Source organism: Rhizobium mesoamericanum STM3625 (genome assembly GCF_000312665.1).
GTDB classification, from domain to species: Bacteria; Pseudomonadota; Alphaproteobacteria; order Rhizobiales; family Rhizobiaceae; genus Rhizobium; species Rhizobium mesoamericanum.
The window spans coordinates 1,526,867-1,642,209 of record NZ_HF536772.1 but is presented as its reverse complement, the minus strand read 5'-3'; the positions used below and the strand labels follow the sequence as shown (position 1 = coordinate 1,642,209).

99 protein-coding genes, 2 tRNA genes and 3 pseudogenes (1 of these 104 cut by a window edge) are annotated in these 115,343 nt (G+C 58.6%); 36 read left to right on the top strand and 68 right to left on the bottom strand.

Going from position 1 to position 115,343, the window contains the following annotated elements:
• Positions 1–513 carry the beginning of a Ppx/GppA phosphatase family protein gene (locus BN77_RS07955; RefSeq protein WP_007530314.1) on the bottom strand. 1,023 nt of this gene lie to the left of the window's left edge, so only the first 513 of its 1,536 coding nucleotides appear in the window; its start codon is at positions 511–513; its stop codon lies off the left edge, out of view.
• Between the two features lie 254 nt (positions 514–767).
• Between BN77_RS07955 and BN77_RS07950 the strand changes: the two genes are divergently transcribed.
• The 5 genes from BN77_RS07950 (at position 768) to BN77_RS33425 (ending at position 2,951) form a co-directional block, all read left to right on the top strand.
• Positions 768–841: transfer RNA gene (locus BN77_RS07950), tRNA-Gln, on the top strand.
• A gap of 603 nt (positions 842–1,444) precedes the next feature.
• Positions 1,445–1,933: a hypothetical protein gene (locus BN77_RS07945; RefSeq protein ID WP_007530310.1), complete on the top strand. Its 489-nt coding sequence runs from the start codon at positions 1,445–1,447 to the stop codon at positions 1,931–1,933.
• Positions 1,934–2,188: 255 nt separating this feature from the next.
• Positions 2,189–2,410 carry a hypothetical protein gene (locus BN77_RS07935; protein ID WP_007530307.1) on the top strand — a complete coding sequence of 74 codons (222 nt, stop codon included), beginning with the start codon at positions 2,189–2,191 and terminating at the stop codon, positions 2,408–2,410.
• A gap of 17 nt (positions 2,411–2,427) precedes the next feature.
• Complete coding sequence (locus BN77_RS07930) at positions 2,428–2,637, top strand: hypothetical protein (protein WP_157224440.1); 210 nt, start codon at positions 2,428–2,430, stop codon at positions 2,635–2,637.
• A gap of 80 nt (positions 2,638–2,717) precedes the next feature.
• Positions 2,718–2,951, top strand: coding sequence for a DUF6894 family protein (locus tag BN77_RS33425; protein WP_040676886.1), 234 nt, complete (start codon positions 2,718–2,720; stop codon positions 2,949–2,951).
• Here BN77_RS33425 and ligD read toward each other — a convergent pair.
• Positions 2,938–3,993: pseudogene (gene ligD / locus BN77_RS07920) on the bottom strand (non-homologous end-joining DNA ligase). The gene BN77_RS33425 and the pseudogene ligD sit on opposite strands and share 14 nt — an antisense overlap.
• Positions 3,994–4,198: 205 nt before the next feature.
• Here ligD and BN77_RS07915 point away from each other — a divergent pair.
• Entirely contained in the window at positions 4,199–4,486 is a 288-nt protein-coding gene (locus tag BN77_RS07915; RefSeq protein ID WP_040676884.1) for a hypothetical protein, read from the top strand.
• Positions 4,487–4,861: 375 nt separating this feature from the next.
• Here BN77_RS07915 and BN77_RS07905 read toward each other — a convergent pair whose 3' ends face one another.
• Both BN77_RS07905 and BN77_RS34695 read right to left on the bottom strand, forming a co-directional pair.
• Positions 4,862–5,167, bottom strand: coding sequence for a hypothetical protein (locus tag BN77_RS07905; protein WP_007530296.1), 306 nt, complete (start codon positions 5,165–5,167; stop codon positions 4,862–4,864).
• A 406-nt stretch (positions 5,168–5,573) separates the two neighbouring features.
• Positions 5,574–5,872 (bottom strand): annotated as a pseudogene (locus tag BN77_RS34695) (AraC family transcriptional regulator); the annotation flags it as partial.
• 406 nt (positions 5,873–6,278) lie between these two features.
• On the opposite strand from BN77_RS34695, the gene BN77_RS07895 reads away from it, so the two are divergent.
• Positions 6,279–7,316: a medium chain dehydrogenase/reductase family protein gene (locus tag BN77_RS07895; RefSeq protein ID WP_007530292.1), complete on the top strand. Its 1,038-nt coding sequence runs from the start codon at positions 6,279–6,281 to the stop codon at positions 7,314–7,316.
• A gap of 1,003 nt (positions 7,317–8,319) precedes the next feature.
• Here BN77_RS07895 and BN77_RS07890 read toward each other — a convergent pair.
• Positions 8,320–12,858 carry a RecQ family ATP-dependent DNA helicase gene (locus BN77_RS07890; protein ID WP_341872164.1) on the bottom strand — a complete coding sequence of 1,513 codons (4,539 nt, stop codon included), beginning with the start codon at positions 12,856–12,858 and terminating at the stop codon, positions 8,320–8,322.
• A gap of 348 nt (positions 12,859–13,206) precedes the next feature.
• Here BN77_RS07890 and BN77_RS34690 point away from each other — a divergent pair, with 348 nt between their 5' ends.
• Complete coding sequence (locus tag BN77_RS34690) at positions 13,207–13,458, top strand: hypothetical protein (RefSeq protein WP_244426167.1); 252 nt, start codon at positions 13,207–13,209, stop codon at positions 13,456–13,458.
• A 138-nt stretch (positions 13,459–13,596) separates the two neighbouring features.
• Here the strand turns inward: BN77_RS34690 and BN77_RS07885 are convergent, their stop codons facing one another.
• The 4 genes from BN77_RS07885 to BN77_RS07870 form a co-directional block, all read right to left on the bottom strand.
• Positions 13,597–17,115: a DUF3427 domain-containing protein gene (locus tag BN77_RS07885; RefSeq protein WP_007530288.1), complete on the bottom strand. Its 3,519-nt coding sequence runs from the start codon at positions 17,113–17,115 to the stop codon at positions 13,597–13,599.
• Between the two features lie 717 nt (positions 17,116–17,832).
• Positions 17,833–18,618, bottom strand: a complete 786-nt coding sequence (locus BN77_RS07880; protein WP_007530283.1) for an anti-sigma factor family protein — start codon at positions 18,616–18,618, stop codon at positions 17,833–17,835.
• Positions 18,615–19,220 carry an RNA polymerase sigma factor gene (locus tag BN77_RS07875; protein WP_040676878.1) on the bottom strand — a complete coding sequence of 202 codons (606 nt, stop codon included), beginning with the start codon at positions 19,218–19,220 and terminating at the stop codon, positions 18,615–18,617. Before BN77_RS07875 ends, BN77_RS07880 begins: the two co-directional genes overlap by 4 nt.
• Positions 19,221–19,269: 49 nt before the next feature.
• The gene (locus BN77_RS07870; protein ID WP_007530278.1) at positions 19,270–19,875 is read right to left on the bottom strand and encodes a tetratricopeptide repeat protein; all 606 of its coding nucleotides are present in this window, start codon (positions 19,873–19,875) and stop codon (positions 19,270–19,272) included.
• A gap of 164 nt (positions 19,876–20,039) precedes the next feature.
• Here BN77_RS07870 and BN77_RS07865 point away from each other — a divergent pair, with 164 nt between their 5' ends.
• The 3 genes from BN77_RS07865 (at position 20,040) to BN77_RS07855 (ending at position 22,909) form a co-directional block, all read left to right on the top strand.
• A complete protein-coding gene (locus tag BN77_RS07865) occupies positions 20,040–21,092 on the top strand; it encodes a type III polyketide synthase (protein ID WP_007530276.1) in 1,053 nt (350 codons plus the stop codon).
• A complete protein-coding gene (locus tag BN77_RS07860) occupies positions 21,089–21,586 on the top strand; it encodes an isoprenylcysteine carboxyl methyltransferase family protein (protein ID WP_007530274.1) in 498 nt (165 codons plus the stop codon). Before BN77_RS07865 ends, BN77_RS07860 begins: the two co-directional genes overlap by 4 nt.
• A 78-nt stretch (positions 21,587–21,664) precedes the next feature.
• A complete protein-coding gene (locus tag BN77_RS07855; protein WP_007530273.1) occupies positions 21,665–22,909 on the top strand; it encodes an NAD(P)/FAD-dependent oxidoreductase in 1,245 nt (414 codons plus the stop codon).
• Between the two features lies 1 nt (position 22,910).
• Here the strand turns inward: BN77_RS07855 and BN77_RS07850 are convergent, their stop codons facing one another.
• The 8 genes from BN77_RS07850 to BN77_RS07815 all read right to left on the bottom strand — a co-directional run bounded on the left by BN77_RS07850 (position 22,911) and on the right by BN77_RS07815 (position 31,311).
• Positions 22,911–23,444, bottom strand: a complete 534-nt coding sequence (locus BN77_RS07850) for a gluconokinase (RefSeq protein ID WP_007530272.1) — start codon at positions 23,442–23,444, stop codon at positions 22,911–22,913.
• 51 nt (positions 23,445–23,495) lie between these two features.
• On the bottom strand, positions 23,496–24,335 hold the full coding sequence (locus BN77_RS07845; protein ID WP_007530271.1) for a dipeptide ABC transporter ATP-binding protein: 840 nt from the start codon (positions 24,333–24,335) through the stop codon (positions 23,496–23,498).
• The gene (locus tag BN77_RS07840) at positions 24,332–25,168 is read right to left on the bottom strand and encodes an ABC transporter ATP-binding protein (RefSeq protein ID WP_007530270.1); all 837 of its coding nucleotides are present in this window, start codon (positions 25,166–25,168) and stop codon (positions 24,332–24,334) included. Before BN77_RS07840 ends, BN77_RS07845 begins: the two co-directional genes overlap by 4 nt.
• Before the next feature lies 1 nt (position 25,169).
• Positions 25,170–26,060 carry an ABC transporter permease subunit gene (locus tag BN77_RS07835; RefSeq protein ID WP_007530269.1) on the bottom strand — a complete coding sequence of 297 codons (891 nt, stop codon included), beginning with the start codon at positions 26,058–26,060 and terminating at the stop codon, positions 25,170–25,172.
• Between the two features lie 9 nt (positions 26,061–26,069).
• A complete protein-coding gene (locus BN77_RS07830; RefSeq protein WP_007530268.1) occupies positions 26,070–27,074 on the bottom strand; it encodes an ABC transporter permease subunit in 1,005 nt (334 codons plus the stop codon).
• Positions 27,075–27,165: 91 nt separating this feature from the next.
• Positions 27,166–28,761, bottom strand: coding sequence for an ABC transporter substrate-binding protein (locus BN77_RS07825; protein WP_007530267.1), 1,596 nt, complete (start codon positions 28,759–28,761; stop codon positions 27,166–27,168).
• A gap of 328 nt (positions 28,762–29,089) precedes the next feature.
• The gene (gene rirA / locus BN77_RS07820; RefSeq protein WP_007530266.1) at positions 29,090–29,572 is read right to left on the bottom strand and encodes an iron-responsive transcriptional regulator RirA; all 483 of its coding nucleotides are present in this window, start codon (positions 29,570–29,572) and stop codon (positions 29,090–29,092) included.
• A gap of 242 nt (positions 29,573–29,814) precedes the next feature.
• Positions 29,815–31,311 carry a CoA-acylating methylmalonate-semialdehyde dehydrogenase gene (locus BN77_RS07815; RefSeq protein ID WP_007530264.1) on the bottom strand — a complete coding sequence of 499 codons (1,497 nt, stop codon included), beginning with the start codon at positions 31,309–31,311 and terminating at the stop codon, positions 29,815–29,817.
• A 188-nt stretch (positions 31,312–31,499) separates the two neighbouring features.
• On the opposite strand from BN77_RS07815, the gene BN77_RS07810 reads away from it, so the two are divergent.
• Complete coding sequence (locus BN77_RS07810) at positions 31,500–31,814, top strand: putative quinol monooxygenase (protein WP_007530261.1); 315 nt, start codon at positions 31,500–31,502, stop codon at positions 31,812–31,814.
• Positions 31,811–32,692 carry a LysR family transcriptional regulator gene (locus tag BN77_RS07805; RefSeq protein ID WP_007530258.1) on the top strand — a complete coding sequence of 294 codons (882 nt, stop codon included), beginning with the start codon at positions 31,811–31,813 and terminating at the stop codon, positions 32,690–32,692. Before BN77_RS07810 ends, BN77_RS07805 begins: the two co-directional genes overlap by 4 nt.
• Before the next feature lie 18 nt (positions 32,693–32,710).
• Here the strand turns inward: BN77_RS07805 and BN77_RS07800 are convergent, their stop codons facing one another.
• From BN77_RS07800 to BN77_RS07790, 3 genes are all read right to left on the bottom strand, one after another.
• Entirely contained in the window at positions 32,711–33,178 is a 468-nt protein-coding gene (locus BN77_RS07800; RefSeq protein ID WP_007530255.1) for a DUF4174 domain-containing protein, read from the bottom strand.
• 63 nt (positions 33,179–33,241) lie between these two features.
• The gene (locus BN77_RS07795) at positions 33,242–33,706 is read right to left on the bottom strand and encodes a hypothetical protein (protein WP_007530253.1); all 465 of its coding nucleotides are present in this window, start codon (positions 33,704–33,706) and stop codon (positions 33,242–33,244) included.
• Positions 33,707–33,942: 236 nt separating this feature from the next.
• Positions 33,943–34,188, bottom strand: coding sequence for a helix-turn-helix domain-containing protein (locus BN77_RS07790; protein ID WP_007530251.1), 246 nt, complete (start codon positions 34,186–34,188; stop codon positions 33,943–33,945).
• Positions 34,189–34,736: 548 nt separating this feature from the next.
• On the opposite strand from BN77_RS07790, the pseudogene BN77_RS31960 reads away from it, so the two are divergent.
• The 8 genes and pseudogenes from BN77_RS31960 to BN77_RS07750 all read left to right on the top strand — a co-directional run.
• Positions 34,737–35,039 (top strand): annotated as a pseudogene (locus BN77_RS31960) (polyphosphate kinase 2 family protein); the annotation flags it as partial.
• Positions 35,040–35,525: 486 nt separating this feature from the next.
• Positions 35,526–37,172 (top strand): arylsulfatase, encoded by a 1,647-nt coding sequence (locus tag BN77_RS07780; protein ID WP_007530247.1) that lies wholly within the window; start codon positions 35,526–35,528, stop codon positions 37,170–37,172.
• A 78-nt stretch (positions 37,173–37,250) separates the two neighbouring features.
• Entirely contained in the window at positions 37,251–38,228 is a 978-nt protein-coding gene (locus BN77_RS07775) for an AAA family ATPase (protein ID WP_007530245.1), read from the top strand.
• Entirely contained in the window at positions 38,225–39,178 is a 954-nt protein-coding gene (locus BN77_RS07770) for a DUF58 domain-containing protein (RefSeq protein WP_007530242.1), read from the top strand. The genes BN77_RS07775 and BN77_RS07770 overlap by 4 nt, the downstream gene beginning before the upstream one ends.
• Positions 39,178–39,699, top strand: a complete 522-nt coding sequence (locus BN77_RS07765; RefSeq protein WP_040677639.1) for a DUF4381 domain-containing protein — start codon at positions 39,178–39,180, stop codon at positions 39,697–39,699. Before BN77_RS07770 ends, BN77_RS07765 begins: the two co-directional genes overlap by 1 nt.
• Positions 39,686–40,678, top strand: coding sequence for a vWA domain-containing protein (locus BN77_RS07760; RefSeq protein WP_007530237.1), 993 nt, complete (start codon positions 39,686–39,688; stop codon positions 40,676–40,678). Before BN77_RS07765 ends, BN77_RS07760 begins: the two co-directional genes overlap by 14 nt.
• On the top strand, positions 40,675–42,183 hold the full coding sequence (locus BN77_RS07755; protein WP_007530236.1) for a vWA domain-containing protein: 1,509 nt from the start codon (positions 40,675–40,677) through the stop codon (positions 42,181–42,183). The genes BN77_RS07760 and BN77_RS07755 overlap by 4 nt, the downstream gene beginning before the upstream one ends.
• A gap of 2 nt (positions 42,184–42,185) precedes the next feature.
• Positions 42,186–43,445, top strand: a complete 1,260-nt coding sequence (locus tag BN77_RS07750) for a BatD family protein (protein WP_007530235.1) — start codon at positions 42,186–42,188, stop codon at positions 43,443–43,445.
• 141 nt (positions 43,446–43,586) lie between these two features.
• Here the strand turns inward: BN77_RS07750 and BN77_RS07745 are convergent, their stop codons facing one another.
• Positions 43,587–44,402 carry a hypothetical protein gene (locus tag BN77_RS07745; protein WP_007530234.1) on the bottom strand — a complete coding sequence of 272 codons (816 nt, stop codon included), beginning with the start codon at positions 44,400–44,402 and terminating at the stop codon, positions 43,587–43,589.
• Positions 44,403–44,419: 17 nt separating this feature from the next.
• Here BN77_RS07745 and BN77_RS07740 point away from each other — a divergent pair, with 17 nt between their 5' ends.
• Positions 44,420–45,439: a formylglycine-generating enzyme family protein gene (locus BN77_RS07740; RefSeq protein ID WP_007530233.1), complete on the top strand. Its 1,020-nt coding sequence runs from the start codon at positions 44,420–44,422 to the stop codon at positions 45,437–45,439.
• The gene (locus BN77_RS07735; protein WP_007530232.1) at positions 45,414–46,430 is read left to right on the top strand and encodes an HAD family hydrolase; all 1,017 of its coding nucleotides are present in this window, start codon (positions 45,414–45,416) and stop codon (positions 46,428–46,430) included. Before BN77_RS07740 ends, BN77_RS07735 begins: the two co-directional genes overlap by 26 nt.
• Before the next feature lie 41 nt (positions 46,431–46,471).
• Here the strand turns inward: BN77_RS07735 and BN77_RS07730 are convergent, their stop codons facing one another.
• From BN77_RS07730 to BN77_RS07720, 3 genes are all read right to left on the bottom strand, one after another.
• The gene (locus BN77_RS07730) at positions 46,472–47,254 is read right to left on the bottom strand and encodes an outer membrane protein (protein WP_007530231.1); all 783 of its coding nucleotides are present in this window, start codon (positions 47,252–47,254) and stop codon (positions 46,472–46,474) included.
• A 324-nt stretch (positions 47,255–47,578) separates the two neighbouring features.
• Positions 47,579–49,297 carry a tetratricopeptide repeat protein gene (locus BN77_RS07725; RefSeq protein ID WP_007530229.1) on the bottom strand — a complete coding sequence of 573 codons (1,719 nt, stop codon included), beginning with the start codon at positions 49,295–49,297 and terminating at the stop codon, positions 47,579–47,581.
• Between the two features lie 112 nt (positions 49,298–49,409).
• Positions 49,410–49,709 (bottom strand): hypothetical protein, encoded by a 300-nt coding sequence (locus BN77_RS07720; protein WP_007530228.1) that lies wholly within the window; start codon positions 49,707–49,709, stop codon positions 49,410–49,412.
• 863 nt (positions 49,710–50,572) lie between these two features.
• Between BN77_RS07720 and BN77_RS31365 the strand changes: the two genes are divergently transcribed.
• Positions 50,573–51,166 (top strand): response regulator, encoded by a 594-nt coding sequence (locus BN77_RS31365; RefSeq protein WP_007530224.1) that lies wholly within the window; start codon positions 50,573–50,575, stop codon positions 51,164–51,166.
• Between the two features lie 464 nt (positions 51,167–51,630).
• Positions 51,631–52,059, top strand: coding sequence for an FRG domain-containing protein (locus BN77_RS35815; RefSeq protein ID WP_157224438.1), 429 nt, complete (start codon positions 51,631–51,633; stop codon positions 52,057–52,059).
• Positions 52,060–52,523: 464 nt separating this feature from the next.
• On the opposite strand, the gene BN77_RS07700 is transcribed toward BN77_RS35815, so the two are convergent.
• Both BN77_RS07700 and BN77_RS07695 read right to left on the bottom strand, forming a co-directional pair.
• Positions 52,524–52,600 (bottom strand) — tRNA-His (locus BN77_RS07700).
• Between the two features lie 127 nt (positions 52,601–52,727).
• Entirely contained in the window at positions 52,728–53,177 is a 450-nt protein-coding gene (locus BN77_RS07695; protein ID WP_007530213.1) for a phasin, read from the bottom strand.
• A gap of 214 nt (positions 53,178–53,391) precedes the next feature.
• On the opposite strand from BN77_RS07695, the gene BN77_RS07690 reads away from it, so the two are divergent.
• Positions 53,392–57,099: a PAS domain-containing sensor histidine kinase gene (locus BN77_RS07690; protein WP_040677633.1), complete on the top strand. Its 3,708-nt coding sequence runs from the start codon at positions 53,392–53,394 to the stop codon at positions 57,097–57,099.
• A gap of 223 nt (positions 57,100–57,322) precedes the next feature.
• Here the strand turns inward: BN77_RS07690 and BN77_RS07685 are convergent, their stop codons facing one another.
• Positions 57,323–59,275, bottom strand: a complete 1,953-nt coding sequence (locus BN77_RS07685; protein WP_007530208.1) for an acetoacetate--CoA ligase — start codon at positions 59,273–59,275, stop codon at positions 57,323–57,325.
• Between the two features lie 162 nt (positions 59,276–59,437).
• Between BN77_RS07685 and BN77_RS07680 the strand changes: the two genes are divergently transcribed.
• A complete protein-coding gene (locus BN77_RS07680) occupies positions 59,438–61,318 on the top strand; it encodes an AsmA family protein (RefSeq protein WP_040676871.1) in 1,881 nt (626 codons plus the stop codon).
• Here BN77_RS07680 and BN77_RS07675 read toward each other — a convergent pair whose 3' ends face one another.
• From BN77_RS07675 to BN77_RS07655, 5 genes are all read right to left on the bottom strand, one after another.
• Complete coding sequence (locus tag BN77_RS07675; protein WP_007530203.1) at positions 61,319–62,137, bottom strand: ABC transporter permease; 819 nt, start codon at positions 62,135–62,137, stop codon at positions 61,319–61,321.
• 2 nt (positions 62,138–62,139) lie between these two features.
• Positions 62,140–63,051 (bottom strand): ABC transporter permease subunit, encoded by a 912-nt coding sequence (locus BN77_RS07670; RefSeq protein WP_007530201.1) that lies wholly within the window; start codon positions 63,049–63,051, stop codon positions 62,140–62,142.
• Between the two features lie 3 nt (positions 63,052–63,054).
• Complete coding sequence (locus tag BN77_RS07665) at positions 63,055–64,197, bottom strand: ABC transporter ATP-binding protein (RefSeq protein WP_007530199.1); 1,143 nt, start codon at positions 64,195–64,197, stop codon at positions 63,055–63,057.
• 93 nt (positions 64,198–64,290) lie between these two features.
• Complete coding sequence (locus tag BN77_RS07660) at positions 64,291–65,391, bottom strand: polyamine ABC transporter substrate-binding protein (protein ID WP_007530197.1); 1,101 nt, start codon at positions 65,389–65,391, stop codon at positions 64,291–64,293.
• Positions 65,392–65,521: 130 nt separating this feature from the next.
• Positions 65,522–66,934, bottom strand: coding sequence for a helix-turn-helix domain-containing protein (locus BN77_RS07655; RefSeq protein ID WP_007530195.1), 1,413 nt, complete (start codon positions 66,932–66,934; stop codon positions 65,522–65,524).
• Positions 66,935–67,126: 192 nt separating this feature from the next.
• On the opposite strand from BN77_RS07655, the gene aceA reads away from it, so the two are divergent.
• Complete coding sequence (gene aceA, locus BN77_RS07650) at positions 67,127–68,416, top strand: isocitrate lyase (RefSeq protein ID WP_007530192.1); 1,290 nt, start codon at positions 67,127–67,129, stop codon at positions 68,414–68,416.
• 22 nt (positions 68,417–68,438) lie between these two features.
• Positions 68,439–68,675, top strand: coding sequence for an SMc00767 family acetate metabolism repressor (locus BN77_RS07645; RefSeq protein WP_007530190.1), 237 nt, complete (start codon positions 68,439–68,441; stop codon positions 68,673–68,675).
• 15 nt (positions 68,676–68,690) lie between these two features.
• Here the strand turns inward: BN77_RS07645 and BN77_RS07640 are convergent, their stop codons facing one another.
• The gene (locus BN77_RS07640) at positions 68,691–69,560 is read right to left on the bottom strand and encodes a LysR family transcriptional regulator (protein WP_040676867.1); all 870 of its coding nucleotides are present in this window, start codon (positions 69,558–69,560) and stop codon (positions 68,691–68,693) included.
• Between the two features lie 86 nt (positions 69,561–69,646).
• Between BN77_RS07640 and BN77_RS07635 the strand changes: the two genes are divergently transcribed.
• Positions 69,647–69,835 (top strand): hypothetical protein, encoded by a 189-nt coding sequence (locus BN77_RS07635; protein ID WP_081593568.1) that lies wholly within the window; start codon positions 69,647–69,649, stop codon positions 69,833–69,835.
• A gap of 18 nt (positions 69,836–69,853) precedes the next feature.
• Here BN77_RS07635 and BN77_RS07630 read toward each other — a convergent pair whose 3' ends face one another.
• From BN77_RS07630 to BN77_RS07620, 4 genes are all read right to left on the bottom strand, one after another.
• Positions 69,854–71,695 carry a methyl-accepting chemotaxis protein gene (locus BN77_RS07630; RefSeq protein ID WP_007530185.1) on the bottom strand — a complete coding sequence of 614 codons (1,842 nt, stop codon included), beginning with the start codon at positions 71,693–71,695 and terminating at the stop codon, positions 69,854–69,856.
• 184 nt (positions 71,696–71,879) lie between these two features.
• The gene (locus BN77_RS07625) at positions 71,880–74,411 is read right to left on the bottom strand and encodes a methyl-accepting chemotaxis protein (RefSeq protein WP_040676861.1); all 2,532 of its coding nucleotides are present in this window, start codon (positions 74,409–74,411) and stop codon (positions 71,880–71,882) included.
• 299 nt (positions 74,412–74,710) lie between these two features.
• Positions 74,711–74,854 carry a hypothetical protein gene (locus BN77_RS34070; RefSeq protein ID WP_167540362.1) on the bottom strand — a complete coding sequence of 48 codons (144 nt, stop codon included), beginning with the start codon at positions 74,852–74,854 and terminating at the stop codon, positions 74,711–74,713.
• A 148-nt stretch (positions 74,855–75,002) separates the two neighbouring features.
• Positions 75,003–76,184 (bottom strand): BaiN/RdsA family NAD(P)/FAD-dependent oxidoreductase, encoded by a 1,182-nt coding sequence (locus BN77_RS07620; protein WP_007530181.1) that lies wholly within the window; start codon positions 76,182–76,184, stop codon positions 75,003–75,005.
• A 127-nt stretch (positions 76,185–76,311) separates the two neighbouring features.
• On the opposite strand from BN77_RS07620, the gene BN77_RS07615 reads away from it, so the two are divergent.
• The 5 genes from BN77_RS07615 to edd all read left to right on the top strand — a co-directional run bounded on the left by BN77_RS07615 (position 76,312) and on the right by edd (position 83,259).
• Positions 76,312–77,748 carry a glutamine synthetase family protein gene (locus BN77_RS07615; RefSeq protein WP_040676857.1) on the top strand — a complete coding sequence of 479 codons (1,437 nt, stop codon included), beginning with the start codon at positions 76,312–76,314 and terminating at the stop codon, positions 77,746–77,748.
• Positions 77,749–77,761: 13 nt separating this feature from the next.
• A complete protein-coding gene (locus tag BN77_RS07610; protein ID WP_007530177.1) occupies positions 77,762–79,060 on the top strand; it encodes an NAD(P)/FAD-dependent oxidoreductase in 1,299 nt (432 codons plus the stop codon).
• Positions 79,061–79,193: 133 nt separating this feature from the next.
• Positions 79,194–80,669: a glucose-6-phosphate dehydrogenase gene (gene zwf / locus BN77_RS07605; protein WP_007530175.1), complete on the top strand. Its 1,476-nt coding sequence runs from the start codon at positions 79,194–79,196 to the stop codon at positions 80,667–80,669.
• Between the two features lie 10 nt (positions 80,670–80,679).
• Positions 80,680–81,378, top strand: a complete 699-nt coding sequence (gene pgl, locus BN77_RS07600) for a 6-phosphogluconolactonase (RefSeq protein WP_007530174.1) — start codon at positions 80,680–80,682, stop codon at positions 81,376–81,378.
• 60 nt (positions 81,379–81,438) lie between these two features.
• A complete protein-coding gene (gene edd / locus BN77_RS07595) occupies positions 81,439–83,259 on the top strand; it encodes a phosphogluconate dehydratase (protein WP_007530172.1) in 1,821 nt (606 codons plus the stop codon).
• A 77-nt stretch (positions 83,260–83,336) separates the two neighbouring features.
• Here edd and BN77_RS07590 read toward each other — a convergent pair whose 3' ends face one another.
• From BN77_RS07590 to BN77_RS07565, 6 genes are all read right to left on the bottom strand, one after another.
• On the bottom strand, positions 83,337–83,690 hold the full coding sequence (locus tag BN77_RS07590; RefSeq protein ID WP_037139258.1) for a hypothetical protein: 354 nt from the start codon (positions 83,688–83,690) through the stop codon (positions 83,337–83,339).
• Positions 83,691–83,954: 264 nt separating this feature from the next.
• Positions 83,955–85,046, bottom strand: a complete 1,092-nt coding sequence (locus BN77_RS07585; RefSeq protein WP_007530166.1) for an ABC transporter ATP-binding protein — start codon at positions 85,044–85,046, stop codon at positions 83,955–83,957.
• Positions 85,047–85,067: 21 nt separating this feature from the next.
• Positions 85,068–86,714 carry a beta-galactosidase BglA gene (gene bglA / locus BN77_RS07580; RefSeq protein WP_007530164.1) on the bottom strand — a complete coding sequence of 549 codons (1,647 nt, stop codon included), beginning with the start codon at positions 86,712–86,714 and terminating at the stop codon, positions 85,068–85,070.
• A 33-nt stretch (positions 86,715–86,747) separates the two neighbouring features.
• Positions 86,748–87,911 carry a carbohydrate ABC transporter permease gene (locus BN77_RS07575; RefSeq protein ID WP_007530162.1) on the bottom strand — a complete coding sequence of 388 codons (1,164 nt, stop codon included), beginning with the start codon at positions 87,909–87,911 and terminating at the stop codon, positions 86,748–86,750.
• A 1-nt stretch (position 87,912) separates the two neighbouring features.
• Positions 87,913–88,926, bottom strand: a complete 1,014-nt coding sequence (locus BN77_RS07570; protein WP_007530160.1) for a carbohydrate ABC transporter permease — start codon at positions 88,924–88,926, stop codon at positions 87,913–87,915.
• 170 nt (positions 88,927–89,096) lie between these two features.
• Positions 89,097–90,461: an ABC transporter substrate-binding protein gene (locus tag BN77_RS07565; RefSeq protein ID WP_007530158.1), complete on the bottom strand. Its 1,365-nt coding sequence runs from the start codon at positions 90,459–90,461 to the stop codon at positions 89,097–89,099.
• 279 nt (positions 90,462–90,740) lie between these two features.
• Here BN77_RS07565 and BN77_RS07560 point away from each other — a divergent pair, with 279 nt between their 5' ends.
• Positions 90,741–91,787 carry a LacI family DNA-binding transcriptional regulator gene (locus BN77_RS07560; protein ID WP_007530156.1) on the top strand — a complete coding sequence of 349 codons (1,047 nt, stop codon included), beginning with the start codon at positions 90,741–90,743 and terminating at the stop codon, positions 91,785–91,787.
• Here BN77_RS07560 and folD read toward each other — a convergent pair.
• The 25 genes from folD to BN77_RS07435 all read right to left on the bottom strand — a co-directional run.
• Positions 91,766–92,665 carry a bifunctional methylenetetrahydrofolate dehydrogenase/methenyltetrahydrofolate cyclohydrolase FolD gene (folD, locus tag BN77_RS07555; RefSeq protein WP_007530154.1) on the bottom strand — a complete coding sequence of 300 codons (900 nt, stop codon included), beginning with the start codon at positions 92,663–92,665 and terminating at the stop codon, positions 91,766–91,768. The two genes, BN77_RS07560 and folD, sit on opposite strands and share 22 nt — an antisense overlap.
• A 118-nt stretch (positions 92,666–92,783) precedes the next feature.
• A complete protein-coding gene (locus BN77_RS07550; RefSeq protein WP_007530152.1) occupies positions 92,784–94,502 on the bottom strand; it encodes a GumC domain-containing protein in 1,719 nt (572 codons plus the stop codon).
• Positions 94,503–94,598: 96 nt separating this feature from the next.
• Complete coding sequence (locus tag BN77_RS07545; RefSeq protein ID WP_007530150.1) at positions 94,599–95,417, bottom strand: WecB/TagA/CpsF family glycosyltransferase; 819 nt, start codon at positions 95,415–95,417, stop codon at positions 94,599–94,601.
• 269 nt (positions 95,418–95,686) lie between these two features.
• Entirely contained in the window at positions 95,687–96,220 is a 534-nt protein-coding gene (locus tag BN77_RS07540) for a membrane protein (protein ID WP_040676855.1), read from the bottom strand.
• The gene (locus BN77_RS07535; RefSeq protein WP_007530146.1) at positions 96,220–96,585 is read right to left on the bottom strand and encodes a hypothetical protein; all 366 of its coding nucleotides are present in this window, start codon (positions 96,583–96,585) and stop codon (positions 96,220–96,222) included. Before BN77_RS07535 ends, BN77_RS07540 begins: the two co-directional genes overlap by 1 nt.
• A 17-nt stretch (positions 96,586–96,602) precedes the next feature.
• A complete protein-coding gene (locus BN77_RS07530; protein ID WP_007530143.1) occupies positions 96,603–97,169 on the bottom strand; it encodes a rod-binding protein in 567 nt (188 codons plus the stop codon).
• 31 nt (positions 97,170–97,200) lie between these two features.
• On the bottom strand, positions 97,201–97,614 hold the full coding sequence (locus tag BN77_RS07525; protein ID WP_007530141.1) for a hypothetical protein: 414 nt from the start codon (positions 97,612–97,614) through the stop codon (positions 97,201–97,203).
• A gap of 3 nt (positions 97,615–97,617) precedes the next feature.
• Entirely contained in the window at positions 97,618–98,370 is a 753-nt protein-coding gene (fliR, locus tag BN77_RS07520; protein WP_007530138.1) for a flagellar biosynthetic protein FliR, read from the bottom strand.
• A complete protein-coding gene (gene flhA, locus BN77_RS07515; protein ID WP_007530136.1) occupies positions 98,367–100,454 on the bottom strand; it encodes a flagellar biosynthesis protein FlhA in 2,088 nt (695 codons plus the stop codon). The genes fliR and flhA overlap by 4 nt, the downstream gene beginning before the upstream one ends.
• 88 nt (positions 100,455–100,542) lie before the next feature.
• Positions 100,543–100,809, bottom strand: coding sequence for a flagellar biosynthesis protein FliQ (gene fliQ, locus BN77_RS07510; RefSeq protein WP_007530134.1), 267 nt, complete (start codon positions 100,807–100,809; stop codon positions 100,543–100,545).
• Between the two features lie 63 nt (positions 100,810–100,872).
• Positions 100,873–101,301 (bottom strand): flagellar hook assembly protein FlgD, encoded by a 429-nt coding sequence (flgD, locus tag BN77_RS07505; RefSeq protein WP_007530132.1) that lies wholly within the window; start codon positions 101,299–101,301, stop codon positions 100,873–100,875.
• Positions 101,292–101,741, bottom strand: coding sequence for a flagellar biosynthesis repressor FlbT (gene flbT / locus BN77_RS07500; RefSeq protein WP_007530130.1), 450 nt, complete (start codon positions 101,739–101,741; stop codon positions 101,292–101,294). The genes flgD and flbT overlap by 10 nt, the downstream gene beginning before the upstream one ends.
• Positions 101,738–102,085, bottom strand: a complete 348-nt coding sequence (gene flaF, locus BN77_RS07495; protein ID WP_007530128.1) for a flagellar biosynthesis regulator FlaF — start codon at positions 102,083–102,085, stop codon at positions 101,738–101,740. The genes flbT and flaF overlap by 4 nt, the downstream gene beginning before the upstream one ends.
• A 36-nt stretch (positions 102,086–102,121) precedes the next feature.
• Positions 102,122–103,243 (bottom strand): flagellar hook-associated family protein, encoded by a 1,122-nt coding sequence (locus BN77_RS07490; protein WP_081593531.1) that lies wholly within the window; start codon positions 103,241–103,243, stop codon positions 102,122–102,124.
• A 3-nt stretch (positions 103,244–103,246) separates the two neighbouring features.
• The gene (gene flgK, locus BN77_RS07485) at positions 103,247–104,737 is read right to left on the bottom strand and encodes a flagellar hook-associated protein FlgK (protein WP_007530123.1); all 1,491 of its coding nucleotides are present in this window, start codon (positions 104,735–104,737) and stop codon (positions 103,247–103,249) included.
• Positions 104,738–104,755: 18 nt separating this feature from the next.
• Entirely contained in the window at positions 104,756–106,054 is a 1,299-nt protein-coding gene (locus BN77_RS07480; protein ID WP_007530121.1) for a flagellar hook protein FlgE, read from the bottom strand.
• Positions 106,055–106,181: 127 nt separating this feature from the next.
• Entirely contained in the window at positions 106,182–106,853 is a 672-nt protein-coding gene (gene rem, locus BN77_RS07475; RefSeq protein WP_007530119.1) for a transcriptional activator Rem, read from the bottom strand.
• 283 nt (positions 106,854–107,136) lie between these two features.
• Complete coding sequence (locus BN77_RS07470) at positions 107,137–107,700, bottom strand: transglycosylase SLT domain-containing protein (RefSeq protein ID WP_040676854.1); 564 nt, start codon at positions 107,698–107,700, stop codon at positions 107,137–107,139.
• On the bottom strand, positions 107,642–109,051 hold the full coding sequence (locus BN77_RS07465; RefSeq protein WP_007530114.1) for a flagellar hook-length control protein FliK: 1,410 nt from the start codon (positions 109,049–109,051) through the stop codon (positions 107,642–107,644). The genes BN77_RS07470 and BN77_RS07465 overlap by 59 nt, the downstream gene beginning before the upstream one ends.
• Before the next feature lies 1 nt (position 109,052).
• Positions 109,053–110,360: a chemotaxis protein MotC gene (gene motC / locus BN77_RS07460; RefSeq protein ID WP_007530113.1), complete on the bottom strand. Its 1,308-nt coding sequence runs from the start codon at positions 110,358–110,360 to the stop codon at positions 109,053–109,055.
• Positions 110,361–110,363: 3 nt separating this feature from the next.
• On the bottom strand, positions 110,364–111,662 hold the full coding sequence (locus BN77_RS07455) for a MotB family protein (protein ID WP_007530111.1): 1,299 nt from the start codon (positions 111,660–111,662) through the stop codon (positions 110,364–110,366).
• Positions 111,662–112,294 (bottom strand): hypothetical protein, encoded by a 633-nt coding sequence (locus BN77_RS07450; protein ID WP_007530109.1) that lies wholly within the window; start codon positions 112,292–112,294, stop codon positions 111,662–111,664. Before BN77_RS07450 ends, BN77_RS07455 begins: the two co-directional genes overlap by 1 nt.
• A 165-nt stretch (positions 112,295–112,459) precedes the next feature.
• On the bottom strand, positions 112,460–113,425 hold the full coding sequence (locus tag BN77_RS07445) for a flagellin N-terminal helical domain-containing protein (protein ID WP_007530107.1): 966 nt from the start codon (positions 113,423–113,425) through the stop codon (positions 112,460–112,462).
• A gap of 262 nt (positions 113,426–113,687) precedes the next feature.
• On the bottom strand, positions 113,688–114,596 hold the full coding sequence (locus tag BN77_RS07440; RefSeq protein ID WP_007530105.1) for a flagellin N-terminal helical domain-containing protein: 909 nt from the start codon (positions 114,594–114,596) through the stop codon (positions 113,688–113,690).
• A gap of 257 nt (positions 114,597–114,853) precedes the next feature.
• The coding region (locus BN77_RS07435; protein ID WP_280109929.1) for a flagellin at positions 114,854–115,343 on the bottom strand (490 nt) is incomplete at its 5' end.

The window sequence follows — 115,343 nt, the reverse complement described above, 5'->3', positions numbered from 1 at the left end:
ATGGTTGCGCTGACCGTTTTCGGACTGACGCGTCGCACGATTCTCGTTCTGACCTGTCCGCGATTCGGCGATTTCATTCCTTGCCGTCGCCGGTTGCGGCTGAACCGGATGCCCGACCGGTTTCTCATGCACTAGGGGACGTCCCTGCAGGCCGCGCTTGCCGCGATGTTTGCGGCGATTACGGCGACTCGGCAGCGTCTCGCCGTCCCCGCGAGCGACAACAAGTCCGGCGATTGCGGAGATTTCACTGCTTTGACGATGCGGTTGCACCGCTTCAGCTGAGGCGCCTGCGCCACGACGGCGGCGCTTTCGCTTGCGCGCCGCGCTGCCAGCTTCAATCGGGCGTGCCGCCTCTCCGGTCTCGCCGGAGAGGACATGCTGAGCGGATTGGCTCGCATTGCGGGATTGCCCGCCACGCTTGCCCTTGCGGCGCCTGGACTTCTTTCCGTCCTTGCGCCCTGCCGCCAACGCCCCGTTACCTTGCGGCCTTTGGCCGCCTTCGGGGTCTTCCACGTTCTTTTTCCATCGCGCCGCGCAAGTCCAAAAGGTATGCAGCAGGCGCTCATTCGATTTTGCGTTGGCGCGAAGATACCAGCGCATGGCGAAATCGCCAAATTCTTTTTGGCACTACCGAAGAGGCCCACGTTTTGAGATCGAAACGTGTTGCAAAACTCTGTTCATTTTTTTCGAAACAGGTATTTGCAATCCGCGAGCTTTTGTTTATAAGCGCCGCACACCAGCGGACCCGCTTCGAGCGCCGCACCTGCTGGGGAATAGTTCAATGGTAGAACAGCGGACTCTGACTCCGTCGATCTTGGTTCGAATCCAGGTTCCCCAGCCAAATTTTTCATCAAAGAAAACAAATACTTACATTTACGCTAGGCGCAGGATATCGTCAGTTTCATATCGCAACAAGTTGCGCTTAATTCCCTTGATTTGCAGGCGTTCCCTGCGCTGACGGCGAATCCATGCAACATGAGATGCAACATGCGACACGTTGCGGGCGGTTGACGAAGACTATGCAGGCCCTAGCTTAGGTCCGGCACCGCAATAGGTGCACTCTTCCTCAGCTACCAGCGCCCGCGCCCCTCCTGCGGGTCTTCTCTTTGTCTGCGCTTCGTGACGGGAGAACTACCGATGATGCGACGCTGTATACCCTAGCTGAAGCGGCAGAGTTATTCTTTAGCCGAAAACTGACAAAAAGTGCGCTGCGCACGGAAGCGCGCAAAGGCAACCTCGAAGTCATTCGTATAGCGAACAAGGATTTTGTCACAAGGCGAAGCGTCATGGACATGGTGGAGCGATGTAAGGTGCCTGCAAAGGCAAAGCCGCAAGCCACCCAACTTCCGTCGGTATCTGCGCAGGAAACCCTGCGTGTTTTGCTTCGTAAGCCCAAATAGTGATTTGAGTAGGGCTCTTTGGCTGCAAGAACAAGAGACCCACCATGGCGAAAAAAATCCAGGACACTCCGCAGGAAGGCTCTAGCCTCAACGAGCCTCCAGAGGAGCGCCCGCTAGTCGAGATTAGGACTTATTCGGTCGCTGCGGATGGGCGCCTAGAGGAATTGAATAGCTACCCTTTTGAAACCTATGGCACGTGCCCAGTGGTTGGGGACACCATCCTTACCCGTGACTACATCCGAGGGGGCGCTACTCCCTACGTGGTGAAGAAGCGATACTTCGTGGACGAGGGAAGTCGATACGCAGGTTGGGCACTTATACTGCAAGAGGTCGAATCGGTCGGCGAGCCGATCCAGCTCTGGGGTGAATGGAACGAGGCCACCGAATTTTGGGATAAACTAGCCCAAGAAGAAACCGAGAAATTCAACGTATCAGTGCTTCGCGAAGCCCTAAGAGGTGCCGTAGCGAAAAAGCCAAAATCCGAAAAAGATAAGAAGGGAACGTATGACCCGCGCATCATTCCGCCAAGCTGACATCGAGCGGCTAATCCGAGCTGCAGAGAAGACGGGCGCTGCGGTGCAGGTGGATCTCAAGACCTACGTCGTGACCATATTTCCAGCTGCCGGGTCTGCTCCGAAGCCCCGCCTCCCCTCCAGATTCCACAAGCTCCACGATATGGAACGGAGAACTGGGACGATGAAGACTGGGCAGACTATCGGCCGTATCAGAGGACGGACGCACCGCCACCGCCTATCCAGCCTGAATTGGATCACAGAGAATTTGCGGCGATGATAAAGCTTGTGGAGCTAGGTGTAGGCCAGCGCCTTCACCCTGCTGGTACGCGCGGCTTCGGACCGGGGTCTCAGAAGAAGCTGGCGGATCGAGGCTACATCGAAATTATCCACGGGCCTGGGCAGAAGGCTTCCGACGGCGAGGTCAGCCTGACCCAAACGGGTCTTGCTGACTGGAAGGCTCAAAAGGCCTACGTTAAGAAATACCCGTCCTTTTGATGGATCAACACAACGCCATGAGCCAGGACAAGGATATCCGCCGAGCCAACCTCGACGCCGCCAACAGCAAGGCAGAGCCTGGAACGCCGGTAAACCTTCTGGAGATCGGCCCTGTGCTCGTGCTGGAGAAGAATTACACGGAGCTTGAGGTTGTGGATGCGCTCTATGCAATGCAGGAGAAGAAGGTGATAGAGCTGCTCGACGGGAATAGGATGAGGGTCCTATGAGCTGTGGTAATCGGCCAGCGATCTTGTGACGTTCCGATAATTTAGTGTCGGAACAATTAGACGGTCGCCGTTCTTGGGTCATGACCAGATATTTTTTCCATATCCGCGACGGCGACGACCTCGTTGAAGATACCGAAGGCGTCGAACTACAGGATCACGCTTCGGCACGCGAAGAGGCCATTCGAGCGGCAAGGGAGATGCTGGCTGAAAAGCTGCTTCTCGGCGAGCGTATCGATGGGGAGCTTTTTGAGGTGACCGACGAAAGCGGTCGTGTTGTTGAAACGATTCCGTTTAAGTCGGTCATGAAGATTTGATGTCATAGATGGCAGCATTGTCCTGCTTCTCGCGCAGCCCCTTATATGCAGCCCCTTATATGAGGGGTGGCGAAGCTTTCCGTCATGTGTCCAGGCGCGATACTCGATCTCGGCAATCAGCGTAGGCTGCACCCATACCAGGTTCTTGCGCCGGCGGTCGTATTTGACCGGTGCCGTCTTGCGTTGGATCCGATCGAGCGTCTTTCGCAGAGCCTCGGCACTCCGCTCGTTGAAGCCGGTACCGACCGAGCCGACGTAAACCCAATCATTGCCCTTTCGTGCTGCCAGCAAGAGGCTACCGATCCCTCCCCGCGCCACCAATGAAGGCTCGTAGCCCACGACCATGAAGCTATCGCTTTGGACGCACTTCACCTTCACCCACTTGCCGAGCCTGCCCGAGCGATAAGGACTGTCCTTGTATTTCGCGATGATGCCCTCAAGGCCGTGCTCGCACGCCGCGTCGAAGATATCGCGCCCGTCTCCCTCGATCTCTTCGGAAAGCCGGATGGCGCCGTGCTCGTTCTTCAAAAGTGATTGGAGGAAGTACCGGCGGGCAGTGAGTTCGAGGCTTCGAATGTCATGACCGTCGAAATACAGAAGATCGAAGGCGAACATGATGGAAGCGCGGGAGTTGAGTTTGCCGCCCCTCCCTCCGGGCGATTGCTGAAGTTGGCCGAAGTTCGGAAGGCCCTGTTCGTCGAGCACGACAGCCTCGCCATCCAGGATGACGGAACCGACTCCGAGGCGTTTGGCGTCTGCCTCGATCGCAGGGAAACGATGCGTCCAATCATGGCCACCGCGCGTGAGAATGCGGACATTGTCGTTGTTGAGGTGCACTGCGATCCGATATCCATCCCATTTGATCTCGTAGAGCCAATCGGGCCCAACCGACGGACGAGGCTTGAGAAGCGCCAAGCAAGGCTCGATGCGAGCCGGCATAGGATCAAAGGGAAGATTGGGCTGCAACGGATCGCGCGGCTTGCGCGCTCGGGAGCGAAGCGGCTTTTCGTCTGCCAGGCTTGGAAGGCGGTGACTTTGCCATCAGGTGATTAAATAAGGAAAGCTTAAAAAGACAATTACGCACCGCATCGCCTGTGTATTATCTTGTTTGACCGGGGCATCACCGCCATTGGGGAGAGACGAAGGTCCGTGACGATGGATGCACGCACGTCGTCAGAAAAGCTGAACGTGCAAAGTCTGTGGAATGTGTTAGGAACGCGTCTTCAAACGACACAGGTTTCCTAAACATGATTGAGCTTTCCCCATCGCAAATTGCCGCATTGAAACTGGCCAAAGACGGCGATCTATATCCGCAGCCGTCGAGTAGATGGACCCACCAGAATGCAACGGTGACCTACGCGAAGTCCGACCGCTGGAAAGAACGGCCCCAGAAAGCGAAGTCCGTAACAGCCAAAGCTTTGGATGAGCTAGATGGATTTGGCTTTCTAGAGCGGCGGCATCTCGACGATGACAGAGCGAAAGACGTCTACGGGATCACGATGGCCGGGAAGGTTTGGCTACTTAAGAACAAGTAGAGCGGGACGACCAGAACGAGCGCGAGCTCCACGGCTTCAAGGACATAACTGTGCTATTTTTTTGCTCTGTTAGGTGGGAGGACACTGCATGATCGCTCGGAGAGACTTCACATACGAAGAATGGAGCTGCCTCTTGCATCTCTATCGTCACGAAACCGTCGACATCCCGAACGATCGGATCCGTAGCTTCAAGGAGGCGGGCGTCACTGAGGAACTGGTAAACGGAATCTGTCTCAGTCCAGCAGGTAGGCAATTGGTCGCGCATGAGTTACTTCTAGAGCGTAGGAACCGGCTCCAGCGATGACTACTCCCAGACAATAGAAAAAGCCGCCCAACCGGGTAAGGCTTGGCGGCTGACGTTTTGGTGGGAGTCTGTTATCGTGGCCGATAATCGTCATCTTCGCTGGCATCAGGAAGAATCCCCAAGATGACGCCGATCGCTACCGCTCCCGCGGCACCCCAGAACAGCCTTGGATCGTAGGCTGTTGCGCCAAAGGCATTAGCGGCGCTCGAGACCATGCTGCAAGGGTCGCCAATCGTATAGATGCACTCGTCCGGCAACTCGCCGTTCGCGTCCAAAAACTGCATCACCTGCGAATAGAATATGTACCACCACACGTAGGACACCGCGAGCCCGACACCGCCGGCCACGATAAGCAAATGGGAAAGTCGGTTGACCACGCCACTGCCCCCGCTGATAAAGGGTCGCCCGACCGTAGCGGTGGACCACGGCTGTGTAAATCTCTGCCGCGGCGCGCACTGCACTCTCGCGGGAAACGCTCAGGATGTGAAGATCAGTTGGGGGATTTTGGTTTCGGACGTTTAAGCTAACAATGAAAAGGCCCCATCGAGTTGACCCAGGCGGGTATCCTCGCCCAAAGAACCGCCCACATCAGGCCGGCGCCCTTGTCTGGAGATCGAGAGCGTCGAGGCATTCCTGCTTTCTCCGGTTGGCGTACCAGCGATAGGCAGAGGAGCCGGCCGCGACGACAAGCCCCGCCGATGATCAGCGCCGCTATCGTTCGATCAATCCATGGCGAAGAGCCGGTCAGCGGCATGAGCTGATCCTTGGCTGCCGTCATTGCTCCTCGACCGGATCGCTCAGCGCCTTCAACAGACGCAGCAACACGTCCTCGATATCGGGTTCCATCCTGCTGGATACGAGACTTTTCGTCTTGGCCGCCGAGATCGCCTCTCGATTTCCGAGGCGATCTCGGCGGCCAGCGGCATGTCGAACTCCACAAAGATCGCAAGCAGCGGCCGTTCCGCGCTGGCGACGGATCGGAACGGAATGGGCACGGATGCCAGATAGTGCTCCTCGTCGTAGCGATGCACTTCGCCTTCGGGCATGCCTTGCTTGCGCCCCTCCAGCACGAAGACGGCCCCCCTCAAACTCGTCTCCGACAGGATCGAGCGCCTGCAGCAGGAGATCGAAACCTGGAAATCCTCACTGTCTCGACCGACGGCTGATGGCCGCTGCAACGACAGCGGCAGACGCGCCCAGTCTTCTGAGCGGCGCGGTTTGCCGCTGATTCGCATAGGGATATCCGGTTCGGACCAAGACCTGCCGCCGCGCTTGGCCATCCAGGCGGCTGCTTGGGTCGAAAATCGCCTTCCTGAGCATCGTGGATGGGTGGTTATGGACCGTGGGACCGAGACCCCGGAACGTCCGTTCCTGCTCAATACTGCTCCGCCCCCATCCAGCGCTCGCTCCTTTGACCTGCATCAATGTCACCGCGGCGTCGCAGGGTCAGTCTTGCAGTGGGTGGCCGGTACGTGGGAGGAGGCTGACATGAAATCTCTCCGAATCGTCGCTCGTCGTTTTGGCGGGCCGGAGGTATTGGAAACGGTGCAGGAAGAGGCGCCAGAGCCGGGCCGAGGCGAGGTGCGGGTGCGCGTGTTCGCTGCCGGCGTTTCCTTCGCAGAAATGCTGATGAGGGAGGGTATCCATCCGGAAAAAACCACTCTGCCATTCACGCCGGGATGGGACATTGTCGGTGCCGCGGACAAAGCCGGAGAGGGAGCCTCTAAGGCAATGGTCGGTCAAATCGTTGCGGCACTGCCAATTCATGGCGGTTACGCCCAACACATTTGCCTACCGGAGAGTGAACTCAATCCTGTTCCCGCTGGTCTTGATCCCGCCGAGGCCGTGAGCCTTGTGCTTAACTATGTAACGGCCCATCAGATGATCCATCGCGTTGCACATGCTTCAGCAGGACAACGGGCACTCATTCATGGTGCGGCCGGAGGAGTCGGCACCGCCTTGCTGCAACTTGGTCGTCTGGTGGGTCTGGAAATGTATGGCACCGCATCTCTAGCGGATCATCAGATCGTATCGGATCTGGGCGCCACGCCAATCGACTATCAAAAGAGCGACTTTGTCGACGAGATTCATCGCCTAACCGGTCAAGGGGTGGATATCGTCTTCGATGGAGTTGGAGAAACCAATGTCTGGCGCTCATTTCAAGTTCTGAAACCGGGGGGCCGCGTTATCGCTTATGGCTTCACCTCGTTCTTACAAAAGGGCCAGCTTGCGGGTGGTTTGCGCTACCGTCTTCGCGGCATACTGCGCCCTGCATGGTACGCGCTTCGTGCTTTCCTTTCGCCCGGCAGACGACGCATTCTCCCCTACAGCATACAATATCTGAAACGGTGGAGACCCGCATGGTTTCGGGAAGATTTAGGCGCATTGCTTAATCTGCTCCGGGACAAAAAGATCAAGCCGATAATCGCTGACCGGATTCCGCTCGGTGAGGCACGCCGTGCACACGAATTGATCGGCGGGGGATCAGTGAGGGGCAAACTTGTGTTGGTTTGTAATGCTGACTAAAGCGCGTCGTTGCTATCGGCGCCAACTTCTAAGCTGTGTCCGGTTTCGGGCCTTGTCGGTCGTCTGACGCCTGCGTAGGGACGTCCGCTTTATGGTGCACTGTGGGCGAGGCCGTGCCAAGACGATGCCCGCTTCAGGCAAGCGCGACGACGTCCGTATGACCGACAAGAGGGCGCGAAGTAGCTTGGCGCGATTTCCCTTCAAGTTGAGCGTCCCTCTCCCGGCGCCCAAAGACATCGTCCTCTATCTGCCGAGCCTTATCATCGATTAGAATGAGTGCGCTTACTTCGGTGCGATTGATAGGCCCTGGATCATGCAGGCGGTAAAGCGATCAATGGCTGAGGGGAAATCTACGACCATCTGATCATTCCAAACTAAACGAAGTACAAGGACCGCTCAATTGGCGCCTCCGACCATCAAGGCGTATGTCCGCTTTCGAGAACTCGGCGCCGCAGTCTGAATGACCTGGTTGCGGGCGCAAAGCTGCCGCGCGCCTTATGGCGGCGCGCCACCGCAAACGTGAGGTCCGAAAGCGGAAATAATTGCCGCTCAACCCGCCGGTTGACTGATGCCCAAAGCCAGGGCACAAAGGTGGCATCCACGGTCGCTCGCGATGGGAAAAGATAAGGAAAACAAAGGCTGTTTCACTAAGTATTTGAAATCATGTGAGAATCTAAGGTCCAGGCAGACCATTTTTGCACCTCTCCCCTGGTTTAAAAAGCCGGTATACCCCAGCAGAAAAAATGACGTCTTTGCAGTTACTTGGCGCACTTCGCGCAAAGAAGCTATGTGACGTTTTCGAGATCTCGAGAATGTCCAAAGCCTCGCTGGGGACCTTGTTCCAGCTTACAGAGAGCGAGGGAGATGTTCAGGCTGTAACCGCTCTCAAGCGGGCTCAAACCTGATCTTTTGCCATTGTTCACGAGCATCTGCGATTACACCACATCGCACAATGTTAAGCGAAGCTGTCCCGATCGATCCGCCGTTCGCGACGAGCAAACTATCAACCGAATACAAGCTCCGGCACAACCGCCTCCCAAACATCTCGGTGAAGATGCACCCGGAACTCTTCCTGATTGTCGGCCTTGCGCCAGCGCACGATGGCGCCGACCTCGCCGCGGAGGAAGTTGAGTCCTTCGGGAGGTGACCAGCTTTTGGCCATGCGTCCGAGAGCTTGTCCCCGCGCATCCTGCATTATCCAAGTGGGGCCATCGCGCACGATCTGAAGAGGGTCTCCTGCCTTTGCCGCTGAGATTGCGACAAGCGAGGGATGACTCGGCCCGAGACGCCCGGCCCACGACAGGTCCACAGTCTTGAGATTCGGCATTTGGTATAGCGCAGCCGAAAAATCGACGGCATCAGAGATGGCTGGCGCGGCGCGGCGCAGCACATACTCTTGGCCGTGCGAGACGAACGGATGCTGTCCTTCGGCAATGATGGCAAGGCTACGTCGCGCTCTGGTCATGGCGACATAGAAAAGGCGGCGCGGCGCATCGGGATCCTCACCCTTAGAGGGCCTGTCCCAACCGCCATTCAGGATGACGACATCGTCGAACTCGAGGCCTTTCGATCGATGCGCCGTCAGCAGCAGCAATGCGCGCTGATCGCCGCGCGCATCATGGGCCCACTCAGCGAACCACTCGACGAGGTCAGGTACGGGCATGGTTTTGTTCGCGAGCTCTTTGGCCAGCGCGGCGATGCCTTCGGCGATCAGGTCCGTCCAGCGGTTGGACGGTATCGTGTTCAGCACACCGACCAGATCACGGACGCCCAACAGGCGTGTAGTATCGCGGCGCAGGACGTCGATGAACTGCTGCATTTCGCGCAAACGCCAGATGCTTGGCAGGCTCTCATTTGCCATCTCCACCGGAATGCCCAGCGTTTCGGCATAGGCTCGCACCGGAGCCAACCGCCGCCAATCGCGAGCAATGACCGCCGCACGCGACCAGTTCCACTCCTGATCAAGGCGCGACAGTCGGACAAGTTCGTCGACTGCAGTCATCGCCTGCGCCACATCGCCAGATGGGCAGGCCAACACTTGCACGCGCCCATGGGCCACCGGATCGAGCGCCGCCATCTCGCCACCGGGAGGCACCTTGCTGCGCCTGCGATCGATGGCAATGTCGTGACCGGCTTTCATGCGAGCCGCGGCTGGCGCAATGACCGCATTGGCGGCTGCAATGATATGCCCGGTCGAGCGATAGTTCTCGATCAAAAACACCGGTCGTGCATTATAGTCAGCCTCGAACTGGCGGATAAAGCGGATGGACGCCCCAGCGAAGGCGTAGATGTTCTGATCGTCGTCGCCCACCGCAAACAGGCTGAGACGAAGCTCCTTATCGTCAAGTGAGCGGCCCGCGACGGCAGAGATCAACGCATATTCCTCCGGGCCAATATCCTGATATTCGTCCACCAGAATCCAGCGATAACCCTGAATCAGCGTATCGCGTTGTGCCTCTGCCTCCGGTTTGCTTAGACCTTCGCCGTTCAACTGGCGCACCGCTTCCATAACGATCCCGTCGAAGTCGTGGGACGTCTCGCTCGCAGTTCCGGCAAAGCTCGCGCCCACCAATCGCATCGCGAGGGCGTGGCAAGTGGATATGGTCACTGCAGCCGCTTCATCGCCTATCAGATGGCGGAGTCGAATACGTATCTCGGCGGCGGCATGGCGGTTGTAGGTCAGCACAAGGATGCCGCGTGGGTCCTCGCGGCGGACACGGATCAGGTAGGCGATGCGGTGCACCAGAACGCGCGTTTTGCCCGAACCCGGTCCGGCCAGGACCAGGACGCTTGTCTGTTCGCGGTCGTCAGCGACGATCTCCTGCTGAACTGGATTCTTCAGCCCTTCAACGATTGCCTTCCAGGAGCTGCCGGTGGTCTGACGACGGATCTCACCGCCCCTGCCTGGCATCCACCGGCGCAGAAAGGCGTCGCGCTCCAGCACAAAATAATCCTCCGACAGCCGAAGCGCCTGATCCATCGCAGCAAGGCCTCTTTCGGCATAGGTCGCCATCACATGGGTCTGGATTGTCTGCTCAACGTAGTGTTCCTCCAGGGGCGTAAAATCCTTCACAGTGAACTGGCCGCCCGCGGGGTTCAGATGGACCGTCATCGCCTGCCGGAAAATCGTCAGCCCTTTGCCCAGCGTTACCACCTCCTGCTCGTGCAGCCACAGAAGTCCGCGCTCTATCAGTTTTGTCATGTCCTGAATGCCACTGCCGCGCAGTAGCGCGTCTCCAGTCAAGGTGGCGAGCAGATCACCCATCGTAGTTTCGACCTGGATATCCTTGCCGCGGCTGCCCTTTGGCAACCTGCCAAGAAGGTGCCCTAGCAGCAGCTCCGCACCCTGCCGCCGCAGGTTTGCCGTCTGTTCCAATGCCTGCCAGGACCGTTGCAACGTGACCATCAACGTGTTGCGCGAAGCCTTGCGCAGCCGCAGATTGCCCTTGCCACCATCCTGATCGCGCCCGTCTCGGCCCATGCTGCGCAGCAGCTTTTCCACGATGTCGGGTCGCACTGCGCTGTGCCCCTGATTGCGGAGCGCCTGACAGGTCTCGGCCAGATGCAGGGGAATGCCTTCAGCACCTTCGGCATCGGGGGCTGCCTCACGCATCAGGGCGATCAGCGCCGTTTCAAGCCGCGCGGCCTGCGCCAAACGCTGCTGCGAATGACCGTCTACTGCAACATGGACAAAGATAGTGACCACGACGTCGTTGCGAGCGATCCCGAGCGCCTCGAGGTCGGCCAGCGCCTTGTTCAGCATACCCCCTGTCAATCCGCTAACCCCGGCGAGCTCGTCGGTGGATATGCCCTGATCGGGCGGCGCGTTCACCAAGTGGCGTGTGATATCCAGAAGCTGCTTGCGGCGGGTGCCAGTGATCGCTGCTCTGGCCAGGATGGCCTCGACTTCTTCCAGGTTGCGGATCCTGAGAGATGAGGGAAAGACCTGAACCTTGTTCTCCTCGCGGCTCAGCAGCGTGGCCTCTTCCAGCCAGGACACCGCGGTCTTCACCCTGGTGTCGTCGGTGCTGCTGTCGCGCTCGAATTCCTGATCGCGTTCAGCTCGCACGACTTCGCCCGAGGTAGCAACCACGGTGCCGGTCTTTTTCGTCCGCTCGTCAAGGCGCCGCAGGGCCTTGAGGATCGCGCCGATTTCGTGTCGGGCTAGGCGCGAGCGAGCCGAAAGCGAGAACTGGCGCTCGACGTCCTCTTCGGCAAAGAGCAGCACGCACTTGGCATGGGCGCGGTCGCGGCCCGCTCGCCCGGCTTCCTGAAGGTAGTTCTCCAGTGATCCGGGAATGTCGCCATGGACCACCAGTCGGATGTCGGGTTTGTCGATCCCCATGCCGAATGCATTGGTCGCAGCAATAATTCGCAGTTCGCCGTTGCGAAATCGTTCCTGAATGTCGCGCTTCTCCTCGGACGTCAACCCGGCGTGGAACCGTTCCGCCGACAGGCCTTGCTGCTTGAGGAACTCGGCCACTCGCTGTGTCTCGCTGCGGGTGGCGCAATAGACAACGGCACCCGAAGCGTCCTCCTGTGGTAGCTTGGTCTCGATCACATCAAGGATGTCGGCCAGCTTGGTGCCGCGCTGCGTCGGCCGGACCTCGAAGCTGAGATTGGTGCGCGCTGCGCCACCGTCCAGCAGCAAAAGGTCGCATCCGAGCCGTGACTTGAAATGCTCTCGGATGTCCCGCACCACTTCGGGTTTGGCGGTGGCGGTCAAGCACAGGACCTGGGCAGGCGCGTCATCGCCCGAGGATTCCTTGATGAAGCGACTGACATAGCGGTAATCAGGCCGGAAATCGTGTCCCCATTTCGACACACAATGCGCTTCGTCCAGCACCCAGAGGCCGATCTCACGCTGTGCCAGAACCGACCGGACCGAGTTGCTGCGCAATTGCTCGGGTGAGATCAGCAGCATTGCGGCCTCTCCCATGCGGACACGGTCCAGTGCATCCTGCCGCTCGGGCATCGAAAGCATGCCATTAACGGTCACGGCAGAGGATATCCCTGCCCGCGCCATGCCCTGCACCTGATCAGCCATCAACGCGACCAGCGGCGAGATCACCACTGTCAGCGCTCCGGTCTTGTCGAACTTCGACAGGGCGGGGATCTGATAACAGACCGATTTGCCTGTGCCAGTCGGCAGAATGCCGAGGACGCTCGACCCGCGCATCGTCTCATCGACGATCCGCTCCTGCAGGGGGCGGCCCATATCATCCACGGGCTCCGCGCGGAAAGCATCGAACCCGAACCAGCGTGACAGCGCGCGGACCGGGTTGTTCTTTTCACTACACCAGGTGCAATCCGGGCTTTTGCAGTTGGCGTCGCGAAGGTGCCGCACGATCAGTGCAGCCTCGCGGAACTGCGCCCGCACCCAAGGCGGCATGACGGAATCTCCGCCCGCGACCAGGATCCAGGACAAAGCATAGGCCATCGGCCAACCGAGCTGCGGGTTCGAAAGGCGGTTCAGCGTCTGCTCAACCCGCTTCTCGCAGGCCCGCCCCGCAAGAAGCCGGAAAATCGCTTCTTTTGCCACTAGAGGATCGGGCGTGGGAGCTCCGCGAACCTCCCGAAACACCGCGTCAAACCCGCCTTGGTTCTCCATTCTCGTAGTAAGGAAATGAAAGGCTGCAACGGCATCGGGCTGGTCGGCGTTCTGCTGTGTCAAAGCCGTCAATTGATTGCGCAGCACCTGAAACACCAGTCGCGCATCAAGTTCAGGATCGTTGACATGACCCGCTTGCAGACGCCCGTCATGGTAATGCTTGACCAGGTGGTGGTAGGGATTGCGCGGAAATGCGAGCGGATTGAGCCATAGAGTGTCTATCGGTGATCGCAAAACATTCGCTAACCCAGGGCGCACCGCGAACAGATGAGGCAAGTCATGCCGAAATATGTTGTGGCCGAGCAGATGCACGCCCCCGGTTGCTTCTGCTTCCAGGCGGTCGAGCGCTATCACGAGATCGCGTTTTTTTGCCAAGATCGGGGGGCGAGCATTATCGCGCACCGCCGCAAAAGCAAAGATGCTTGCGGTTGCAGGATCAACTTCCAGGTCGATCGAAACGCAACGCTGCAGAAAGAGTTGGAAAGGCTCAGCCAGATGCATCAAGTTTTCATTCACGTGATGAAACGATGAGCGATCATGGTCGTGCGTTTGGCGAAAGGTCAACGTTCAACTTGTGCTACACAAGAATTTTGCCGGATCGCCACCTATCTAGCTCATTTCTATGATGCGACCTATACGCTGCGACCTAGGGCACACAGCGCCAATAGTTCAGATCTTTAGTTGTGACAGAAGGGTCGACGGCACCGCCTCACGTAGTCGCCATGTCACGGTAATCGGCATCTCGCCTGTCCAAGTTTCGAAATCCACTTCGCCACAGTAGATGAATGGTGCCGGCTTGGGTCCGATCTTCTTCGTCTTTCGGACGAGCAAGTGGACGTGAAAACCCAGGGCATGATGGTCACGGATCATCTCGCCATGCTTCGATTGTTGCTTGGTCCTATTCTGACTTTGCCATGAGAATTCCGTGGCTGAGGTAAAGTGATCAGCATAGCGGTGCTCGTCCATCATCCCCTCCTTCTCCAAGGTGACGAGCAGAAAGATGTGAGGCGGTTTTGGCACAAAACCAGCATTCCACGTCGCCTGATCGAAGGTTAGCCCGAAAGCTGGAGGAATAGCCTCGCGCGAATAGCGTTCCCAAACCCGAAGGCCTGCCTGCGCCTGGGCCTGCACACCCAGCGGCTCCATGCGCCAGACATCGCTCTGGAATCGGAATCGGACACGATCGCCTTTGCCCGGAAGTCCGGCTTCGTCGCCGAACCATCCGCGAAGAATGGTGGACAAGCGGTTGGAGGAATCGTCGGCTCTCCGCACAACGTTAATTGCGATCTTGGCAACAGTAGCCTCCATCGGCTGATCGTCTACGATAACGTCCAGGGGACCTTCCGGCAGCCGCCCTGCGCCCGACGTCGTCGGGAGGAATAAGATAGGTTGTCCGCTCGTGTTTCGGGCGACGCGGCAAACAACTTCAGCCGGCTCGTTGGGAACACCGCTTCTGCTCAAATATTGCGCAAGACGCCAATCGAGGATTTCCCGCAGAAGTTGGCTAAACGTCGCCCTATCCCGTGGAACTTTGACTGAGCCGAATTGATCTTCTCGCAAGTCAAAATACGGAGCGCCCTCGCTATCCCGCAGCTTCGTCAGGACATCGATCGGAAACCTTAACACGAGCGATCTGAGCGCTTTCCGATCCGCGAGATCGACAGAGAAATCCTGCTGAAGCTTATGGACTCGAGAGGCCAACTGCGCGACGCGCTCGACGAGCTCATCGACGGTACAGCGGTCCCGCACGGTCTCCTCATCGAACAGTGCGAGAAGCGTCACGAGCTTGTAGCTTCGGGTTAATTCGGTCTTCTCCATCTCCTTAAAGAAATCCCGATGCTCGAACCAAGTCGATCGTTCCAGATCGTCCAACCCGCGCATGCGTTCTAGGAAACCAAGCCAGGAACGTTCGCTGCTGCTTCTTGGATTGTTGCCTGAGTGGAAAACCTCTGACGCTGTTGGGCGGATGCCATGCCGCTCCAGGAAGTCGCGGTAAAAGTCTTCCAGTGCATTCTCGGTGCTGGCTGGTTTCACCAGCATGCGCAGTATGTCGAGTGCCTCGAGGTCATAGGTCACCTCACAACCGGTGGGCAGATTGATCTGATCGCCTCGCAGCCGTTCCAGGAGCTCGCGGATATGGCCACCAGAAGACGCATCGACATTCGCAATCGAGGCGATCGCACGCAACTTGGTGAGGAAGATACGATGGTTGCCGATATAATCGATGACAACGAGACGCTTCTTGTTTGCGGACTTTCGCAAACCGCGGCCGAGCTGTTGCAACCAGATTATAGTCGATTCCGTTGGCCGCAACATCAACACGGTATCGATACTTGGGACATCGACACCTTCGTTGAACATGTCGACGGCAAACACTACCTCGAGTTCGCCCGCTTCCAGTCTCTGCAGCGACGTAGCGCGAGGTGCGGAGTTTATGCCGGAATGGACGGCGACAGCGGGCACGCCGTGGCGGTTGAAGAAGTCGGCCATAAAATCGGCATGTGTCTGGGAGCAGCAGAAGCCGATACACTTCGTCCCACCGCGCAGTCGGTACTGTTCGAGCGCGTTCTGCGCTCGTGTTTCTGTGGCGACAGCAGCGGTGAGTTCTGTAATGTCGAACTGCGCGCTGCGCCAAGGGATGTTTCGATAATCTACATTGTCCGGGACGCCGAAGTAATGAAAGGGGCAGAGATGCCCGGCTTCTATCCCCAGATGGACACCGGCCTGGAAGACGAGGTTCTCTTGGCACAGACCGAGGAGATCCGCTCCGTCGCTCCGCTCGGGCGTCGCCGTCAGACCGAGGAGGAACTTTGGTTCGAAGTAATCGATGATGCGTCGGTAGGTGGTCGCTGCTGCGTGATGGAACTCATCGATGACGATATAATCGAAGGTGTCCGTTCGAAATTGCTTGATTTGGTTCACCTTGCCGAGAGTTTGAACGGAGGCGAAAAGGAGATCGGCATCCGTGTCCTTGCAATCGCCTGCCAATCTTCCGATCCGAGCTGTCGGTCGCACACGTCGAAATGTCTCGATCGCTTGATTGAGTATTTCTTCGCGGTGGGCAACGAAGAGGATACGACGATATTCGAGGCGATCGCTGTCGAAGGCCGCCAGCCAAGTCTTGCCAAGACCGGTAGCGAGCACAACAAGGCCCGCAGTAAATCCGTCCTGCCGTGTGTGCTCGAGCGCTGCGAGGGCCTGCCGTTGGATGGCGTGGGGTTCGGGAGGGGGCAGCGGCGGCTCGTATGCTAAGCCAGCATCCTGGAAGCCTAGCGGATTCCTCCGGCTTTCATAGCGGTCGATCCACTCCGGCGTGACGGAGACGGCGCTATAGGAATTGAACAGGTCTTCGAAGCCATTGGTGATCTGGGGGAAGGCCGATCGGTCGTGGCTGGAAATGACCTTGTAGTTCCACTCGATGGATGTGGTCAGCGCCGCCTCTGACAGGTTGGAACTGCCGACGAATGCCACGCCCTCCTTGCCCGATAAAAAGATATAGGTCTTGAGGTGAAATCCCTGCTCCGCAGCCTCGAAGACCCGGAACGTCAGATCGCCGTCGAGATCGGCCAGACGCCGCAGAGCCATCGGCTCCGTCACGTCCATGTAGTCGCCGACGAGAATTCGGGCTCGTCCACCGCGGGTCAGAAAATCTTTCAGATGTTCGACGATCAGTCTGGCGCCGCTATCAAGCAGAAATGCTACTGCGATGTCGCAGGCGTTCGCCTCGTCCATATGCATGATGAGATGGGGCAGAAGGTGGTCACTTCCGCCAGTGACCAAGCGCTTTAACGCTTCGGTGCTGCTCACCTCCTGGGCTAGGTAGTTGCCTTTGTGCGGGATAACATGCCTGACGCCGCCTCTCGGATCGTCGACGTCACCTAGGCAGCGCGGAATGACGTGCAGGTGAAAATGGGAGACCGTTTGTCCTGCAGCCTCAGCCAGATTGAAACCGACATTGTACCCATCCGACTTATGCTTTCGTTCGATCTCGATTTTTGCCCTGTCGATGTTCTGCCAGATTGCCTGCTTCTCGTCCGATGAAAGATCGTCCCATGTCGCCGCATGCCGTCGTGGAACGATGAGTAAATGTCCTGGCGATACCGGGAAGGCGTCCCACAGGGCGACGACTTGATCGTCCATAAAGGCGATGCGGCTCAGTTCGGCGGTGCAGAAAGGGCATTGGATCATCGGCAAACTATGGGCTGCATCGCCGAAGCATCCCAGGATGGCTGATGCTTTTCCACACAATGATTTCTGAGAACCCGCCGCGTTTTCGGCACCTGGCCGAGGCGGCATCCAATGTGGAACCGTGAGGTGGAAGCGCGTTCAATCTAAGGAAGAGAATTGTGGCGGCTTCGATTCAAGATTGCATTGGCGCAAACTTGCCGTCTCGCCGATTCACCAAGGCGACCACTTCTGGGACGCGGCAGGAATGAAAGCTATGACGGGAATGAGCGGTCGTTAACAAGGTGACGGCCAGAAAACAACTTCGCCCCGAAAGCGGAAATTATTGCCGGTATACCCCTCCTGTTGACTGAGGCCCAAAGCCAGGTCACAAAGGTGGCATCCACGGTCGCTCGCGACGGAAAAACAGAGGGGATTTCAAGGCCATCTTGTTAAGCCATTGAACTCATGTGAGAATCCAGGTTCCCCAGCCAACTCTTGATTATCCCTTACATTCGATAAGCACAGTCCCGTCCATCGCAGCGAAGGCTCGCTTCGGGTCCAGAAGCGGAAATTATTGTCGCTCTAAGCATGCGTTGACTGGGGCCAATCCAGGCGCGAAGGTGGCATCCACGACTGGCCGTGATCGGAAAAGAGGGAATTCAAAGGAAATTTGACTAAGCTTTGGAATGGGTGCGAGAATCTAAGCTTCTCAGCCAAATTTCTCTGCACGCATCACGCTTAGACCCTCGTCCTCACATCCTCTGCCAATTCCTGCATCCGATCGATCGGAATGCGGCCGATCAGCATGAAGGCATGTGTTGCGCTCGACCAGTAGACGACGTTCATTCCGAGCCGGCCTTCAACGTCAGGTTCTTTCGTGCCGACGTCCGAGCGAACGATGCAGAGCGCAAGCGGCCCTGCCTCCGGATCGAGATAGGCGATCTGGGCGAGCGGCCTTTCGTCATACTGTAGCAATTGGGCGCGCTTGAACTCGACGCCCGGCAGTGACAACGCTTCGGGTGACAAGGACAGACCAAGCTTGTCGTTGAGCCGGGCAAGTTGGACAAGCTGGTCTTCGCTTGAAGGCGACGGGCCGGCCACGGTATCGGCGGTATAGAGTGCGATGTATTCGGCAACGACAGCGCGCCATTCACTACTTTCATCAGGCGCATGAACTCGGTTGCGAATGCCAATGAAGGCCCGGTCGGCCACAATGCCCGCGACAAGACAGGCCGCAAGCGCACCAAGGAAGCCGCGGCGGCCGGAGCGGGCGGAAACCGGCTTTATCTCAGCCGGCATAGTACCGACCATGGCATCAAGCGCCGCCTTCGGAGCTGCCCCAAGCAGCGGCTCGAATGCCTCCTGGAACGGAAGGCCACTCAGCGACAGGAACTCCAGTCTTGCTGCTGCGTGCTCGTTCGAACCGAGAATTGCCTCGATACGCGAAACCTCGGTGTCCGACAGCTCACCGTCGATATAGGCCGTCAATTCCTCATCGGAGGGGATTTGGTTCTTGTCGTTCATGTGCCCCCCTCTTCCGAGACGCTCGCTGCGATCTTGGCACGCGCGGCAGCAAGGCGGCTCATCACGGTTCCAATCGGGATATCCAATACGCTCGCCACCTCCTTGTAGGAAAGACCCTCCACGTAGGCGAGAAAAACGGCCGCCCGCTGCGCATCAGGCAGAGCATTGACCAACCGCAAAACCTGGTTTGCCATGACATGCGTCTCCGTGTCGCGGGCGCCATCGACGACCAAGGCGTCGTCTGCATCGACAAAGCCCCGACCAAGACGCACGCGTTGCGACCGGATCTCATTCAACCAGATGGAATGCAGGATCGAAAACAGCCAGCGGTCGAGTCGCGTTCCGATCTCGAACTGCTCCACGCGTTCAAGTGCGCGAACGCAGGTCTGTTGCACGAGATCGTCGGCAACATCGCGGCGATGCGAAAGCACAAGGCCATAGCGCCACAGCCGCAACAGATTGTCTGCCAGGCCGCTTCTAATATCGGCTTCGCTTGCGATGAGAGCCTCCGCCACCGGTTTTCCTTCCAAAGCCGCCGGTTGTACTGACGGCTTTGGTGTTGTGTGACTATAGGCAGGAAATGTGGTGTACGCGACCGGCATTTGGAAGAACCCATTCAACGGTGACTGCGCTTTCCCGCTTTGGTCAAGGTCACATCTTCGAAGGCTTGAGGATCGCTTCGTTAAGATCGCGATACGCCTCGCACTCGGTGCCGCAGATCGTCTTGATCGTTGCCAACTGCTCCTTGGCAAGATCGAGGCGTCCCTTGATGACGTAGGCTTCGCCGAGATATTCACGCACCTGCGCATACTTGGGATCTAGCTCGACGGACTTCAGGTAATAGGAAATGCCTTCGTCCGTGCGACCAAGCTTGCGGGTGGCATAGCCACGATAGTTCAGGGCCTCTGCGGTATTCGGATCCTTCAGCGTATCGAGCATGGCTAGCGCCTCTTCGTAGCGACCAGCCTTTGCCAGCGAGTAAGCATAGTCAGTGCGGTTTTCTTCCGTCACGTTGGCGCTGCTCTGCTTGACGCATCTCTTCGTTCTTTTGTCATACATCTGACCTTTCTTGCAGGTCGGCATGGTGCTTTCGCTGCTGCTGCCTCCCGAGCCGCTGGAAGTGCTTGAGCCGCCGCTGCTACTGCCACCGCTGCTGCTGCCACCGCCGCCCATGGAAAACGCGGGAGCGGAGAGCGCAAACGCGGCAATGCAGCCGCCGACCAGGATGGAAGCAATACGAACAGTCGCGATCGTCATGGGATATCTCCTAGAAAAATGACGTTGGCGAGGAATGAACACTGTTGCCGGGCACTTTATTCGGTGCGCCGGTTGTTTTTTTCGATGAGGCGTCTTCCAGCGCCGACGAATAAATGCAGGTCTGAGGTGTTAGCTGCTCACGCGCCGACCAAAAGGAGCATTCCGTGAGTGATACCGTAAAACTGCTGAGTCTTGCCGTCGCGACGCCCGAGCATGTCATCACGCAAAGGCAAGCGGCCGAGACCTCCGCCCGGCTGTTTTCGTCCCGGTTCAAGGATTTTTCGCACCTCGCCGGCGTCTTCGACAATGCCGGCATCCGGAAGCGTTATGCCGCGCGTCCCCTGGAATGGTTCATCGAGCCGCACGGCTGGCAGGACCGGATGGAAGCCTACGGCGAAGTAGCGCGCAGCCTGTTCTTCGAGACCGCCACCAATGCACTCACGCGGGCCGGACTGCAGGGGCGCGATGTCGACTGCATCGTCACCATCTCGTCCACGGGGATTGCGACGCCGAGCCTTGATGCGCAGCTCGCACTGAAGATGGGCTTTCGCTCCGATATCGAACGCGTTCCCGTCTTCGGGCTCGGATGTGCTGCTGGGGTTTCCGGCTTCGCCATCGCCTCGCGGTTGGCCCGGGATAGGCCCGGCGCAACGGTGCTGTTCGTGACAATCGAACTTTGCACTCTGGCGTTCCGGCTAGACGAACTGACACGCGCGAACATCATCGCCACGGCGCTTTTCGGCGACGGCGCTGCGGCCTGCATCCTCCGGGCAGGGCCGGAAGGAAACGTTGAGGTCGAGTCGACTGGAGAGCATCTTTTTCCCGATACACTGGGAATTATGGGCTGGAAGATTGACGACACCGGTTTCGGGGTGGTTCTCGCTCAATCGCTACCGCCATTTGCCGAGACGGAACTCGGCCCGGCCGTCGACGGGATATTGGCCCGCAATGGCCTCGCGCGGTGCGATATCGATCGTTTCATCTGTCATCCAGGCGGCACAAGGGTTCTGACAGCTCTGGAGAGTGCCCTCTCTCTTGAAGCAGGCACGCTGGATCACGAACGCGCGGTGCTTGCCGAATACGGCAACATGTCGTCTCCCACGATTCTTTTCGTGCTGGAGCGCGCCCTGAAAGCTGGATTGCCGCCGCGCAGCGCCATGGTCGCCATGGGACCGGGCTTCACCGCAAGCTGCGTGACCTTGAAGAGGGCCGCATGATGTGGCCCTCCATTTCACTCCTCGCCTTCGTGACGGTACAACGCCTCGCCGAACTTGGCCTAGCCCACCACAATACGCAGGTGCTTTTAAGCAGCGGTGCGAAGGAGGCCGCGCCGCAGCACTACCCTTACATGGTGGCCCTGCATAGCTGCTGGATCGCCGGATTGTGGCTGCTGGCGATTGATCGTCCGATCGAACCGCTATGGTTTGCCGTCTTCCTGGCTCTACAGGCGGGCCGGCTCTGGGTCATCGGTACACTCAAGGGACGATGGACGACACGCATCATCGTGCTGCCGGGAGCTCCGCTCGTCAGCAGCGGACCCTATCGATTCCTAGCCCATCCGAACTACGTCGTCGTGGCCGGCGAGATTGCCGTCCTTCCCTTGGCGTTCGGGATGCCCGCCTATGCTGCGGTTTTTTCTTTGCTGAACGCTGTCATGCTCTATGTTCGCATTAAAGCCGAAAACAAGGCGCTAGGACGACAATGTTTTTGAAATGAAACGAAATTTTTCGTTTGCCTGCAGCAAGAGGGAGCGGCATTTTCATTGCCTCGAATAGGCGGAATGCAGGCAATGACAAAGAACGCAATTGTACTTGGCGCCGGTATCGTCGGCGTATCGACGGCCATTCACCTGCAGCGCCGGGGGCGGCAGGTCACATTGATCGACCGCAAGCCGCCAGGCAATGAAACTTCTTTCGGCAATGCCGGCCTCATTCAACGCGAAGGTGTCGTGCCTTACGGCTTTCCGCAGCAGCTCGGACTCCTGATACGATATGCTTTCAACAACCGTATCGACGCCCACTATCACCTCAAGACTTTGCCTGGGCAGTTGGCATTCCTTGCCCGCTATTGGTGGAACTCCAATGCCAAGCGCCACGAGATGATCTCCCGCGCCTATGCCCCGCTCATCGAGCACTCGATCTCTGAGCACAATGACCTCATCGAAGCATCCAACGCGCAGCACCTGATACGCAAGAATGGCTGGATGGAGATTTTCCGCACCGCCAGCAGACGCGACGCAGAATTTGCAGAGGCCGAGCGGTTGCGGGCCGAATTCGGTGTTGCTTACGAACAGTTGGACGCTGCCGCCGTGGCGCGCCTCGAACCCCATATCACGGGAGATTTCGTCGGTGGCGTTCGGTGGCGCGATCCATGGTCGGTGCTCGACCCGTATGGCTTGACTAAGGCCTATCGCTCCTATTTCGAGAGCCTCGGCGGAAAGTATGTCACCGGCGACGCCAACTCCCTTGGTCGTTCCGGCACGAGTTGGAGGGTGGTGACCAGCGTAGGCTCGCTGGACGCGGAAGATGTGGTCCTGGCGCTCGGTCCCTGGGCCGCTGTTGCGACACGTCGGCTCGGCTATTCCTTTCCGCTCGGGGTCAAGCGCGGCTACCACATGCACTATGCCGCGGCAAACAATGCGACCCTCCACAACTGGACGCTGGATACCGAGCGGGGTTACCTTCTGGCACCGATGAGCCGCGGTATCCGGCTGACCACGGGTGCTGAATTCGCCGCGCTGGATGCACCGAAGACCCCGGTGCAGCTCGATCGAGCAGAGAAGGTGGCGCGCACGATCTTTCCGCTCGGCGAGAGGCTTGACCCGGAGGCGTGGATGGGCGCCCGCCCCTGCACGCCTGATATGATGCCCATAATTGGAAAGGCGCCTCGACACGACGGGCTATGGTTCGCCTTCGGCCACGCCCATCACGGGCTGACGCTGGGGCCGGTCACCGGCCGCGCTCTGGCGGAGGTAATCACAGGCGAGAAGCCATTCATCGATATTTCCGGCTATTCGCCGCAGCGTTTCCTTTGAGCTAAGCGACGCCCAAAGACTTGAGATCACGGAGCGCTTTTTTTGAGATTTCCTCGATCGTATTGTCGATGTCGACGGTCACGACGCCCGGCTCCCCGGTCGGCACTTCGAGTGTCGCGAGTTGGCTTTCCAGCAACGACAGTGGCATGAAGTGCCCCTTGCGCTCACCCATGCGCTGCGTCAAGAGTTCCTTCGAGCCTGAAAGATAGACGAAAAAGAGCTTTCCATGCACTGCCTTGCGCAGTCGGTCGCGATAGGCGCGCTTCAGCGCCGAGCAGGAGACGATGACGTCCTGCCCGCGATCAAGCGATGCTTGCATCGTTTCACCGATGAGATCAAGCCAAGGCATGCGATCGTCGTCCGTCAGCGGAACGCCGTTCGACATCTTCTCGACATTCAATGCCGGATGCAGCTGATCACCCTCGACAAATTGCATGCCGAGGGCGTCCGAAATCTTGCGGCCGACCGAGGATTTACCGCAACCACTAACCCCCATGACGATGATTGCGTAAGGGGTTGCATTAGTCTCGGGCATTGCTGATCTCTCTCGTCGTTTCAGCACTCCCAGGGACGGCAAACCACAACCTTATGAAGCAGTAAGCGCTGCACCTTTGCGTGCAAGACGCGCCCTGATGGTGTCGACATCGGCCCGCGGTGTGGCCGCAAACAATGTCTTCGTGTAGCTGTGCTGCGGACTGTTGAAGACCTGATCCCGCGTGCCGTATTCAACAGCCTCTCCAAAATACATCACCATGACATCGTCGGCCATGTAGCGGACCACCGACAGGTCGTGGCTGATGAAGACATAGGTGAGGTTCAACTCGTCCTGCAGATCCGCAAGAAGATTAAGCACCTGGGCCTGGACCGAAAGGTCGAGCGCAGACACCGGCTCATCGAGAACCAGAAGCCTTGGCTTCAGCATTAGAGCGCGAGCGATCGCGATACGCTGGCGCTGGCCGCCGGAGAACATATGCGGATAGCGGTTGAAATGGATCTCCTGCAGGCCGACCTTCTTGAGCATCGCCATCGCCAATTCGCGTCGCTCGGCGGCGGGCGTATCGGTATTGATGATCAAGGGCTCCATCAGGATATCGCCGATCTTCTTGCGCGGGTTCAGCGAACCGTAGGGGTTCTGGAAGACGATCTGTACCTTGCGGCGTATTTCCGGCGTCAGATCGCCTGCAGCGATATCCACCTTCTTGCCATCGATAAACAGGTCGCCGCCGCTTGCCGGATCGATCATCGTAACGATGCGGGCAAGAGTCGACTTTCCGCAACCGCTTTCACCGACGATGGCCAGCGTCCTGCCCTGCTCCACCTTGAAGCTCACGCCTTTGACGGCATGTACGGTCCTCTCCTTCTTGAAGAGGCCGCCCGGCAGATAATAGTTGCGGACAATGTTCTTTGCTTCGAGGACTGGCGTCATTGGGCCGCTCCCTTGAAAATCTCGCCGATGGTCGGCAGTCGGTCGCCCGTGGCATTTTCGGGCAGGGCGGCAAGCAGCGCCTTTGTGTAATCGCTCTTCGGCGCCTCGAAGAGCGACAGAATGTCGGCCTCTTCCATCTTGCGTCCCTTGTACTGGACGATCACGCGATCGGCCGTCTCTGCGACAACGCCCATGTTGTGCGTGATCATGATTAGGCCCATACGATGCTCAGTCTGCAACCGCATCAGGAGATCGAGGATCTGCTTTTGAATGGTGACGTCGAGCGCAGTCGTCGGTTCGTCTGCAATCAGGAGCTTTGGATTGCAGGCAATTGCCATGGCGATCATGACGCGCTGGCATTGACCACCCGACATCTGGTGCGGGAAATGGCCAAGGCGCTCGGCCGGGTTCGGAATGCCAACCGCCTCGAACAGCTCGATCGCGCGCTTGCGCCGCGCGGCCTTGTCAAGTCCCAGATGGATCCGCAGAACCTCTTCGATCTGAAAGCCGACCGTGAAGCACGGATTGAGGCTGGCGATAGGCTCTTGGAAAATCATCGACATATCCTTGCCGATGATCTTGCGTCGTTCGCTTGCCGACATGCCGAGCAGATTGCGGCCATCGAAGACCAACTTGTCGGCCGTCACTTTTGCCGTCCACGGCAGTAGTCCCATCGCCGCGAGCATGGAAACCGACTTACCGGATCCCGACTCCCCAACGATTGCCAGAACCTCACCCGCATCGACTTTCAGCGACACGCCATCAACGGCGCGAAATGGACCCGTCGAGGTCTGGAATTCGACTACGAGATTTTCAATTTCAAGAAGTGCCATCTCAGGACCTCTTCAGTTTGGGATCAAGCGCATCGCGCAGACCATCACCCATAAGGTTGATGGCGAGAACCGTGATCAGGATGCAAAGACCCGGGAAAGTCACGAGCCACGGGGAACTCTGGAAGAATTCGCGCGCGTCAGCGAGCATCGTGCCCCACTCCGATGTCGGCGGCTGCGCGCCCATGCCCAGGAAGCCGAGGGCCGCGGCGTCGAGGATTGCGGCGGAGAATGCGAGCGTCGCCTGGACGATTAGCGGCGCCAGGCAATTCGGAAGAATCGTCTTGAACATGAGACGGAACGTACCGGCACCCGCGACGCGAGAAGCGACGACATATTCCTTCTCGCGCTCACTGATCACGGCGGCGCGTGTCAGGCGAACGAAGTGCGGCTGGTTCACGATCGAAATGGCGATCATAGCGTTCAGCAGGCCCGGACCCAATACAGCAACCAGCACCAGAGCGAGCAGCAGTGACGGGAAAGCCAGGATGATATCCATGACGCGCATGATGAAGGTGTCCACGCGACCGCGGAAATAGCCCGCCACCAGGCCAAGCAGCACGCCGGCGACAGCGGAGAGCGACGCGACGACGAGACCGATGAACAGTGAAAAGCGCGTGCCATAGATCAGACGCGAAAGCATATCGCGACCAACGGCATCCGTTCCTAGCAGGAACATTGGATTGCCCTTTTCCGCCCAGACCGGCGGCACGCGTTGCATACCGTCGAAAGGAACGTTCGGATCATGAGGAGCTATCAACGGCGCAAAAATCGCCATCAAAAGGACCAACAGGAAGATGCCAAGGCCGATGACCGCGCCCTTGTTGCGTGAAAAGTAGTACCAGAACTCAGAAAGCCCTGATGGCTGGGTCGACTTGGTGGTTATCACACTCATAAGCCGCTCCTAGTGACGAATACGTGGATTGATGAGACCGTACATGAGATCGACGATCAGATTGACGATCATGATGATACCGGCGATCAGCAACAGCCCGCCCTGAACGACGGTATAGTCGCGCTTGAAGACGGCATCGACCATCCATTTGCCGATACCCGGCCAGGAGAAGATCGTTTCAGTCAGAATTGCGCCGCCGAGCAGGACGCCTACCTGCAGACCGATTGAGGTCACGACCGGGATCATCGCGTTGCGCAGCGCGTGCAGGCCAACGACGCGGATGGGGGCAAGGCCCTTTGAGCGGGCGGTCCGAACATAATCCTCGCCCAGCACTTCAAGCATTGCCGAGCGCGTCTGACGCGCGATGACCGCAAGTGGAATCGTACCAAGGACGATGGTCGGCAGGATCAACGAGACGAATGCCGACTTGAACGCACCGGCCTGGCCCGACAGCAGACTGTCGATCAGCATGAAGCCGGTGACCGGTTTGAAGAAATACATCAGCGAAATGCGGCCGGACACAGGTGTCCAATGCAGCGTATTCGAGAAGAGAACGATGAGCAGCAGCCCCCACCAAAAGATCGGCATGGAATAGCCGACGAGGGCAACGCCCATCACGCTCTGGTCGAACCAGGTGCCCCGTTTTACCGCCGCAAACACGCCGGCGGGAATGCCAAGCACGATGGCAAAAATGATCGCGCAAAGCGAAAGCTCAAGCGTCGCAGGAAAGAGCGATCCGAACTCCTGCAGAACCGGGCGCTTGGTGACGATCGATGAACCTAGATCGCCCTGCACCACGCTGCCAAGGTAATCCAGGTACTGAACGTAGACTGGTCTGTCGAGGCCGAGATCATGCATGACCTGGGCATGGCGTTCCGGCGCCATTACGCGCTCGCCCGACATCAGCATGACCGGGTCACCGGGCAGCAGGCGGATGAACGAGAAGGCGATGAGTGAAACGCCGATGAAGGTTGGGATCAGGATCGCAAGGCGTCCGATGAGAAATCGCAACATTGGCAAGTGTCCATAGTGTTCCGGCGGTCAGGTATCAAACCTGACCGCCGGCCAAGCCCGGGGGTTGCCGGGCATCTTTGCATAATTTTGATTACTCGGCGATATCAACGCCGTCGAAACGGTGAACACCGACCGGGTCCTGCACGAAGCCGGAAACCTTGGCGCTCATCGGTACGAATTCCGTGGAGTGATCGATCGTCGCCCACGGAGCTTCCTTCTTGAAGACGACCTGCGCCTGTTCGTACAGCTTGGTGCGCTCTGCGACGTCAGCGGTTTTCTTGGCCTTCTTCACGAGATCGTCGAATTCCTTGTTGCACCACTGCGCGCGATTGTTGCCGCCGACGGCTTCGCAGCCGAGCAGAGTGTCAAGGAAGTTGTCCGGGTCGCCGTTGTCGCCGGTCCAGCCGAGGATTGCAGCACCGTCACGGGCCTTGTCCTTGGAGAGCTTCAGGTATTCAGCCCATTCGTGGGTGACGATGTCGACCTTGACGCCAACCTTGGCAAGGTCAGCCTGCATCAGTTCAGCGGCGCGACGTGCGTTCAGCATGTACGGGCGAGAAACAGGCATTGCCCAGATCTTCATGCTGAGATCCTTGACGCCAGCCTTTTCGAGCATGGCCTTGGCTTCGGTCGGGTTGTAGGGATCATCCTTGATGGCGTCGTTGTACGACCACATCGTCGGCGGGATCGGGTTCTTGGCAACCTGACCGGCACCCTGGAAGACGGCTTCGACGATCGCCTGCTTGTTAATCGCCATATTCAGCGCCTTGCGCACTTCGGCTTTGTCGAACGGAGCCTGTAGCGTGTTGTAGGCGAGATAGGCAACGTTCAGACCCGGCTGCTCCAGAACCTTCAGGTTCGAGTCCGTCTGGAGGTCCTTGATGTCAGCCGCGTTCGGGTACGGCATGACGTGGCATTCGCCAGCCTTCAGCTTCTGAGCGCGGACGGAAGCGTCCGGGGTGATCGCGAACACGAGATCGTCAATCTTTTCCTTGCCCTTGAAGTAGGTTTCGTTAGCCTTGTAGCGGATAACGGCATCCGGCTGGTAAGCAACGAAGGTATACGGACCGGTGCCGAGTGGCATTTGGTTCATCTGGTCCATTTTGCCGTCAGCCTGCAGCTTGTCGGCATATTCCTTGGACAGCACGGATGCGAAGTCCATTGCCAGGTCGGCAATGAAGGGGGCTTCCGGATGGTTGAGCGTGAACTTGACGGTCAAATCGTCGACCTTCTCGACGGACTTGATCAGTTCAGGGAAACCCATGCCTGCAGCGTATTCGTAAGAAACGCCGGCGACATACTTGGCCCACGGGCTGTCAGCCTTCAGCTGGCGCTCGAACGAGAAGACGACGTCGTCAGCGTTCAGATCGCGGCTCGGCGTGAAAAACTCGGTCGTCTGGAACTTGACGCCCGGACGCAGCTTGAAAGTGTAGACCATGCCGTCGTCGGAAACCGTCCAGCTTTCAGCCAGGCCCGGCTCGACTTCGGTCTTGCCGTGCTTGAACTCGACAAGACGGCTGTAGACCGTACGAGAGGAAGCGTCGAAGGTGGTGCCTGCAGTGTAAATGCCGGGATCGAAGCCTTCCGGCGAGCCCTCGGAGCAGTAAACGAGAGTTTTGGACCAGGCTGCGGATGCCATGGCCGAAGCCAGGACCGTCGCGGCCAACAAGACAGACATCTTTTTCATGATATCGTTTCCCAGGTTTGTTCTTTTCTTTGAGATCCGGAAACTCTCCGGAATGACGGCAGATGGAACGACATTTATTTGCTGAAATCAACGACTGGAGCGGAAAATTTTTCCAGGTGGGCGACTTTAGTAATTTTCCGCCAAAAATGAGCCGCATTTGGAAATAAACCGACTGGATAAAGGCGATTCCTGTCGCATTTGATATAATTTCGCGTCGGGGACAGCATCGTCACGCACGCCGCACGCATTTTTTCAAACTTTCCTAAAGCAGAACAGCCGCGGCACACAAGACGGTGCCACGGTCGCATCAAAATTCCGTCATCGAAGTTCAGGCTGCCGGTGCGGTAACGGTCGGCTTGCGGTGCGGCTGCTCGCCCGTCAGGCCCAGCAGGAAGTTGATCTGCGGCCGCGCCTTGACGAGATCATCGATCGAATACTGCGTCAGAACCTCGAAGAAGGCGTTGAGGGCCTTGCGCAAAGCGGAGTTCAAACCGCAACTATCAACGAGCGGGCATTCGACCATGCCGTCATCCTCGAAGCACTCTGCCATCGCAAAACTATCTTCGGTGACGCGAACCACGTCGAAGAGGCTGATGTCCTTCGCCGGCTTGCCAAGCCGCACACCGCCGTTACGGCCCCGAACCGTCTCGACCAGACCGGCCTTGTTAAGCGGTTGCAGGATCTTGAACAGGAAGAGCTCAGAAACGCCATATGCCCTGGCAATCTCGGGAATTCGGCTCAACTGCCCATCATTGGCGGCACAATACATCAACATGCGAACCGCATAGTTGGTCTGCTTGGTCAAACGCATGCCGATCTCCAGAATCGTCCTCTACAAGCAGCCTATATAGTGGCTTTGCTAGTTTTGAACAATTCCAAAATATGAAATTCATATTCAGCTTATGTGAGACGGATTGCCGCGACAAATTTTCGAGCAGTGCCGTCCGTTTTGAGTCGGCAATCAGCGCGGAGCCCGAAGCACGCCCCTTCGAGCTCTTCAATGCAAATTGGGGGCCGTAGCCCCCAATTCGATAAGATCATCACTTGTCCGCCTTACTTCATCGTCGGCATGACGAATTCTGCGCCATCCTTGATGCCCGAGGGCCAGCGGGCCGTAATCGTCTTCGTCTTCGTCCAGAACTTGATCGAGTCCGTGCCGTGCTGATTGAGGTCGCCGAAGCTCGACGCCTTCCAGCCGCCGAAGGAGTGATAGGCGAGTGGAACCGGGATCGGCACGTTGATGCCGATCATGCCGATGTTGACGCGCGAGGCGAAGTCGCGGGCGGCATCGCCGTCGCGGGTGTAGATCGCAACGCCATTGCCGTATTCATGCTTCATCGGCAGGTCGAGGGCTTCCTCATAGTTCTTGGCACGAACCACGGAGAGGACAGGCCCGAAGATTTCGGTCTTGTAGATGTCCATATCCGGTGTGACATGGTCGAACAGCGTGCCGCCAACGAAGTAGCCGTCTTCATAGCCCTGCAGCTTGAAGCCGCGGCCGTCGACCACGAGTTTTGCGCCCTGCTCAACGCCACGATCAATCAGGCCGTTAACGCGGGTATAGGCTTCCTTGGTGACGAGCGGGCCCATGTCGGCCTTCTCGTCGGTGTACGGGCCGATACGGAGCGACTCGATCTTCGGTGTCAGCTTCTCGACAAGGCGATTGGCGGTTTCCTCGCCGACCGGCACGGCCACGGAAATCGCCATGCAGCGCTCGCCGGCAGAGCCATAGCCCGCGCCCATCAGGGCGTTGACGGCCTGGTCCATGTCGGCGTCAGGCATGATGATCATATGGTTCTTCGCGCCGCCGAAGCACTGCGCCCGCTTGCCGTTCATGGCGGCCGTTCCATAGACATAACGGGCGATCGGGGTAGAGCCAACGAAGGATACCGCGCCGATATCAGGATCGGTCAGGATGGCGTCGACCGCGGTCTTGTCGCCGTTGACGACGTTGAGAATGCCTGCCGGGAGTCCGGCTTCGATCATGAGCTCCGCCAGACGAATCGGCACGGACGGATCGCGCTCGGAAGGCTTCAGAATGAAAGCGTTGCCGCAGGCAATTGCCGGAGCAAACATCCACATCGGGATCATGGCGGGGAAGTTGAATGGGGTGATGCCCGCACCGATTCCGACCGCCTGGCGCATCGAGTACATGTCGATTGCTGGGCCGGCACCCTCCGTGAATTCGCCCTTCTGCAGATGCGGAATACCGCAGACGAATTCGCAGACTTCAAGGCCGCGGACAATATCGCCCTTGGAATCCTCGACCGTCTTACCGTGCTCGCTGGAGAGCAGCGCGGCGAGTTCGTCCATGTGCTTGTTCAGCAGCTCGACGAACTTGAAGAAGACGCGCGCACGGCGCTGCGGGTTTGTCGCTGCCCACTTTGGCTGAGCGGCCTTGGCGTTTTCGACAGCGGCGCGCATGTCCTCGACGCTTGCGAGCGCTACCGTTGCCTGAACTTCACCGGTTGCTGGATTGTAGACGTTGCTGGTGCGGCCGCTGGTGCCGGCGACATGCTTGCCGCCGATGAAATGAACAATCTGACGCATGGGTGCTCCTCCTGTTTTTCGATCTGTTTTTCGATGGCAAACATCGCACTACAATTTGCACAAATCAATGATCCGATATAAGCAACCGTTGTGCGCAAATTGAAGCTCTATATTGGCTAACGCATCGTCTACACGGGACTGATTAGACTACCACGGTCGACCTGAGCTGAAGAGGAGATAGTGCTTTAATGAGCGGGAAATTGGTTGTCAGAATTGCGGAGCTTGAGATCGAACCCGCCCACCTTGAAACCTATCGCCTTCTGTTAACCGAGGAGATCGAGGCTGCCATCGCACTGGAGCCCGGTGTTCTGTCGCTAAACGCCGATTCCATCAAGGACAGTCCGCATAAGATCCGTCTCCTGGAGGTGTACGCCAACCAGATGGCCTATGAAGCGCATCTGCAGACACCGCATTTCCTTAAATACAAGAACGCAACCGCCGGGATGGTGACGACCCTCAGGCTCATCGATGTCGACCCGATCATAATGGGTGGCAAACCATGAATTGGGACGACGTCCGCGTGTTTCTGGCCGTTGCCCGTACCGGTCAAATCCTTGCTGCGTCAAAGCGACTGGGACTTAACCACGCCACGCTCTCGCGCCGGCTTACCTCGCTGGAGGAGGCGCTGAAGACACGCCTCTTCGTACGTCGAACAAACGGCTGCGAGCTAACGGCCGAGGGCGAAGTTTTTCTTGCATCCGCAGAGCGGATGGAAACCGAAATGCTGTCCGCGCAGGCCAATCTTGGCCGCACCGATACGGCGATCGCCGGGACGGTGCGTGTGGGGGCTCCGGACGGTTTCGGCGTTTCGTTTCTCGCGCCCCGCATGGGCAGGCTGATCGAGCGCCATCCGGAACTGAAGCTCCAGCTCGTGCCGGTACCGCGCTCTTTCTCTCTGTCACAGCGCGAGGCGGATATTGCCATCACTCTGGAGCGACCTGAACAGGGCCGCCTCGTGTCGGCCAAACTCACCGATTACACACTTGGCCTCTACGCCTCCCGCGGCTATGCCGAGATCAATGGCCTGCCCTCTGACGCGGAGGGGCTGAAGGAGCATAGGCGGATCGGCTATGTGGAGGACCTGATCTTTTCCCAATCGCTAAACTTCACCGGCGAGGTGATGCGTAACTGGAATGCCGCCTTCGAGATTTCCTCGGCGACCGGACAGACAGAGGCCGTGCTTTCGGGAGCGGGAATAGGAATTCTACACGACTATATTGCTCGCCAGTATTCCCAACTAGTGCGCATCCTGCCGGATATTTCGATCCGGCGGGCGTACTGGACGACGTTTCATGAAAGCGCGCGTGAACTGGTGCGAGTGCGCACGGTTTCCAATTTCCTTCAGGAACTTGTCGCCGCCGAGCGCCACATATTCCTGTGACGCCGGTCTAACATCGGATTAGTCGCGCTTGCCGGACTCTTCGCACGTTTGCTGCTTATCCGAGGCAATCTCGGCTGCACGCACAGGCATACTGTCGATAATTGCAAGCAATTCGCCTCTTGAGATCGGTTCGCTGAGTTTTAGCTTGACCGTCCCATCCTTCCCGACGAGATAAGCCGCGAACTCGCCGGCAGTCGGGTCTCCCAGGTCATCGGCGATCGCAGCAGCCTCCAGGTTTTCACCGGCCCCGAACACCTCCCTGACATTGCCGCTAGCAATCTTGAGAATGACGATATCCCGATCCTGTAAGGCATCACGATCGGCAAGCAATTGGTTTTCTTGGCGAGCAGCGCGCGCGTTTTTCTTGTCGGCAAAGATGACAAACACACGATTGCGCCACTGGAATTGCTTCAGGCTCGCAACCGCGGAGTAGGCCTGATTGTCTTCGTCGACCTTGGTGGCACCGTATAGAAGCGTTTTCGACATGCATATTTCTCCCATCGACCGAACGTTCGAAGGAGCTGGACGGTTCCATGCGCCACGTGTCACTCAGCTGCGCCACGATTTCCGCAACTGCCACAAGGCACCCAACAGGACGAGCAGCAGCGGAAGGCTGCCGTAGGACAAGGAAACCTGCGCCAACTGATCGAGACGTTGAGGAGATGCATCAACTGCCGCCGCGTCGTCTCCAACGCTTGAGCCGAGACTATAAATCGCGCGCGATACCGCCGCGAAAGCGATGATCAACCCGGCGATATCGGCGAAGCGGGCGTGGACGCGCATGCCATGGACAATAACGGTCGCAAGGCCGCAGAGAAATGCAGCGGGCAGAAGATAGGCGGCCCCGCCCAGCAGTTGGATATCCCGCAGAACGAGCTCATTTGTCTCGCCAGGGAAGCTGATCTTCAGGATCGGCAGCAGGACTGCGAGAACGGAAAGGACAGCAAGTGCGCCGCGCTTCATAATTTCGTTCAAATCAAGTCGCGTGGTGCCAATGCGACGAACCCGACTCATTCCCCTCTCCCCGATACAGTACGCCACCGAAGCGCGCAGACGCTCGGCTCGTTCGAGGGACATTTGCTATGAAGTTGCTAACGCACCGCGCAATTGGTGACGGTAAAACTACCCTTCGCGCGAAAATCCCTTCAGCGGAAGGGCAAAGTTAAAAGAGAAATGAAGGAAGCCTTTTCAGACGGTTTGACGACGACAAGGCCAGGCGGGCAGTTGCCTGCCCGGCCCTGAAATCATCTTCACATCGGAACAAATGATGAGACCGGCACCTGCAATGCAGTGGCGATCCGCTTGAGCTTGGCGGGATCAGCATCCTCACCACTCTCGATTTCCTCAATCTCATTAACAACCAGGCCGCATGTTACTGCGAGGTCATCGACGCTATAGCCGACAGCCTCTCGAGCGGCACGTACAGCAGCGGCTACATTCACGGCCGAAACGGCGGTAGCCTTGGATGCATCCAGATTGCTGAGCGAAATGGACATTTACGTCTCCTTCTGAAATCACTCTGAATTAGCCCCCGGCGAGAAAATGGCACTCTCGATCACGATTTGCAATGCAGTATGGTTAATCCGTGATCGACGAAAGCCCAACGACGGGGGTTCGAAGAGGTTGGCAAAATCTGATTGCCCTTTGTAAGCAAAGCAGTTTTGCCGGCTCGCCGATGGCGCCGATAGAGGCGTCCATATTCGAAAAAAAACGTCTCACGCGCGGCGATTTGTCATCTATTTTCGGGTATTCGCATCGGTTTCGAAACGAATCACCGTGGCGGAAATCGGCGAGTGAGGCCGCCCTGCGGACAGCGGAGCCTCGGTCAGGACACGGGAAATCGCAGCAGGAGCCGAAACCAATCGCCTCTACAAGTGATCTACCCGATCCGGCGGATTATTTATTAGCAAAGAATGAACAAGGGGTGGCAAGAACGTGGCCAAACCACGTCGACATTGCGATATCGTATTTTACTATGTCTGATTCTTGGATAGCGCACGTATGGGGCGAGTAATTTATCAAATTCTATAAAAGAAGCCCGTTCCAGGTCGAGCAGTTCTTCTACGACGTACCGGAATTCGAGCGCATGCTCGTTCGTTCGGGCATCCGGTTCTTCAATACTTGTTCTCGGTCACGGACGAAGAGCAGCAGATGCGCTTCCCCGTGCGCATTGACGACCGCTGAAACAGTGGAAGCTCTCGCCAATGGACCTGCAATCACGCGTCCGCTGGGAAGGTTATGCCAAAGCGAAGGAAGAGACCTTTGCGCGCACATCATTCCGGAAGCTCCGTGGCATATCGTGGAAGGCAACGACAAGAAGCGGGCACGATACCGTCATCGATCTCACTAGGGTGAAGACGAACGACAGCCTTCATCAGGGCAATTTAGCGGGGAGCCCGGAAATCGTCCAACTCATCGGCCAGCGCCTGATAACGGCCCAGACGTGACAGCAATGTTACCTTAGGCGAAAGGCGTCAGGGCTGTGGGCGAAAGGCGTCACGGCTGTCGTCGGGGGAATCGTTCGAACAATCGGCACCCGTTCCGGGCGCACCCACAGCGGCGCCACTGACGGTCGTCAAGCAGCCGATGCAGATCCGTAAGAATCCAAAGCTTGACGCGACTTTCGATGACGATCCTCGACCCGAGCTGCTGACGAACTAGCGCGCGTTTACGGTCATTTACCCCCTGTTTACAGTTACGTACTTACGTTATCTCTCATAAAGAAGAAGTCTCTCCAGGCGCCGATAGACGACCATCCAGATCCGGCAGTTCAGCGCCGCTCGAAACGAAGGGAGACCGGAATGTCGAACGAGTACCCGAAGTGGAGGACGCAATGACGGCCTCCGTTCCCAACAAGCTTTTCTCCGCCGCCATCGCGGTCGCAATGACACTTTCGTCGTCGACCTTCCTCTCAGCCGCTCACGCCCAGCAGGCCGCGCCGGCGACGACTGCTCCCGCGACCGCCCCTCAGACGGGCAAGCCGAACATCCTGGTGATCTTCGGCGACGACATTGGCCAGACCAACATCAGCGCCTACAGCGACGGCCTGATGGGATACATGACGCCGAACATCGACCGCATTGCCAAGGAAGGCCTCCGGTTCACCGACTATTATGCCGAGAACTCCTGCACCGCCGGCAGGTCCACTTTCATCACCGGACAGGTCTGCCTAAGAACTGGTCTGTGTAAGGTGGGAGCGCCAGGTGCTCCGGTCGGCCTTCAACCGGGAGACATGACGATCGCTCAAGCGTTGAAGCCTCTCGGCTATGCGACGGGGCAATTCGGCAAGAACCACCTTGGCGACAAGGACGAATATCTTCCGACCCGACACGGTTTCGATGAGTTCTTCGGCAACCTATATCACCTGAATGCCGAGGAAGAGCCGGAAGCTCCGACCTGGCCAAAAAATGACGAAGCGTTCTTAAAGGCGTATTCGCCGCGCGGGGTCGTGAAGGCATCGGCTGACGGCAAGGTCGAGGATACGGGTCCCCTGACTAAGAAGCGGATGGAGACGGTCGACGACGAGACGACCGCGGCGGCGATCGACTTCATCGACCGACAGGTCAAGGCCGGAAAGCCATTCTTCACATGGATGAACACGACGCGCATGCACGCATTCACGCACGTTCGTGAATCCATGCGCGGTCAAAGCGGCATGGCTTACAACGAATATGCGGACGGCATGATCGAGCACGACGGTGACGTCGGCAAACTGCTGAAGAAGCTCGACGACCTTGGCATCGCCGACAATACGATCGTCGTCTATACGACCGACAATGGACCAAACCAATGGTCATGGCCGGACGCGGCGACCACGCCGTTCCGTTCTGAGAAGGATACAAACTGGGAAGGCGCGTTCCGTGTCCCGGCGATGGTTCGGTGGCCAGGGCACATCAAGCCAGACCAGGTAACCAACCAGATGTTTTCTGGTCTTGACTGGTTCCCGACGCTTCTTGCGGCCGCCGGCGATTCTGACGTGAAGAGCAAGCTACTGCAAGGATGGCGTCCCGAGGGAAGCGCGACAAGCTTCAAGAACCACCTGGACGGCTATAACCAGCTCGACTTCCTGACCGGAAAGTCCGACAAGAGTGCGCGAAATGCGTTCTACTACTTCGACGACGACGGCAACCTTGTCGCCACCCGGTACGACGAGTGGAAGGTCGTGTTCCACGAGCAGCCGGCCCCCGGCGGTTTCGCCGTCTGGCAGACACCACTCACGACGTGGCGTGTACCAAAGCTGTTCAACCTCCGCATGGACCCCTACGAGAGAGCCGACATCGTCTCGGACCAGTACAACGACTGGCTCGTGCGAAACGACTTCCTCCTGGTTCGGAACCAGTTGAAGGCGGCCGAGCTGCTCGAAAGCTTCGTCCAGTATCCGCCTAGCCAGCGCAACGCGAGCTTCAACCTCGAAGGCGTCCGCGCTCAGGTGGACAAGGCGATCGACGAGTCTTTCAGGGCTCGCGGCATCGAGAAGTAGGAACGAAGAAGGCGAAGAGGGCCCGACCTTGGCGGGCCTTCACATGCCTGCACGAATTATCTGGCGGCGGTATTCGCGATGACGGCACGCAACGAAATTTTATCCCTTGGCAACCGCATAGGCCAATCGATCATCGGCCAGGACGTTATGGTCGAGCGGCTGCTCCTCGGGCTCCTCGCCAACGGTCACCTGCTTGTCGAAGGGCTCCCAGGGCTCGCAAAGGCGCGGGCGATAAAAAGCTTGGCCAAGCACCTCAGTTCCGACCTTTCCCGCGTGCAGTTCACACCGGACCTGCTTCCAGCCGACATCACTGGATCCGAGATCTATTTCTCCGAGGGCGGCAAGGGCGAGTTCAAGTTCCAGCAAGGACCGATCTTCGCCAACCTGATCCTCGCCGACGAGATCAATCGCGCGCCGGCCAAGGTGCAGTCAGCGCTGCTGGAGGCCATGGAGGAGCGGCAGGTCACCGTTGGCGGCAAGAGCTATCCCCTGCCCGATCTGTTCATGGTCATGGCAACGCAGAATCCGATCGAGCAGGAAGGGACCTACCCGTTGCCTGAAGCCCAGCTCGACCGCTTCCTGATGCATGTGGAGGTCGGTTATCCTGACGAAGAATCGGAAGCCGCCATCATGCGCCTCAATCGCGACGAAGAGAACGCCGCGCACGGAGATAGCCCTCATAGGGCACAGGAGCGGCTCGATCCTGAGGCCGTATTCGGCGCCCGCAAGGAGATCGGCAAGGTCACTGTTTCAGAACCCGTCGAAAAATACATCGTCGCTCTGGTGTTTGCGACACGGTATCCGGATCGCTACGACAAGGATCTCGGGAAGCTGGTGCAGGTGGGCGTCAGCCCTCGCGGTGTGATCGGCCTAGACAAGGTCTCGCGATCCTACGCGTGGCTCAGGGGTCGCGACTACGTAACCCCGGATGATGTGAAGGCGGTCGTCAACGACGTCTTCCGCCACCGCCTTATTCTCTCCTATGACGCTCATGCGTCCAACACGAGCGCCGATCAGGTGATCGATCGGATCACAGAACTCGTGGCTGTCTCATGAAAACGGGATGGCGAGAAAGCGACGGCATCCATGTGACGACCGACCAGCTCGTCGCTCTCGAAGCTCGCGCCCGCGATCTTTCCTTTGTTCAGAAGGCGCGCAGCCATCGCCAGCTTGCGGGGCGGATACAATCGTCGCTGCGCGGTCGCGGGCTGATCTTCGAGGAACTGCGTGAATATCTGCCGGGCGACGACATCCGCTCCATCGACTGGCGCGTGATGGCGCGGACCGGCAAGCCGGTTGTCCGCGTCTATGACGAGGAAAAGGAAAGGCCGGCACTTCTGCTAGTCGACCAACGAGTCAATATGTTTTTCGGCAGCCGCCGGGCCATGAAGTCGGTAGCGGCCGCCGAGGCCGCCATTCTTTGCGCGTGGCGCATCTTCGGCTCGGGCGATCGCGTCGGCGGCTTTATCTTTGGCGACGATGGCATTGATGAGGTTCGGCCCCACCGCAGCCGAAAGGCGGTGATTGCGCTCGCCGACCGTATTGCCGATAAGAACGCGAGGCTGTCTGCCTCCTATTCTGGATCGACATCGCCTCAAGCGCTCAACGAGGCCCTTCGGCGCACCTTTGCCTTCGCCCATCACGATCATCTCATAATCCTGATCAGCGATCTGAATGGTCACGACGACGCTACGCGGAACCTGCTCCTAAACCTCTCGCAGAGCAATGACGTGATTTGCCTTCTTGTCTACGACCCCTTCCTGTTGGAATTGCCCGAGGTCGGCGAGATCGTCGTGAGTGGCGGCAACCTGCAGGCCGAGCTGACGCTAGGAGAACGATCAGTACGTGATGCCGTCGACAGTTTCGCAAGAGAAAGGGGACGGGAATTGCGCAGATGGCAGCGCGAGCTAGGGCTGCCGATGCTGCCATTGTCGGCCGCAGAAGAGACCCCGCCCCAGCTTCGCCGCCTACTGGAACAATCGGCGTGGCGGCAACGGAGGCGATGATGGAGAAAGCGCCCGCACTCGACCCGACTACAGAAACAGCACTACGGTCGATGCACGACATCGTAGTTCCGGCACCCGTTTCTTGGTTGCCACAGACTTGGGGATGGGGCCTCCTCGGAAGCGTTGCGGTAGCACTTCTTCTCGTGTGGGGCTTCATCGCACTAGGTCGTTATCGACGAAACGCCTACCGCCGTGAAGCGCTGCAGTTGCTGGATGCCATCCGGGATGATATCCGCTCGCCCGCGACCAGAAAGGACGGCATTCATCGACTGTCGGAGCTTATGAAACGGACGGCGCTAGCAGCCTGGCCGCGCCTTACGGTCGCGTGCCTGACTGGGAGCGATTGGAACAAATTTCTCAAAGCGACGTCGGAGGAGGCGCCGGGCCGGGCGCTCGAAAAGCTGTTCGACGATTTCGAGTACCGCGCAGAAGCAAGCATTGATCTGTTACCTGCGAACATCGGTGACGACCTGGTTGCCGACGCTCGCCGCTGGATCGTGAGGCACCATGTACCGGCTTGACCTGCCATGGCTGCTTCTCCTGCTGCCGCTCCCACTTCTCGTCTGGTGGCTGCTTCCGGCACGACGGGAAACTTCGGCCTCGATCCGGCTGCCTTTCTTCGCCGAGGTAGCGCACGCTGCCGGAGTACAGCCGTCCGAAGGTTCGGTCGTAACCCGCCGCTCCTGGCAGCAGACGATAGCCGAAGGGACCGCCTGGTGTCTGTTCGTGCTCGCGCTGGCACGGCCGCAATTCGTGGAGCCGCCCATCGAAAAGCAAGAGCCGCAACGAGATATCCTGGTCGCACTCGACCTCTCCCAGTCGATGGAGACGAAGGATTTTCGTGCGCCCGATGGCACGGCTCGGGCCCGCGTCGGCGCCGTTCGCAGCGTCGTGTCCGACTTTGTGACGAAGCGAACGGGGGACCGAATCGGTCTGATCGCTTTCGGAGACGCGCCCTACCCGCTCGCGCCCTTCACGATGGATCATGCTCTCGTCGAGACGATGATCAGCGGCCTTCTGCCAGGATTAGCCGGGCCACGAACGTCGCTTGGAGATTCCCTCGGGCTCGCCATAAGGATGTTCGACAAGACGACCGTGCCGGAAAAAGTCATGATCGTGCTTACTGACGGCAACGACACGGCGAGCAAGATGCCTCCGCTCAAGGCGGCGGAGATCGCGAAGGACAAGAAGATCGTCATCCACACCGTCGGCATCGGCGACCCGTCCGCGACAGGCGAAGAAAAGCTCGACACGACGACTCTGCAAAAGATCTCGTCTGAAACCGGTGGTCGCTATTTCTTCGGAGGCGATCAATCTGAACTCGCCGCGATCTACGATGTGCTCGACCAGATTACGCCAGAAGATCAGAAGGAGCTTTCCTGGCGGCCCCGCATCGAGCTCTTTCACTGGCCGCTTGCCGCCGCCATCGTCGTTTTGGCAGGATGGTATGGTTTCGAGGGATTGGTCGGCTTGATCCGTCGCCGGAGGATCGCGGTATGATCGCGGACTTTCACTTTCTTCGGCCATGGTGGCTGTTAGCGCTTCTGCTGCCTCCCGTTCTCGTCTGGATGGCCTCGCGCGCCGGCGACGTCCGCGACCGCTGGAAAAGGGTGATCGCCCCGCACCTGCTTGATAGCCTCGTCATCGAACCAGACGGGGGAAACCGACTTGCGCCTGCATGGGTGCTGGCTGTCGTGCTGGCGCTCGCGATCGTGGGCGTGGCGGGGCCGACCTGGCGGCGAGAGCCTCCGCCCTTCGTCTCCGACACTGCCTCGCTCGTCATCGCGGTCGACCTCTCGCCGACGATGGACGCAAAGGACATCAGTCCGAGCCGGATCGAGCGCGTGAAACTCAAAATTCACGACATCCTGGCCGCCCGCAAGGGCGCCCGAACCGCGGCGGTTGCCTATGCAGGCACCGCCCATCTGGTCGTGCCGCTCACCGACGACGCAGACCTTATCCAATCCTACACCGATGCGCTGTCGACCCGTCTCATGCCCAAGCCCGGAAAGGACACCACCGAGGCGCTGCGCCTGGCGGAACGGCTTCTGCAACCGGATGACGGATCAGGAACGGTGCTGCTTCTGACGGACGGGATAGAAAGCGAGGCCCTTGAGGGTGCCAAAGCGGTCGAGGGTGGTCTGGTCGTGCTTGGCGTGGGTACGCCTGAAGGCGGGGCGGTCGAAGGCGGAGGCGTGGCGAAGCTCGACCTCGCGGCGCTGAAGGCGTTCGGTAGCGATGCCCGGGCCTCGGTCGCCACGATTACGGACGACGACGCCGACGTGCGATGGATCGTTCAGAAGGTTGCAACGAACTTCAAGCGGCAGACTGCGTCGACAGGCGACCGATGGCGCGACGTGGGCTGGTGGCTGCTGATACCAGTCGCCCTCTTCTTCGTGCTTTCCTTCCGCCGGGGGTGGGTAACCCGTCTGGCCGTCGTGATGCTGGCCTTCAGGTTGCTCGTCCCCGAGGCCGCGCGAGCCGGCACGTTCGAAGACATGTGGCTGACGCCCGATCAGCAGGGAAGGCTCGCATTCGAACGGGGGGATTTCGATGCCGCCGCGGCGCAGTTCCAGGATCCCATGTGGAAAGGGACTTCGCTATACAAGGCTGGCAAGTTCAAGGAAGCTGCCGAGGCTTTCGCGCTGGTGGACACCGCGGAGGCATGGTTCGACAAAGGAAATTCGTCGCTTCATCTGGGCGACTTCGAGGAAGGCGTCGCAGCCTACCAGAAGGCGCTGGAGAAGCGTCGAGGCTGGACGGAGGCCGAGGCAAATCTTGCGCTCGCCAAGCGGCTTTTAAAAGAGCAGCAGGACAACGCGGAGCCGGATCAACCCAATCTGAAACCGGACAGCGTGCAGTTCGACGACAAGGGAAAGAAGGGAAAGGCCGGCACCGTCGACATGGCCGAGGAGACTTCAGAAATGTGGATCAAGAACATCCAGGCGACCCCGGCCGATCTCATGGCCCGCAAATTCGCCATCGAGGCCGAGCAGGAGAAGTAGCCGTGAGGAGGATCGTTGCTCGTCTGTTTACGATGCTGCTAGCGATAATCGGATTTCCCGCTCTTGCCGCCGAACCGTTCGCGCGAAGCGCCATTGATGCTGGCGAAACAATCATGCCGGGTGAGCAGATCCGGTTGACAGTGGATGTCTTCGCGCCGGGCTTTTTCACTTCGCCGCCGGACCTCCCGCTCTTCGATATTCCCGACGCACTCGTCACGTTGCCCCAGGAGCGCGCGCAAAATCTCGTGAAGACAGTGGATGGGGTTCAGTACTCGGGCATCCGGAAGCACTATGCCATTGTCCCGGAGAAGGCTGGATCGTTTGCGGTCCCACCCGTCACCATCGAGTTCGCCTATTCTGTCGATGGGAAGCCGATAGAGGCGTCGGTAAGTACGGAAGCCTCGATCTTCGAGGTTGCGGCCGCGGCAAATTCTTCGACCCTGTTCGCCGCTCACGACGTGCGCATCTCTCAATCCTTCAACGGCAATCCAGCGAACCTGAAAGTGGGCGACGCTGTCGTCCGGACGATCGTCATCACGGCGAAGGAGACGCAATCCATGCTTCTTCCGCCTGTAGACGTGGGGATCGCGGCGGGTCTCAAGCAATATACGCGCCCACCGATGCTCGAGGATGGCGTCTCCGCGGGCCGCGGCGAGATCGAGAGCAGACGAACGGAGACCATCTCCTATGTTGCGGACGCGGAGGGCCATTTCAGCCTGCCCGCAGTTCGTTACACGTGGTTCGACCTGGATTCATCGGGACAGACTTCCGCGGATCTGCCGGCGGTCAAGGTCTCCGTCGCAGCAGCTCCCGCCCGCAACGGAATCGCGCCTGAACCCGAGAGGCCCGCGTTCGAGCATCGGCGCGAGGTGATGCTATGGATCCTCGTAGCACTGGTGGCAGCGGGCTGCTTCTGGTCGGCTCGACTGCTGCCACGTGTTCTTCGGCGTCTGCGATCGCATATCGAAAACTCGAAATGGTATCGTCTCCGCGTGCTGCGCGGGACGATCCTGACCGCAGAACTTCCGCAGGTTTACGCAGCTTTGCAGAAATGGGCGGCGTCCGATGGCTACCGCACGCTTTCAGATCATGTGGCAGGCCTGCCGGATCTCGCGAGAGAGGTTTTGGAGCTTGAGCGGACCCTCTATTCAGGAGGAAAGGGCGACTTCGACCGCCGCAGGGCTGCGCGCGCGCTCGGAAGGACGGCGTCGAAAGCGTCGGGAGTCGCCTCGGCCCTACCCCCGCTCAACCCTGTCCGATGACCTCGTTACGTCACTTCCGGCGGAAACAAGGTGGAATTTACTGCTACGTACTTTCGTCTCCATATTTCACGGGCGATGGCTCGCCCTCTGAAGAGAGGGGAAAATGGAACTTGCATTCGATGAATCAGATGCACCGGCTCGCTATTTCGGAAACAGGAACGTCATGCCCAAGCGGAACGCCCAGCCTTCGGCACCGTTATCGGGCGCGTCGGCCCAGTAGCGAACACCGGCGAAAAGGCTGACGGGCTGCTCGCCGAATTTTAAAAGCTTCGAAGCCTGCAGATTGATCGGCACGGACCACTGGTTGGCCTCCCAGTCATAGGTGCTTTCCGTGTTGAGCATGAAGGTCCAGGCATCTTTGGTGGTATAGGAGAGGAATGGCTGCAGGAAAGTCGAGCTTACATCGGCTCTATCGCTCTGACCCGCAAAGGACCAGATGTGATTGGCAAGAATCCCGTAGGTCCACGGGCCGTCCTGCTTCAGCAGCACGGCAGTTGGCCCCGCTCCCCATTTGCCGCTCCCCAGCAATTCGTCCGTGGCCGTCGGAATAAGAAAGACCGGGCCGGCGCCCCAGATCAGTCCATCAGGTCCGGGCTGCTTAGGAGAAAAGAAGAAGCTCTGCGTGATATCGCCGATGCCGAACTGGCGGCCGGAAGAGCCCGCAATGTCGTCCTGCCAGATCACCGGCAGAATGGTGCGCGAGATGACATTCCAGTCTTCGTTGATGGAGAACGGAATGACGGGCTGGATATTGAGGGTCTCGCGATCGCCGTTCTCAGGGCCGAAGCCACGGTCGTAGTTAAACTGAAAGGGGACGCTGATCAGCGAGGCAACCGGATTGTTGAGCTTCTTGGCAAGATCGGTATTGGACTCCTGCGCGGCAGCCGCGTCGATTATGCCGAAGAATCCCGGCAAAAGCGCCAGCAGGCGAGACGCAAACCTGATGCAACCCATCATGCCCTCCGGAGGTAACGATGGCACTGGCATTCGATGACGAGCAGGCCTCGCACGCAGCACGCGAAGGTATGATCTGGATTCCCGGCCGGACCTTTACCATGGGATCGAACGATCATTATCCGGAGGAGGCGCCCGCCCATCCCGTGAAGGTCGATGGCTTCTGGATCGACGAAATCCCAGTCACAAACCGCAAGTTCACGGAATTCGTCAAGGCGACCGGTTATGTCACCTTCGCCGAAACAAGGCCCGATCCCAAGGATTATCCCGGCGCCAAACCCGAGATGCTGCGTGCGGGATCGCTGCTCTTCTTCCAGCCGAAGACCGTCAGCGGAGCTGATATCACGCAATGGTGGACGTTCAAATTCGGTGCGAATTGGCGCCGGCCCCTTGGCGGCACGAGCGATCTGCGCGGCAAGCTCGACCATCCTGTGGTACATGTGGCCTGGTGCGATGCGAAGGCCTATGCAGATTGGGCCGGTCTCGAACTGCCCACGGAAGCTGAATGGGAGCTTGCGGCGCGCGGCGGCCTCGAAGACGCCGAATTTGCCTGGGGTGATGAACTGATGCCCGCCGGCACTCTCATGGCCAATATCTGGCAGGGAACCTTCCCCGTGACATCCACGAAGCCGAAAGGCCATGAACGGACATCTCCCGTCCGCAGCTTTCCGCCGAATGGCTATGGCCTCTACGACATGATCGGCAATATCTGGGAATGGACCACGGACTACTGGTCCGATCGCCATCCCGAACCGTCAGCAAAAGCGTGCTGCATTCCGAACAATCCGCGCGGTGGAGGCATGGAGGCGAGCTACGATCCGCGCCAGCCCAATATCCGCATTCCGCGCCGTGTGCTGAAGGGCGGCTCGCATCTTTGCGCACCGAATTACTGCCGGCGCTATCGCCCGGCCGCCCGCCATGCCGAGCCGGAGGATACCTCGACCAGCCATCTTGGTTTCCGCTGCATCAAAAGAATGCCCGCTTCCCGGGCGCCTGCGTCTTCGGAGAATGTCCATGAGAAGGTCCACGCAAGCCATTGATGCCAGCCTTGCCTCCCTCTTCGTCGCTCTCGTCCTTCTGATCGCGGCGGCATGGAGCCCGGTCCTCGCGCAGGAACCGTTGCCTTCGTGGAAAGATACGCCCGCCAAAACCCGTATCATGAGTTTCGTCAAGGCAACCATCACCGAAGGTGGCGAAGGCTATGTCGCGCCCGCAAACCGCATCGCCGTCTTCGACAATGACGGTACACTGTGGTCCGAGCAGCCCTATTACGTCCAGCTTGGTTTTGTGCTCGATCGGGTAAAGGCGCTCGCACCGCAGCATCCCGAATGGAAAACCAGGGATCCCTTCAATAGCATCCTCGGCGGTGACCTGAAAAGCATCGCGAAGGGTGGCGAAAAGGGGATGGTAGACATCGTGATGGCGACTCATGCCGACATGACCACTGACGAATTCAACAGGCTCGTCACCGGCTGGTTCGCGGCATCAACACATCCCAAGACCGGCAAGCTTTATACCGACATGACCTATCTGCCGATGCGTGAACTGCTGGACTATTTGCGCGCCAACGATTTCCGGACCTATATCGTCTCCGGCGGCGGCGTCGAGTTCATGCGTCCGGTCACCGAACAGCTTTATGGCATTCCGCCCGAACAGGTCGTCGGTAGCACGATTGCTACCCAATTTGATCTCGTCGGCGATGTGCCGGTTTTGAAACGCCTGCCGAAGATCGATTTCATCGATGACGGTCCCGGGAAGCCCGTCGGCATCAACAAGTTCATTGGCCAGCGGCCGATCTTCGTGGCCGGCAATTCGGATGGCGACTACGAAATGATGCGCTGGACGACATCAGGGAAAGGCCCCGGCTTCGCCATGCTAGTCCACCACACGGATGCCGATCGTGAATATGCCTATGATCGGGAATCGGCCTTCGGAAAGCTGGACAAAGCCCTGGAGGAGGCCGAGCGCCGGAACTGGCTAGTCGTCGACATGAAAAACGACTGGAGAAAGATCTTCACCTTCGAGCAATAAGAAGGCGCTCGCGAGATTGCCCCCGAGCGCCTTGCACAATCTCAGAAATGGAAAACCACACCCAGAATGGGTCCATGTTCGACGATGTCGTTGGTCAAGGTGTCGTTGCTGTAGTTCACGCCGAGGGCACGGTAACCGGCCATCGCAGAAATGGCGTCGTTCCATTTATAGCCGATACCCGCCATCACATCCCAGTCGAGATCGGCACCACCGGCGCCGATCAGCCCCCACGCGGTCAAATAGATAGTGGGCGTGATCGAATATACACCTCGGACACCAGCCATGGCATCCACCCAGGTCGCATCGTCCTTGGCTGAAGCACCACCAAGTGGACCGCCGGAAAACGAGATCGTCGTTTCCGTATACCAGATTTTCACGCCGCCGATGACATCGAGCCGCCCCCGAGGATCTTCGAGAACCGCGTAACCTGCGCCGATCAGCGCAGCGAAAGTCTCCTGCTTCAGATCGACCTCATCGGCCAGGACTCCGCGCGGCGTGGCGGCGTCTGTCGTTATTCGAGAATAGGTGATATCAGTCACGACGCTGAAACGGTCATACCGGGCGTCACCTGCTACCATGAAGGCAAAATCGAGGTCGGAGAGAATGTCACTGAAACTCTCGTCGACATGAACTTCCGGAAGACCGAAGACCGCCGTATCGCCGGTGATGCCTGCAATCCAGAAATAGGGAGAAACTGAAAAAGTCCATTTGTCGGGATTGGCGGGCTGTGGCTGTGGAGCGAGAACGGGAGCAATGTCGGCAGCTTGAGAAATGACCGGACCGGCCAGAATGGCCGCGGAAAGCAACAGCATGGTGGTTCGCATCAACAATCCCTCTGCTCACCCACAAATTTCATGAGCCCTGCCGCAATAGGATACATCTGCGGCCCCAAGCGAAAGTACGTTACGGTAAACCGCAATGTAAACGCCTCCGTAAACGAACTTATCGCCGACGGAATCCACCCCCACCATGGGAGCCGCCAATACGGGCACCGCTGAACTCATGCGCTCTGAAGCCGCCGCGGCGGAACTGGCCGCCATGGAACTGTCTGATGTCGCGGCTTCCGAAATCATGACCAAGCTCGCGCATATTCCCCGTCTGCCTGCCCGCCCTGCCGAACAAGTACGTTACTGTAAACGCAATCCTATTTACGGGCTGACGGCACTGGTAACATCACTGAACGCAAACACAGCTCCGGCTTTGGCGAGACCTGCCTCAATCTCGGCAGAAAGCACGGGCTGGAAACCCCTTGCCTCCAGCTTCTGCCGCAGGGTGCGTTCGAAATCCGGATCCCTACCTCTGACATCGGCAAGCCGCTCCTTGGCTTGATCGGAGCCGAGCTGGCCGAGCGCAGCCACCCGCAAAGCGCGCACAACGAAATCGGTGCAGTTCACTTGCTCGGCAAGCAGCGAGGCTTCCGACCAATCGCCCCGGCGATAGGCATCGAGTGCAAGAACAAGCATGGCATCGCGCGGAACGATGTCGACGGCGCGGGCCGCATCCTGCGCCATGGCGACGCCGGCATCAAAGTAGCCGGCCGAAAATAACACGGAGGAAAGCTTTGCTACTGCATCCGGATTGTTGGGATTGATTGAGATCGCCCGGTTTCCGGCCTGCAGCGCGGCATCGACACGCCCATCGGCAAACTGCGTCATCATCAGCGCCACATAAGCGCGATCCGACATGGGCGCGATCGAAACCGCACGATTTGCCAAATCAAGTGCGCGGGCGCGCACCGTTGCGTCTCCGGCCGCCCCTTCGGGGGCGATGAGAACGCGCGCAAGCAGCGCGTCGGCATCGGAATAATTCGGATAGGCGGCAAGCGTCCGCTCGAGGCAGGAACGCACTGCTGCCATATTGTCCGAGCCGCCATCGTCAAGCTGATATTCCGCCCGTAGCACACAGGCGTTTCCGATCGCCTCGACACTATTGGCATGCGTCTCGATATTGTTGATTGCACCGCGAGTCGCAGCAAAACGCCGGGCCAACACATCCGCGATCTCCTGGCGGACGGCCGCTGGGCTCTTGCCGTCGATGGAGATTGTCTCAAGCCCCGATTTCAGCAGGTCGCCAGACTGGCGGTCGACGATCTGCCACCAGACGCTGCGGGCATCCCCGTCGCCGTAATATTTCATGTCGATTTCATAGGCTCGACCGGCGGCCTTTTGGGCTCGCACACCTGCATAACCAGCCTTTTCCACCGTCAGCGTCTGGAACTGCGTCAGCGCCGTCAGCAACATGTCGCGCGTCTGGCTGGCCTCACCTTGCATCCGGGCGTCAACTGCATCCATGGAAAGGCCGACCGAGGGGCGGACCGTCAGGGTCGGCTTTGAAGCATAGATCACGACGCAAGCTGCGATCGCCGCGCAAAGCAGCAGCGCCATTCCCGCATGGATCATCAGGGGGCGGCCGGAAGGCGAAACAGCAGCACGGCCCTCCGCAGCCGGGTCAACAGGGGCGTTATCCGGCAGCGCCACATCTTCTTCGTCATGCTCGTAAGGTACGCGCGAACGAAGAAAAAGTGTCACGTAAGTGCCTTTCGGGATGTGAATCGTCACATGGCGCTCGGCCCCAAAGGCTTGGTAAAAGTTCTCGACGGACGAACGCAGCCGGCTAACCTCAATGCGCACGATCGGATCATTCGATGCATCGAAATTGCTTGCCCGCCCCAGAACGTCAAGCGCAATGGAATAGGCTTTGGCCCCCTCCTCGCGGCCGGAGAAACGCCTTTCCGCGAGGTATCTCAGGATCGCTCGCTGTCGTTCCGTAGCATGGAACCTAGGATCCGACAGAATTCGTTCGACTTCTGCCCTGGCCTCCACCAACGATACTTCGCAGGTCCTTGTGTCGTGTACTTCAGCACTCATGACCGCTCCCGGCTAAAGTATAGCAGGGACTTTTATCGCCGAGACGGCAATAAGTTGCAACGGAAAACGCTAACAAAACCAATGGGCGATCGGTTTTAACGCAGTCGGCCCTTCAACCCGACACGTTAGAGCTGTGCTCCAAAACATACTGGATGATATCGGATTCGATTTCGGCACAGATGGTCTCATATTCCACGACCATCGAACGATGCTCAACCCCGGGCTGTCGCATCAGGCGCTCGAGGGCAAGGCACGCTTCCTCGTAGGCCTCGAAGAGATCGCCAAGAGAGCGGGATTTCAATGCGAGGATCTGCAATCTGCCCCGCATCGCGGGCAATTTGAGCATGAGCCGCCACAGCCCACGCTGTGCGGTTTCCGTCTCGTTCCGTTTGCCGCCTCCTTCCTTACCCATGGGAGTTCGGGCCTCCTGCTCATCCCGCCTACTATGAAGTGACAAGTGCAAGATGGAAGTACGTTACGGTAAATTCACCCCCATTTACGCCTCTTCCCCGGACGCTACGCCCGAGTTTACAGTAAAGGAACTCCCATAAACGCATCGGCTGTGCTCATCCTTCCGATGTGGAATGGAGACATATGAATGACCACGCTGGCAGTATTTCTTCATTTCGCGAGCCGACATGGCGGTTGCTATGGCCGATGCTCCAAGCGTCTTCTAGGAGAAAGTCCCGGCCTGCGTCCCACTCACCCAAAGAATCACCAGAAAGTTGTAGACGCAATAGAAATACCCACCGGTAGCGTGTAATCGGAAGTACGTTGCGGTAAATTTGCAGGTAAATTTCGGGAAATGGCGCTCATCAAACGCATTCAAATTCGCTTTGAGAGCTTCGCGTCGTCGTACTTCCCATGATCGGTCTCTTAAATGGGCTGCTCCTGCAATGGCTTGCCAAGCCCGGATCGGACGTCACAGCGGTTTGACCGACGCAGAGGCGGCGAGCACTGCAGTGGCGGCTTGATTCTTTCATGAACCATACTGTGAAATTTGGATCATCGTGCTCGACGCCCGCAAATCTCGCCTGGTCAACGGGGCCGCGGGCGGAAGGCGATTGCTGAGTTTCGCGGCGCCTTTAATTTGACAGGTACGTGAAAGTTATACCCATCCCGAGTGACGGACCGCGGCCTGAAGATCCCCTTTTTAGGTCTTCGGACGAAATGTGAAAGCATATTTGTCTTCCCACGGATTAGGCGTACTCTAATTGGCGTCGGCCCCGCTTGAGAGATACTTCGTGCTCTTGCCGATGATTGGAGGGTACGGTCATGCTTCCATCTCTGTCGTCACTTGATGATCGCGAGATCAAGGCCATTCTCAAGGCCGTCCGCAAATGGTGCTCAGCCAATGGTGTTGACATCAACAGCACCGAAGGCCGCCGTGCCATGACGATAGCGATTGATCACGTTCAGCAAACAGGTTCCTCTGATAACATCGGGGAAATTTTTAGCCGCCCGAGTCCCGACCAAACCGGCAACTCCGCTCGAACACGCGCTCCCCGCATTCTGATCGCGGAGGACGAGTACCTTCTTGCTCACGAATTAGCAGTAGCATTAGAGGATCGGGGCGCCATCGTAGTAGGGCCGAGCGCGTCGGAGAAAGACGCTATGGCTAATGTTGAGGCAAGAGCACCAACGCAAGCCGTTGTTGATATCAATCTCGGTCTCGGCCCCTCGTTTACCCTGTCGCGTTTCCTTGCCAAGCGCGGCATACCCTTCGTGTTCATGACTGGATATGACAGGGACATCGTTCCACCAGAGTTTTCAGACGTTCCTTTTCATAAAAAGCCACTGGATATCGAAAGCTTTGCGGAAGACCTTATTGCCCGCAGCGAATATCTTAGTGGCTCGACCGCTTCATGATCGGGTCGAATGGAGAGGCCCCTCAATCCTTTTTTTTCCGAAACTGCCAGCCTGAGCTGACGTTCAAGCCCGCCTCGAGATTACCTGCCCACTCGTCCCTGAACGGGACCTTGTGTCCGCCTCTCGTTATCACCCGAAAATTGTCGCCCGACTTGTGGATCGCCAGTCGGTAATCGTCCCATTTGACCTCAAATAGCCATTCAGGCCCTTTAGGCCGCTTGGCCTTAAAGAGAGCGAGCGCAGGCTCGATCCTGTCTGGCATAGGGTCGAAAGGAAGTGCGGCTGCTCCGAATCCCGGAGCCGACCGGGTCTACGCCGCAATGGCGGATCGGTCTTCCGGAGGAGCGCGGCTTGGTCGGACGCTTTACATTTGGGAGCGCTGGAGCGCCGCAACGACAGCGATGCGAACCGTACGGCCGTCCGGCAGGAATTCACCACCAACAAAGTGAAGAAGAAGCTACAGGATGCCGGTACGAAGATCGCAAGAGCCTAGCAGCTCATCGGGCCCATCCCAACGAAATGCGGTCCACTCCTGCGACAGGCCGAGAACGGACCTGTCGTCTGAACTGCTCTGCTACGCGAGGCATCACGGTTTCCCAACCCCTCTTTTGGATTGGAGCCATTCTTCTACGTGGCTGCATTCTTCGCGTACTCAACAGCGGATCGAGATACTAATCCTGCGATCTGGGCATTTAAAGAGTGGGACGGGCATTATCGCACACAAGACTTCGGCGATCCGTTCATCACGACACTCGGGTCCTATGTCGAGACGCATCCACGGCATTATAGTCAGCAGAGCATCTATACCGTCTGCATCTCACCGGCCGAGGACACCTACTTTTTCTCTCCGCATCCCAAAGCGATCGAGATCAACCCAGCGGATCACCGCATGAGAAGTTCGTCCTCGACGCCCGGGATCGGCAGACCGCGATGAAAGATCTGCACTCAATGAACATCACGGACTATTCTCTTTACGGAAGTGAAGAAGCACTAATGCGCATGCTGGCTTACCAGGAGATCGTCTTGAACCGATAGCCATCCGGTTTGCATGCGCGCTCGAATCTTGCAGGAGCCTGGGCGACGATCTCCATGGGAGATTGCGGGATTTCGGGTCGCTCCTGATCAGCTTGCCGCATCATTCAAGCCCGAGGCTCCCTGCTCCTTGATGACCCTATCAGAGTCTCAGTTCAAAATCGGGTGACTGTGGCTTCGCGGATGCTGTTCGAAAATGCGTACCAAGTTTTGAACTTAGAAGCGCTTGGGTTCACCAATGACGGTCTGGCGGGCTTATGAGGGCAATTTCGAGGATCTCAGCATCCTATAATATTCGTAAGCTGCTGATTTTGTTGAAGAAGAATGGTACGGTTGAGTGGGGTCGAACCACTGACCTCAGGTGCCACAAACCTGCGCTCTAACCAACTGAGCTACAACCGCACAAATCGCGTCTGACGCGACGGGGGTCACATACGAGGACTTGGAAATTAATTCAAGTCCTATCTCTTCCCAATATACAAAAAGGCCGGACATATGGTCCAGCCCCTTCGCGTGTGGTGTCGAAAAATCAGGCCGCCTTGAAGGAGGCAATGACCTTTTCAGCAGCTTCCTTGGAAGGCTTGGCAAGTTTTTCGGCAACCTGCTTGGAGGTTTCCTGCATGGTCTTGGCCTGCTCAATCGTCAGCTCGACCTGCTTGCGCAGGAACGTGGCCTGGAGTTCGACAATTTCAGCGACAGACTTGACTGCAAGCAGCGCTTCCATATGGGTCAGCGAGTTTTCAGCGTTCGTGCGCAGCGCGTCGATCGCCTTGTGGCCGATTTCGACGGCGCCGGCCTGAGCCGTCTGAACCGTCGCTTCAAGCGTTTTGCTTGCTTCCTCGCCAGCGGTCTTCATCTTTGCGTAGGCTTCGCGCGACTGCTGCGCGCCCTTTTCCGCGAAGTCGCGGAAGGATTCGGTGAACTTGGAAGGATCAAATGACGACATTGAAAAAACGTCGTCCATCTTTATGTTAGCCATTGGTTTGCGCTCCTTTTGTCTCGGCATGCGTGATGGCCTCGTAGGTTAGTTGTCCGTTATATAGCGCAGATTTTTGTGCATTGCAACATACTTGTGCGACGCACAACGCGTTAACCTTTCCAGCCGAAAGCCGGGCTCTGTTCTGGACCGCGTTCAGGGCTATCGTTATTAATGGATTATTAATTTGACGATGACCGAAGCCGAAGGTTCGATCATGCCCGCAGTGCAGTATCCGTTCATCGACATCGCCGTGCATCCCCGGGTGCGAGAGCGCTTTTCACGTGGCGAAGCGATGGTTCTGTTGTCGGCGGACCTTAGCCGCGCGCTCTGGGCAAATGGGGCTGGCGCCGAGCTCTTCGGGCAATCGGCGGTTTACGATCTGCTGGACCAGGGCATTGATGGGGCGGACATCACCTTTCGCCAGCTGGAGGCCACAGCGCGCCAGCTGCTGAATGTCGGTGACAGGCGGAACTTCATGATCCGCATTGCCAGGGGCTTCCAGCGCGTTCCCGTCCAGGCAACAGTGGAACTGATCCGGCTTGTGTCGGGGGAACTCGCCGTTCTTCTGTCGCTGCCGGTTGCGACCAACGCCCTGTCGATTAAGGCGTCCGCCGAACAGATGCTCAGGGGTCTCGATGATCCCGACACGCATATGGCTGTGATTGGCGCTGGCGGCGAGATCATTGCCGCCTCGCCCGGCTTCGCGTCGCTGGGTGTCACCCAACAGACTGCCAAAGCCATGACGACGCTTGCCGGCGAGCATGCCGATCGGCTGGTGAAGCGTCCCGTCGCCACGGACAAAGGCTTCCTTCCAGCGGCCGTCGGGCGCCTCAGTGACGAGCCGGTACTCAACCTCCTTTTCGCCGTTGAAACTGTCATCGGGCGCCTCGACCCGATCGACCCGCCGGCGCCTGCTCACGACTTATCCACAGGCGGCGTTAACCATAACGAGCCTCCGGAGGCGGCAAGCTTCATCGATGCGATCAATGCCATTGCCGGCATCGAAGACATAGAAGAGCATCCCCAAGACGGCATCCATGAGAGCCTTGAGGGCAATAGCGCCGAAGCGATGACTGCGGAAGCAGCCACTGTCGCCGAAGAGGCGTTGGAGGCGGAGCCGATCCCTGAAGAGGCCCGCCTGGAAAACGACTTGCTGCCGATCGCGAGTGATGAGGCTGTTGAACATCCCTCGCCGGTCAAAGATCCCACCGCAAGCGAGACCAGGCCGGAAAGCCTGGCGGACGAACCCGCTGCGGCCGCTCCAGACGACGAAGAAGCCGTGGTCGCCGAGGACGAGGAAAGTCAGGCCAACCCACCGGCACTCGAAACCGTCATAGCACCCGATGACGATGCCAGCGTCACCGCTGAGACAGAGCAGTCAAAGCCGGAGACGGTCGCCAAGGCAGGTGCGTTCGTTTTCAATCCGAACAGTCGCGCGACCCGTTTTGTCTGGAAGATCGACGCGGCAGGACGGTTCAGCGAAGTATCGAGTGAGTTTGCCGAGGCCGTCGGGCCGCATGCGGCTGACATCATCGGCACGCCGTTCAGCGATATTTCGGCGCTCTTCAACCTCGATCCGGAAGGCAAGATCAGCGAAGCCCTGGCACGCCGCGACACCTGGTCGGGCAAGACGATCAACTGGCCGATCGAGGGAACGAGTCTGGCAGTGCCGGTCGACCTCGCCGCTCTGCCTACTTATACGCGAAGCCGTGAATTCGACGGTTTTCGCGGATTCGGCGTCGTGCGCCTGTCCGATGCAGCGGAAGACCCTCTGGCACTTGGACTGACCCTCGGCCCGAACATCGTCATCGATGACTCGGCTGTCCACGACCAACCGGTCGAGGCCGACGAAAAGGGCATGTCGGCCAGCGACGCGACGATGGAGGAGACGATCTCTCCCTCCGAGCCGATTGCGCAGGGGACTCCACCTGCCGACGTTCAAGAGGCGACGAAGGAGCCTTTAACCGATCGGCCCCCGGAGCCGCCGGCGTTGCGGATCGTCGAAAATCCGAGCCGCCGCCTGACCGACAAGATCGTGCAATTGCATGGCGCTGGACCACAGCTCACGTCCGCCGAGCAGGCAAACTTTCGCGAAATCGCCAAGCGGCTCGAAGCCTTCGGAGTCCGCGAACCGGAGGCGCGGGACGACGAGTCTGTGGCGGACGAAACCAAAAGACATGATATCTCGGCAGCAGAAGCAGCCAAAATCAACACGCAGGGCGATGAAGCGCCCGTACCACAGGACGATACGATCGGCGCTTCGCCTCAACAGGAAAGGGTTGATGAGGCGCCGGCTGCAGCCGACAGAGCCGAGACGGCGGATGCCATCGACGACGACGTGACCGAAGGGCTGGAGGAAACCGTCAGCCAAATGGACATGCTGGCGAGCTTCATTCCTCCTCGCGCAAAGATGGGCGCCGGGCTGTCGGCCGCGGCCATCGACCAGTTGCCCGTCGCCGTCCTCGTGCACGCCGGTGACCAGTTGATTCACGCCAACCCGGAGTTCATGCGGCTGACCGGCTACAAGACGCTAGAGGCGCTCAGCGAAGTTGGTGGCCTCGATGCGCTGCTACAGCGCTCGGAGCTAGAAGCGGGCGCCGGCCGCTCCGGCACGATGATGCTGGTAACGGCCGACGATAGTCTCGTTCCGATCACGGCACGGCTGCAATCCATTCGCTGGGAGGAAAGCAGTGCCTTGATGTTGGCCCTGATGCCGGCAGCCGGGGATGCCGCAGTTCCGGCACGACCTGCACCGCCGGCCGAGCCTCGTTCCTTCGAAAGGATGCTGGAGAAGGTCGCCAAGCTGCAGGTGGAAGTCGAAGAATTGCGTTCGATCCTGGAAACCGCAACGGACGGCGTAGTGGTGATCGGCGCTGAGGGCGACATCCGCTCGATGAACCGTTCGGCGAGTGCCCTGTTCAATTACGATGAGGACGAGACCCGCGGGAAGCCCTTTGTCATGCTTTTCGCGCATGAGAGCCAAAAGGCTGTCCTTGATTACCTCGGCGGCCTCTCGGGTCACGGGGTTGCAAGCGTTCTCAACGATGGCCGTGAGGTTATCGGACGCGAAGCCGGTGGCGGCTTTGTGCCACTGTTCATGACGATGGGACTGCTCACCTCCTCCAGCGGCTATTGCGCAGTCATTCGCGACATCACCCAGTGGAAACGTACCGAGGACGAACTGCGCAGCGCCAAGAGCGCGGCGGAGACAGCCAACGCACACAAGACAGATTTCCTCGCGCGGGTCAGCCACGAGATCCGTACGCCGCTCAATGCAATCATCGGCTTTTCGGACATGATGGCGACCGAGCGCTTCGGTCCCATCGGGCATCCGCGCTATGTCGAATACGCCAACGACATCGGTCGCTCCGGCCGTCATGTCCTCGATATCGTCAACGACTTGCTTGACATTTCGAAGATCGAAGCCGGCGAAATGGAGCTGGATTTCGGGGCCATCGATCTCAACGAGGCAGTTTCCGAAGCGGTTGCGCTGCTGCAGCCGCAGGCAAATAGTCAGCGTGTGATCATCCGCACCGCCCTTTCCCAGGCGGTACCCGACGTAGTTGCCGACCTTCGTTCGATCAAGCAGATCGCGCTCAACATTCTCTCAAACTCGATACGGTTCACGCCAGCAGGTGGACAGATCGTCGTCTCCACGTCCTACGAGGCAAATGGCAGCGTCGTCTTGCGGGTGCGCGATACCGGCGTCGGCATGACCCGGAGCGAACTCGAGCAAGCCATGAAGCCCTTCCGCCAGGTTTCCGCACAGTCGCGCCACCGTGGCGACGGTACGGGGCTCGGCCTGCCACTGACGAAGGCGATGGTGGACGCCAACCGGGCGATTTTCGCGATCAGTTCTGCACCCAACGAAGGCACACTCGTCGAGATCGCTTTCCCCTCGCAGCGAGTACTGGCAGGCTGAACGAAAAAAGGCAGCCAGAAGGCTGCCTGAGAGTTCGGGTGCTGTTCAACAAGGGCTTAGTCAAGCTAACATCATGTCTTGGGAACCGACGGCTCCAGCTGCCTCGTTCATATGCAGCCCCAAGTTGGATTCACTTTTGACCAACGTTTCTTAACGAAAGGTTGCCGCAGCCTCCAAATCTTTCAAAGGTGAAAGCTTGTAGTCGGCCGGCCTTCTCGGTCTATCAGACACGCAGTTCCTCAAGTCCGGCAAAAAGCTCCAGCGCCTCCGGGTTAGCCAGCGCCTCCTTGTTCTTGACGGGCCGGCCATGCACGATCTCGCGCACCGCAAGTTCAACGATCTTCCCGGACTTGGTGCGAGGAATATCGCTGACGGCGATGATCTTTGCTGGTACGTGGCGTGGCGAGGCACCAGTGCGGATGCGGTTTTTGATTGCCTTCACCAACTCGTCGGAAAGGGTCGCGCCGGGCGCCAGACGGACGAACAGGACCACGCGAACGTCGTCATCCCATTCCTGGCCTATGCAGAGCGCCTCCGCGATTTCGTCCATCTGTTCGACCTGATTGTAGATCTCGGCGGTACCGATGCGGACACCACCTGGATTGAGGGTGGCGTCAGATCGCCCGTGAATAATAATGCCCTCGTGCTCAGTCCACTCTGCGAAATCGCCATGGCACCACACGTTGTCGAAACGCTCGAAGTAGGCTGCCCTGTATTTGGCACCATCGGAATCGTTCCAGAACATCACAGGCATTGATGGAAAGGCCTTTGTGCAGACGAGCTCACCCTTTTCCTGGTGAACCGGCCGACCCTCGTCGTCCCACACGTCGATGGCGAGGCCGAGACCCGGCCCCTGGATTTCGCCACGCCATACTGGCTGCAAGGGATTGCCGAGTACGAAGCAGGAAACAATGTCGGTGCCCCCGGAAATGGAGGCGAGTTGCACGTCTTCCTTGATCCCTTCGTAGACAAAGGAGAAGCCTTCGGGCGACAACGGTGATCCGGTCGATGTCATCAGCCGAAGACTGGAGAGACCATGGCTCTTGCGCGGGGTCAGCCCGCTCTTGCGCACCGCGTCGATATATTTCGCCGACGTGCCAAAGACGGCAAACTTCTCCGCCGCCGCAAAATCAAAAAGCACGGTACCGTCGGGCGCGAAAGGCGAGCCGTCGAAAAGGCAAAGTGTTGCGCCGGCCGCCAAGCCGCTCACCAGCCAGTTCCACATCATCCAGCCGCATGTGGTGAAATAGAAAAGCTTCTCTCCTGGCTGAATTCCGCAATGCAGTCGGTGCTCCTTGAGATGCTGTAGCAATGTGCCGCCGGCGGAATGCACGATGCACTTCGGAACGCCGGTCGTTCCCGACGAGAAGAGGATGTAGAGCGGGTGCGAGAACGGCAAGCGGGCGAATTCGATGGGACGGGCCTCAAACGGCGCGATGAAGTCGTCCAGCGACTTGGCGGCGAATGTCTCGTTGACGACCGCAGCGGCATCGCCGGCATAGTGAATGACGAGGCATGGCGCTTCGAGCTGCTTGGTCACGGTCGCCACCTTGGCCTTCACGTCCTGCAGCTTGCCACCATACCAATAGGCATCGCAGGCTATGAAGAGCTTCGGTCCGATCTGACCAAAACGATCAAGGACGCCCTTCTCCCCGAAGTCAGGCGAACATGACGACCAGATCGCGCCGATTGACGCGGCCGCCAGCATACACGCCACCGTTTCTGGCATGTTCGGCATCATCGCCGCAATCCTGTCTCCTGAACCTATTCCCATCGCCTTGAACGCTTGCTGCAACCTCGACACGAGGCTACGCAGACGATCCCAACTCCAGCGATCAGCAGCTTTGTCTTCCCCTCGAAAGATCAACGCGTCACCCGCGCCTTCCGCAGAAAGCAGATTCTCGGCAAAATTCAGCGTCGCATCGGGAAAGAAGCGCGCGCCGAGCATGGTGTCGCCGTCGAGCAGCGTGCGACTTCCGCGCTCGCCCTTGACGCCGCAGAATTCCCAGACCGAGGTCCAAAAACGCTCCCTGTCGGCGACGGAAAAAGCGTGCAAGTCGTGGTAGCTTGCCAGGGACAGATCGAAGTCGCGGTTGCACTGCTGCATGAAGGCGTACATCGGGCTCGCTTCAACCGATGCTCGCGAAGGCACCCAGAGTGGCTTATCGTCGCGCATTCAACACTTCTCCTATTTGATTGCCTATATACCATGCAATATCAGCTTATAAAGGTACTAACGGTCCATGTCGGTGGCTGGCGTTTGCAACCAGCCGGCATTTGATATATCCGGCATTTCAGAGATTTAACGGCGGCAACGGCCGAAATACTGGCGGAATTCATGGGTACGTCAAGACAACCGCGATGGCGGAGAAAGATAAGGCCCGTGTCGCGCTGGCTACCGGGCTTTGCACGGCTTGCCACGATCACCCTGCTCGTCTTCCTGTCGATTTTCGTCGCGCTTCGCGTCGCCGCACCCTATTTGATTTCCACCGGCCTCGTTCGTTCCGGCATCGAGGAGGCGCTTTCCAAATGGGCCGGCTATCGTGCAGAGATCGCCGGCAAACCGGTGATCGAATTCTGGCCAACGCCTCGCATCACCCTTAGCAAGATTTCGGTTCACCAGAAGGGCAACGGTGATAAGCTGCTGGGAACGATCGAGAGTCTTTCCGCCGAGTTTAGCCTGATTGATGCAATCCGGGGTCGCGCAAACTTCCACGAGTTCCATCTTCTCCGCCCCAACTTGCAGCTTACCCGCGAAAGCAGCGGCGTGATCGACTGGACCAATGAGGGACTCCTGGCGAGAGCGATTGCAGGCGCGCGCGAGGAGGGCGGAAGGGAAATTCTCGACAAGAACCTGGATACCAAGGTCGGTGCCATTACCGTCGAAGACGGCACCGTGAATGTCACTGACGTGTCAAGCGGCAGAACTTATCGTTTCGACGGTGTGACCGCCGACGTCAGCTGGCGCAAACTGTCGAGCCCGATTACCGCCGTGCTTATCGCGCGAACGAGTGGACAGGACCTCAAGCTCGATTTCTCCTCCCCGAGCCCCCTACTTATCTTCGGTGGCAGGAAGGCTGAAATGAGAGGATCGCTGACCTCGAGCCTGCTTACGGCAAGGTTCCAGGGCTTGGCAAACATCTCGCACCTCTTCGATCTTTCCGGTAACATGGCCGTCACTATCGGTGATCTGCCTGCGCTGTTGACCTGGGCTGACCGTTCGTTGCCGGTTCTTGCGACCCTGAAAACCTTCTCGATCGAGAGCGATGTTGCTTCGATTCCGAACGGGTTTCGCTTCGACAATGTCAGCATGAGCATGAATGGCTCGAATGCGAAGGGCGTGATGGACGTAGCCTTTCCGCCTGGCAAACGAGCCAAGCTTGGCGGTACGCTGGCTTTCGATCAGATGAATTTCCGGTCGCTCTTCGACGCGTTCATCCTTCGTCTGGCCGCCGGCGAAGCAAATGGGCCGCCGGACGGTGGCGCGCTGCAGAAACTCGATCTTGATCTCCGGCTTTCCGCGAAGCAGGCGCTGATCGAGCCCTTCGTACTGTCGGATGTCGGCGCCAGTATCATTGTTTCCAGCAATGAGGCGAAGTTCGACATCGGCGACAGCCAGTTTGAAGGTGGCTCGCTGTCAGCGCATCTCGAAGCGATGCGCGGTGACTTCGACGGCGGCGGCAAGTTACAGCTATCGATCCGCGGCGCCGACTTCGCCAGCCTGATCGCGCGGCTTCAACTTCAGGGACCGCTGCCCCTTGCCGCGGGTTCTCTCGACATGTCGCTCAAAACAACAATGCCGCTCTGGAAGGCCCGTGCAGGCGACGTGACGGGCAGAATCACGTTCCGCGCACGCTCGGGCTCACTTCCGGGCTTCGATGCGGAGGCTGTGCGCGCAGAGGCCGCACGGACCGACTTCTTCCCGTTGAATGCGGTATCCCATCGTGCCTTCGCCTTCGATAGTTTCGATATCACCGCCGATCTTGCGGATGGTGCAGCGACAATCCACGGTGGGCGGATCGAGGGACCGCTGCAGACCCTGATCCTTTCCGGCGTGATCCCTTACCGATCAAATGGACTGGCATTGTCGGGAACGATCGAAGCGACTGACGCTGCGGCATCAACGAGCTTTCCACCGCTACCGTTCTTCGTTGGCGGCGCGTGGCCGGAGCCGGTGATCTCCCCGGCTCCCGTCACGCAGCAGGGGTCGACCAGGTAGCTACGGCGCGTTGGCCGCCGCCCGCTCGTCCCGTTCGCGCTGCAGCTCGCGGCGCTTCGTGATCGTGGAGGCGCAGATCACACCAATCGCCACGATCCCGATCAGAATGGTGCAGACGGCGTTGATTTCAGGTGTCACCCCGAGACGGACCTGGCTGTAGATCTTCATCGGTAGTGTTGTCGCCCCCGGCCCGGAGGTGAAGCTCGCAATGACGAGGTCATCGAGTGACAACGTAAAAGCGAGAATCCAGCCGGAGAGCACTGCAGGCGCGATGATCGGAAGCGTGACTTCGAAGAAGGTCCTGACCGGCGGCGCGCCGAGGTCCTGTGCCGCTTCCTCGATCGACCGGTCGAAGCTCAACAGTCGCGACTGCACGACGACGGCAACGAAGCACATCGTCAGCGTCGTGTGCGCCAGCGTGATCGTCCAGAAGCCGCGATCGAGGCCGATTGCCACGAAGAGCAGCAGAAGCGACAGGCCGGTAATCACCTCAGGCATGACCAGCGGCGCGTAGACCATGCCGGAAAAAAGCATGCGTCCGCGAAAGCGCGTATAACGTACCAAGGCAATCGCCGCGAGCGTTCCGAGGATCGTTGCCGCGGTAGCCGAGAGGATACCGACGCGGATCGTCACCCAGGCCGCATCTAGCAAAGCTTGATTGTGCAGGAGCGAGACGTACCATTTGGTCGAGAAGCCGCCCCAGACGGTGACGAGCTTCGACTCATTAAAGGAAAACACGACCAGCAAAACAATCGGCAGGTAGAGAAACGCAAAGCCGAGCGCGACGGAGGCGACGTTGAAACGGGTCCATCTCAGCATGTCTATCTCCCCTGCTCGTCGGCCTTGGCCTGCGCGTTCTGGAAGAACACGATCGGGATCACCAGGATCAGCAGCAGGATCGTCGCCACGGCCGAGGACACCGGCCAATCGCGATTGGAGTTGAACTCGTTCCAGAGTGTCTTGCCGATCATTAAGGTCTGCGATCCGCCGAGCAGATCGGGGATAACAAACTCGCCGACCGCGGGGATGAACACCAGCATGCAGCCGGCCACGACGCCAGGCAGTGACAGCGGGAAAGTCACCCGCCAGAACGCGCTGATCGGCGTGCAGCCGAGATCCTGCGCAGCCTCGATCAAAGTGCCGTCCATCTTTTCCAGCGAGGAATAGAGTGGCAGGACCATGAACGGCAGATACGAATAGACGATGCCGATATAGACCGCGACATTCGTGTTCAGGATGATCAACGGCGTATCGATGACGTGCAGCGATAACAGCAGCTGATTGAACAATCCCTCCGGCTTCAGGATCGCGATCCAGGCGTAGACGCGGATCAGGAAGCTCGTCCAGAAGGGCAGGATGACGAGCATCAGCAGCGTCGGACGGATGCTGCGTGGCGCCTGAGCCATGCCGTAAGCGATGGGGTAGGCGATTACCAGCGTCAGGAACGTCGATACTGCAGCAATCACGAGGCTCGATATATAGGCGTTCACATAGAGCGGATCATCAATGAGATAGCTGTAATTGTCGAAGGAGAAGGTGCCGACCTTCTCCCAGAACGCTGCCCAGCCGTCACCGAGGGAAAAGACCGGCTCGTAGGGAGGCATGGCGATCGCCGTCGTCGACAGCGATATGCGGAAGACGATGAAGAACGGCGCCAGGAAGAACAGCAGCAACCAGACATAGGGAATGATGATGACCAGGCGATCATAGACGGCGGAACCGAGCTTGCCCATGGTTCAATCCTTGAGGAGGACGCCGGCATCCTCGGCGAAGGTGATCCAAACTTCCTGGTCGTAGATGAACGGATCGTCGACCGCACGCTGGGCATTCAGAAGCGAGGCCTTGACCACTTTGCCGTTCTTCAGCTTTACGTGGAAGACCGTCATGTCGCCGAGATAGCCGATATCCCATAGCTCGCCTGATGCTGCGTTCACCTTTGAATTGGCCGGTGGCTTGCGTGAGACTTTCAGCTTCTCCGGGCGGATCGCAAAACCGACCGAGGAGCCCATCGCCGGCTTGTCGGGGGTGATGACACTGATCGAGAAATCCTCGTCGACGGCGATCTCGACAGTGCTGTCGTTGGCGCTCGCGACCTTGCCGTCGAAGATGTTCACGTCACCGATGAAATCAGCGACGAAGCGGGAATTCGGCGCTTCGTAGATCTCGGCCGGCGTCGCGACCTGGATGACCTTTCCGTGACTCATGACCGCAATGCGGTCGGCCATGGTCATCGCTTCTTCCTGGTCGTGGGTTACCACGACAAATGTCAGACCGACGTTCTGCTGCAGATCCATGAGCTCGAACTGGGTCTCCTCGCGCAGCTTCTTGTCCAGCGCGCCGAGCGGCTCGTCTAGCAGTAGAACCTTTGGTCGCTTGGCAAGGGAGCGGGCCAGAGCCACGCGCTGACGCTGGCCGCCGGACAGCTGGTTCGGCTTTCGCGTGGCGAACTTCTCGAGCTTCACCATCTTCAGCATCTGCAGAACGCGCTCGGCGATTTCCTCCTTCGGCATGCCATCCTGGCGCAGACCGAAGGCAATATTCTTTTCCACCGTCATATGCGGAAAGAGCGCGTAGGACTGGAACATCATGTTGACCGGCCGCTTGTACGGCGGCGTTCCGGCAAGGTCGGTGCCATCGAGGACAATTTCGCCTGCGGTGGGCTGCTCGAAGCCCGCAAGCATGCGCAGCAGCGTGGATTTTCCGCAGCCGGAAGCCCCCAGGAGGGCAAAGAACTCGCGGTGATATATGTTCAGCGATAGGTCATCAACTGCTATGAAACCGCCAAACCGCTTCGTGACGTTGTTGAACGATATGAACGGCTTCGATGCAGGGTCTGCCCACGGCGCAAAGGAGCGGCGGATATTGCCGAGTGACTTCATATTGTGCCCCGAAAAGTCATTTTGAGAGCCGGCTCCCCCGAGACCGGCATAGAAAGAAAAGGCCCGGACGTTACCGACCGGGCCTGGTTACAATTACTGGCCGGTGACGACTTTCGTCCAGATCCGGGTCGCGGTGCGTTGCGTTTTCGGATCCCAGGGGGTGACGCTATAGAGCTTCTTCATCACGTCCTCGCTCGGATAGACCGACGGATCTTCCAGGACTTCCTTGTCGATGAACTGCTGCGACGCCTTGTTGCCGTTGGCGTAGAATACGTAGTTGCTGGCCTTTGCGATGACTTCTGGCTTCATCATGTAATTGAGGAATTCATGCGCCTCAGCAACATGCTTGGCATCCGCCGGGATCGCCATCATGTCAAACCACATTTGCGCGCCTTGTGACGGAATGGAATAACCGATCTCCACGCCGTTCTTGGCTTCGGTCGCACGGTTGGCAGCCTGGAAGATATCGCCGGAGTAACCGAACGCGATGCAGATGTCGCCGTTAGCCAAGGCATTGATATATTCCGATGAATGGAACTTGCGCACGAAGGGCCGTATCTTTTCCAGCAGTTCGCCTGCCTTCTGCAGATCGGCCGGCTTGCTCGAATTGGGATCAAGTCCGAGATAGGTTAGGGCCGAGGGAATGACGTCCTTCGGTGCATCTAGGACATAAATGCCGCAATCCTTGAACTTTTCGGCAACCGTCGGATCGAAGAGTGCTTCAAGGCCCGGTGCCTTTGCGTCTGGTCCAAGGACTTCAGCAAGCTTCTTCTTGTTGTATCCTATCCCGTTGGTGCCCCACATGTAGTCCACCGCATATTCGTTACCGGGGTCATACATTGCGGTGCGCTGCTGAATCATATCCCACATGTTGGAGAGATTCGGCAGCTTGGATTTGTCGAGCTTCTGGAAGACACCGGCCTGGATCTGGCGCTGTAGGAAGTCGCCGCTCGGCACGACCACGTCGTAGCCCGTGCCGCCGGCGAGCAGCTTGGTCTCAACCGTCTCGTTGGAATCGAAGGTATCGTAGACGACCTTGATACCTGTTTCCTTGGTGAAGTCTTCTAGGATAGAGCTGTCGATATAATCCGACCAATTGTAGACGTTGACCACGCGTTCCTGCGCAAAGGAGGGCGCAGCGGCAAACGCGAGCACAACGGCGCTCGCTGCAAGTCTTGCGATTGTTGACCTCATAATATCTCCTGTCTTCTTCTTGCTTTGCGGTGCCCTTCACGGACACCCACCCCTCTGGTTTTGCAAGCAGACTAGAAAGCTTTTCAGAAGCCGACAAGCGCAAAAACCTGCAGTCTCAATCATTTCACCATCATTGGAAATCGAAGCTGCTGAGGCCCGCAACCATCTCGTCGAGGCCCAAGGGTCGGGTGACAGGTGGTTCGGCGCGCGCAAGGCATCCACGCCGTTCGCAAAGGCGGCAAGCCGGTCCGATCGCAACCGCCTGTTGCGTCGTCGCAACCTGGCCGTAGACTGACGTTTCGCCTGCAGCTGTTTGGCAGCCGATCAGCAAGGCGGTGCGCCTGACGCGCTCTCTGAACGCGGTGTTTGGGCCCTCAAGTGTCCGAGAGACCGTCAGGTAACTCTCGCCATCCGGCAGCTCGACTGTTTCGGCAAGAATCTGACCGGGCTGCAGGAAGGCAGCATGAATGTTCAGCTTGGGACAGCCGCCGCCGAAATGCGAATGCGGGAAACCATGCGCCCCAGCCCGCCTCAGCCGGTGACCGGCGGCATCGATCTCGATCATGAAGAAGGGAATGCCGGAGGCCCCCGGCCGCTGCAGCATGACCAACCGGGCTGCCGCCTGGGCATAGGAAACGCCGAAGCGGGAACGAAGGATATCGAGGTCATATCGGCTGCCCTGGGCCGCAGCAAGAAACGGTGCATAAGGCATCGCGAGCGCCAATGCGCCGTAACGACAGAGTTCAAAGCGCGCTATCCGCTTTGCCTCCGGTGTCGACAATGACAGGCCATCGAGTTCTGCAAGTATCGCGTCGCGCAATGCCAGCGTCGCCACCTCAATCGCAATCTCATGCGCCTGATCGGCAGGCGACAAGCGTTCAGAAATGAAGAGCCGCATCGAGTGCCGGTCAAAGCGACGCCGGAGATCCGGCATGACGTGAACCGGAAGGACACGGACGCTGATACCGCGCTCCGCCCGCAGCCACTCCCTGAATGCCACTGGAAGATCGCGGGTTTCCGAAAAACCCGCCGAGAACGTCTCAGCGGCCTCTTCGAGTGCGGGAAAATATGCCGAGCGGCGCTCCAGGACATCGCGGACCTCGTCGGCCGGAAGCCGCGCACCTGCAAGCGGCATCTGCCCCGCACCTGCCGTCAGCGACGTCAGGTCAGAGAGGCGACTAGCCTGCTCACGATAGGCGCGGTAAAGCTTGATGATGCCGCTTGCCGCATTGGGCGCAGCTTCCGCGACCTCCACGAGTTCCTGATCGCCGGGAAGTTCGCCGGCCAGCAACGGATCCGCAAAAATCTCGCGCAATTGATTTAGGTCGCCTCCGCTCTCAACCCGAAGTTCTTCCAAATCAACCCTGAAGGCCGACGACAGCTTCAGGAGCAATTGGACGGTGAGAGGCCGCTGATTGCGCTCTATGAGGTTGAGATAAGACGGAGAGATACCAAGCTTTTCGGCCATCGCAGACTGCGTCAAACCAAGGCCGTTGCGCATGCGCCGGACCTTCGGTCCCGCAAAGATTTTGCGTTCCGCCATGTGACAACCCTTTACAAAACAGTGGCCAACCGGAATTTACAATACTTTACAGTTTTACAGAACGCCCGTGTCAAAGGCTTTGCAAGCTAACCCCTTTCTGATGTCTATTCCATAGGTATCTCTGGCTTTTTCCCGAAATTTGTAAATTCTGTTAATCATTCAACCGCTCACATAATCTGCAAGGAGAATGAGATGACAGAATTTGACAAGCTACACCATGACCTTCCGCCAGGACGTTTCAACGGGGTCGAGCGTCCCTACTCGATCGACGACGTCAAGCGTCTGCGCGGCTCCGTGGAACTGCGCTATACACTCGCGGAAATGGGCGCCAAGCGGCTGTGGCAGCTTCTCTATCAGGATGATTTCGTAAACGCTCTCGGCGCGCTTTCGGGCAATCAAGCAATGCAGATGGTCCGGGCCGGCTTGAAGGCAATCTACCTCTCGGGCTGGCAGGTCGCCGCAGACAGCAACACAGCTTCGGCCATGTATCCGGACCAGTCGCTCTATCCGGCAAACGCCGGGCCGGAGCTTGCCAAGCGGATCAACCGCACCCTGCAGCGCGCCGATCAGATCGAGACATCAGAGCAGAACGGTCTCTCCGTGGAGACCTGGTTTGCGCCTGTCGTCGCTGACGCTGAGGCAGGCTTCGGCGGGCCGTTGAATGCCTTCGAGATCATGAAGGCCTATATCGAGGCAGGCGCGGCCGGTGTCCACTTCGAGGACCAGCTGGCGTCCGAAAAGAAGTGCGGCCATCTCGGCGGCAAGGTCCTGATCCCAACTGCGGCGCATATCCGCAATCTCGATGCTGCTCGGCTCGCCGCCGATGTCATGGGCGTTGCGACGCTTGTCATCGCCCGCACGGATGCGGAAGCCGCCAAGCTGCTGACATCCGACATCGACGAGCGCGACCAGCCTTTTGTCGATTACGACGCCGGCCGCACGGTCGAAGGCTTCTATCAGGTTCGCAACGGGCTCGAGCCGTGCATCGCCCGCGCCGTCGCCTATGCGCCTCACTGCGACCTCATCTGGTGCGAAACCTCGAAACCGGATCTGGAGCAGGCCCGCCGCTTTGCCGAGGGCGTCCACAAGGTGCATCCGGGCAAGCTGCTCGCCTATAACTGCTCGCCGTCGTTTAACTGGAAGAAAAACCTTGATGACACGACGATCGCCAAGTTCCAGCGCGAGCTCGGTGCGATGGGGTACAAATTCCAGTTCATCACGCTGGCCGGTTTCCATCAGCTGAACTTCGGCATGTACGAGCTGGCCCGAGGCTACAAGGACCGGCAGATGGCCGCCTATTCCGAATTGCAGGAGGCGGAATTTGCGGCGGAGATCAACGGCTACACCGCGACTAAGCATCAGCGCGAGGTCGGCACCGGCTATTTCGATGCCGTTTCGATGGCGATCTCCGGCGGGCGTTCGTCGACCACGGCGATGAAGGAATCCACCGAACACGCACAGTTCAAACCAGCAGCAGAATGATCGCACCAAGGAGGAGAATGCCATGCCTACGCTTGCACGCGTCAAGGAGCGCGCTGAAGAACAATCCACCTGCATGACCCCGGACCAGCAAACGACAATCCGCATGCTGGCCAACGACCTGCACCGACTGAACCAGTCGGTCATGAAGGCGGTTGATGCCGGGGTTTCTGTCGAGCTCGTTCGCTCGGCAAGACATCATGGCGGCGACGGGAACTGGGGAGACCTCTTGATCCCCGTCATCGTCGCGGGCCGCAACTGAGGCGACCGGCGCGCCCTAGCTTCGGCTGGGGCGCTTGCCCGCAAAGAGATCGACGTAGCTCTTCAGCAATTTCGTCATGCGATCGGCAACGGTCCGGATTTCCGGCCGGTGCCGATCCTCGTTGTTCATGACGATCCATTGCCGATGGCGCAGTTCCGGCAGCTCGCCACCAAATCGCTGCAGTTCGGGATCGAGGTCGCCGACGAAGCATGGCAAGACCGCCTTGCCCGTCCCTGCTCTAAGCAACTCCAGAAGCGAGCGCGGCCGGTTGACGGTCGCAACGATCGAGCCGGTAGCGTTGCGATGCGGCCAACGCAGGTAGTTCGAGATCGCATCACCTTCGGCGACGGCAAGCCATCGCTCATCGGTGCCATCGGCATTGCGTCTCATATAAACGGCATAGGCGACCTCGCCGAGGAGCCGGGCGGCAAGGTTACTTTCTTCCGGTTCGAAGGCGCGGATGCCGATGTCGCTTTCCCTGTAGTTGAGGTTGGCGCGCGCCTCGCCAATGGTCAGCGAAACTGCAAAGGCATCGCCAGGCTTGCGGACCGCTGCAAAATTCTCTGTCAGAAGCCATGCGATCCAGGTGCCGGCGGCGATCCTCACCGTTGCGCCGACACTGCCCGCCTGCCGCCAGGCATCGACTTTCCGCGCTGCCGCCTCCATGTCCTGCAGATGGTCCAGTAAAACTTGGCCATCCACGGTGAGGCTGTAGCCCGTCTGACTGCGGACAAAGAGAGCCTTGCCGATCTCATGCTCCAGATCGAGCATGCGACGGCCGATCGTCGCCGGGGTGAGGCCGCTTGATGCGCTCGCACCGGTCAGCCCACCAAGCCGGGCAACCTGAAGAAAGAGCTGAAAAGAGTCCCATTGCATGTTTTTCATTGACGAAAAACATAGCCAGTTAACTGGTGTTTATAAAGCAGTTTTTGCTGGATAGATAATGCGATGCCCACATGGAGGACATCGTCATGATTACCCTGATCGCCATTGCTGATATTGCAGACATGGTCAACGACAGCCGTGACAAGTATTCGCCACGAGCAGAAAACGAGTTCTACGAAAGCTTCGGCAGCTCCCGCATGATCCGGATCGCGGCCTTCGTTACATCTTTCGGAATATCAGTTAAAGCGCTTCTCGCCAGAGCATCCGGTTCGTGATCCGTCGGAACCGGAAAATCAGGCCGCGTGCCGCGCACGGCCGTAATCGGAAGTGGCTTCGAAGCGAAACTGCTGAACCAACCCCATCAGCGCATCCGCCTCATTGGCAAGCTGGCGGCTTGCCTCGGTCGTTTCCTCGACCATGGCGGCGTTCTGCTGTGTCATCTGGTCCATCGCGTTAACGGCACCGTTGACTTCCTGCAGAGCAGCCGACTGGTCCTGGCTTGCCGTCGCGATCGTTTCAACGTGACCGCTGATCGCAATGATCTCCTGACTGATCGCCGCGAGCACCGATCCGGTCTTCTGCACGAGACCAGACCCGGTCATTACCTCCTGCGTCGACTTCTCAATAAGGCCCTTTATTTCGCGCGCTGCGTCTGCGGAACGCTGCGCAAGCTCACGCACTTCCTGTGCGACAACCGCGAAGCCCTTGCCGGCCTCACCGGCGCGTGCCGCCTCGATGCCGGCGTTCAACGCCAGAAGATTCGTCTGGAACGCGATGTCGTCGATGACTTCAATGATTTGCTCGATCTGCTTCGAGGCCTCCTCGATGCGATCCATCGCCGCGACTGCGTCGCTGACCACGGCGCCTGAGCTATCGGCGTTCTTCTTCGTCACGGATACAGCGTCATTTGCCTCGCGCGCTAGAACCGCGGAGGACTTGACTGTCGCGGTGATTTCCTCAACGGCAGCTGCGGTTTCTTGGAGATTGGCGGCTTGGGTTTCGGTACGCTTCGACAGCTCGTCGGCGGAGGCCAGCATGGCTCCCGAATTGGTTTGGATCGAAGCGGTGTTGTCACGAATTCGCGCCAGCGTTTCCTGCAAACGAACAATCGAGACGTTGAAATCGACGCGAAGCTGTTCCAGACGACCGACGAACGGCGTCTGGATCGTCTGAGACACATCCCCCTGCGCCAGACGGCCCAGGCCGGCGGCGAGCTGATTGACGGCAAAGTCGATCTGACCGTCAAGCGTGCGTTTCTCTGCATCGTTGCGGGCGCGCTCGAGGTCGCTGAGCTGCCGCTGTTCGGCGGCCTGCATTTCCAATGCCTGGCGAGCACGGGCATTGTCCCGGAAGAGAGCCAAAGCGCGTCCGATTGCACCGAACTCGTTTTGCTTCTCCACACAGGGAACTGGTCCGTCGAGATTTCCTGCCGAGATCGTGTGAATGGTCGAGGTCAGTGCTTCCAGCGGCCTGACAGAGGCGCGGATGGCGAAGTAGGCGACCACGCCGACCAGCAGCAACACCGCCACACCTGCACCTGCCACCAGCGTCAGCAGTTGCTTTAGGCTGTTGTAGTAGACCTCCATCGGAATGCCGATGAAGAGGATGCCTACGTTTGAACCGGTAGCATTTTTGATCGGGAAATAGCCCGTCATGAACTTCCGCCCGAACAACTCTGCCGGACCGTAGTAAGCTTGCCCCTTGGCCAATGCTGCCTGCGCAGGATGATCCGCGGCAAGCTTCGTGCCGACGGCGCGGTCGCCGTTTTCCTTTTTCACGTTCGTTGACACGCGCACGTAGTCGCTGCCCTGACGTTCAAAGACCGTGGCAACGCCGGCAATCGACTGCGCGGTGCGATCGACCAGAACATGATCGCCGAGCGAGGGAAGCTTATCTTCCGTCACCCCGGCGAGCTCGTTGTTGCTGACGTCAACCTTCACCGTGGCGTCGCTTGCGCCGTAGAGGACCGCCATGGTCCTGCTTGCATCCCTTGCGTCGGAGACGGCGCTCGTCATCACATAGGCGCTCAGATTGTAATAGGTAACACAGACGATCGCCGCGGTGCTGCAGACGAGTAATACAAGCGTGATGGCAACAATCTGACGTACGATGGAAGCCGAGAACAAGCGCAGCATGAATATCCCCTGAGACATGAGCCTCGCAGGTTAGTTCGAAAAATTTAAAGAAAATCTTCAGTAAATTGGCAATCGCCAAAAATTTGAAATCGCGTCCCGGAAGGCGTTCGCGCAGGTGGGATAGATCGACATCGAAAGGCCCCGGAGTGCCGGGGCCTTCCAATGATTTGCGTCAGCGCTCGTCTTATGCGGCGCGATAGACCGTCGCCGCCTGTACGTCGCCATCGATCTTGAACTGCTGGACAAGGCGAAGCAGTGAATCCGCCTCGACCGCAAGCTCGCGACTGGCTGCACTGGTCTCTTCCACCATCGCCGCGTTCTGCTGCGTCATCTGATCCATCTGGTTCACCGTTGCATTGACCTCCTGCAGCGCACTGGACTGGTCGTGGCTCGCACGAGCGATCGTCTCGACGTGCTGGCTGATCGTCACGATCTGCGCACTGATTTTTGCGAGCACCGTTCCGGTCTCCTGCACGAACTGCGAACCAGAGCTGACTTCTGTCGTCGACTTGTGGATCAGACCCTTGATTTCCTGTGCCGCAGCGGCAGAACGTTGTGCCAACTCACGCACTTCCATCGCGACAACGGCGAAGCCCTTGCCAGCCTCGCCGGCGCGCGCCGCCTCAATGCCGGCGTTCAACGCCAGAAGGTTGGTCTGGAACGCGATCTCATCGATGACCCCGATGATCTGTTCGATCTGGCGGGATGCATCTTCGATACGACCCATCGCGTCGATGGCGTTGCTGACAACCACGGCCGAGTCATCGGCGCTGCGCTTGGCCTGGCGTACAATTTGATCCGCGTCCTTGGCGCGCTCCGCGGAGGAGCGAACCGTCACGGTGATCTGTTCAACCGCAGCGGCGGTCTCTTCAAGCGAAGCTGCCTGCTGCTCGGTGCGCTTGGAGAGATCCTCGGCGGACTGAGCCATCTGATTGCCGTTGCCCTGGATCATCTCGACGTTATCGCGGATCTGGCTCATGGTGGCTTGTAGGCGCATCATCGAACCGTTGAAGTCCTGGCGAAGCTGTTCGAGACGTCCAATGAACGGCGTATCGATCGTGGTCGAAATGTCGCCCTGCGACATGCGCTCGAGACCGGATGCAAGTGCGTTCACCGCAAACTCGATCTGGCGGTCCATTTCCCGCTTCTCGGCATCGTTGCGCTGGCGCTCGTGCTCGGCTGCGGTGCGCTCTTCCTCGCTTTGTTCCTCAATGCGGATCTTCGAGATCGCATTCTCCTTGAAGATGCCCAGTGCGCGAGCCATGTCGCCGATTTCGTCATGGCGCTGATCGCCCGAGATGTTGGTATCGAGCACACCGTCGGCAATGCGACGCATCGCGGCGGTGATCTGGCCGATCGGACGCTGCAGCGTCAGAACAAGCGCGATGCCGCCGATGATTGAGACGAGAATGCCAAGGCCAGTCGTCAGCACCGAGATGCCGTTCGCCTGAGTGCGCTCAGCACCGGCGCTCTGCTTCTGCAGCTCGGCGAAAGTGGTCAGCTGACCCCAGACGCTGTCGAGCTGCTGGCGAGCGGAAGCATAATCAGCGACCCGCTGGTTGATCGTGTCGACTAGGCTTTGGGCGTCCTTGTCCATCGACGCAAGAGCCGGCGACATCGCCGCGACGATGTCTTCCGCGAAATTCATACCCTTCGCACTGGCGAGCAGCGTGTTGAGATTGGTGCCGAGTGTTGCGATCTCTTGATGCAGGCGGACGCGATTTTCCTTGCCCGGCTTGGCAGCGAATTCCCCCAAGACGAGCTGCAGCGAGTAGATCGCGCTCTCCAGACGGCGCGTGTCCTCGAGAACAGAGTTCGTTTGAGCGATGCGGCTGTCAAGCTCGACGAACGTGGTCGTCGCCTCGCGCATCATCTGCGTCGCCGTCAACTGCGTGTAGGTGGACATCTGGCGGAAACGGGAGACGAGCCGCCCCAGGTTGGCAATCGCCTCATCGGTCCCGGCGTCGGGGGCCGTCGCCTGTGTCTTCACGTCGCTGATCGTCTGAGACAGCGATTGTGTCATGCTCTTTTGGTTCGCGGGCACCGAAATCTCGATCAGGCGCTGCGCCTTGGCGATGGCAGGAATGGCGTCGGTAACGACCTTCAGCTTGTCGGCTGGCAACTGGGCTTTGTTGAAGTCACCCATGACGGAGGCAAGGGTATCACCGCCCTTCAGCAGGCGATCGGCGGCGCGCAGCGTTGCGGTGGCGTTGCCTTCGTCCTTGCGGATGTTTTCCTCAAGCTGCTGCGCATCATAGTTGACGTTGAAGCGGCTCGTAATCATCACCTTCTGCGCGTCGTCAATCGACTTGCGAAGAGCAAGTTCCTGTTCATGCAGGGTCCAGAGCTTGCCCACGGTGTTAGCGATCCCAGAAGTACCGTCCGTGGCAGCCTGCAGGTTTTCACGACCGCCATTGTCGCCGATCTGCTTGAGCGTCGCATTCAGCGTGCCTTGCTGTGTTTTTATGTCCTCATAGAGTTTGTCGCGTGCTTCCCGACTGGTGATCTGCAGGAAGTTGTCCATGGAGCCGTAGAGATCCTTAAACCCGCTCAGCGACTGCAGGACGCTGTTGGAGATTTCCATACGCCCCTGCAGAAGACCAGAGGCATAGAGACCGGTCAGGCCGACGGCAGAAATGCTTACAACGAAGGGCAATACAAAAATCAGGACCTTGGTCTTAATCCTGAAACGGGAAAGAATCTTATCAATCAACATGGCGGTTCCGGCCTTCCATACACCACTCCTCCCGCCGGTCGCCTGATGAGCGCCGACCGAGTGCATCGAGCTGCTTTATTGGAACAAGTGGGAGTCCCAGGCGCAGGCCCAGGCGGCAGTCATTGCCAGCTCGCTTCACCCAACACGGAAGCGCCCACGAACTATCGGGCCAGTTTTGCAGAGGATGTCTTAATTTTCGGATAAGCGAAGGCTACGGATAGCCGCATACAAATCGATTTAGCCGAAGGATAGCTGACAAGGCGAGGAGCCTGCCACGAGCCAAGGCGAGGTCGCGGGTATTAGAACCAGCGTGCAAGAAGGAGAGAAGCCACGGCAGCCAATGCACTGGCGGAAAGGACGAAGTAGCGGACGGCAACGAGCTTGTTGTCGGGCTTAGCTTGAGCGATTGCAATGGCGCGGGCGCGTCGTGTGTTCCTGTTCATTTGCAGAACCTCACTTCATCTCTGGCATACAATCCAACAAAACGACTTGTTGGTAAAGCTCTATTTAGTAAGTGCTTTTCCATCTGTCATCGAGGCAGGATGGCGCACCCTCCTTAAGAACTGTTGAATCGAGCAGATTGTTTCGTGCCTACAAAGAGTCACCGGCAACGAAGCCGGAAGCCCATGCCCACTGGAAGTTATAGCCGCCGAGCCAGCCGGTCACATCGACACATTCTCCGATGAAATAGAGCCCTGGAACCTGCTTCACTGCCATGGTGCGGGAATCGAGTGCTGCCGTATCGATGCCACCGAGCGTCACTTCGGCGGTTCTGTAGCCTTCTGACCCCGAGGGTCTGATTTTCCAGCTCTGCACCGCCTCGACAAGGCGAACCAAGATCTTGTCAGAAAGATCGGCCAACTGGCCGGCGATACCCTCGCGTTCCGTCAGATATTGCGCCAGGCGCTTTGGAAGAATGTCCGCCAGCGCCGTCTGGGCGGACTGCCGGCCGTTGACCTTCCTTGCCGCCTTCAGATGATCGAGGAGATCCACATCAGGTTCGATGTCGACAGTGATGTCATCGCCCTCGCGCCAATAGGAGGAGATCTGCAGGATCGCTGGGCCGCTGAGACCGCGATGGGTGAAAAGAAGGGCTTCGCGGAACGCCGTCTTGCCATGACGAATTTCGGCAGCGGCCGATATGCCTGACAATTCCGAAAGGCTTTCGAGCGTTGCCGGATCGAGGGTCAGCGGTACGAGGCCCGGGCGCGTCTCCACCATGGGGAGACCGAACTGCTCAGCGATGCGATAGGCAAAACCGGTTGCACCCATCTTCGGAATCGACTTGCCACCGGTTGCGATCACCAGCGACCTGCATGCATATGCGCCCCCCGACGTCGAAATGCGGAAGCCATCGCCGCTCTTTTCGACATCCGCGATCTCGGTCCGCAGATGCAAGGCCGCACCAGCGGTCTGCATCTCGTCGAGTAGCATGCGGATGATGTCCTTGGCGCTGTCGTCGCAAAACAACTGCCCAAGCGTCTTCTCGTGCCATGCGATCCGATGGCGGTCGACCATGGCGATAAAATCCGAAGGCGTGAAGCGCGCGAGTGCAGATTTGCAGAAATGCGGATTGGCGGAGAGGAAGCTTTTCGGGCTTGCGTTGATGTTCGTGAAGTTGCAACGACCGCCGCCAGAGATGCGAATCTTTTCGCCCGGCGATTTTGCATGGTCGAGAACGATGACGGAGCACCCGCGCTGGGCGGCACGAATGGCGCACATCATGCCGGCGGCGCCCGCGCCGATGACGATCAAATCGCTGTTTCGCTGCAAAACCACTTCCCTTGCCGAAAGGCGTCTTCTTTTTCCATCAAGGGGCGAAAGTCAACGTGTCCTCCCCCCTCGCCAATTGCCAAACTCCAGCTATGATGCCGTCACGATCAATGCAAACCGGTGTGTCATGTCCCCAAAAAAGACGACGCTGAAGCCTGCCAGAAACCTACCTGCCTCAAAGAAAATACCCCCGGACCCCGGACATCAGCGCGGCGTGGAAAACTGGAAGGAAGCAGCGCAGTTCTTGCGGGCACGTGGCATCGAAGACATTGAGTGCATCACGCCCGATCTTGCCGGCGTGCCGCGCGGCAAGATGATGCCGAGCTCCAAGTTCACGTCGAACACCTCTCTGGCCCTGCCGTCGGCGATCTACCGTCACACCATCTCTGGTGAATATCCGGACGAGACTGAAAGCTTCCGCTACGAGCCGCGCGACAGCGACCTGAAGCTGGTCCCAGACCTCTCCACGCTCTCGGTTGTCCCCTGGGAAACCGATCCGACCGCGCAGGTAATCTGCGACATCGTCAATTCGGACGGCGAAGAAGTCCCCTATACGCCGCGAAACGTTCTCAAGCGCGTGCTCAAGCTCTACAGCGACCGCGGCTGGAAGCCGATCGTAGCGCCAGAGATCGAGTTCTATCTCGTTGCCAAGAACGATGACCCGGATTATCCGCTGCATCCGCCGAAGGGCCGCTCGGGCCGCTCCATCCTTGGTGGCCAGGGCTATTCGATCGCTGGTATCAACGAGTTCGACGAACTGATCGACGACATCTACCATTTCTCCGAAAAGCAGGGCCTCGAGATCGACACGCTGATCCATGAGGAAGGCCCGGCACAGCTCGAAATCAATCTGCGCCACGGCAATCCGGTCGAGCTCGCCGACCAGGTGTTCCTGTTCAAGCGCACGATCCGCGAAGCCGCGATGAAGCACGGCATCTACGCGACCTTCATGGCCAAGCCGATGCAGGGGCAGCCAGGTTCGGCGATGCACATCCACCAGTCCGTGGTCAACGAGGAGACCGGCAGGAACATCTTCTCGAATTCTGATGGTTCCGCCTCTCGCGAATTCTTCCATTTCATCGGCGGGCTTCAGAAATACGTGCCGAGCTCGATGGTGATGCTGGCGCCTTACGTGAATTCCTACCGTCGGCTGACGCCTGATATGTCGGCTCCCGTCAACAATGCCTGGGGCTACGACAACCGCACGACGGCATTTCGCGTGCCGGTATCCGACCCGCAGGCAAGGCGTGTCGAAAACCGCCTACCAAGTTCGGATGCAAACCCCTATCTCGCGCTTGCCGCCTCGCTGGCGTCTGGTCTGCTCGGCATCATGAAGGGCATCGAGCCGACGGCGCCGACCGAGGACACCGCGAACGAAGGCTCGATCGATCTGCCGCGCGGTCTTTTGGAAGCCGTCGCGCTGATGGAAGACGAGGAAGCCTTCGAGGAAGTGTTCGGCAAGGAGTTCCTTGGCATCTATGCCGGCGTGAAGCGCGGAGAATTCGAAACCTTCATGCAGGTCATCAGCCCCTGGGAACGCGAATTCCTTCTGCTGAACGTTTAGGGAGGGCTCGGTCATGACATCGCAGGAGAGATGGCAGAGCCCCATTGCCCCCGGGATTTCCTGGTATCAGGCAACGGTCGGCGAGCGCCCGACCTATCCTGGCATGGACGGCTCGAAGAGGTGTGACGTCGCGATCGTCGGTGGCGGCTACACAGGTTTGCAGGCCGCCTACAATCTCGCCAAATCAGGCGTCTCGGTGGTTCTCATCGAGGCGTGCCGGTTTGGCGACGGCGCCTCCGGGCGCAATGGCGGGCAGCTCGGCACTGGCCAGCGCTGGTGGCCGGAAGAGCTTGAGGAAAAGATCGGCTATGAGCGGTCCCGCGCACTCTTCGATCTCGCCGAGGCCGCCAAGCGGAATCTCCTCGATTTCGCGACCGATCATCAGATCGACATGGACTACATGCCCGGGCAAATGAACGTGGCGCATAAGGAGAGCTACAAGCCGGATTACTACGAAAATGCCGAGATCGCGGCGATGCGTTACAACTACCCGCATGCGCGCTTCATGGACAAAGCCGAAACCCAGGACCGTCTCGGATCGCTGCGCTATTGCTGCGGCATCCGCGACACCGGCACCGGCCACATCCATCCGCTGAAGCTGCTCATCGGCCTTGCCCGCGTTGCGGCCAATGCCGGCGCGCAGATCTTCGAGATGACGAAGGCGACGGCGATACGTCGAGGCGGCGGCAAGGTAACAATCGAGACATCGAACGGAACGATCACCGCCAGTCAGGCACTGATCGCCTGCAACGGCTATATCGGCAATCTCGAGCCTGTGACGGCGAGCCACGTGATGCCGATTCGCTCCTTCATTGGCGCCACCGTGCCGCTCGATGGTCATCCACAGGTGCTACCGGGCAACGAGGCCGTGGCCGACTCGCGCTTCGTCGTACGCTACTTCCGCAAGTCGAAGGACGGGCGGCTGCTCTTCGGTGGGCGCGAAGCCTACACAGCCGATAATCCGCGCGACATTACGCAGCACATCCGCAGGCAGATCTCCGAGATTTACCCGGCATTGCGAAATATCGAGATCACGCATGCCTGGGGCGGTTCGGTCGGCATCACCATGCCGCGACAGCCCTTCGTGCGCGAAGTCATGCCCGGCGTGACGTCGATCGGCGGCTTTTCAGGCCATGGCGTCATGCTGTCCAACTATTGCGGAAAGCTTTACGCGGAAACGGTTCTGGGAAAATCAGCGGACCTTGATCTTTTCAAGGGGCTCGACATTCCGGCCTTTCCGGGAGGTGCGGCCATGCGCGCGCCATTGCTTTTCCTGGCGCTCTCCTGGTTTGCTTTGCGCGACAAGTTTTAGTCAGATTGCGGATTTCATCCTGCGGCAATTCGATCTAAAAGCTCTTTCCGAGAGATTCATTGCATCGCACACTGGCTTTTTTAAATCGATTAGATTAAAGAGCCAATAACCCGTCTGATTGAGAGACATGCTCATGAGCAGCCAAATCATCCCCGTTGAACCCTTTGATTATGTCGTTTTCGGCGGCAGCGGCGACCTTGCGGAACGCAAGTTGCTGCCAGCCCTTTATCATCGGCAGATTGAAGGGCAGTTCTCCGAGCCGACCCGTATCATCGGCGCCTCGCGCAGTCCGCTGACGAACGATGAATACCGCAAGTTTGCCCAAGATGCCCTGAACGAGCACCTCAAGAAGGGTGAGTACAACGAGGTCGAGGTCGCGAAATTCCTGCAGCGCCTGTTCTACGTGCCGGTCGACGCGCGTTCCGATGCAGGATGGGATCAACTGAAGAAGCTTTTGGATGAGGGCAAGGATCGCGTTCGCGCTTTCTACCTTGCCGTCGCGCCTGGTATTTTCGGCGACATCTCGCAGAAGATCCATGATCACAAACTCATCACCAAGTCGACGCGCATTGTCGTCGAGAAGCCGATTGGCCGCGATCTCGCTTCCGCGCTGCAGCTGAACGACACGATCGGCAAGGTCTTCAAGGAAGAGCAGATCTTCCGCATCGACCACTATCTCGGCAAGGAAACGGTGCAAAACCTTATGGCGTTGCGCTTTGCCAATGCGCTCTATGAGCCGCTGTGGAACGCCAATCATATCGACCACGTGCAGATCACGGTTGCCGAGTCGGTCGGCCTCGAAGGCCGCGCCGGATATTATGACACCGCTGGCGCCCTGCGCGACATGGTGCAGAACCACATCATGCAGCTCGTCTGCCTGGTTGCGATGGAGGTCCCCTCCTCGATGGATTCCGAGGCCGTCCGCGACGAGAAGCTGAAGGTGCTACGCGCATTGAAGCCGATCAACGCATCGAACGTCGAGACCAATACCGTTCGCGGTCAGTATCGGGCCGGCGCTTCCAGCAGCGGTCCTGTCAAGGGTTATCTGGAGGAGCTCGAAGGCGGCGTTTCGAACACCGAAACCTTCGTTGCCATCAAGGCCGAGATCGGCAACTGGCGCTGGGCTGGTGTTCCCTTCTACATCCGCACCGGCAAGCGTCTTGCCGGACGCATGTCGGAAATCGTCATCACCTTCAAGTCGATCCCACACTCGGTCTTCGACCATTCCGCTGGCCGTATCAACCAGAACCAGCTTATCATTCGCCTACAGCCGGACGAAGGCGTAAAGCAGTCGCTGATGATCAAGGACCCGGGCCCCGGTGGAATGCGCCTGCGCAACGTCTCGCTCGACATGAGCTTTGCCGACGCCTTCCAGGTCCGCAATCCGGATGCCTATGAACGTCTGCTGATGGACGTCATCCGTTCAAACCAGACGCTATTCATGCGCCGCGACGAGGTCGAGGCCGCATGGCAGTGGGTTGACCCGATCCTGAAGGGTTGGGAAACGACCGGCCAGAAGGTTCAGGGCTACACCGCCGGTACTTGGGGCCCAAGCCAGTCGATCGCGCTTATCGAGCGTGATGGCCGCACGTGGCACGACAACCTGTAGGATCAAGACGATGGCAGCGACGATGCATGCTTTTGCCAATGGCGCGGAACTGGCTCGCAACCTAGCGGACAAAGTTGCTGCGTCGCTTTCCGCCGCAATCGACGCGCAGGGAGCGGCAACGCTCGCCGTTTCCGGCGGTTCGACGCCGAAGCTGTTCTTCCAGGAGCTTTCGGCTCGCGATCTCGACTGGTCCAAGGTGACCATCACGCTCGTCGACGAACGCTTCGTTCCGTCAGACAATCCCCGCTCGAACCATCTGCTGGTGGCCGACAACCTGCTGCAGAACAAGGCGAAGGCCGCAAACTTCCTGCCGCTTTATCAGGCGGCAGGTTCAGCTGAGGATGCGGCGAAGCTTGCAACGGTGGCGACAGCCTCGATTGGCAATCCCTTCGATGTGGCAATCCTCGGAATGGGCGGCGACGGTCACACCGCCTCATTCTTCCCGGGCGGCAGCAACCTGAAGCTGGCGCTCGACCCCATGACGCCGCGTGGTATCATTACGATGGAGGCGGACGGCGCGGGCGAGCCGCGGCTCACCTTCACCTTCTCCAGCCTCCAGGATGCAAAACTGCTCGTGCTTCACATCGAAGGCGAGAGCAAGAAGGACGTCCTGACGAAGGCCGAGAGCGCCGGTGACGAGGCAGAGATGCCGATCCGCGCCATTCTGCGGCGGGCCACGAGCCCCGTCGAAATCTACTGGGCTCCGTAGTCCTTCGGTCAGAGTGACGCGAACGAAAAATTGAAGAGCAACCAAGGCAGGATACCTCCCATGTCCGCTAATGCACGCATTTCTGCGATCACCGCCCGCATCGTCGAACGATCGAAGCCGACGCGCGGACTTTACCTGGAGCGCCTGCGCAACGCGGCATCCAAGGGTGTAAATCGCTCAGTTCTCGGTTGCGCTAACCTCGCGCATGGCTTCGCGGTCTGTTCCCCCGCCGAGAAAGAGGCACTTGCGGGCGAGCGCGTTCCCAATCTCGGCATTATCACCTCCTACAATGACATGCTCTCCGCGCATCAGCCGTTCGAGAACTATCCGGCGATCATTCGCCAGGCGGCCGCCGAAGCCGGCGGCATCGCGCAGGTCGCTGGTTCTGTTCCAGCCATGTGCGACGGCGTCACGCAGGGCCAGCCTGGCATGGAGCTTTCGTTGTTCTCGCGCGACCTGATCGCGATGGCTGCCGGCGTGGGGCTCTCGCACAATATGTTCGATGCCGCGCTTTTCCTCGGCGTCTGCGACAAGATCGTGCCCGGCCTCGTCATCGCCGCACTCTCCTTCGGGCACCTGCCGGCGATCTTCGTTCCGGCCGGTCCGATGACCTCGGGGCTGCCGAACGACGAAAAGTCGCGTGTGCGCCAGCTGTATGCCGAAGGCAAGGTCGGGCGCGCCGAACTTCTGGAAGCGGAATCGAAGTCCTATCACGGCCCAGGCACCTGCACGTTCTACGGCACCGCGAATTCAAACCAGATGCTAATGGAGATCATGGGCTTCCACATGCCCGGCTCCTCCTTCATCAATCCCGGCACGCCATTGCGCGAAGCCTTCACGCGTGAAGCTGCCAAGCGTGCACTGGCGATCACTGCACAGGGTAATGAATTCACGCCGGCCGGCGAGATGATCGATGAACGCTCTGTGGTAAACGGCGTCGTCGGCCTGCACGCCACCGGTGGGTCAACGAACCACACGCTGCACCTCGTTGCCATGGCGCGCGCGGCGGGCATTCAGTTGACCTGGCAGGACATTGCCGAACTTTCGGAGATCGTGCCGCTGCTGGCACGTGTCTATCCGAACGGGCTTGCCGATGTGAACCACTTCCACGCCGCCGGCGGCATGGGCTTCCTCATCAAAGAACTGCTCAAGCACGGCATGGTGCATGACGACGTACGCACGGTCTTCGGCCATGGCCTGCAGGCGTACACCATCGATCCTCGCCTTGGTGAAGACGGAACGATCATTCGGGAGCCCGCACCCGAGAAGAGCGTTGATCCGAAGGTGCTCGCCAATATCGAAACGCCTTTCCAGGCGAATGGCGGCTTGAAAATGCTGCGCGGCAATCTCGGCAAAGCCGTCATCAAGATCTCGGCGGTCAAACAGGACCGGCATGTTATCGAAGCGCCCGCCGTCGTCTTCCACAGCCAGCAGGAGCTGCAGGACGCCTTCAAGGAAGGCAAGCTCAACAAGGATTTCGTCGCCGTCGTTCGTTTCCAGGGACCGAAGGCGAACGGCATGCCGGAATTGCACAAGCTGACGCCGCCTCTAGGCGTGCTGCAGGACCGCGGCTTCCGCGTTGCGCTTCTGACAGATGGCCGCATGTCGGGCGCGTCAGGCAAAGTTCCGGCAGCAATCCACGTTACGCCTGAGGCTGTCGACGGCGGTCCGATCGCGCGGATTCAGGACGGCGACATCATCCGCCTCGATGCTGTCGCCGGCACGCTGGAGGTTCTTGTCGATGCTGCGGACCTGGCCGAACGAGAGTCCGTTGTCGCCGACCTCTCCGAGAACGAGTTTGGCCTCGGACGCGAGCTGTTTGCGCCCTTCCGCCGCGCTGTTGGCCCCTCGGATCGCGGTGCAAGCGTGCTGTTCCACTAAGCCGCGACAAGGTAGACCGAAAAACGACAAAGCCCACGAGAATGCTCGTGGGCTTTGGCTTGTGTTGCTTCAAGAAGTCAGGCGCGGATGTCGAGCACTCGATCGCGATGTGCGGGGTGGGTGCTGTAGACGAAGATCTTATTCAGTTCCTTGTCGTTCAGCATGCGAAGGAAGCGGACTTCGATCGTGTTGTTGGCATTCACGCGCGTCAGCATGCAGCCAACCTTGGTGATGCGTGCATCCGGGATATCGAGATAGAACTGCTTCGGAAGGGCGTATTGTGTAAGAAGCGCGAGAACAGCAGTACTCTTCGAAATGCGGATAATGTCGCATCGCCGGGACGCCATATGCATAACGCCTTTCTCAGTGTATTCGATGCGTGCGGCGTTCATCGTATCCTCCATTTTGAACCGCACTTCGCGGTCGTACATGAAGGATTCTTCTTTGTTCAGAAAGTGCCCGGAAGGCATTTGATTGGATGCTGCCACCGCTGTATTCCCTTCGATATTCAATAAGGAAATACTAGCCGGCGATGCTTAACAGAACGTGAGAACAGTTTCGGTCCGGAACACTATATCCATTGGACCAGACGGCGGATCTTCCGGGATAATTCTGTTTTTGATCAGATACATAACAAAGCCCGGGCAACACGCGGCGTCCCGGGCTTGATTTTTTGTCGTCGCAACGACGCGATTTTATTTGCGATAGGTGCGACCATCCGCATCAAAGAGATGCAGCTTTGAGCGGTCGGCCGAGAAGTGCATCTTCTGGCCCTTCTTGATATCGTAAATTCCGGGCAGCTTGACGATGATCGGTTCGCCCTGCACCAGACCCTCGATATAGAGCAGTGTCACTTCACCGAGCGCCTCGACGATCGAGACTTCGCCCTCGAATAGATAATCGTCGCCAGCGCCAGCAATGCGCAGATCTTCAGGACGAACGCCGAAGCTTGCGGTCTTGCCCTTTTCTGAAGCGGACGTCGGAATGTCGAGCGTTACGGACTTGCCGCCCGTCAGCGTTACCGTCGTCGTGTTACCAGCCTCGGTAATAGACGACGGAATGACATTCATGGCCGGAGAGCCGATGAACTTGGCCACGAAGAGATTCGCGGGACGCTCGTAGAGTTCCAGCGGTGCGCCTACCTGCTCGATGTTGCCGGCGGAGAGGACGACGATGCGATCAGCAAGCGTCATCGCTTCGACCTGGTCGTGGGTAACGTAGATCATCGTCGTGCCGGCCATCTGCTCGCTCAGGCGGGCGATCTCGATGCGGGTTGCAACGCGAAGCGCTGCGTCGAGGTTCGATAGCGGCTCGTCGAAGAGGAAGACCTTGGGGTTGCGGCATATCGCGCGGCCGATGGCGACACGCTGGCGCTGACCGCCAGAGAGTGCCTTCGGCAGGCGATCGAGATATCGTGTGAGCTGCAGGCTTTCGGCGGCGGCACGAACGCGGCGATCGATCTCCTGTTTGCTTTCGCCTGCGATCTTCATGCCGAAGGCCATGTTGTCGTAGACGGTCATATGCGGATAGAGCGCATAGGACTGGAACACCATGGCGATGCCACGCTTAGAGGGCGGAACATCGTTGACCAACTGCCCGTCGATATACATGTCGCCACCGGTGATGTTCTCCAGGCCGGCAATCATGCGCAACAGGGTGGATTTTCCACAACCCGAAGGACCGACGAAGACAACGAATTCGCCCTCCTTGATCTCCAGATCGATTCCGTGAAGAACGTCCACGGAACCGTAGGATTTGCGAATATCCTTGAGCGTCAGTCCAGTCATTAATTCCTCCTCCTCAAATCGTCAGGCAAGGCGAGCGAAATACGCTCCCCACGCCGGAATATCGATCTTCTCACCATAGTTATTGCTGACGAAGCCGTGGCCCGTCAACGCTTGCCAGTCACCGGCAGGCAAAACGACCGCGCTTTCAGCAGCGCTCATGTTGAAGACGCAGAGCAGCTTTTCGTTGCCGTATTCGCGCACGAAGATTAGCACGTCCTCCTGAGGCTCCATAAACTCGATTTCGCCCTTGGCAAACGCCGGGTGCAGCTTGCGGAAGGCGAGGAAGCGGCGATAGTGCTCGAGGACCGAGGTCTCGTCGCCCTGCTGGACGCTGACAGCGCGCAGAATGTGTTCGACGGGAACCGGCAGCCACGGCTTGACGGTCGAGAAGCCGCCCTGGGCGACCTGGCTGTCCCAGACCATCGGCGTACGGCAGCCATCGCGGCCCTTGAATTCGGGCCAAAACTGGATGCCGTAGGGATCCTGCAGGTCCTGATAAGCAAGATCCGCTTCGGTCAGACCAAGTTCCTCGCCCTGATAGAGGCAGACGGACCCGCGCAGCGTCATCAGGAGCGACGCATACTGCTTGGCGAAGGCATCGTGATCTGCGACCAACGAACCCCAGCGGCTGACATGGCGCATGACATCGTGGTTGGAGAATGCCCAGCAGGCCCAGCCATCCGGCGCAGCCGCCGCAAAGTCTTCCATCACCTCCTCGACACGTTCGGGAGAAAGGGGGTCGGGGGCCAGAAACTCGAAGGCATAGCACATGTGCATCTTGTCGTTGCCGGATGTGTATTCACCAACGATCTCAAGACCGCGTTGGCTGTCGCCGACTTCGCCGACCGCGGCGATTGCCGGAAACTCCTCGAGCACGGCGCGGAACCGCTTCAGGAATACCAGGTTCTCCGGACGGTTCTTGTCGTAGATATGCTCCTGGAAGTTATAGGGATTGACTGCCGGAGCCGTCGACGCGTTGCGCCGCTCGGGTGCGAGAGCCGGATTGTCGCGAAGTTCCTTGTCATGGAAGTAGAAATTGATCGTATCGAGACGGAAGCCGTCGACGCCGCGCTTCAGCCAGAAGCGGACGACATCCAGCAGCCGGTCCTGAACCTCGGGATTGTGCAGGTTCATGTCCGGCTGCGAGGTCAGGAAGTTGTGCATGTAGTACTGCATGCGAGTCGGATCCCACGCCCATGCGGAACCGCCGAAGATCGACAGCCAATTGTTCGGCGGCGTGCCGTCTGGCTTGGAATCGGCCCAGACATACCAGTCCGCCTTGGCGTTGGTCTTGCTGGAGCGACTCTCCACGAACCAGGGATGCTGGTCTGAGCTGTGCGAGATGACGAGATCGATCATCACGCGGATACCGAGGCGATGCGCCTCGGATATCATCGTATCAAAATCCACCAGCGTGCCGAAAATGGCATCGACGTTTTCGTAGTCTGAGACGTCGTAGCCGAAATCGCGCATCGGCGAGGTGAAGAAGGGCGAAATCCAGATCGCGTCGGCGCCGAGGCTTGCCACATGCGGCAGGCGGGCGGTGATGCCCTTGAGATCACCGATGCCGTCGCCGTTGGAGTCCTGATATGAGCGCGGGTAAATCTGATAGATCACCGCGCCGCGCCACCAGTCCTTGTCGGCCGTCAAAATGGATTGGGATGCCATGCTCGTGTTTCCTGTTGGATGCTCTTGGGGTTGCTAACCGCCCTTGACCGAGCCTGCGAGCAGACCGCGCACCAGATAGCGCTGCAAGCCAAAGAATACGAGCAGCGGTACGACAATGGTGACGAAGGCCGAGGCCGTCAGGATTTCCCAGTTGCCACCACGCGACCCGAGCAGCGCGTTCAGGGCGCCGGTCAGCACGAGATGGTCCCTGTCGGTACCGAGGAAGACCATGGCGACAAGCAGGTCGTTCCACACCCACAGGAACTGGAAGATCGCGAAGGACGCGAGCGCGGGGAAGGACAAGGGCAGTACGATACGGGTAAAGATTTCGAAATCACTGGCGCCATCGACACGGGCGGATTCGATGATCTCCTTAGGCAGCCCGGCGATATAGGCGCGCAGCAAATAGATGGCCAGCGGCATGCCGAAGGCAGTGTGTGCGAACCATATTCCGGGATAGGTTTTCGACGGAGCGTCGAGCAGCGAACCAATGCCGTTGTAAAGCCGCAGCAACGGGATCAACGACATCTGCAGCGGCACGACGATGAGGCCGACGACGAGGGCAATGAGCAGCGCGCGGCCCGGGAATTCCATCCAGCTCAGCGCATAGGCGGCAAAAGCCGCAATGAGGATCGGGATGATCGTTGCGGGGATGGTGACGGTCAGCGAATTGATGAAGGACTGGCCGATCCCCTCGCCTGTCAAAACCGTCTTGTAGTTCTGCAGGGTAAACTGCGGCGGCGTGGAAACCGAAATATAGACACGCCGGCCACCGTCATCGGGCCCAAAGGCAGCGTTCTTCATGTAGCGGTAGCTGCCGTCGTCGCTGATGGTCAGCGACACGCCATCGCCAAGGTCGGCCGTCTCGCCAGCCTTGTACGCGGACGGCTGCTGGACGCGCGTTCCGAAGGCCCGCACCGAGCGGCCCTGCTGGCCCTCCAGCACATTGCCTGAGATCACGTAGAGGGCGCCTTCCTGCTTTTGCTGGTCAGGCTGTCCAAGACGCACGGCAACGGTTCGCGACGAGCCCGCAAAGGCCGTCCACCAGCCGGAAACGACGAGCTGATCCTTGTCTCGCAGGGAGCTGATGAAGATGCCGAGCGTCGGGATTAGCCAGACGATGACAATTACGAGGACTACGAAGTGCACAAACAGGCGGGCGGGGCCGATCTTGAAGAAATCTCTGGTGAGCGTCATTTCAATGGCCTCCGAGCTCGCGATTGGCGCGGCGAACGTTCCAAACCATGATCGGCGTCACGGCCAACATGATGATCAGTGCGATGACGGCACTTCGACCGGAATCGCCGCCTCCTCGGAAGAGCCAGTTGAACATGAGATTGGCAAGCACCATCGTATTCCATTGACCATTGGTCATGGTCAGCACGATGTCGAAGACCTTGAGAACGAGAATGGTGATCGTCGTCCAGACGACGGCGATCGTACCCCAGACCTGGGGCACCATGATACGCCAAAAGATCTGCCAGCCATTGGCGCCATCGATGACTGCAGCCTCGATGGTTTCCTCAGGGATACCGCGCAGTGCAGCCGACAGGATCACCATGGCGAAGCCGGTCTGGATCCAGATGAGGATAACCATCAGGAAAAAATTGTTCCAGAAGGGTAGCGAGATCCACACCTGCGGCGTGCCGCCGAACAATTGGACGATGGCGTTGAGGAGGCCGATCTGAACATCGTTGCCGCCTCGATATTCGTAAATAAACTTCCAGATGACGGATGCGCCGACAAAGGAAATCGCCATCGGCATGAAGACAATGCTCTTGGCGATGTTGCCCCACCAGATACGGTCGGTCATGACTGCGATGACAAGGCCGAAGAATGTGCAGGCCGCAGGCACCACAGCCAGCCAGAGGATGTTGTTGAAGATCGACTGACGGAATTCGCGATCGGTGAAAGCCCACTGATAATTCGCAAAGCCGACGAATTGCTCGCCGGAGCGATCGTAAAACGATAGGATCAGCGTCGCGACCACGGGATAAACGAGGTAGACGACCAGAAGAAAAAGTGCAGGCCCGATGAACAGCCACGGCCGGATCATCGCCCGGCGGTTCAGGTTGCGCGCTGCGAAATGGATGTCGCCATGCTTCACCGGCAGCGACCAATCCAAGATCTTGTTCGAGAAATAGAAGTAGGCCGAGCAGGCGAAGACCGCCACGACCACGACCCCCAAAGCGGAAACTATCTGCGACAGCATTCGTCCCTCCTCCCCTGCGACCCGGTCAATCCTAACGGGTTCGCGCATCGATCGTCGTCACTTCGCCCATCACTCTTGACGCGGCAGGCAACAGCGGCCGGACACTCACAGTATCCGGCCCTGCATTTCAATCATGCCGTTATTGCCGACGGCATGACTGTCAGGCGATGTTACTTGATGGCATCCCAGGCACCCTGGATTTCCTTGGCAGTTTCCTCTGCGGACTTGCCACCAACGAAATCGACCATGCCGGTCCAGAATGCGCCTGCACCGATCTTGCCAGGCATCAGGTCGGAACCGTCGAAGCGGAAGGTGGTCGCGGTCGTCAGGATCTCGCCTTCCTTCTTCATCTGGTCGTTGGCGTAAGCCGCCGTGTTGACGCCCTTGTACGGCGTCAGGAAGCTTGACTGCGCCATCCAGACTTCATGTGCGATCGGCGTCTTCAGGAACTCGACGAAAGCGCGGGCTGCCTTGGAATCCTTGGTGATGGTTACGAGCGTACCAGCACCGAGAACCGGCTTGCCGAGGTCGGCATGCGCTGCATAGGTCGGCATGTAGAAGAAGTCGGCATCCTGACCGAGCTTCGTGCCTTCAGGGAAAAAGGACGGAATGAACGAAGCCTGATGGTGTAGGTAGCACTTCGGGGGCACGCCGAAGAGACCCTTCGGGCTGTCGCGGAAGTCTGTCGCAGCAACTGCCGCAACGCCACCGCTTACATACTTCTCGTTCTTGGCGAACGAACCGAATTCCTCGATCGCAGCGACGACGGCCGGATCCGTGAACTTCACCTCGTTGGTGGTCCACTTGTCATAGACGTCAGGCTTTTGCTGGCGAAGCATGATATCTTCGATCCAGTCCGTTGCCGGCCAGCCCGTTGCACCACCGGAACCGAGGCCAATGCACCACGGCACGCCGCCGTCCTTGACGATCTGGTCCGTCAGTGCGTGCAGTTCTTCCATGGTCGTCGGGACCTTGTAGCCTGCTTCCTTGAAATTCTCAGGCACATACCACACCAGCGACTTCACATCGGCCTTGTATGGGAACGCATAGAAGGCTTCCTTGCCGTCCTTGCCCTTGTAGGTGCCATAGCCGACCCAGCTGTCGCCGGCGCCGTAGTTGTCCTTGATCCACTTCGAGTTCTCTTCACCAAGCGGGGTCAGGAAGCCCTTGCTTGCGAGATCCGCCAGAAGACCCGGCTGCGGCAGGATCGCGACGTTCGGCGGCGAGCCAGCCTGCGTGTCGATGACGATCTGCTGTTCGTAGTTTTCCGAAGAGGAGTACTTGGCATCTACGCCAGTGGCTTCGGTGAAATAGGCCAGGATGCTGCGGAAGAAGGCTTCATCTTCACCGCGCCAAGGCCCGAAGATGGTCATCTGCTCGCCCTTCAGATCGGAATGAGCAGACTTGAAATCGTCGTAGCTCTTCCAATTGAACTTCGAATCCTGCCCGGGGGCGAACTTCAGATCGGCAGCCGACGCGGCACCGGCGGCAAGAAGCGCCGCCGCAGCAACGCCCATCAAAAAAGTGTTTCTCATGTGATCAACCTCCCATCACAATCCCAGCCGCACCTTGAAACTAATTACCCTGTTCCAAAGCGCTTTGACAAACGCACTCATTTCACTTTCGGCAGAAAGGAGTCAAGCTATTTCGCAAAAAGCGCGGCCACGCCGCCCTTTATCCCGATGCCCCGCCGCCATACCCTGGAAATATGGAGCGATTTTTCTTGAGTCAAGCAAGGCAACTGCTACATAATTGAAAGCGCTTTGGGAGCCATTGGGAGCTGGCACCCAATGCGAGCGGAGGAAGCATAACACGTGAATTTGAAACAGCTATCGGAATTGCTTGGTCTGTCACAGACAACGGTGAGCCGCGCATTGAACGGCTATCCCGAAGTCAATGAGGCTACGCGCGAGCGCGTGCTGCAAGCCGTGAAGGAGACCGGCTACCGTCCGAACAAGGCGGCACAGCGGCTTGCGACCGGCAAGGCCGGCTCGATCGGGCTCGTCATGCCAACGGCTCCTGATCACTATTCCGACGTGCATTTCGGTGAGTTTCTGACAGGGCTGGGCGAGGAAGCGGTTCGCCACGATTTTCATTTCGTAATCATGCCTGCCGATCCGAACGACGAGGTCGGGGCGCTCAGGCGCCTTGCGATCAGTGGTAATGTCGATGCGCTGTTCGTGGCCTATATGCGCGGCCATGATCCGCGGCTGCCGATGCTGAAGTCGCTTTCCATGCCATTCCTCGTGCACGGTCGCTCCATCGGTTCCGAGCCCGACTATCCCTACCTCGACATCGACAACGAGGCGGCTTTTTACGATGCTGCAAGACTGCTGCTTCAGCTCGGCCATACGCGCTTTGCCCTGCTCAACGGGCCGGGGCATCTCGACTTTGCCATCCGCCGCAAGAATGGCCTTGTCTCAGCGCTCTCCGAGCGAGGGCTTTCGCTTCCTGAAGACTGCGTGAGCCACTCGGCGATGACGGACGAACTAGGTCAGGCTGCGATGGAACGTTTTCTGCAGATGCCGGAGTGTCCAACGGCGATCCTCTGCTCCAGTACGGTTCTGGCGCTCGGTGCGATCCGCGCCGTCAATCAGGCCGGGCTGAAGCTCGGGGAGGACATCTCGCTGATTGCGCATGATGACGTCCTGCCTCATCTGAAACCAGAGAACTTCTCGGTGCCGCTGACGACGACGCGGTCATCGTTGCGGGCCGCGGGCGTGCGCATCGCCCAACGGCTCATTGGCACGGTGAAGCAGGATGGGCCATATCCGGAGCAGGAACTCTGGAAAACCGAACTGATCGTCAGGTCCTCCACAGGGCCGGCCCCGCGGCCAGATCAGAACTTGGGCGGCGTTTGACCGGCCGTACGATGCGCGGCGATCACGGTGTTGGCCATCAGCATCGCGATCGTCATCGGCCCTACCCCGCCTGGGACCGGCGTAATGACGGACGCGATTTTCGCGGCGTCGTCAAAAGCGACGTCGCCGACGAGGCGCGTCTTGCCTTCGCCCTTCTCGGGAGCCGGAACGCGGTTGATGCCGACATCGATGACAGTGGCCCCGGGCTTGACCCAATCGCTCTTGACCATCTCCGGGCGTCCGACGGCAGCAACCAGGATATCCGCGTTGCGGCAGACCGCCGGCAGATCCTTGGTGCGCGAGTGAGCGATGGTCACCGTTGCATTGGCATTGAGCAGCAACTGCGCCATCGGCTTACCGAACAGGTTCGAGCGGCCGATCACCACGGCATTCAGGCCAGAGAGATCTTCGCCGTGCGTGCGACGCACGAAGACCATCGCGCCAGCGGGGGTGCAGGAGACGAGGCCCGTTTCAAGGTCACCGGTCGCAAGCTTACCGGCATTGACGACGTGCAGGCCGTCGACATCCTTTTCCGGCAGGATCGATTGAATGATCGGTTCGGACTTCAGATGCTTTGGCAGCGGCAGCTGGACGAGGATGCCGTGGATCGAAGGATCCTGGTTCAGTGAGTTAACCAGAGCGGACAGCTCTTCTTGCGTCGTGTCGCCCGACAAGGTGTGCTGGACGGATTTGAACCCACATTCCTTCGCCATCTTGCTTTTGGAATTGACGTAGGCATGGCTGGCCGGGTCGTCGCCGACGATCACGACCGCAAGGCCGGTCTTGACGCCGCTCTGCTTGTCTAGCGCGGATGTCGCTGCCTTCACGGTTTCAATTACCGAAGCTGCGACCTGTTTGCCATCGATCACTGTCGTCACGACTGTCTCCTGCCCTTGCTTTGGCCCATTCTAGCCGGTGGCGCCCAGCGCGATTTGCCTGTCCACGCCCTATCCTGCCTAAAATGGCAAATGCAAGAACAATCGTGTCACAGCACACTCAGGACATTGCCGAGCGGATCCGCAGTCTGTCGCGCATGGCGGCGAGCTCCGCAAGGATGGCGTTCACCTCCTGCGGTGTGTCGGCGAGTTCCTCCGCCGATGATGCTGTCTCGGATGCCAGAGTGCGCAGCGACGGTTCCTTCCTTGCTGACGCGGCACGCGTGGAGCGCGACTTGGCAGAGATGACCCCGAGGCCAAATGCAAGTCCCGCAAAAGCGCCGAGCAGAGACGAAAACCAACCCTGGTTCGACGGCACTGCGGCGATCCGTACCGCCTTCTGCAACTGCACGCTGCCGATGCCTGAGGGCACGCCTGCGGTAGTGATTGCATCCTCCAGGCGTGAGCGCGCCGCACTCGCCTTGTCACGGAGTTCGGTCAGCTTTGCCAAATCCACACCGGTGTCCCTGCTCTGCGCGACAAGCGCATTGCGGCGGTCATTTAGCGCCCGTCTGTCGACGGTCACCGAGTTCATTTCGTCATTGGCTTCGCGCACCAGCTGACCGAGCTCGCCACCGATGGCGTCGCGCAGGCCGTCCACCTCTGCCTGCTGTGCCTGCAGCCGGGGATGGCGAGGACCGAGATTGGCGGATAGTTGCGAAAGAGACAGGTGCGCGGCGACATATTGGTCTCGGCGGTCGACGAGTGTAGGCGACATAAGATCGGCATCCAGCGAGCCGGCAAGGACATCGCCGACCTTGGCCGCCTTAAGGCGGCCGGCCTTGTCTTGGGCAGCAACAGTACGTTGGTCAGCCGCCTTCAATTCCGCATCAATGCTTGCGATCTGTTGCTGCAGATCAGTCGCCACCTTCACGTTGCCCTCGCCGCTCATTTGTGTGAAGGCGGCAAGCTCGAGCTGCGCTGCGTCGGCCGCCTTTTTCAGCGATCCGCTTTCGGCCGACGCTGCGGCCCCTGTTCCCGTCATGACTGACGCGAGGTAGCCAGCAATGCGCCCGGATTTCTCCGCGCTGCCAGTTGTAACCTTGAAATCGATCGTGCCGGCATGAGGATCCGCCGTGATATCAATTGCGGAGCCGAGCGAAGCTTCCGCACGTGAAACGGGGTCGGCAGCTGTGCCATCGGTCGATAACAAGTCGAAAGCCACCAAGAATGGGTCGGACGAAACACCGGAAAACTCTGGGTCCCGATCCAGTTTCAACTCCGCAACGGTTGAAGCGATTGTGTGGGACGACGAAAGCGTCCCTTCGGCCGCTTTCGTCGCTACAGAACGGTCCTGGCCGGCATCTTGAACGGCGAACATTCCTTCCGCGCTGTAGCGGGTCCGCTCGGCGGGGATCAGACTACCGCTCGCTGCGCCCAGCGCACAGATAAGGCCTACTATGGTAAGAGACTTCAAACGCCCTGATTTAGCCGTTCGTTCCTTGTTAGCGGATGTCATATCGTTCAGATTCGCGGCGACCTCTGAAGACCCGACCACGAAAGCTTGGGTAACTGGCGGCGTTTCGACAACGGCGGCCGCGACATCGTTTGCGGCCTCAATCCTCTTGCCCAAGATTGTCTCGATACGACTGACAAGCGGCTCCGCTTTAGGTGCAGTGGCAAGGCTGGCTCGCTGCTGCTCAAGCGCCCGCTCGATCACGCCCAGCAGGTTTGCTTCCGCCGCCGGCATCGCCGCGACCTTGGATGCCGTCGCGATACGGTCGCGCCGTGCGGTCGGGGGCCGGAGGAAACCCTGGCTTTTCGGGTTGTTGTCGTACATCGGCATCTCATGCGTATGAACGGTCGAGCCGCCCGCGGCTGCGGATGGTTAAGCAACCCTAAATGTTCACAGCAAAGAAATGGTTAACCGACGTAATTACACTAACCGGCGGAGTATCCGCTTGCGGCGCGTGGCGCCGTGTTGGAGTACGTGGTAGAGGAAAGCTGCGAAGCCGAGGGTGTACTGCAGACCCCGGCGCGTTGAGTCCTGCATCCCGCGATAGCTGAAGCGGAGCCCGATCAACCGCCGAAGCTTGGGCACGTGGTCCACTGTAGCCCCCACGACATCAAAGAGGTTGCCGACAGCAAGCACAAGCCGGGCATGATCCACCCGGATGTTCTTGTGGATCCATTTTTCTTCGGACGCCGTGCTCGCTCCAACGATCAATAGATCGAGCCCGTGCCGATCAATGTCTTTGACAATCGGCGATTTGTCTGCCACGTCGGAAAAACCGTCGGAAATGATGATGAATTCATGCCACGGAGCGTGCCGCCGGAAGGTTGCCGCTGTCGTCCTGACCGCCTCCGGTGCGCCGCCGATCAGGCCGATGCGCCGCGGCACCTCCATGTAAGTCAGCAGCGCCGGCACGAAATCGACTGCCTTCAGGCTTGTAGGGAATGGCGATCCGTGAGCAACTTTCGACGCAAAGTCGAGACCTGGACCATGGGGAAGCAACAGATTCTGTGCAAGGACCGCGTGGTATTCGCTGTCGCGCAGCGACAGCAACATTTTGCGCGCGTTGACGAATGAGATGGATGTCTGCCCGACCGGTATCGACAGGAGTTCATTGATGAACACCAGCGCGTCATCCCAGCCAAGATCGCAGACGGATAGATCGAAAATCGCGCGACGTGAGGAGAGGACCGCGAAATTCGCGATCAGATTCATGCCGGCTTCCTGACGATAGTGTTTCATGCTGCATGCATCCCAGAACAGATCACATCGCCGCACCAGACGATTGAGCATCGACCGATCGCGTTCGCCTGGGAGCGCATGAAAAGAATTCCGGAATCGGAATGCCGGTGCAGAGCCAGCCCATCGCGAGGACTTGTAGCAGCGCGATTTCAACTATCTGTTAGAAATTCCGCTTGAATTCCCTGCCGAAATCGAAGGAATTGTTAACCATCGACGGCCGCGAACAGAAGAAAAATGGCGCCGATGGCGCCGCTTCAAGCAAATCTGATCTACTCCGTTGCAGCCTTGTCCGTTACTGGAGCGGGAGTGATGACGTTGACGGGCTTAGCGGTCTTCTTCTGCTGCCCGGAAGCGTTCGCCTTCACCTCCTCCTTGGAAAGATAGTCGAGCTGCTCAAGCATGACCTGGTCGATATAGTCTCCGCCGAGATGCTGGTTGATGTCCTTCTTGATCATCTCCCTGAAAGCATTTGGATCGAAGGATTTCATGTTGGAGATGTCGACCATCTTGCTGCCGACGAGCAACGTGAAAAGCTCATCGGTCGTCATTTCCGTTAGGGGCAAGGACACGTTCTTCGCCGCATCCTTGTTCATCATGAACGATATCTTGCCGATGAAGTAGCCGGTAACGGCGCCATCGGCAATGATCGGCACGGTGATCGTCTCGCCCTTCACAAGTTCGAGCTGGCTTTGCTTGGAATCATCAGGAGCCGGCGCAGGTGCCGTTGCCATATGCACCGAGAAATACACCGATGCCAGCGTGATTATGCAAACCCAGACACCTGTCAGAACGAGCTTTATCATCAAGCGTCACGAGTCACGAATTGCTCTTGGGAATAAGTGCCGTCAGCATCCGCATCCTGGACAGCATTCTTCAGGAGATCGGCAACAGTGCGGACCGCCTCGAGGTGCGCTTCGACACGCCGTGCGTTCAGAACAAGCTTCTTCTTCAGCCCGTGCAGCTGCTCGAGGTGCGTGGCCGCCAGCTCTTTCGGATCAGTGTCGCGGAAGAGCATCGACAGCTCATAGAGGCAGCGGCTCTTGTGGGCGTTTGACACCTTGAGATCGAACTGCGGATCGCTGCCGATACGCGTGTTTTCATTGTCGATGATCATTTCAAGGCGTCCAAGAACCGATTTGATGCGGTAGTCGTTCGAGATTATTTCCATTTTTGTCCTCGATTCTCTCAGGCGTCATGGGCGGATTTGTTGTCCGCAGTTGGTGTACCGAATGTCTTGCGCTGGAATTCGTCGATCATGCTCATCGCCATATTGCGATCGTCCTGATCAGTGGAGGCGTTGGCGACCTTGCCTTCCTGCTTCTTCAGCGCATCGTGATAGAGCTGCTTGGCAATGCCGATGCCCTCGCCCTTCGAAATCTCGCTGCCGAGCTGCTCGGCCATCATGCCTTTCCAGATGTCACCAGTGGCGCCCTTGCCGTACACATCTTCGCTGTCATTCGGCAGCATGTTTTTGATGAAATTCTGCAGAACCATCGCCTCAAACTTGCGGTAAGTTTCGGGCACCTCTTCTGTCTTGATGCTGCGGTTCTTGCTGTCGCTCAGACCGGTCTTGCCGACGGCGCGATCGAGAATATCGACGGCCGACGTGAAGCCCTTGCCGGCCTCGGCGAGACTGTTGGCGGCAAAAGCGGCCTGGTTTGCCTTCAGTTTGTCCTGGGCCGCCTGGACCTCGAGCGGGTCTGCAGCTTTGACAACATCCAGGACCAGATCACTCGGAGGTGAAATAGCCAAGTCACAATCCTCTTGCTTAAGATTGTGACGATTATGATTTTTGAAGCTTGCTGGAGGCTGGCGTCCCGAACTTTTGATCGATGAGATCATAGACTGCGTTGTCGTCTGCTTCCCGGCGTTCAGACTCGAGCGCCTCGCGCATACCCTCTTCCAGCCGGTCGCCCTTGGCACGCTCCTGAACAACGCGCATTTCGTGAATCTGCTGCATGCCGGTCAGCTGCTTGTCCTTGATGCCGAGCCGGTTGAAACGATCCGCATAGCCCTGCGAAAAGGCGTGATGGACCGGGTCCATGGAACCAAGCGCCAGGATGACGCTGTCCATCTGCTCGTTGACTTCCACCCGCTGACGGCTGGTTTCGGCGAGATCGAATTCGGCCATCTGTTCCAGATGACGTTGAACCGCCACGAGGCGTTTCAGTTTCTGCGAGCGCGTCTTGTCCGCCATGGCCTACCTACCGATGAACACGCTGGCGAAGGATTGGCCGAACTGGCTCACCAGCGCTGCCACGGAGAAGTAGAAGAGGAAGAGGCCGCCGAGAAGCAGGTACGGCGTCGATATGAAGTATACCGGGATCTGCGGCGCGAGCTTGTTGATGAAGCCAATGGCAATGTTGAACATCAGGCCGTAGATCAAGAAGGGGCTGGAGAGCCGCAGCATGATCATGAATGTCGATGACAGCGTGTCGGCGAACGAGATGAGCGTACTGCGCATCTGCATGACGCCCCCGAAGGGCATCGAGGAGTAGGAATCGACCAATGCCCGGAACACGATGTGATGAAAGTCCATCATGAAGAGGATCATCATGCCGGCAAAGGTGATGAAGCCAGAAAGGCTGGTTTCGGGTGTATCTTCGAAGATATCTCCCGCGCTCGGCTGGGTGTATCCGATCATCATTGCGATGACGCTGGCTGCAAACTGCAGGCCGAGCGTATAGAGACGGGCGAGCATGCCATACATGACGCCGATTAGCGATTCGCTGAAGATGTAACCGATATAAGTGGCGTTCGATGTGTGGACGATCGGGTAGGCGGTGTCCCAAAGAACAGGCAGAATCGCAAGGGACAGGCCACCGGCAATAAAAACCCGCAATTGCGTCGGGACACGCGCAGACGAAAAGCCCGGCATTGCCAAGACGCAGCCGCCGATCCTGCAGAAGATCAGGAACAGCGCCAGGACGGTCCCTTGCGGGTCGGTTATCATGAAATCGAGCCCAGTATCTTTATCTCGATGCCCTTGGCCAACTCGACATGAGACAAGACCGGCAGCGTTGCGAACAAGCGTTCGATGATCATGCGCACATACGAGCGTGTTTCGGGTGAGGTGACAAGGGCGAATGGGAGACCGCGATCCATGAATTCACGGATAACTTTTGTGGCCTGCTCGCTGAACTCCTCCAGCATGCGCGGGTCGATGTCGAATTCGATGATCTCGCCCTTGTTGTCACGCTTCAGCGCCTGATGGAAGGCGAGGTCCCATTTGCTGCCGAGCCGCAGCACGCGAAGCACGCCGTTGTCGGCGAGGTCGCCACATAGCTGCTGGGCCATGCGAACACGAACGTGCTCGACGATCTGCTCGGTCTTGCGGACATGCGGCGCAAGTTCGGCGACGGCTTCCAGGATGAGATGCAGATTGCGGATCGACACGCGCTCGGCAAGAAGTAGCTTCAGCACGGCCTGCAGGCCGGAGTAAGACATATGCGATGAGCAGATCTCGTCAGCCAGCTTCTTATATTCCGGATCGAGCCTATCAATCAGGACCTTCACGTCCTTGTAGGACAGAAGCGCCGGCAGGTTGTTACGGATGACTTCGCTCATGTGCGTCAGCACGACGGAAACGTTGTCGATCGGCTGGAACCCTTCGCGCTTCAGGTCTTCCGCAAAGGCTTCAAGAACGGATACCGCCGGCATTCCGAAGGCTGGTTCGCGAATTTCGTCGCCCGGAACGCTTGGCTTGCGGCCGGAGCCGGTGACCACCAAAACTTCGCCCACGCGCAGCATGTTGGAAGCCACCGTCGTGCCGTGGATTCGAATATGATAGGACTTCTCGGCGATGCCGATGTCGTCGGTGACCTTGATCTCCGGAACGACAAAGCCGTATTGCGTCGCAAACTTCTTGCGCATCTTGCCGACACGGAAGGCGAGTTCCTGGTGAGCGCCGAGCAGGCGCGTTGATACCATCTTTCCGAGCGCGAGTTCGATTTCCGAGGTGCGCAACACCGACTTGACGGACTCCTTTTCGAGCTCCTTGTTCTGAACGACCTTCTTCTCTTCCTGCTCGCGGCGAGCCCTGTTCTCGGCCTCGACCTGACGAGGAATGAACCATGCGCCGAGGGCCAGAAGACCGGAAAGGAACATGAAGGGGACAAACGGCAGACCCGGCATCAGGCCGAGGATCGCCATCAGAACCGCCGATACCGAAAGCGCGCGCGGATAGCCGCTCAGCTGGTTGACGACCGCCTGTTCGGTGGAACCGACGGTGCCGCCGCGCGATACCAGAAGGCCGGCCGCGAGCGAAACGATGAGCGCCGGCATCTGTGAGACGAGGCCGTCGCCGACCGAGAGCTTGACGAAGACGTCGGCGGCTTCGGAGATCGGCATTCCATGGCGGAAGTAACCGATAATGATGCCGCCGAAAACGTTGATGCAAGTGATCAGCAAACCGGCAATCGCGTCACCGCGAACGAACTTGGATGCACCGTCCATGGCGCCGAAGAAGGAGCTTTCCTCTTCCAGTTCCTTGCGACGGCGTTGGGCTTCCTTCTCATCGATGATGCCGGCCGAAAGGTCCGCGTCAATCGACATCTGTTTGCCGGGGATCGCATCGAGTGTGAAACGAGCGCCGACTTCCGCGATACGCGTGGCGCCCTTCGTAATGACGATGAAGTTAATGGTGATCAGGATCAGGAAAACGATCAGACCAATCACAAAGTCGCCGGACATGACAAGACTTGCAAAGCCTGCAATGACGCCGCCCGCGGCATTATGCCCCTCGTTGCCGTGCGAGAGAATCACACGCGTCGTCGCGATGTTGAGCGCCAAGCGCGTCATCGTCGCGATCAGAAGGATGGTCGGGAAAGACGAGAAATCGAGCGGTTTCTGAATCCACAGTGCTACCATCAGGATTAGCACCGAGAGAGCGATTGAGAAGGCGAGCCCCATATCGATCAGGAATGGCGGGATCGGCAGAAACAGCACGCAGATGATGACGATGATGCCAAGGGCAAAACCGATATCGCGTACGCTAAGTCCGGCTTTCGGAAGGGGGAGTGCGGGTGGTTGCGCCATTTCTGTTCCGTCTCTTCATGAGAGGTGCGGGCATGATGCCCACCAATTCGGAACGAGAACTAAATGGCGAAGCTTGCGCGAAGGTGGCTCAGAAGCCCGACTGAATGCGCGAAAACACCAGATTGGTAAAAATTGAAATCTGTGACCCGACAAACGGCGCCGAGATGCCGATGGTGACGAGGACGGCCACGATCTTCGGAACGAAGGTAAGCGTTGCTTCCTGAACCTGCGTCAGCGCCTGGAACAGCGCGATGATCAGACCGACTATCATGGCTGCCCCAACCGCTGGGCCGGCGGAAACAAGGACGGTCCAGATCGCGGCCTGGAAAAGGTCAAGAGCGTCAGCTTCATTCATCGTCAGGCAACCTCATATCGCCTTGCGGTTCGCCCAACCGACCGAACCGCTTCGCAATTGCATTTAGCTCGACGTCGTCGGAGCCTTGTCAGACAGGGTGATTCCCGCCTGCACAAGAATACTCTGGCCGTCGGTTGTCGTCGCGATAATTCCGTCGGAATAAACCTTGACCGAAGCCACCGTGCCTTTCACGCTGCCATCGGCACTGGTCATGTATTTGCCGATGTAGCTGCCCGCCTGCGTCAGGCTCGAGCTCGCAAGAAGCGTATCCAGTTTGCTGTTCGTCTGAATCGTCTGCTCGACCTGCGAGAAGCTAGCAAGCTGGGACATCTGCTCACTGGCGTCCACCGGGTCCGTCGGATCCTGATTCTTCATCTGCGCGATTAGCAACTGAAGGAAGTTATCGTAGTTCAGCGTCGCCGACTTCTGCGCGCTTGATGGGCTCGACGACGATGATGTGCTCGACGTGCTTGAAACCCCGCTTACCGCCATGGTGCGATCTCCTTACGAATCTGCTCGACCATTGTCGGCGGCATTTCGTGGTTGTTGAGGATGCTGTCTTCGATCGAGTAGAGACCACGTATCGCTTTCAAGGCGTCGAATGCACGCCCGGTCGAGACGAGACCATCGATACGCTTTAGCTCGGCAAGCACCTCCTCGTTCCGGAAGCAGGTCAGCAGCATCGTGATCGACTTGCGGAACATCGCCGTCGACTGCTCCTTGCCCTCGGGATTGATCAGGATCATCTGCGCAATGAAGTAGAGCTGGCGCAGCGGCGTTGTTGCGTCTTCGGGTTGAAGAACGTGGTTTTCGAGAAGGAAGGTTACATCATTCAGGAATTCAAGCGCGACCTTCCGGTCAACGCGCAAAACCGCACCATTGATGAAGATCTTTTCCCCGGCTTTTAGCGAGATACGAAGTGTGCTTTTCATTTTAGTCCATCCCTGATGATGGTGGTAACGTCGATAATGCCTTGGTAATTCGTCGACTGCCTGCGCCTGATCCGATCGCACTCCTTCAAGATCCAGATGGCGATGGAGATGAGGTTGGCACGCAGCTGGATTTCAAGCTGATTATCCGGATGCTTGAGATCCTCGATGAAACTCACCCAAACACGCCGGGTGTAGAACAATGCATCAATGGCTTCCCGGCTGTATTTCTCTTTGTCCCGTGCAATCGACAGCAGCTCGATGGACCGGTCGAGAACTTGACGCTCCCGCTCCTTCGCATCGGCCACCGAGTCCTCCATGATCTCGGAGTAAGAGAACTGATACATTCATGCATCCTTCTTTGTCTTTCATACCCTTGATCATCAAAGGTAATTCACGAGACTCAACTGCTGGATTTTCGATACGATCGTATAAGCGGTCTCCAGCTGGGTCTGGAGAGTGTTGACCAACGTTGACGCTTCCGACGTATCCACGCCCTGGAGATCAACGAGCTTGTTTTGAATGATGCTTGATTGCGCATCGAGGGCATCGTTGGCCTTCTCGACGCGCTCCTGCGAAAGGCCGAGCTGGCTGGCCTGCGTGACAATGCCCGTGGTCGCCTGGGCGGCGTAGCCGATCGCCTTCTTGGTGACCGTGCCCAAGGCATCTGCACCTAGGCCCTGGCCGGCCAGGGCCGAAACCGTAATCGAAGCCAGGGCGAAGTAGCGCATGCCATCCGAGTTGGAATTGGTCGAGGACGTTACGACTTCCGAGTTGCTGATACGGCTCGTCATGTTCTGGTTGGACGCGCTGGACCAGTCGCTCCAAGCGGGTGGCGTCACATAGGCTGCGGGCGCAACCGGCGTGGGTGCTCCCGGAGGCGGGAAGGCGATCGGCGTCGACGTGCCATTGAACGTGTCCTGCGAGAACATCGGCTCAACGAAGTTCGTGATGAAGGTTTCCATCTCAGTGCCCGTCAGCGAGCTCACGGTCTTGCCGAGACCACTCGCATAGGCTTCCAGGTTCGTCTGGATTGCGGTCGTTGCAACACTCGACTGGTCGGTCATCGGTTGAACGTCGGTATTAATGCCAGAGAACAGGTATTCGCCGTTGAGCATCGAATTACCCGTATCCATCAGCTGCGACAGCGCATCGCCCGCCGACTGCCTGGCAACCGTAATGCTGGTCGTATCCTGGCTGCCCTGAAGCGCAGTCAGTTTCGAGACGAGGGCATCACCCGCAGTCTTCATGCTATCAAGGCCGAGCTGCGAAGCCTCGAGGCGTGCGGAAACAACAGAATTGCTGCCCTTGAGAGCTGCTATACGGCTGACTTCAGTTGTGAAATTCACGCTCTTGGCCGCGCCCGAACCCAGGGAGGCGCCGATATCGGCGTAAACACCGGTCGTTGCTTCGAGAGACGAGCTGACCAACTGCTTCTGCGACTGGCGGATGGTCAATCGCATTGCATTCTGAATGGCAGAGCTAGAAATAAATGAACTCTTCATGGCTTAACTCGCTATGTCCAGCAATGACTTCAACATTTCGTCGACGGCATTCAGGATCTTCGTGCCCGCCTTGTAGGACTGCTCAATGTCGAGCAGCAGCGTCAGTTCTTCGTCGAGATTGACGCCGGTCTCATTCGAATAAGCTTCCGTCGAACGCGAGAGAGCCGCCGAAGTATTCTCGGACGCGGTTGTCGCGTCGCTTCGATACTGCTCAAGCCATCCGATCGAATTCGAAGCGTAATCCATGATGCTGACGTTGGACGAGAGGCCTGCGTTCGACGAGAAGGTCTGAGCCGTGCCCATCTCCGTGTAGAGCGCGTCCAGATTGTCGGAAAAGCCAGTTTTGCCCGTCGGATTAAGGTTTGTGACGCCGGAGATTGATCCATCGCGCAACTTCATCGGGTCGCCCGACAAGCCAGTTGCTGGGTTGATCACCCCGGTTTGAACATTGATGTTGACTGAGATGGTTGCGGAAATCCCGTCGATTACGCCAGTCGTCGTCGGCACACCCCCGGGGGCGCCGGTCGAGGTCTTCCAGACGAACAGACCGGGCGCCGTCGTCGCAGGCGTAGCCCCGTCGCTTTCGGAGAACATAGACACAAGTGACTTTGCGATTTCATCCAGTTGAGACTGAAATTTCGGCGCAATGTCATCACGGACCTGAAGAAGCGCCTGGAGGCTTCCCTGGGCCGATGTCGTCGACCCGGTGCCCATCGCAAGCTGGACGCCGTCGATATAAACGCCGTTGCCCTTGGTCTGTGCGGTGTAGGTGTCCTGCGCAACGAAGGTCACGGTGCGCGGTATCGTGTCGAAAACGACGGTTCCGTCGGTCGTGTAAAGCGCCATGTCGCCGTTTTCACGATCAACCGCGTTGACCCCCACGATCGAGGAAATCTGCTTCAGGAGTTTCTCGCGCTCGTCCAGCGCATCGGCTGGATTGCCGCCGGTCGCCGTCTCGCTCTTGACCGCGTCGTTGGCGGTCTTGAACTGGGCGAGGAGCGTATTGAGCGTTGAGACCTTTGTCGCAATGTCCTTATCCGCACTCTGGCGAACTGCCTGAACGGATTTCGATGCGCTGTTCAGTGAATTCGCCACATCCTGCGCCGCGGTGACTGCGCTTTGCGCTGCGATCGTGCTGCTCGGCGATGTCCGAAAAGCCTGTAGCTTTTCCTTGAAGGTGGACAGGTAGGTCGCAGGCGAGGTCTCGTAGTCGTTACCGCCCATGATCGACTTTAGGTCGGTCAGGCCGCTCAGCAACGTCTGCTGGCCGCTATCCTGCGCACTCGCCTTCAGCCACTGCTTGAGAAGGGCATCTTCCTGCGCGCGGCTGATCTTTACAACCTGCGCGCCGTTCAGCGACGTGGTGACCATCGCTTGTCGGCGCACGTAGTCGCTGTTGCTGGAGTTCGAGATATTGTTCGATACCACACTGCTTTGAGTGCCGGTGGTGTTGAATATGCTCTGTGCAGTATTCAGTGCGGAAGTGAGCGACATGGCTTATCCGAACCCTACTTATCTCTTGAGGTTGACGAGAACGTCCATGATGTCGGATCCTGTCTGAAACACCTTGGAATTGGCGGTGTAGCTGCGCTGCGACTCGATCATCTCGGTCAGTTCGCCGGCGAGGTCGACGTTCGAGCTCTCGAGCGCGCCGGATTGGATCGTGCCGAAACCGTTCGTCTGCGGGAAGCCGGTCACAGTAACACCAGACTGGCCGTTGGCGCTGTAGACGTTGCCACTCATCAGCGTCATGTTGTCGGGGCTAGCGACAGTTGCCAGCGGAATGCGGTAAATCGGTTTCGAGGTGCCGTCGGAATATTTCGCGTAGACGGTGCCATCCTTGGAGATTGTGACATCCTTTACCGGGCTGGCTGCCTGACCGTCCGGCGTACCTTTGCCGGCGAAATCGGAGGCGAGCTGCGTAAAGCCGCTGAGGTCCATGGCGATTGAACCTGTCGTGACCGGGTCGTTGATGGTAAGCGCGCCGGAACTGACCATCTTGCCGTTTGCGTCGAAGGTCAAATTCGTCGAGCCAACGAGAGCGGACGCTCCCCCGGCATAGGGAAATGATGACGTTCCACCTGTTGCCGCGTCCGCGTGTCGGAAGACCGCAACTTCCCATGTGTTCGCAACACCCGGAGCGGCGGGCGGGGGCGTGATCGCTGCCGTCTTGGTGAAGTAGAAGTCGTACTGAACCGTGTTGCCGAGCGTGTCATATCCGACCATAGACATCTGCTTGGTGTCGCTGGTAATCGGCGCCGTGTTGGAGCTTGGCAGGCCGGCTGCCGCGACGTTCGCGTTCGAATTCAGGTTGCCCGAGAACGTGCCGGTCGTCGAGGCGATCGCAGTCAGACCTGACTGGTTGACATTGATCGGAACGAGACCTGAGAATCCGTTGACAACAACGGCCGGCGCCCCGGCGTCGTAGGAATAGCCCATTAGCTTGAAGCCGGCGGAGTTGACGAGGTTGCCTTCGTCGTCCTTGGTGAAATCGCCGGCGCGGGTCAGAACCGGAACGCCATCGGGGCTCTGCACGATAAAGAAGCCATCACCAGAGATCGCCAGATCGTAGCTGGACGTCGTATAGGAAATATCGCCCTGCTCGGAAACGGACTGGCGAACGGACGTCTGGACGCCGCCCGAATTGTAGTTGCCCGAGGTCGACGGCAGAACCAGAGATGAGAAGGCCGTCGAGACGGCCTTGTAGCCCGTTGTGTTGGCGTTCGCGATGTTGTCGGAGACGGTGCTGAGGCGGTTCGCCTGGGCGTTCATGCCTGACACGGCCGTCTTCATGCTGCCAAAAATGCTCATCTGAAAACCTCGATTCCCTTAGTAGGCTTGAGAGTATTTGGCGGGCCTTGCGTGAAGCTGTCTGGGGCTGGAGCATCGTCGAGAGAATAACCGACTAGATCCAGGCAATGCGGCCCGGTCTGAAAAATCAGTTCCAATCAATGCAGTAACCAAGGAAGCGCTTCGAATCGACCGGATCGAAACCAAGCTTCTTCCGGAGCTTCTTGCGCAGCTTCGAAATGTGGCTCTCAACGACGTTTTCTTCGACTTCCTCGTCGAAAATCCCGTAGATCGCATTGAAGATCTGCGTCTTGGTGACGCGACGTCCGCGGTTTGCGATCAAATACTCCAGGATGCGGCGCTCGCGACGGGGAAGCGCAAAGACTTCGCCGTGAATCTCCGGATCACGACCGTCGGAGAACACGCGGATCGCGCCGATGTCGGTGTGGCTGGAAATCGCTTTCAGTCGGCGCCGGATGGCGGCGGCTCGGGCCAGGATTTCACGCGGATGAACCGGCTTGCGCACGACGTCGTCGACGCCGCAATCAAAAAGTGCAAGCGTGTTTTCGAGCGACGGCTGGTCGCTGACGGCAATAACTGGCGCCATGGTCCGGTCGCGAATTGCGCGCGGCAGCTCGAAATTCTGACGCCCCTGCCCGATCAGGAATGCCTCGACAGCCGCGATGTCGGAGTCCGCCGCCGTCTGAACCCATTCGCCGAATTCATTTGGATCAAACCCCGTGGAAGGGATGCCTTCCCGTCCAAAAAGTGAAGTGTAACCATCTTTCACGAGCTCACGCTCATCAACCACTACGATCATTCGTCCGCCTCCGAATCACTTGTGGTACCTCGATGCTCTATGGGTACGAATCGCGCGATTCCGGGACAAGCTGTAGGAACTCACTGGCAGAAATTAATAGTTGATTAAGAATTGAGGCGCGATTTGATCTAGATGTAGTAGCTCGCAAAAATTATGCACACAAATATTTCGTGGAAAAGTTAACGAAGAATAAAATGTGACTTGCCTTGCCACATTGGGACAGATTCTCGCCACAATATGACACATTTCTGTTTTGTTCTTTTTCCTGCCATTACTGATTGAATCAATTCAGGCAGAAGTTGCTCGCATTGGGAGTCCATTTGCCGTAGCCGGTGGCGACCAAATTGGCGATCACTCGGCAGACATACTGCTTCTGAGCGGGGTCGTTGTTCGGTCCGGCGTGATAGCGGGCGACTGCCATCGTCCATGTTTCGTGACGATCATGGAGATTGCGCAGGAACCGTGCCGCGTATTCCACATTGCGGCGGGGGTCGAACATCTCCTCCGCGGACCGGAAATTCTCCCCATGGTAGTACTGGTTAATCTGCATGCAGCCGATGTCGATGAGCTTCGCGCCTGACTTGCGCGCCACATCGATCTGCCTCAGGGCGTCTTGTTCGGAGGGTGGAAAGAAGGCCTTTCCTTCGATGTTCAGCGCGTAAGGATAGAGCGATCCCTTGCGTCCGGTTTCGGTCAGACCAACCGAATAGAGAATGCCCTCGGGGATGCCGTACTTTAGCGCCGCCGCCTGGATCTCCTGCTCACAGGCGCTATTGGAGGCCTGCGCGCTAGAGGTAGACGTCGCCAGTGCGACCGCCGCCAACGACGCTAGAAGAAGCGCTTTCAACACCGCTTTCGCCCGAGCCATTGAAGCCTCCGCCAGTTCGCTGCCCTGATTGATTTTGGCGTTCTCGCGCCTCGCCGCCTTGACCCTGCTGAGCAAACGTCTGGCCTTGGTGCTGGCTCTGCCCGCCCGTCTGATTGCTGGCGTCCGAGCGGTTGACGGGCGCCATGCTGATCGTCACATTATCGATCGCGTAGCCTTGGCTGCGCAGCGCCTCGATGATCTTGCCGTGATCTTCCTTGAGCTGACGATAGGCCGCTCCTGTCTCAACCTTCAGGTCGACGTTCAATGCGTCGCCCTGCAGTCGCATTGTGGCGGTGACCAGACCAAGGTCGATCGGGTTCATCTGGATCTTCAGCGTATTCACCACCTTGCCAGTGCTCGTCCACTCAGCCGCGTTCGACAGGGCAGATGTCGGCTGCATGGCGTGGGCCCACTCCGGGTCGCCTGAGATCGCGGCCGTCACCGCAGCAGAATTGGTGTTCTGTGCGAGCCCGATGTAGCGGCGCGAATCCATAACGGAGACGGTTTCGATGTTGCCCTTCCCGCCGAAATCGGCGGCATCCTTGTCGATGCCAAGGTGCATGTCCATCGGCTGACCGCTGCCGTCGGCGCGGCGCAGCCGGAATGTCGCGGGGTCAATATCGCCTTCGACCTCTGTGCCTGGCACCTGGGTGTCGGCAGCCGTATCGATGCCAGCGCGAGCTGCGTCAGCAGACGTTTCGTCCTTGGGCTTGATACTCAAACCGGACTTTTCTTTCGGATCAGCCGTTTCCCTGCCGTCAGCCTGTTGGCTTGTGGCAGCTAATGCAGCGAACGCTGCCGCCGCCGATCCGTCGGTCGGCACCTGCTTCAAGAGGTTCAGCACGTCTGAGAGGGTGTCATCGCCTTCCGCACCCTTCTTGACCTCGGTCACCCCGGCGCCTTCGTCCTTAGCCGGCCTGGTGACCTTGACCGCATGTGCCGTCGCTTCATCCTCCAGCCTATCGGCAAGGTCCGTCGTCTCGGCGGCATCAGCCTGCTTGCCTTTGCCCTTCGGGTCACGCTCAGCCTTTTTGGTCTCCTTGTCGGCCGACCCAGTCGTCTTTTCCTTCATCTCCGTCTGCGCAGCCAAGGAGGTGCTGCCGAGATCGATCATCGCCTTCGTGCGCGCGTGAGGCGACGTGGTGGAAGCGCTGCCGTTGCCAGAATGCTGACTGGTCGTGGGCTGCTCGGCCGGGTTTCCGCCAGCGTTGTTTAACACATCGAAGAACCCGCCTGCATTCGCATCGCCGCTGCCCGTCGGACGGCCGGTGCCGACCGCGGAGGCAGCCCCTGCTCCGGACGCTCCCCCCGAAACGCTGATGTCCATCATCTCAATTACTTTCTTTGCTCAAGAGGCCGTCGATCGCATCAAGCTGCGATCGGCTTGACGTCACGAATGCGCTGAATGACGGGTCGGCGCCCTGCTGTCCCCCAACATTGGATGGTGGCGGTGCAGCCGCGTCTCCGACAACAGGACCTGGAACGGGATTTGGTATCTCTCCCTGCTCCGCTTCCGGTGAGCCCGCTGCCTGTTCAGACGTAATTTCTTGACCATAAGATTTAGGGGTCGTCGCTTGCGTCAAGCTTGCCGGGTCCGGCGGACGAAGCACTTGTTCTGCAATGGCTTTTGCTGCCGCCCTAAGAGCCTGATCGCGTGGCGACAGCTCCTGGTCGGGAATGGATGCGATATTTCTCGCAGCCGTATCAATCTTGTCCGTCGAGATCGCCGCCATCCCGCCGTAGAAATCCGCAAGCGCGCCAAAGGCGTTGTCGGAGTCACCCGCAAGCGTCTGGGCGCGCGCCGCGGCCATGCGCGCGAGATCGCCCTTGCCGGCGATCGCAGCGGCGCGGGCGATGCGCAGATAGATCTCGCGCTGCCTCGCCTCATCGATGAAGGAGAGGATATCGACAACGTCGTCGGGCTTTACCTCATGATCATGATTGACCAGCAGCTTGACGAACAGATCCGCAAACTGACTGGCATAGGGCGAATGCAGGAAGCGGCGCACATAGCGCTGCGAATAAGCGAGTCCCTTGTCCACCATCCCGGCTTCGACGCAGATCGATACCGAGCGGCGTAGCGCCGCCTCCTCGACGATCGTGCCCGGTGCATTGAGGCGCGCCTGGTCGTACAGTTTCAACGCTTCCATCGGGCTCTTGGCGATGGTGACGTTGCCGCCGACCAGCGCAAGATAGGGGCCAATTTTCTTGTCCTCGTACTCGTTGGCGGTCTCGACAAGGCTCTTGGCCACAAGCAGGCCCTTGCCGCTCAGATACTTCCGCAACACATCGCTGACGCGATTGTCGAAGCGACCGTTCACATCGCGAGCGACAAGATATTCGAGCGTCTCGGGATTGCCGCCACTCATCGCATAGATCAGCGCTGCGTCGACGTTTCTGGCGTCGTCAAAAACCGCCGGATCGATGGTGCGCAGCCGCTGATCGATCGTACCGAGCATAAAGCGCTGCATTTCAGCGGCGGAGTGATCGCCAAGCACGACAGAATCCTGCACGAACTGCAGTGACCGCAGCATCTTGTAAGGCGCAATGTCCTCCTGATCTTCCGCCCGTGCGACGTTAGCAGAACTTGCCGCGAGGCTGAGAATCAGAAGCAGAAGATGGCGGTGGTGACGAACCATGGATTATCCCTGATCCGCCTGCAGCAATATTTCGATACGCCTGTTGGCGGCGTTGAACGGATCCGCCTGGTCTTTCAACTTGCGATCAGCAAAGCCAGAGACTTGCGATATCCGCTTTTCGTCGAGACCACCGCGAACGATCATATAGTAGGCAGCCTGGGCGCGATCCATGGACAAGCGCCAGTTCTCGTTCTCGCCCTTGTACTGACGGCCGTCCGTGTGACCGCGGATGACGATCGCGCCTGGCTTGCTCTTCAAGATCTCACCGATCTTTTCCATCGCAAGCACCATCTCTTTGCGCGGAACGGCCGATCCAATGTTGAACATGGAATCGTCGCTCTGATCGGAAATGCTGACCAGGAGGCCGCCCTCGGACGGTGTCACCGTTAAACCTTCGGCGAGCTTGCCGGCAACGCCGCTGATTTGCTGGGCAATTTCCTTTTGCAGATCCGCGGCCTGCTTCTGCTCGCCGGCCCTTTGCGCCTGGCTCTGTGGCATTTCCTTGCCCTCGGCATTTTCAGAAGCCGTTTCCACGGATGACGCAGCGTGTTGCGACTTGGTCTTTGCGGTTTCCTTAGCTTGGCTGTCCGGAGCATCGCCGGCATCGGCGGCCTTCGTCGGATCCGCCGGCGTCTCAGTTACCGCTTTGGCAACTTCCGTGGCATCAGCCGCGCCATCGGCAGGAGCGTCGCTCGAAGCCGGCCGCTTCTTGTCGGCGTGGGTCACTTCGACCTGCTTGGTCCAGAAGTCCGGATCGAACGGATCACGATAGGCCTGACCACCATCGGCGCCGGTTGCCGGACCGGAGTCGCTGGCGCCGCCCTCGCCTTTGGCGCTGACGTTTGCCTGCTGGCCGACCTCTTGCGCGATCTCGGCCAGGACCGAATAGGGATTCTCGAAGAAATCAGCTTCCGAGTAGTTGGTTTGGTCGCCGGATGTCGAGGTCTGGTCGTCGCCGTTTGCGGCCGAAGCACCCTTGGTCGGCTCGTCCTCTTTTTCTTTCGACTTGTCCTGCTTCTGGTCACCATCAGCCTGGTCGACAGGCTTCTTCAAGCCTTTTTCCGTCGGCTTCTCGTCGGCGAGTTTAATTGGATTGAAGTAAGTCGCGACCGAGGCCTTGGTTTCCTCGTTTGCGGCGTTGACCAGCCACATGACGAGAAAGAACGCCATCATGGCCGTCATGAAGTCGGCATAGGCGATCTTCCAGGCGCCACCATGAGCACCGTCGTGATCACCGCCGCCATGCCGCTTGACGATGATGATCTCGTTCTTGCCGTGGTGGTGGTTTTCGCTATCACTCATTACAGAACTTTCTTCAAGCTCGTCGCCCAGGCGGACATCCGCGTGACAAGGACGGCATCGCCAAGTTCGACTGTCAGGTCGACATCGCTCGTTTCATGATGGCGCAGAAGGCCGGCTTTCTCGCCAAGTGAGCACTGCAGCACATCAAACAGCCGGGCTGGCCCCTTGACCGTCACGGTGCCGACATCACCTTCCAGCATCGCCTCTTGAAGGATACCGGCTAGATCGACGGCGGCCTTTTGCGACAGAACGTCGGTCATGACTGGCGCCAGCGCCTTTGCGACCGTGGCGCTAACAAGCGTGGCAACCTCGCTCGCCATAGTGTCGAGCCGGGAGGCGATCAGCGCGGCGATCTCGACGTCGTATCGGTCGCGAAGTTCGTCTATCTCGCGTTGATGAACGAGGGCAACCGTCTGGGCTTCCAGTTCATACTTCTGCGTCAGCGTCGCAGTCGCCTCGGCATAGCCTTCAGCGTGAGCGCTGTGGCGCTCAGCTTCGACATCGACAGTCGGTTCGGCGGCAATGTCAGCAAGGGTGCCGAAGTCGTTGGCGAAATCATCCGCGTCCAAGGCGGGCGCGACAACGACCGGCTCGCCGAAATCCTTGAGGTATCGAGAAAGCTGCGCGCTCACCGAATCCACCCTCTCGCTGCAGAAGATTGCGACATGCCGCGCCCCATCATGAACTGACAATCCATCAAGCACAGTTTCCGCACTGCGCCCCTATATCGAAACTAGGCAGTCAAACTTGCGCGAGGATGAAGGGCAGCCCAAACGATCTCACCTGCGCCCCCGAAACTATTTTAACAGGATCAGCACTTTGCTGGCGGCGGTGTTCAGGATCGAAATCGCCTGAACGCCCATCTTCTGTTGCGTCAACAACGCTGTCTGGCGGGTCGACGCTTCGTCCATGTCGGTGTCAACGAGCGCCCCGACACCCTTGTCAATCACATCGGACATGTCCGCCGTATAGGAAATGCGATCGCTGATGCGCGCGCTCATCGTGCCGAGGCCGGCAGCCGTGGCCGTCAACTGCGACAGGAGAGAGTCGACCACGGCCAGCATGTCGGTCACTTGCTCGCTGGTGGTATTTGCGTCAAGCGCTATCTCGGTTCCACTAGCGGCCGTCGTCGAACCGGCATTCAGCAGATAGTAGTTTCGCGCCGTCGAGGTTCCGTCCGAATTAAGCGTGTTCGCGTCGACCGTCTTCGTGAGAAGGCCGCGATTGGCGTCGGTCGTGTCGATCATCACGGTCTGGTCAGCCGGATAACTGATCGTCTGCGCCTGGTACTCACCGTTCGTGCCGCGCACGAAGCCACCAATCACCGAGCGCGAGGTTGGAAGCGAGGGGTCCCTGTTTAGGAGCCAGTTTTCGCCGGCAAAGTTGGTCGACTGAACTGTCGTCTGCAACTGACCCTTCAGTTCTGTCAGGGTGGTATTGAGCTTGGTCTTGTCGACGCCCGCCTCCTTGGCCGCCACCAGGGTCTTGCGGATATCGCCCAATTGGTCAATCAGGCTTTCCATCGAGGTATAGGCGGTATCGACCTTCGATGCGCCGACGCCGAGCGCATCGTGAATGTTTTGCAGCGAATTGCTGTCTGAGCGCATCACGCTCGCATAAGACCAGTAGGTTGCATCGTCCGCGGCCGTTTCGACACGATAGCCTGAGGAAACCTGCTGCTGAACCGTTGCGACGTTCTTGTTGATGATGCGCAGCGCCGCGAGGGCGTTTACCTGTGCCGAGCCGGTAATTTTATAGGTCATTTTTCTGCTCTAAGTAGGGAAACGGGACAGGCCGGCAACCGGCAGCGACTGACTTGGCGTCATGCCCCCGGCTGGTCCCCCAAGCCGGCTTGTCGCTAAAACAAATCAACTGTTAAGCGAAGTTAACCAAGGCTGGCTGCGGGCGCAAGAGCGTCAAGATCGGTGTCGCAAGCCTCGCGCAATCTTGATTATCGCTTCAAAACAAAGAGAAAGCCGCGTTAACGGACGCGGCTTTCGATCTCAACCATACGAGTTTGAGTTATTAGCTCTTAAACAGCGTGAGAACGTTCTGAGCGCTGGAGTTTGCGATCGACAGCGACTGGATCGCCAGTTGCTGCTGTGTTTGCAATGCGGTCAACTTACTCGATTCCTCTTCCATGTCGGCGTCGACAAGGCGCCCGACGCCCGAGTCGATCGAGTCACTGAGATTGGAAACGAAGCTTTCCTGCAGGTCGATACGGGTGGAGATCGACCCAAGCTGCGATGCTGCCTTGGTGAGTGCGCTAAGGCCAGATTCTACAGTCGTCAGAGCGAGATCGATATCAGTGGAACCAAAGCTCGTGATATCCATGGCATAGATAGAGCCGACGCTGCCTGAAGAGGTACCAATAATGCCGGTCGCCGTGTCGATCGATCCTGATGTCGTCATGCCGAAAAGCACGTTGCCGTTCGAGGTATCATCAAGAACGTACTGGGTCGTCTGCACGGACACCTGGCCATTGGCGTCGCGGACGAACGAGGAGACGACGCTCTTCGTGGTATTCCCAGCGACCCAATTTTCACCGGAGAACGAGGCTGATTGCGCCACACTCAGCAATTGCTGCTGAAGCTGCCCGATCTCGTCCTGAATCTTGGTCTTGTCGACGCCCTTTTCCGTCGCTGCGACAATTTTGGCCTTGATCTCGCTGACGATATCAATGGCGCTGTCCATGGCCGAGTAAGCAGTATCGACCTTCGCAGCGCCGAGACCAAGTGCATCTGACACAGCCGAGAGGGCCTTGTTGTCGGAACGCATGGTCGTCGCAATCGACCAGTAGGCGGCGTTATCCTTGGCCTTAGCGACACGGTAACCCGACGAAACACGGTTTTGCGTGTCCTCGAGGTTGCCGTTAATGCTGCGGAGCGTCTGAAGAGCGGACATTGCCGCCACGTTGGTCAAAATGCTGGTCATGAAATTATCGCCCCTTGCTGGCTAATATTGAAAAAGGGACATTCCGGTCCGCCGCCGGGAACAGTAATCAGCGTCATGCCGCTAACCGCTTCTTAAGCTTGGTTAACATACCGTTTCGTTCATGGCAGAAAACACAAGTTTGGTTAACGGTCAGTTAACAGGCATTAAAAAAGCCGCGCTCGAGGAGCGCGGCTTTGAACGGTACCCGCCGGGTGCGCCGGCATCTCTTCTGTGGAGCGCCCGAAGGCGCCCTAATATTAGCCGCGGAACAGCTGCAGGATGTTCTGCGAAGAAGAGTTGGCGATCGACAGCGACTGGATCGCCAACGACTGCTGGGTCTGCAGAGCGGTAAGCTTGGAAGATTCTTCTTCCATGTCGGCGTCAACCAGGCGGCCGATACCGGAGTCGATCGAGTCGCTGAGCGAGGAAACGAAGTCGGTCTGGATGTCGACGCGCTGCTGAAGCGAGCCGAGCTGCGAGCCGAGCGTCGTCATGCTCGTCAGTGCGGTTTCGACGTCCGTCAGCAGGTTGTCGACGTTGGCCTGCGTCGTGCCGGCGCCGATCGTGAAGCCGTAGATCGAGCTACCCGAGCTCGCACCATTGGCGCCAAGGATGCCGCCCGTGGTCGTGCCGTCGAACAGCGTGTTGGTGGCGCCGAGCGAATAGTCGGTGGTCTTGATGGAGACCGCGCCGCCGGTGCCGCGGACGAAGGACGAAACGACGCTGACGGTGCCGCCGGCGTTGTTG

Coding starts and splice junctions, on each gene's coding strand:
- BN77_RS07945 (WP_007530310.1), top strand. CDS start 1,445: ATGGCGAAAAAAATCCAGGACACTCCGCAGGAAGGCTCTAGCCTCAAC.
- BN77_RS07935 (WP_007530307.1), top strand. CDS start 2,189: ATGATAAAGCTTGTGGAGCTAGGTGTAGGCCAGCGCCTTCACCCTGCT.
- BN77_RS07930 (WP_157224440.1), top strand. CDS start 2,428: ATGAGCCAGGACAAGGATATCCGCCGAGCCAACCTCGACGCCGCCAAC.
- BN77_RS33425 (WP_040676886.1), top strand. CDS start 2,718: ATGACCAGATATTTTTTCCATATCCGCGACGGCGACGACCTCGTTGAA.
- BN77_RS07915 (WP_040676884.1), top strand. CDS start 4,199: ATGATTGAGCTTTCCCCATCGCAAATTGCCGCATTGAAACTGGCCAAA.
- BN77_RS07895 (WP_007530292.1), top strand. CDS start 6,279: ATGAAATCTCTCCGAATCGTCGCTCGTCGTTTTGGCGGGCCGGAGGTA.
- BN77_RS34690 (WP_244426167.1), top strand. CDS start 13,207: ATGCCGAAATATGTTGTGGCCGAGCAGATGCACGCCCCCGGTTGCTTC.
- BN77_RS07885 (WP_007530288.1), bottom strand. CDS start 17,115: ATGATCCAATGCCCTTTCTGCACCGCCGAACTGAGCCGCATCGCCTTT.
- BN77_RS07880 (WP_007530283.1), bottom strand. CDS start 18,618: ATGAACGACAAGAACCAAATCCCCTCCGATGAGGAATTGACGGCCTAT.
- BN77_RS07875 (WP_040676878.1), bottom strand. CDS start 19,220: ATGCCGGTCGCGTACACCACATTTCCTGCCTATAGTCACACAACACCA.
- BN77_RS07870 (WP_007530278.1), bottom strand. CDS start 19,875: ATGACGATCGCGACTGTTCGTATTGCTTCCATCCTGGTCGGCGGCTGC.
- BN77_RS07860 (WP_007530274.1), top strand. CDS start 21,089: ATGATGTGGCCCTCCATTTCACTCCTCGCCTTCGTGACGGTACAACGC.
- BN77_RS07855 (WP_007530273.1), top strand. CDS start 21,665: ATGACAAAGAACGCAATTGTACTTGGCGCCGGTATCGTCGGCGTATCG.
- BN77_RS07850 (WP_007530272.1), bottom strand. CDS start 23,444: ATGCCCGAGACTAATGCAACCCCTTACGCAATCATCGTCATGGGGGTT.
- BN77_RS07845 (WP_007530271.1), bottom strand. CDS start 24,335: ATGACGCCAGTCCTCGAAGCAAAGAACATTGTCCGCAACTATTATCTG.
- BN77_RS07840 (WP_007530270.1), bottom strand. CDS start 25,168: ATGGCACTTCTTGAAATTGAAAATCTCGTAGTCGAATTCCAGACCTCG.
- BN77_RS07835 (WP_007530269.1), bottom strand. CDS start 26,060: ATGAGTGTGATAACCACCAAGTCGACCCAGCCATCAGGGCTTTCTGAG.
- BN77_RS07830 (WP_007530268.1), bottom strand. CDS start 27,074: ATGTTGCGATTTCTCATCGGACGCCTTGCGATCCTGATCCCAACCTTC.
- BN77_RS07825 (WP_007530267.1), bottom strand. CDS start 28,761: ATGAAAAAGATGTCTGTCTTGTTGGCCGCGACGGTCCTGGCTTCGGCC.
- rirA (WP_007530266.1), bottom strand. CDS start 29,572: ATGCGTTTGACCAAGCAGACCAACTATGCGGTTCGCATGTTGATGTAT.
- BN77_RS07815 (WP_007530264.1), bottom strand. CDS start 31,311: ATGCGTCAGATTGTTCATTTCATCGGCGGCAAGCATGTCGCCGGCACC.
- BN77_RS07810 (WP_007530261.1), top strand. CDS start 31,500: ATGAGCGGGAAATTGGTTGTCAGAATTGCGGAGCTTGAGATCGAACCC.
- BN77_RS07805 (WP_007530258.1), top strand. CDS start 31,811: ATGAATTGGGACGACGTCCGCGTGTTTCTGGCCGTTGCCCGTACCGGT.
- BN77_RS07800 (WP_007530255.1), bottom strand. CDS start 33,178: ATGTCGAAAACGCTTCTATACGGTGCCACCAAGGTCGACGAAGACAAT.
- BN77_RS07795 (WP_007530253.1), bottom strand. CDS start 33,706: ATGAGTCGGGTTCGTCGCATTGGCACCACGCGACTTGATTTGAACGAA.
- BN77_RS07790 (WP_007530251.1), bottom strand. CDS start 34,188: ATGTCCATTTCGCTCAGCAATCTGGATGCATCCAAGGCTACCGCCGTT.
- BN77_RS07780 (WP_007530247.1), top strand. CDS start 35,526: ATGACGGCCTCCGTTCCCAACAAGCTTTTCTCCGCCGCCATCGCGGTC.
- BN77_RS07775 (WP_007530245.1), top strand. CDS start 37,251: ATGACGGCACGCAACGAAATTTTATCCCTTGGCAACCGCATAGGCCAA.
- BN77_RS07770 (WP_007530242.1), top strand. CDS start 38,225: ATGAAAACGGGATGGCGAGAAAGCGACGGCATCCATGTGACGACCGAC.
- BN77_RS07765 (WP_040677639.1), top strand. CDS start 39,178: ATGGAGAAAGCGCCCGCACTCGACCCGACTACAGAAACAGCACTACGG.
- BN77_RS07760 (WP_007530237.1), top strand. CDS start 39,686: ATGTACCGGCTTGACCTGCCATGGCTGCTTCTCCTGCTGCCGCTCCCA.
- BN77_RS07755 (WP_007530236.1), top strand. CDS start 40,675: ATGATCGCGGACTTTCACTTTCTTCGGCCATGGTGGCTGTTAGCGCTT.
- BN77_RS07745 (WP_007530234.1), bottom strand. CDS start 44,402: ATGATGGGTTGCATCAGGTTTGCGTCTCGCCTGCTGGCGCTTTTGCCG.
- BN77_RS07740 (WP_007530233.1), top strand. CDS start 44,420: ATGGCACTGGCATTCGATGACGAGCAGGCCTCGCACGCAGCACGCGAA.
- BN77_RS07735 (WP_007530232.1), top strand. CDS start 45,414: ATGAGAAGGTCCACGCAAGCCATTGATGCCAGCCTTGCCTCCCTCTTC.
- BN77_RS07730 (WP_007530231.1), bottom strand. CDS start 47,254: ATGCGAACCACCATGCTGTTGCTTTCCGCGGCCATTCTGGCCGGTCCG.
- BN77_RS07725 (WP_007530229.1), bottom strand. CDS start 49,297: ATGAGTGCTGAAGTACACGACACAAGGACCTGCGAAGTATCGTTGGTG.
- BN77_RS07720 (WP_007530228.1), bottom strand. CDS start 49,709: ATGGGTAAGGAAGGAGGCGGCAAACGGAACGAGACGGAAACCGCACAG.
- BN77_RS31365 (WP_007530224.1), top strand. CDS start 50,573: ATGCTTCCATCTCTGTCGTCACTTGATGATCGCGAGATCAAGGCCATT.
- BN77_RS35815 (WP_157224438.1), top strand. CDS start 51,631: ATGCCGGTACGAAGATCGCAAGAGCCTAGCAGCTCATCGGGCCCATCC.
- BN77_RS07695 (WP_007530213.1), bottom strand. CDS start 53,177: ATGGCTAACATAAAGATGGACGACGTTTTTTCAATGTCGTCATTTGAT.
- BN77_RS07690 (WP_040677633.1), top strand. CDS start 53,392: ATGCCCGCAGTGCAGTATCCGTTCATCGACATCGCCGTGCATCCCCGG.
- BN77_RS07685 (WP_007530208.1), bottom strand. CDS start 59,275: ATGCGCGACGATAAGCCACTCTGGGTGCCTTCGCGAGCATCGGTTGAA.
- BN77_RS07680 (WP_040676871.1), top strand. CDS start 59,438: ATGGGTACGTCAAGACAACCGCGATGGCGGAGAAAGATAAGGCCCGTG.
- BN77_RS07675 (WP_007530203.1), bottom strand. CDS start 62,137: ATGCTGAGATGGACCCGTTTCAACGTCGCCTCCGTCGCGCTCGGCTTT.
- BN77_RS07670 (WP_007530201.1), bottom strand. CDS start 63,051: ATGGGCAAGCTCGGTTCCGCCGTCTATGATCGCCTGGTCATCATCATT.
- BN77_RS07665 (WP_007530199.1), bottom strand. CDS start 64,197: ATGAAGTCACTCGGCAATATCCGCCGCTCCTTTGCGCCGTGGGCAGAC.
- BN77_RS07660 (WP_007530197.1), bottom strand. CDS start 65,391: ATGAGGTCAACAATCGCAAGACTTGCAGCGAGCGCCGTTGTGCTCGCG.
- BN77_RS07655 (WP_007530195.1), bottom strand. CDS start 66,934: ATGGCGGAACGCAAAATCTTTGCGGGACCGAAGGTCCGGCGCATGCGC.
- aceA (WP_007530192.1), top strand. CDS start 67,127: ATGACAGAATTTGACAAGCTACACCATGACCTTCCGCCAGGACGTTTC.
- BN77_RS07645 (WP_007530190.1), top strand. CDS start 68,439: ATGCCTACGCTTGCACGCGTCAAGGAGCGCGCTGAAGAACAATCCACC.
- BN77_RS07640 (WP_040676867.1), bottom strand. CDS start 69,560: ATGAAAAACATGCAATGGGACTCTTTTCAGCTCTTTCTTCAGGTTGCC.
- BN77_RS07635 (WP_081593568.1), top strand. CDS start 69,647: ATGATTACCCTGATCGCCATTGCTGATATTGCAGACATGGTCAACGAC.
- BN77_RS07630 (WP_007530185.1), bottom strand. CDS start 71,695: ATGCTGCGCTTGTTCTCGGCTTCCATCGTACGTCAGATTGTTGCCATC.
- BN77_RS07625 (WP_040676861.1), bottom strand. CDS start 74,411: ATGTTGATTGATAAGATTCTTTCCCGTTTCAGGATTAAGACCAAGGTC.
- BN77_RS34070 (WP_167540362.1), bottom strand. CDS start 74,854: ATGAACAGGAACACACGACGCGCCCGCGCCATTGCAATCGCTCAAGCT.
- BN77_RS07615 (WP_040676857.1), top strand. CDS start 76,312: ATGTCCCCAAAAAAGACGACGCTGAAGCCTGCCAGAAACCTACCTGCC.
- BN77_RS07610 (WP_007530177.1), top strand. CDS start 77,762: ATGACATCGCAGGAGAGATGGCAGAGCCCCATTGCCCCCGGGATTTCC.
- zwf (WP_007530175.1), top strand. CDS start 79,194: ATGAGCAGCCAAATCATCCCCGTTGAACCCTTTGATTATGTCGTTTTC.
- pgl (WP_007530174.1), top strand. CDS start 80,680: ATGGCAGCGACGATGCATGCTTTTGCCAATGGCGCGGAACTGGCTCGC.
- edd (WP_007530172.1), top strand. CDS start 81,439: ATGTCCGCTAATGCACGCATTTCTGCGATCACCGCCCGCATCGTCGAA.
- BN77_RS07590 (WP_037139258.1), bottom strand. CDS start 83,690: ATGTACGACCGCGAAGTGCGGTTCAAAATGGAGGATACGATGAACGCC.
- BN77_RS07585 (WP_007530166.1), bottom strand. CDS start 85,046: ATGACTGGACTGACGCTCAAGGATATTCGCAAATCCTACGGTTCCGTG.
- bglA (WP_007530164.1), bottom strand. CDS start 86,714: ATGGCATCCCAATCCATTTTGACGGCCGACAAGGACTGGTGGCGCGGC.
- BN77_RS07575 (WP_007530162.1), bottom strand. CDS start 87,911: ATGACGCTCACCAGAGATTTCTTCAAGATCGGCCCCGCCCGCCTGTTT.
- BN77_RS07570 (WP_007530160.1), bottom strand. CDS start 88,926: ATGCTGTCGCAGATAGTTTCCGCTTTGGGGGTCGTGGTCGTGGCGGTC.
- BN77_RS07565 (WP_007530158.1), bottom strand. CDS start 90,461: ATGAGAAACACTTTTTTGATGGGCGTTGCTGCGGCGGCGCTTCTTGCC.
- BN77_RS07550 (WP_007530152.1), bottom strand. CDS start 94,502: ATGTACGACAACAACCCGAAAAGCCAGGGTTTCCTCCGGCCCCCGACC.
- BN77_RS07545 (WP_007530150.1), bottom strand. CDS start 95,417: ATGAAACACTATCGTCAGGAAGCCGGCATGAATCTGATCGCGAATTTC.
- BN77_RS07540 (WP_040676855.1), bottom strand. CDS start 96,220: ATGATAAAGCTCGTTCTGACAGGTGTCTGGGTTTGCATAATCACGCTG.
- BN77_RS07535 (WP_007530146.1), bottom strand. CDS start 96,585: ATGGAAATAATCTCGAACGACTACCGCATCAAATCGGTTCTTGGACGC.
- BN77_RS07525 (WP_007530141.1), bottom strand. CDS start 97,614: ATGGCGGACAAGACGCGCTCGCAGAAACTGAAACGCCTCGTGGCGGTT.
- fliR (WP_007530138.1), bottom strand. CDS start 98,370: ATGATAACCGACCCGCAAGGGACCGTCCTGGCGCTGTTCCTGATCTTC.
- flhA (WP_007530136.1), bottom strand. CDS start 100,454: ATGGCGCAACCACCCGCACTCCCCCTTCCGAAAGCCGGACTTAGCGTA.
- fliQ (WP_007530134.1), bottom strand. CDS start 100,809: ATGAATGAAGCTGACGCTCTTGACCTTTTCCAGGCCGCGATCTGGACC.
- flgD (WP_007530132.1), bottom strand. CDS start 101,301: ATGGCGGTAAGCGGGGTTTCAAGCACGTCGAGCACATCATCGTCGTCG.
- flbT (WP_007530130.1), bottom strand. CDS start 101,741: ATGAAAAGCACACTTCGTATCTCGCTAAAAGCCGGGGAAAAGATCTTC.
- flaF (WP_007530128.1), bottom strand. CDS start 102,085: ATGTATCAGTTCTCTTACTCCGAGATCATGGAGGACTCGGTGGCCGAT.
- BN77_RS07490 (WP_081593531.1), bottom strand. CDS start 103,243: ATGAAGAGTTCATTTATTTCTAGCTCTGCCATTCAGAATGCAATGCGA.
- flgK (WP_007530123.1), bottom strand. CDS start 104,737: ATGTCGCTCACTTCCGCACTGAATACTGCACAGAGCATATTCAACACC.
- BN77_RS07480 (WP_007530121.1), bottom strand. CDS start 106,054: ATGAGCATTTTTGGCAGCATGAAGACGGCCGTGTCAGGCATGAACGCC.
- rem (WP_007530119.1), bottom strand. CDS start 106,853: ATGATCGTAGTGGTTGATGAGCGTGAGCTCGTGAAAGATGGTTACACT.
- BN77_RS07465 (WP_007530114.1), bottom strand. CDS start 109,051: ATGATGGACATCAGCGTTTCGGGGGGAGCGTCCGGAGCAGGGGCTGCC.
- motC (WP_007530113.1), bottom strand. CDS start 110,360: ATGGTTCGTCACCACCGCCATCTTCTGCTTCTGATTCTCAGCCTCGCG.
- BN77_RS07455 (WP_007530111.1), bottom strand. CDS start 111,662: ATGAGTGATAGCGAAAACCACCACCACGGCAAGAACGAGATCATCATC.
- BN77_RS07445 (WP_007530107.1), bottom strand. CDS start 113,425: ATGACCTATAAAATTACCGGCTCGGCACAGGTAAACGCCCTCGCGGCG.
- BN77_RS07440 (WP_007530105.1), bottom strand. CDS start 114,596: ATGACCAGCATTTTGACCAACGTGGCGGCAATGTCCGCTCTTCAGACG.